Genomic DNA, 115,343 nt, shown 5'->3' with positions numbered 1-115,343 from the left:
AATAACACTTTCTTACTCATCTTGATCATCCTTTCGATATATCCTGTGGCTATTTTATATTTTGCGCAATTAAATATCAAGCAATATGACTTTAGGCCAGCTCATTATGATATACCCGATTTTCTAAAAAATATGGTATGACTCGAAATCTAATCAATATGTCACATTCTATTGGTAGGGAATTTCATGTAAAATTGTCATTGAGTGATATAATATGAGGAAAGTTTGACAGATCTCTCGTCACAAGAGGAGATTTTTAAAGGAGTGGAAAAGAGATGAAAACCTATTCGATTGTGATGATCATTATCACGCTCTGTATTATATTGGCCGTCTTTTTGATGAACCTAACGGGGGTCATGTACGGAAAAATCATTTTGGCCGTTGCCGTTGCCCTTTGTCTAACATCCATTATTCGTTTAATGGGTCTTCGAAAAAGATAAAAGCCGCCCTCACTAGGGGCGGCTTTATTTAAGATTAGATCGCCAGCATCAGTGCAATGAGTGCAAGCAGTGCTGGTACTCCTTGTTTGATGATAATTGATTTATTGGATGTTACACCGCCAAATACTGCTGCGATGAGCACACAAAGAATGAAAAACAGCTGAATCATATATCCAACGGTATTCGATCCAAGAATGAGCCCCCAAATGAGTCCTGCAGCTAAAAACCCGTTATAAAGCCCCTGATTGGCAAACATTACTTTGACATTTGGATCTTTTTGCAAGTGTTCTGGCAGCTTAAAAGATCGCTTCGCCATCTTTGATTCCATAAAAAACATTTCTAATAACATGATGACAATGTGTTCTAATGCGACAATTCCTACTAAAATCATTGCTAAAATATTCAATTTAGTTAATTCCTTTCTGATAGACGGTCACGAATCTCTATTTTGTCCGTGTATAAATCAAAGTCTTGTATTAATTCTAGCGCTTCTGTAAAGCGACTTTGTGGAATGTCTTTCATTTTTCTCACGCCGAATTCCTTTTTAATAAAAGCCATGATGGTATTGATATGAAGCTTACCGTGGCCATCATACTCCAAATGGCTGCAAAAAGTCTGCATCGTCCCTCGAATCACCTTTAATTGCTTGGCAGTGACACAACTCATTGGTAACGCTCATCCTTTCCTTTGTTTTAACAGCTAAAAAGAATCATGGTTGAAAGAAAAACCTTCCAGTGTCTATTATATAATGGTTTCATTCGGATATCAAAATAAAAAAGAACAGACATTCGATTGAAAAAACAATCGTGCCCTCACAATCCTTTTCTCACATATCAAAAAGCCGGATTCAATGATAGAATCCGGCTTTCTATTTAGTTACTTTTCGAAATTAACACCTTTCCAACAGAACGATCCTTACTTTGTCCAACGACTTTAAAGGATAACCCATATGTCGGTACATCGCGTCCTGCATCTGGGTTGTTTGGATTCACATAGTTCTTTTTATCACTAAATGTACGAGCCGGGCGAATGTAGCGATCTTGCAAAGTTAAGCCCGTTGTGGCTGTATAATCTATATTCAGCTTCGTACTTGGATTCAAAGAGAATGCTGCATCATGTACTTGGAACCCTGTTGCGGCAATGGAACCGTCACTCCATTTTAATACTTGCTGATCTGCATCTACTACGCCAAGGAAGCCGTTCCCCGGATGTTTTCCTACCCAGTTATCACTGTATGATTGATCGACATACCAAACGACCAACCCGTTATTATAGCTCATCAGACTTGCCCCGCGTTTAATATGCTTTAAGCCTTTATCGACATCAGCATAAGAGCGCCACTCTAGTAAATAGTATTGTGCTGCATATTGTTTTCCATTAGATTTTGAGAATCCATTAAAGGTAAAAGTAGACGTGCCCTCGGCATCATCTGACCATACTTTCGCTCCATCTGCTGTGACGTTCAGGTCATCTACGAATAAGCCTGGGAGTGCATAGCCTGCATCAGTTGTGTAACGGAATTGCAGGTCGATTTTCTTCCCTGCATAAGCAGACAGGTCAAAGGCTGCATCTACCCAGCCGTCTGATTTTCCGTCGATGCCATTGCCTTCGTTTGCATCTGCTTCATTTCGATCATTCGTGATGTTACCCGCGATGGTCTTCCATTGATCAGTCCCTGTTTCACGCACTTCGACATACGCATAATCATACTCTTCTTCAATATCGTACCATGCTTTAAATGTCAGCTCTGCTTTGCTTCCTTTTGACAAATCAATACCTGTTGTCGTCATGGTTGCATTCAAATTGTCACCCGTTCCGCTGAAGTACGAATATTTCCCTTGAGCAGGTGTCGTGACGACAATCTCTTTATCTGGTAAATCGACTCGAACGGCATCATGGTTTGTTCCTTTTGTTGCTGCTTCATCAATTAATACTGTTTTGCTTTTCTTTAATGTTTTACCATCGATGGTTTGTCCAGAAAGCCAGTTGCCTCCATGCAGATTTTGGAGCATTTCTTTCGCATATGGGCTAAAGCCTGTTGGTTCCGTACCAGGAACTTTACCTGCCCAGCTTCCGCTTGACATGATCGACCAGTAAGAAACGGGCTCTCCTCTGCCTGTGTACTGTGTATCGTACTCGTCAGGAAGACCAAGATCATGTCCGAATTCATGTGTGAACACACCTGCTGCGCCATCTTCAGGCTCGATGGTGTAATCCAACGCGCCTAATTTCCCGCCTTGACCAACTTCAGATTCAGTATCCGGAATTTCAAATACATCACCAAGTGACCAGCGGTGTGACCAAATCGCATCAGCGCCAAGTTGTCCGCCGCCTGCTTCTTCACCTACGCCGGCGTGAACGACCATCAGATGGTCAATGATACCGTCTGGCTCGTTATAAACACCGTCGCCATCAATATCATAGCGGTCCCATTGATCATACTCGCTGAGATCAATATTCGGATCTTTTGCTGCTGCTTCGAGTGCTTCTTTCACCAATTCGCGCGGTCTGCCGTCACTGCCTGAATCGTCAGGTACGTTCCCGCCGTAATAAGCTGCTTCATGCTTCGCTGTATACCATCCTGCAACTGTTCCACTTACTGTGTAACTGCCGCCAGACTGCTTTTCATAATATTGCTTCATGGATACTTTCCGTTTCCCATCTGGACCGATGTAGCCATTTTTTCCGAAAAGCATATCTTGATAGTGCTGTCGATCGTACTTGTCATAGTACATATCAGTCTCTTCTTTTTTGATACTATTATGCTTATAATCTTTAAAATCTACTAATAAAACCAATACTTTATCATTGCGGACGTCACCTTTATACTTTTCCTTTTTGACCGGTTTTACTTGATTGCTTTCTTTTCCTTTATGCTTCTTTAATTTTTTCTTTTTGGCAAGTTTGTTATGTACCTCTTGTTTGTATTCTTTCAGGAATTCAGGCTCTTCTGTTAAGGTGCTGGCACTTTGTTTCATTGCCGATTCTTCTTTTTTCTTTAGATAGTTCTTTAATGCTTTTTGGGTTTCTGCCTCATTGGCATTCTTTTTGATCTTTCCTTGTTTTTTCAAGGCTTTGACGAGACGGTCTTCATTCACGACACTTGAGTCAAATGGAATACCTGAATAATGACCGCCATCTGAGGATGTTGATTTTTCTGTGGTGTGGGCAGATAGAGGGGTGCTGAAAGCTGTCAATGTGCCTAAACTTAGGACAGCGGTTAGTGCAATTTTCGTCCATTTCCCTTTTTTCATATTGGTTCCTCCCTATTTTGGTAATAAATAATATCTAATTCTAGCATATTCCAATATAGTTAAGTCGAAAAACATTTTATTTTCAGAAATTTTGTGGGAAATGCACAATACGTAAATGAAATGGGTGGAACCATATGTCGAAAATAAAAGAACCCTAGGCGATAACCGCCTAGGGTGTTTGTTGTTGTTCTATGAAAGCTGCTGGCCTTGAAAGGCAACCACGTCAAGTGGAGCGGCTAAGAATTCTTTTGCCTTCGCTACGAAAGCCTGGAAATGAGCACTTGCATTATGGCTCTGAACCGCAGCGTCATCTTTCCACACTTCTACCATTAAAAAGGTATTTTCCTTTTCTGTATCCTTGAACAGCTTGTAGGAAACATTGCCTTCTTCAGCCTGTGAAGCTTTCATTAACTCGTTGATTTCTTCTAAAAATACGTTTTCTTTTTCTGGATGAATGGTCATCCCTGCATGAATAATGATCATGTGATCGTCTCCCTTTTTTTAAAAATTATTTCCACTCTGTGATACGGTCGATCGGTAAACGGTAAGATGCATAACCTTCGTCAGCTGCTTTCCCAATGGATAGAAGCATGACTGGTACATAACGTTCTTTATCCCAGCCAAATGTTTCAGCGATGACTTCTTTATCATATCCGCCAATTGGATTTGTATCATAACCGTGTGCACGTGCAGCAAGCATAAGCTGCATAGACACAAGTCCACCGTCAATTAAGATTGTTTCACGGTTCACTTGTTCTGGAAGAGCTTCAAAATGTGCAGTTAATGCAGCAATTTGTCTTTCTTTCACTTCTTGCGGCATGTAGCCATTTTCTACTGCTTTTGAATAAATTTCTTCTAAGTATTCATTGTTTTTCATATCTGCAAAAACTGCAATGACAGCTGCTGATGTTGACACTTGAGTTTGGTTGAATTTTGCAAGTGGTGCAAGCTTTTCTTTTCCTTCTGGGCTGTCAATCACCATGAAGCGCCAAGGCTGTGCATTTACTGATGATGGTGCAGTTGTTGCTTCTTCTAAAATCTCTGTCATTTCTTCTTTGCTGATTTTCACAGATGGATCATAGTTACGAATAGAGCGGCGCCCTTTCATAATTTCCATAAAATCGTTTGTTTTTAATGTTGTAGCCATGTGTAACACTCCTTTAGGTTGTTTGAATCTTTTCGATGTTTTGTTGTATACGGATGAGCACATCAGTGAGAAGCCTTCGTTCTTCTTCACTTACGTTTTCAAGCATTTCTGAGATAAATCGTTCTTTTTCTATTTTAGAAGCTTCGATTCTCGTTCTGCCTTCTTCTGTTAAGCGGACAAGTGTGACTCGATTATCTTCTGGTTTTCTTCTGCGTGTGACCATTCCTTTTGTTTCCAGCTGTTTTAAATGACGCGTCACAGCTGCACTATCAATATTTACTTTTTTCTGCAAATCTGATTGGCTGATTTCATCGGCTTGGAATAACAGCGATAGCAACTCAAGTCTTGATTGGCTGATGCCCGTGCATGCTTCGAACTTCACGCCCATCATACGGTTAACGCACTGCAAACGATATAATACCTCTGCCTCTTCAGAGCAAAATGCAGTCAATGCTATCCCCTCTTTTCTATTCAGAAATCAATTACTTGATATATCAATCATTGACTCGTCAATTAATATACACCCATTGTTTGATGATTGCAAGAGGTTTGTTTCATAAAGTGAATTTTTTTATTTCAATAGAAAAAAATGAGCCTAAAATGACCATAAAAAAAGACAAAAGCGACGAATCACTTTTGTCCTTTTTCTTTATTCAGTAATGACTGTGTGGATCAATGTTGGTGCATCGGCATGATCAGCAATGCGGATGTTGTCATAAATTTTCTCCATGACATTTGCAACATCTTCACGATTCGCATGCAGAGTCACAAGTGAATCTCCTTTTTCAACACGATCGCCCACTTTTTTGTTCAGCATAATGCCGACAGATAGGTCGATATCGTCCTCTTTTGTTGCGCGTCCTGCTCCGAGGATCATCGCTGCAACACCGATTTCGTCCGCGACGATTTCAGCTACGACACCTGATTCTTTTGCAGGTACTTCGATTTTGTAAGGTGCTTGCGGCAGTTTTTCAGGCTGATCCACAATTGAGCTGTCTCCACCTTGGTTTTCTAAGAATTCCTTGAATTTCTCAAGTGCTTTGCCGTTTTTCATCACTTCAATCAGCTTTTCTCTTGCTTCATCAAGTGTGTCTGCTTTTTTCGCAAGAACGACCATTTGACTTCCTAATGTGAGCACAAGCTCGTTTAAGTCTTCAGGACCTTCGCCTCGGAGTGTGTCAATCGCTTCTTTCACTTCAAGGGAATTTCCAATCGCTAATCCTAGCGGCTGAGACATATCAGAGATAACCGCCATTGTTTGTCTGCCTACGTTGTTTCCGATGCGTACCATGGCTTTTGCAAGCTTTTCTGAGTCTTCTGGTGTTTTCATGAAAGCACCTGCGCCTGTTTTCACATCAAGTACAATCGCATCTGCACCAGCAGCAATTTTCTTACTCATAATGGAGCTTGCAATAAGCGGAATTGAGTTAACAGTTCCTGTCACATCACGAAGAGCATACAGCTTTTTATCAGCTGGTGTCAGGTTGCCTGATTGGCCAATGACCGCTACTTTATGACGGTTCACGAGCTCGATGAATTCGTCTTTTGTAATTTCTACGTGGAAGCCTTTGACCGCTTCAAGCTTGTCCACTGTACCGCCTGTATGCCCAAGACCGCGCCCTGACATTTTCGCAACAGGTACATCTAGCGCCGCAACAAGAGGAGCGAGTACAAGCGTTGTTGTATCACCTACACCGCCTGTTGAGTGCTTGTCTACTTTAATACCGTCAATGGCAGACAGGTCAATTGTATCTCCTGAGTTCGCCATAGCGAGTGTTAAGTCTGCACGTTCTTGATCCGTCATATCTTGGAAGAAAATCGCCATAGCCAAGGCACTTGCTTGGTAGTCAGGAATTGTTCCGTCCGTATAACCTTTGACAAAGAAAGAAATTTCCTCTGAAGATAATTCTTTTCCGTCACGTTTTTTCGCAATGATATCTACCATTCTCATTGTTTTCACCATTCCTTTTTTTAAATTAGTAAATCAAACCGACAACGCCTGCTGTTAAGAAGCTGACAAGAGTTGCACCGAATAACAGCTTTAATCCAAAGCGTGCGACTACGTTTCCTTGCTTTTCGTTTAAGCCTTTGACTGCTCCAGCAATGATACCGATAGAAGAGAAGTTCGCAAATGATACAAGGAATACAGAAATGATCGCTTCTGTACGAGCAGTGAAATGCAGGCCGTCTCCAGATAGAGCGAGCATCGCAACAAATTCGTTCGATACCATTTTGGTTGCCATAATGCTTCCTGCTTGTACTGCTTCGCTCCAAGGTACACCGACAAGGAACGCAAATGGAGCAAAGACATATCCAAGTACATCTTGGAAAGAAACACCGATGACTGCTGTAAAGATACCGTTAATCATCGCAATTAATGCAACGAATCCAATCAACATTGCAGCAACAACAATCGCTACTTTGAATCCATCCATAATGTACTCGCCAAGCATTTCGAAGAAGGATTGTCTTTCTTCCTCAACGACTTCAAGCATGTCTTCGTCCTTAGAGACTTCATATGGATTGATGATTGATGCGATAATAAATCCACCAAATAGGTTCAGCACAAGTGCTGTAACCACGTACTCTGGCTTAATCATTTGCATGTATGCACCAACAATCGACATCGATACCGTCGACATTGCAGATGCACATAATGTATAAAGACGCTGCTGAGGTAATAATCCAAGCTGTTTCTTAATAGAAATAAAGACTTCTGATTGACCTAAAATCGCAGACGCTACTGCGTTGTAAGATTCTAGTTTCCCCATACCGTTTACTTTACTAAGCAAATATCCGATTCCGCGTACGATAAGCGGAAGAATACGCCAATGCTGCAGAATACCGATTAACGCCGAGATAAAGACGATCGGCAGTAAGACGTTGATGAAGAAAGTGGACGCATTATCATTCATTAACCCGCCAAATACAAAGTTGATTCCTTCGCCGGCATAGCCTAGAAGCATTTGGAATCCTTTTGCAAAGCCTCCGACTAGAAAGTTTCCAACACCTGTATTGAGCAGAATATAACCTAAAATAAATTGCAGTACAATCATGACAATTACTGGACGGAATTTCACTCGTTTTTTCCCATTACTAGCCAGCCATGCAATGGCGAGAATCACTAGCAAACCGATGATACCAATCACGTATTTCATGTTTTTCCTCCTTGAATGAATTCGTTTACATTAATGCGCTTGTATGGAACAAACCCTATTTCGCAAACAAAACGCGGAAGAAATTCCCAGAAGCGAGTTCCTTCCGCATATGACTTTTTCATCATTTATGAGTCATGAATGTTATCCTACCATAGGATCGTATGAATTAATAGTCTTTCGAAGGAGCTGATTGATCCCCTTTGATAATGGAAACGCCTGCACTTGCGCCAATACGGGTAGCACCTGCAGCTGTCATTGCCTCAACGTCTTCTTTTGTTCTCACGCCGCCTGATGCTTTCACACCGATGTCAGGTCCTACTGTTTTACGCATTAATGTAATGTCCTCAGCCGTTGCACCGCCTGTACTAAATCCAGTCGATGTTTTCACAAAATCAGCGCCCGCTTTCACTGAAAGCTCACAAGCTTTGACTTTTTCTTCATCAGTAAGTAAACATGTTTCAATAATGACTTTCACTAATGCTTTGCCTTTTGCTGCGTCTACAACTGCACGAATATCTTGTTCAACCACATCATATTCGCCGTCTTTCAATGCCGCAACATTGATGACCATGTCCACTTCTGTTGCACCGTTTTCAATGGCATCCTTTGTTTCGAATGCTTTCACCGCTGTTGTGTTTGCGCCTAACGGAAAACCGATGACTGTACATACATCAACACCTGTTCCTGCTAGTTCTTTCGACGCTAGAGATACCCAAGTTGGATTTACGCAAACAGATGCAAATTGATAAGTCTTTGCTTCTTCAAGTAACTGCATAATTGCAGCTCTAGATGTATCTGGTTTTAGTGCTGTATGATCAATGAGCTTTGCTATCGTCATGCTTCACACTTCCTTTTAATTATGATACTTTCATCATATATGACGAGTGAACAATTGTAAACATAGTTATGAAATTTTGTTCATCTATTTTGTGACATTTAAAAGAGCCCTCGCTGTGTGCTGATCGATGATCAATACATTCGCATATTTTCCTCTTAGTGCACCGTGTATAGAAGCCACCTTTCGATGACCGCCAGCGACAAGAATGGATCGTTCTTTTGTCCTTAAATCATCTAGCTCCACGCCAATTGTGCGATTGTTAATGGCTTCACTGCAAATGCGTCCATCTTGATCATAAAAACGCGAGCAAATGTCTCCGACACTGGATTCCTTGAGGAGCGCTTTTTCTTCTTCACGGAAATAACCTAGTCTAAACAAAAGTGCTTCATCTCTTACCGTTCCAACAGTAAACACAGCGATATTCGCCTGCTTGCCCATTTCAATAATTCGCTGAATATGTCTGTCCTGCTCAACCATCTCCTTGACGGCAGCACTATCAAATACAACAGGAAGCGGCAAATAGCGCGGTGCTGTTTGAAAGGCCTCAGCAAACAGCTGGATGGTTTCCGCTGAATATGTATTCACATGAGAATGGCTGATTCCACCCTTGAGCTGGACAACCTCTACACCTTTTACCTGTTTAGGTTGCATCTTTTGTGCAATTTGATACATAGTCGTTCCCCAGCTCACGCCAACGATATCGCCGTCTTTCACCGTCTCTTGCAAGTAATCTGCACCAAATCGGCTCAAATAATCGGTGATGGTTGGATAGTCGTCCTTTGGCGAAAACACCACATGAGCTTCGAGCAGGTCATATTTTTCCTTGAGCAATGAAGAAAGCTCATTTAAATCCTCAAACGGATCCATCACCGTAATCTGGACGTACCCCTTCTCTTTCGCATATTGAAGCAGCCGAGATACAGTCGGTCTCGACAGGTCGAGCTGTTTGGCAATTTCCTGCTGGCTGTAATCAGACATATAATAAAGCCTTGCCGCTTCAATACTCAGCTGTTGTTTCTCTCGATCCATTCATACGCCCCCTTTTTCTTCTATCATAACAAATTGTTCACCTCATCATGCACAAATGTTCATTTGAAGAAAATCGTATAAGCGGCATGAAAGGTCTCATTTTTTTCTAATGTTTGAATCCCAAACTTCTCTTTATACTGTCCATTCGTCCCTTCCATATCGGCGATGCCATACCACGGCTCAATACAAACAAAAGGAGCCATCGTTCCTTTTTCTTGATCATAAGGCGACCAAATGCCAACGAAAGGAAAGCCTGTGAGATCGACCTCAACTCCGTGACCTGCACCTGAAGTCAATGACACTCGATTGATATGGCTAAAGATCATCGCATCAAGCTGAAAAAGCTCCGGTCGAAGCTGGATCGACTCAAGCTCAATACCTTTTTCTTTCTCTCTGACAAGTGAATTCCGCAGTTCATATTGCACAGGGAGATGATCAGTGGAAGGTGTCAATGTGAGTGAATAATCTGCTGTTTGCTCGCCTTCAACAAGAGGAACACGAAATGCTGGGTGCCCTCCAATGGAGAAATACATCGTATCCTCTCCGTCATGATCAATTTCCCAGGAAATCTTCAGTCCATTTTCCAATAGTTCATAACGAATTCGCGCTGTAAATTCATACGGGTATTGCTTCACATGCCGGCCTCTTGATTCATATTGAAAGGTCACCGTATGCTTCGTTTCTTCATATAAATCAAAATTGACATCACGTAAAAAACCATGCTGCGTGAGCTCAAAGGTTTGATCGTCAATCTTGTATTGGTCATTCATTAATCGCCCAACAATCGGAAATAAGACAGGCGACACCCTGCCCCAATAAGCTGGATCACCAGACCACATATAGTGACGCCCGCTTTCCTTGTCAAGCACCTCCCTGACTTCCGCTCCTTTTTCATGAATCTGAACCAATAACTGATCATTTTCGATCGTTCTCATTCAACACATCCCCTTTCCTTCTACTTTTATTATGACAGGGATTTTGGTTTTGAGTATAAAAGAGTTAGTTAGAATAAAAAAGACTTCTCCCTTCTAGGGAAAAGCCGTTTAAATTACTTATTCATCATCTTCTTCTATAGTCCATCTAAGACCTTTGATTTGTTTTAAACTCTCAATTTCTTCTTCGTTTTCAGGAAAAATATAGCTCTCCTCTTCATGTGAGCTTGAAACCATCCACTCTTTCCCATTTTTGAAGAATGATAAATCCTCCAGTAAATTAGGGTGAACCCACCCGTATAGAGAGTTCGAAAGTTCTTTCAAAAGATTTTTTGTGTGTTCATTGGCATAATAATAATAAACATATGCTGTTTGACCATCTCCTAGAATCGTGGTAGCCCATTCAGACTCTTCCTTCATTTCTTTAAGAGATGGTGAAAGTTTATCTAGAATTTCACGATAATCAGCAAAATCAGCAAAATCTTTTCTAAAAACTAATTGGAACTCATCACATACTTCACAACATAAATCGATGAGCGCATTGTATTCCTTCTTTCTTGGTTCACGATTAAGAACAATCATCGAAAACCTCCTCTATCTCAATTTCTTATCTAGGGGCGCCAAAAAAAGCATGTGCTCCTGTTCTTTCATATTTACCTTTTAATTTATAAACTGGATGATAGTGATAATGTTTATTTTTTCCTTTTTTGTCAATTTCTGCACCTATTACTTTTCCAATCGGACTGGCTGCTTTAGCAATAGATTGTGCATTGCTTTTGGAAGTAGACCATGTATCTTTTTTCTGAGCTAATCTTTTTACAGCGTTTGCACGACTTACGCCTTTTCCAATAAATAAATGAGGTTTATCTTTGTCTCGATAAGCAATAAAGTGATTATGTTTATTGTCTTTCCTTTTTATAAATTCAGAATAAGCAATATAGGTAACACCTACTACTGTTACTGCAAGTCCCAAAGCTAATAAATGTTCTAATAGAACTGCCCCAATAGCAATACCAATAGGGATAACAAATGCAAAAGATGCTTGAATATCTTCAGAATTCACTTCATATTTTTTATCATCTTTTGTATCTTTAAATGTAACATCTAAATTATCATTTAAAAGTGTCTGCAAGTCAACTTCATAATCCTTTGAAACCTTTTCACCTTCACTACCAATTTCTTCAGTTTGATAACTGATTTCTGTTGTTTTTTTATTTAGAGTTAGAATACCAGTTACTCCGTCTTGCTCCTGTGAAATTACATATTTTTCATTACTATCTTCTAAAACATGAAAATCTTTTGTGGTAACAGCCTCTGTTTTATTTGGAAATTGGAAAAACAAAGTTATAACCAGCGATAGACATATAACAATTGAGATTAACTTACTTATTTTATTCATCCTAAACTAAACCTCCGAGTTTCTTGTTCTAAAAAACAATTTTATTCAAATAATCATCAATACCATTTTTTCAAAACTTTATATATTTGTTGGTTTAAACGTTCTTCAGAATTAATATTAAAACGTTCCCGGTACTGTAAAATTAAGCTTACTACACCTGTAATATGGGCACTCGCTAAAGAGGTACCACTTTCAATCGCATAGTTGTTATGAGGCTTTAGAACTGGTATATCCACACCAGGGGCAGCAAAATTGTAATTTCCTTTAGATGAAAATTCAGCTACCTTCTTATGCTTATCCACAGCGGTTACAGAAAAAACATTCTCATAAGCAGCTGGGTAATCCATTTTCCTTCCATACTTATTACCAACAGCAGCTACTATAATTATGTTTTTTTGTATTGCTTTGTCTATAATTTTCTTAACAGATGGATCATCTTTCATTAATCCAAAACTAGCATTGATAACATCAATTTTATTATCAATACACCATTGAACAGCTTTAACAAAATTTTTTATTGAACCCTTGCCTTTTGAATCTAGAATTTTAACAGGATATAACTCTACATTCTGCGTTATACCCACAAGTCCAATTTCATTATCATTAGCTGTGATTATTCCAGCTACAGCAGTACCGTGCCCTAAACTGTCCTCTTGTTCTCCTCCTGTACCAATTGTGTTAAGTCCTTTTTTAACTTTACCTACCAAATCAGGGTGAGTCCCATCTATCCCACTATCAATTATTGCTATTCGTACACTTTCTCCTCCTCTATTATTTTCCACATATTTTTTTGTTAGCTTTATGCTCCATGGAATCTGTTGATGAATATTATTAGTGAAGTTTAAATTTTTTGAGTGCAATTCAAAACACTTAAAATAAATTAAAAGAACTATTAATATTATCAAAAATCTTTTTATCAAACTATTGATTCAACACCACTCCTTTTTTCATATATTATTCTATATTATGGTTTTGAGTCAATATAAAACCAAAAATGTTATATATTAATATATGGTGGTTTACAATAAAAATTTATTGAATAAATTCAAACTAAATATTATGCGTTGACGTCTATTATATATACAATATATGAGTAACCTTTATTAAATAAAGGTTCTTTTACAATTGATGGGGGATTCATTTTCATGAACAGCAAGGAAAATCGTTTTCGTTATATTTTAGGATTAGATGGACTAAGAGCCGTTGCTGTATTGGCAGTTATTGCTTATCACTTACATATCAGACCCGCAAGCGGCGGGTTTCTTGGCGTTGATTTATTTTTTGTCATTTCTGGTTACTTGATTACAACGATCTTGTTACATAAGCAGGATTTAGGCTATCAAGAGCTTTTGCCATTTTGGATGGGACGGATTAGGAGGCTTCTTCCAGCCGCTTACATCATGATTTTTATAACCGTCAGCTGGTGCGCGATTGCTGGATCAAACGCATTATTGTCCATTCGTGGCGATGCCATATCGTCCTTTTTTTATGTCAGTAACTGGTGGTACATTTTTCACCAGCTTTCATATTTTGATAGCTTCAATGCCCTATCTCCACTGAAAAATTTGTGGTCTCTGGCAATAGAAGAGCAATTTTATATCATTTGGCCGGTACTGTTGATTGCAGGGCTGAAATGGGTAAAAAACAGATCCCATCTGCCTATGATCACCTTTGGACTTGCACTTGTCTCTGCCTTATGGATGGCGATTCTTTATTCACCAGATACTGATCCAAGCAGGGTTTATTATGGAACAGATACTCGTGCATTTGCGCTCCTGATTGGATGCACCCTGGCATTTGTGTGGCCTATGCAAAGACTGTCCAGCAAAAAATTACTTCCTGTTGGCAGACGTATTTTACATATTGCCGGGTTCGGTTCGTTTGCGATTTTCCTTCTTTGTGTTTATGCAGTGGACGATTTCGATGCCTTTCTCTATCAGGGCGGCATGCTTTTATTCTGTCTGAATGCGGCCATCTTAATTGCGTGCGTCTGCCACCCTGCAAGTCTTATAGGGAAATGGCTGTCCTTTCAGCCGCTCGTCTGGCTTGGTAAACGGTCTTATGGTATTTACCTGTGGCATTATCCCATTATCGTACTGACCACACCGGTCATTGAAATTGGACAGCCTTCCATAGCGCGTGTCACATTGCAGCTCATCGCCATTTTACTAGTTGCTGAGGCTTCCTATCGCTTCATCGAACAACCGATCCGCCAGCATGGCTTCAGACAATATTTTTCCTCTTGGTCTATTTGGAAAAAAGGAATCAAACAGTGGTCTACATCTAATAAGGTGTTCCTTGGAATCACCGCAGCTCTTTTGATCTTATTTATCATTGGCATGTCTAACTCGTCCACTTCCTCCCCACATGTGAAGGAAGTGACGCAAATTAAGACAACACCGAAAAAAACAGCCGAACCATCGGAATCAAAAGCGAAGAAAAAGAAAGAAAAGCACGAGAAAAAAGCAGCTGATCAAAAACAATTTCACCAAGTTCTTGCCATTGGTGATTCTGTCATGCTAGACATTGCGCCGAATCTTGAAAAAGCATATAAACAAATCACCATCGATGGGAAAGTTGGCAGACAGATGAACGAAGCCATCAGCATCGCCCCTCAATACAAATCATTTAATCAATCTGATGCCGCTGTTATCATTGAACTTGGCACAAATGGTTATTTTACTGAGGACACGCTGAAAGCATTCATTCAAAACTTTTCTAAGGCACATATTTTCCTAGTGAATACGAGGGTTCCAAGGTCATGGGAAAATGATGTGAATGCGGTAATTCAGCGAGTGGCTGATCAAGATCAAAATGTCACCTTGGTCGATTGGCATTCAGCCGCTACTGGACAGCCATCCTATTTTCAGTCCGATGGTGTCCACCTTTCAAAAAAAGGTTCTGACACACTGACACAGCTCATTACAGCAAGCATTAAGAAAAAAGGGGATGTGTCGACTTCATCATAAAAAGACTAGCAGAATGCTAGTCTCAGATTGTTGACAAAGGGCTAAAATGATCTTTATTTTAGCCCTTTGTCTTCTATTCAGCGTGATAGAAAACCTTTGCAGTCTAGGAAGGGCGAGCACCGGAGCGGAGCGAATTCGACATTCGTGAGCACCGAAGCGCAGACCTGACCCCGAATGCGAGGGTTTGTCTACACGCTGAGACTAGCAGAATGCTAGTCTTTTTTTATGCTGTCAAAAGGCTGGCCCTTATCGCTAATGTCTGCTCTTCCTTTGCTTTTTGATCCACCAAAGCAAAATGCCCGTTCTCATATGCTAGTGAAAATAATTCTTCAATATGAAAAATCCCTGGCTGAAACCGCCTGTTCAATAAATGCAGGGCCCCAGCACAGGCGACTTGAGCTGTTGCTTGAGACTCGTCGTGCCCTTTTATTCCAAGCGCTGCATGATGAACCTTTTTCCCATCCGTCCCTGCCGCTTCCACTTTGACTGCATATTGATCTGTTCCCACTTGAGAAGATTGAATCATTGAAATGGCTCTGTCCTTCATCTTCGGCAGTGTAAGGAACGATGTCAGCCCAAGGCTCCTTGTGAGAGCCAATGCACCCGTCGCGAGACGTGAATCAAAACAAAGCCTTGTCGTCACAGATGGCACATGAAGTGTGGAAGGCAATGTCTGTTGATCAGAGAAGGGGAATCGATAGGCATACCGCTTTCCAAGCTGTTCACCAAAGTTGACCTGTCTGCCTCCAGTAAAGCTTTTCACTCTTTTCCGCTGATCATGCTCAGTAAGTTCATAATCAGTATGGACATGATCAATCGTCCATTCAATCGCGGCTTTTCCATGCTGATCCCCCAACCCAAGCATAATCCCAATATCTATTTGATCCACTGATGAAAGCATAGATGCCGCTTTTGCAGCTAATAAATTTGTAAGACCGGGCGCGAGACCTACACTGAGCAAAGCCGTTGCACTGATTTGCTGCTGATCCAGCTGTGCCATTTGCTCCATATACGCCCCCTTTGCAGAAATATCGATATAATCAATGCCTGCCCGCAGAACGGTTTCAGCAAATGACGTGTCTTCTTGATCGAGACACATGATCACCAGCTTTGTTTCATTCATCCAGTCAGAATGTAATGGCTGACTAACATCTAGTTTGTAAGGACGGACTCTGCCTTTGGTCTGCTGTGAAAATTGTTCGGCCTTCTCATAGCTTCTGCCCGCCGCAACAATTTGCCCTGTATACACTTCACTTAACTGAAGACATATTTGCCGTCCGACATGTCCATAGCCGCCAATTACCATTACCTGTGATCTCATCTCTCATCCGCCTCTCTACGGCCTCGCTTGCAAACAAGCCCTTTGATCATTCCTGCCTGAAAATAAGGTCTGATGTCTCGAAACCCCGCCTCAATTAAATGTTCTCTCATCTCCTCCTCAGGTACAGGATATGTCGCACGTCCCAGTCTGTCATGAAAGGACGAAAACACTTCTTTTCCTAGACCTTGCCGCTTCATGAAAAGAGACAGCATATGAAGCTCTTGCTGAAATGCGCTGGAATTCATCTCCCCTTGTATAAATGCGAGTACAAGCGGGGCCCCGGGTTGAAGCCTTTGTGCAATCTCCTGTAAAAATGGCAGCCGATTTTCTACAAAATGAATCACGAGCAGGCTCACTGCGCCATCGTAAACGGCTTCAGCAGACACCTTGTTTAATGCGGTCTCATACCAAGTGACACGCGCCTCCATATGGAGCTGTGAAACCCGCTGTTTCGCCATATCCAGCATAGATGCAGACGGATCGACTCCTGTGATGAGCCAGTCTTCTTTTCTCTGAAGCATGTTGATGATCTCTTCGCCCCCACCCGCTCCGACAGTTAGAATACGAGAGGCCGCTCCCTTTATTTCAGTTTCTAGTACATCTACTGTTAACTCATGCAAAAGGTGGTAGCCGGGTACTTTATGTGAAATCGTTGCTTCGTATGATTCAGCAACAGGGTCGTGCCAATGCTGGTTTCCTTTCATATGATTCTCCTCCAGTTCCTTTCCGCTTTCCATCGTTTCCTGTACACTAACGATATGACATCTTTATTGTAAAAAGAGGCACCAGAAAAAACGATCCCTAAAAGTGGGGGTTTTTGAGGAGGAGATCATGTGGTCAATCCAGCCACTCATTTTCAGCAGCTAAGGCAGCACATTCGGGACGAGCTTGCTGCTGTCATTGATTTTGATGCCGCCTGTATCACAACCATCGATCCAGCCACTCTCCTCTCGACAGGTTCCTACACTGATGAACCGATTGAAGAAATTCATGACCAGCTCTTTCAAAATGAATTTTTAAAAAAGGACGTGCATCAGCATGAGTTTCTAGCCAAAGGCCCTATTCATGCTGCGAGTCTCGTCCAAAGCGGAGAATATCTGAGCAGCGAGCGCTATCTGCATATTTTGATACCTAACGGTTGGTCTGATGAATTGCGGGCAGCCCTTGTGATTCAAGGAGAATGCTGGGGTATCGCCAGCCTTTATCGTCAACAGGGCAAGGAACCTTTTCAGAAGCGAGATATACAAGCAGTCATCGATCTAACACCGTCACTTGCAGCCAAGCTGAGAGATGAGCTTTTCAAAAAAAGGGACACTGAAGATGATGATGCGGCGGAGCAGCAAGGATTTCTCATTCTTTCAACTCATTACAAGCTTCTTTATGGAAATGAGACAGGGCTCCATTGGCTTCGTACATTTCAAGCCTTTGAGCAAATCCATGACCAAGCCGTCATGCCCCGCCCGTTCAGAGCATTAGGCGCTAAACTTTTATACGGCGGCACCGATCAAACAGCAGCAAGCATCACAAGAATGCCTACGGGGGTCTTTCTTTCCCTTCAAGCCTTTCGATTGGCGCAGGCTGACAGGCAGGAGGAGGCTGTCATGATTCACATCAAACGAGCCCAAACAAATGATATTCTTCCTTATGCAGCGAAAACGTACAAGCTGACAGAAAGAGAGATGAACGTCCTCGACTGCTTATTAAAGGGCCAGTCGACAAAGGAAATTGCGAGTACGTTATATATTTCACCCCATACCGTTCATGATCATGTGAAAGCGATGCTGCAAAAGACGAATTTAAGCAGCAGACGTATGCTTGTTTACTTTTTCTCCAATATATAAAAAAGCGGCTGCCGCACTGGCAGACCGCTCTTTTCTTATTTTCCTAAAACCAGCTCATGCAGGACATGTGCTACTCCGGCTTCATTATTAGATTTTGTTACAACATCAGCTACGGCTTTGACATCATCAATGGCATTTCCCATAGCGACGCCGCAGCCCGCAAACTCTAGCATTGAGACGTCGTTCCCGTTATCCCCAATAGCCATGACTTCTTCACGAGGAATTCCCAGCTCCTTCGCTAGAAGCTTCACGGCATTTCCCTTACTCACATCAGGATGCAGGATTTCAAGGAAGAAATCTGTACTTTTCACCATCATATACTTTTCCTTCACTTCAGATGGAATGGCTTGTATCGTTTTTTCCAAACGTTCTGGCTGATCAATATACATCATTTTGGGAAGTCTCATCGATGAATCTGCCTCTTCAACAGGCATATATTTCAGCGGCAGTTTTGTTAAATAGGATTCAAGCACTGTGTATTCGCTAATATCGCGATTCGGTGTGTATAAATTGGCTGAATCGAAATAATGCATCGGCGTGTCCAGCTGACGGCTCAATTCATATAACGAAGTTAAGTCATCATAGGATAATGTCAGCTCTGACACCACTTCATTTGTATGGCTGTTTTGAACAAGCGCTCCATTATAGGCGATCACATAATCTCCCTCTTGATCAAGCTGAAGATCAGCTAAATAGCGATTTACACCGCCAATTGGCCGGCCTGTACATAAAACAATTTTAATTCCTTCTGCCTTAGCCTGTTGAATGGCTTCAAACACTTCATCCGGCACCATATGTTGATCATTTAATAACGTACCATCCATATCAATTGCGACTAATTTATACATTCACTGGTCCCCTTTTCTCAGCAAAAACGTGCTGTCACTATTTTGAGCCACCATTACGATGATGACAGGTTATTTCATTACTATTTACCTATTTTAGCCTATCGTTTTTTCTTCACGCTGTCTACTTGTTCTTATCTGTAACAAATATCACATGAGTCTACTCTATTATAACGCATTCTATTCATCGTGCTGATCACCCATTTGAAACAAGTAAAACAGAACAATTGTCCACCACTATAGAATGTTTTGAAACGAGTAAATCTAATTGTATGATGAATAGCAAAGAAAGGAGGTGCAGGGAATGATTACGTTTACGAGAGGTAAATTGTCAAAAATGTCTGGTGTACATATTGAAACCATTCGTTTTTACGAAAATGAGGGAGTGCTCCCAGAGCCAAAGAGAGCACATAACGGCTATCGTCTATATGATAAAAAATATGTACTCATGCTATCATTTATCACCGAAGCGAGAAAGCTAGATTTCTCCCTTAAAGAAATTCGTGAAATTATCAAATCACTTTTCGAAAAACAGTCAAAAACAGAAGCTGAACAGCTGCTCGAGCAAAAAGTCGAAGATATCCAGCACTCTATTCAAGAGTTAAAAAAAAGGAAGGCTGCCATTCAATTGTTAACAAAGCAAACATTAGCAAACATCAGCTGATTGTAAGGGCTGCCAAAGGTGTGCCGGTGTTGATCACTGGCACACTTCGCTCATGTATCTCAGTACACGTTCAATGAAAACATCGGTTATACTAGAGTCAGCTTAAACGAGTGGAAGGGGTTTTGAGAATGAACATCGCAACCATCGGAACAGGTATCATTGTGGAAGGCTTCCTGCAAGCGATTGAACAGCTCGACGGTGCTTCTTGTCACGCTGTCTATTCAAGAAAGGAAGCAACGGCAAAGAAGCTCGCAGACAAATTTGGGGTGCAGACAACTTATACGGATCTAACTGCTATGCTAGAAGATCCTCACGTAGAAGCCGTTTACATCGCATCACCGAATCGTTTACATAGCGAGCATGCAACGAAAGCATTGAAACACGGAAAACATGTGATATGCGAAAAGCCTTTCACCTCTAATGTGAAAGAGCTGAAAGCCTTAATCGCTCTCGCAAAGGAAAAGCAGCTTCTCCTATTTGAAGCCATTACGACCGTTCATATGCCAAACTATCATTTGATCAAAAAGCACCTTCATCAATTAGGTAAAATCAAACTGGTTCAATGCAACTATAGTCAATATTCAAGCAAATATAATCAGCTGCTAGCCGGCGAAACGCCAAATGTCTTTAACCCTGAGTTCTCTGGAGGAGCGCTGATGGATATTAATATCTATAATGTCCATTTCATCATGAACCTCTTTGGATCACCAGAGCAAGTCCGATATCAGGCAAACCGCCATCCAAACGGTATTGACACATCTGGTGTTTTGACGTTCACTTACAATGATTTTATTGCGACAAGTGTCGGCAGTAAGGATACAAGCAGCATGAACTTTGCATTGATTCAAGGAGAAAAAGGCTTCATTCATGTGAAAAATGGGGCGAATGGGTGCGAGGAAGTGCTGCTGCATGTTGATGACAGGGTCATCTCACTCAATGCACAAACGAATCCAAATCGGCTGTTTTATGAAGCAGAAGCTTTCCAGCAGATCATTGAAACAAAAAATCATGAACAGTGCTATGCATGGCTTGATGAAAGTCTCTCCGTGATGAAAGTTCTTGATGCCGCAAGAAAAGATGCAGGTATTGTTTTCCCAGCAGATCAATTTTAATGAAAAAACCGCCTTCTATGAGAGGGCGGTTTTTGACGATTAAATACTCTTTGAATACGCCACAAGACGCTGAGACATGTGATTCACTTCATCGACTGAAGCATTCACCTGCTCTGTTAAAGCAGCCTGAGTTTGCGTAAGAGCTGTCATATTCGAGATATTTTCAAGAATTTCATCAATTTGTGTTTTCATTTCCGTTAAACTAGATTCGATATTTTCCGTTGCATTGGCACTATGTAGCGCCAGCTTCCGTACTTCATCTGCAACAACAGAGAATCCGCGGCCCTGTTCACCAGCTCTAGCTGCTTCAATTGCAGCATTTAGACCAAGCAGGTTCGTTTGGTTCGCCACTTCTTTGATTAAGTCAGAAATATTTTTCGTCTCATCAGCACTATTTTTTGCTAGATTTGCGGCAGACGTTGACTGCTCTTGAGCAACAGCAAGCTCCTGTGCTTGATTTGTCACAGAGCTAATGCCCGATACCATCTCACTAATAGAACTTGAAAGCTGTTCTACTTGTGAAGCCATTTCATTCGCTGTTTTCTCTTTGTTTTTTTCTAACGTGATATCACGAATGGTTCCTGCCACACGAAGAGGCACACCTTTTTCATCACGAATGGTTTCACCACCGGCATGATACCAGCGGTACTCCCCATTTTTGCGCTGCAATCTGTAATCAATATCAAACGGTGTACGTCCAGAGTGATCATTTAAATGATCTGCAAAAGCTTGGAGAGCCATTTCTTGATCCTCAGGATGCAGACGATCGCTCCAGCTGCTCAGTACATTCGGGAAATCTTTTTCGTCTGTAAAGCCAAGCGTTTTTCTGAACTGCGGAGACCACCAGAATTCGTTATTTGGATTGACTGGATCGCCTGCCTCTACCACCATGTCCCAAGGAGCTTCGACAAGCGCACGGTTGATTAAGTCATATCTTGTGACAAATGCTTGCAGCTCTTCTTCTTTCAATTTCTGATCATGAATATCAAAAAGAGCTCCCGCCACACGAAGAGGGACACCATTTCGATCACGAACGGTCGTTCCAGTTGCTTTGAACCAGCGATAATCTCCGTTTTTTAACTTTAAGCGATATTCGATATCATACGGCGTACGCCCTGAATGATCCAATAAATGCGAAGAAAATGCATCTAATGTATATTCTTGTTCATCCGGATGTATTCGAGATGCCCAGCTGTCTAATAGATTGGGGAAATCTTGCTCATTTTGAAAGCCGAGCATTTTGCGGAATTCATCCGTCCATGTGAATTCATTTTTTGGATTGACTGGATCTCCAGCGATGACGACCATATCCCATAAGCCAACTTGAATGGCTTTTGTCACTAATTCCACCCGCATTTGAATATTTTCATGTGCTTCCTGCATCTTTTGCAAAGCTTCATTGATTTGTGCCACTGCTTCAATCGTTTGGCTAGAAGAAAATGCAGCAGTATCTAATCTTGCTGAAAGGTCTCCTTTTTCGATTCTTTCTATTAATTGGCTGCTTTCACTCAGAAGGATTTCAGCCGATGAATCATTTGCTTTTCTCTTAAACATCTTTCATAACTCCTTTCAACTCTAACGTTCTTGAAATATTTTACAGTTATAAACAATTCTTTATTAGGACTTTAGTAATACAAATGATATATCGACAAAAACTGAAAATTGTTTATGTCATAAATAAGGCAAATGTTCATTTATTTGAAGTTTCGTTTTTAGAATATGGATGAAATAAGGGAATTATGGATATAAATATATGTTTTGATAGAATCAACCTCTATTTTTGTCTGAAAAATCTCTTTTTTTATATTGACACTGACGTCTTGAAAAAAGAAAATGGAACATAAGCATTTTTAAAAAAGGAGAACGTCATGAGCGCGAATCAGGAGCAACAAGAATTAAAAAAGCTTTTATCACCGCGTCACATTCGCATGATTGCGATGGGCGGGGTCATTGGTACAGGAATCTTTAAAGGAAGTGCCGATACAATTGGTTTAGCAGGTCCTGGGGTCATTTTTTCCTATGTATTTGCCGGATTGCTGCTCCTCATTGTGATGGCAGCATTAGCCGAAATGGCCATTGTGTATCCGGGAAATAATCTTCGCGACCTTATACAAATTGCGCTTGGTCAACGTTTTTCATTTGTCGTCGGCTGGGTTTACTGTTTTATGTGGCTCACTGTATGTGTCATTGAGATTATTGCAGCTGGCAGTCTGCTTCAATACTGGCTGCCGAACGTGCCGCTATGGTCACTATGTTTACTTTGCTCACTCTTAGTCATCGGAATTAACTTAAATAATGTAAAATACTTTGGTGAAATTGAGTTTTGGTTCGCTGGAATGAAGATTTTCGTTATTATTGTCTTTATTATTCTCGGTGCAGCATTATTATTTGGGATCATTCCAAACGAACAAAGCACACCAGCGCTTACCAACTATCAAAACTTCGTCCCGAATGGATGGGGTGCGATCTTTGCATCACTTTTAGTGGTTATTTTCTCTTATGGAGGCTCTGAATTGATTGGGCTGACCATTACTGAAACAAAGGATGCGGAGAAGGTTCTGCCTGGAGTAGTCAAAAGTATGATGTGGCGGATTATCTTATTTTACACATTGCCGATTTTGATTATCTGCGGCCTTATTCCTTGGAATCAAATTGACCCAAATAACAGTCCTTTTGTCCAAGTCTTTTCTGCTGCTGGTATGCAGGGCGCCTCTCACTTCATTAATTTCGTCTTGATTACAGCCGTTCTATCTGCGGCGAATTCCGGAATTTATGGAACGACGAGGATGATTCATTCTCTGGCTAAATCAGATGGCGGTCCGAAAAAACTGGCACAGGTCAACAAAAGAGGCGTACCCATTTTAAGTTTATGGGTTACCGTTCTATTTCTTCTCATCGGAACATTTTTTGCTTACTTATATCCAGACCAAATTTTCAGCTACATGCTGGCTATTCCTGGTTTTGCTGTTTCACTCATTTGGATCAGCATTTGTATGGCACATCTGAAACTGCGTCCAAAGTATCCACAGGAGCCATATTTCAAGGTGTGGCTGTTTCCGTATCTAACTTTATTTGCAGGTCTTGTACTCAGTTTGAGCTTTGTTTTGTTCCTATTCAGACAAGAAAACCTGCCTAGCTCCATTATCAGCATTGGTTTCTTAGTCGCTGCCATCATCGCTTCATTCTTAATGAAAAAGAAGGCTTAAACGCCAAAACCCGCCGAATTGGCGGGTTTTTTTATGAGCTGCTATCTTCTGTTACCTCAAAATCAATCGACGCTTTTGGAATGCCGTTGATGATAATCGTTAAAGTATGGGTTCCCTCATAGTGCTTTCTCGTCGTCATATTTTGAAAGGACTGTGATCTGACGAATTCTCTATGTAACGCTGAACTTGTTTCAAATTCTGTGATTTTAAATACCTTTTGATTGCGGGTACCCCGAGCTTTGACATAGTCTATGGCATACTCTATACGCAGCTTTAGTGGCTTAGCGGCATGAAGTGTAAATTGAAAGGTCATTTTCTCTCCAATACGAATAGGGTCTTGCACTACCTTCAAATCTGTTACTTGAACAGATGGATCATCCCCATAGCCAAACAAAGCCATGATATCAGGATCACCCTTTTTTAGTAAGGTACGAGATGCATGTTTGATGATCCAGTTCGTATGTTCATTCGTTCCATACCAGCTTTTAGCCGTCTTCTTCATCAGATCAGGCTGAATCGCTGAAATGTCATTTAAGTGGTTCGCTACACTTTTTTGCACATAGCGCGCTGGGTCCGACTTCAAGTTTTCTAAAATAGGCCGCGTAACCGAAGGATCCTTTTTAAGTGCAGGAACAGTTAATCCCCATGGCAAACGTGGTCTGCATCCTTCACTAGCCAGCCGCCGAATATGCTCATTTTGATTCTGTGACCATACAAGCATTTGCGCCAGCATTTTGTCTTGATCCTGAATCAGAAAAGGCCGAACGGCAAATTCAGAAGTGGAAAAAGGCGTAAAGAATTCGAGCGCCTTGATCGAGATATCCCAATGTGCTAGACCGTACATTTCGACGTAGTCTGGAAATACAAGCGCACTAAGTCCTGAAAAATGCAGGGCTGTCTGACGCAGCACCTCAATGGCCTGCTCATAATCCTTAGGCAGACAGGCATGCATCGATTCAGTGACTCTTCTCATTCTGCCTTTTAACTCAAGCTGCTGCCAATCCTTTTGAAACACAAGCCGCTGGAATTCTCCAGCATCAAACCCAGTCGACGCTTGTGCAAGTTTCTCCGCTAATTCTTCAATAAATAATTCATGATAAACGTGTTTTAATGGTTCGATCGTGTCCGCCTCCCGCTTCTCAATATCTTTATTTTACCCCAATCTGAAAGAGGTGGTATTGTCAAAAGCAAAAACAGCCCAATTCCGAAGAATCAGGCTGTTGCGTTTCACTATATAAACATATTAATGATCATAATAAATGCAATGGCACTAACAGAAATGATCGTCTCCATAGCCGTCCATGTCAAAAACGTTTCTTTAATGGTCATACCAAAATACTCTTTGATCAGCCAAAAACCAGAGTCATTGACGTGAGACAAAATCAATGAACCCGCCCCTGTAGCTAACACTAGGAGCTCTCTGCTCACATCCGGCATAGATGCAGCAATCGGTGCGACAATACCAGCTGCGGTCATCATGGAGACCGTAGCAGATCCTGTTGCCACACGAATAACCGCAGCAATCAGCCAGCTAAGCAAAATTGGCGAGATCGGCGAGTGTTTGGCTAAATCTGCAATATAATCACCAACACCCGAATCGATGAGCACATTATTGAAAGCCCCGCCTGCTCCAATGACAAGCAGAATAGAAGCAATCGGTCCTAAGCACTCATTACTAAAGGAAAGCACCCGGTCACGGCTCATCCCTTGCACAAAGCCAAGACTGAAGAAAGAATACACCGTTGCAATCAGCAGTGCTGTAATTGGATCTCCAATGTACTTAAATACCTGATACCAAATATTGTCCTCTGGTAAAATAATATCCGCCAGTGTGGCAAGAAGCATTAGAATCACTGGCACCAAAATCGTAAACATCGTATTTGCAAAGCCGGGAAGTTTTCGATCTTCATTGCGTTCAGTAAATTGCTTTCTCAGCAGCTCTGGAACTGGTTTATGAATCCGCTTTCCAATCCACTTTCCATACAGCGGCCCAGCAATAATAGCTGTCGGCAAACCGACAATAATGGAAAAGAAAATGGTTTTCCCCACGTTGGCATGATAGATGCCGACAGCTGCCATGGCAGCTGGATGAGGCGGCACAAGACCGTGAACGACAGACAAGCCAGCAATGAGCGAAATCCCAATTGTCACGAGCGAGATGCCCGTTTCAATCGCAATCGTAAACAATAAAGGAATGAGAAGAACGAATCCGACCTGGAAAAAGACAGGTATTCCCACAATAAAGGCAACAAACATCATCGCCCAATGCACATTTTTTGTCCCAAACCGGCCGATTAATGTGTGAGCGATCCGCTCAGCTCCACCTGATTCAGCCATCATTTTCCCAAGCATGGTTCCAAGCGCTAGAACTATGGCCAGCAATGATAACGTATTGCCTAACCCCGTTTTGATGGATTGAATAATTTCCTGCAGGTCCATCCCTGTGGCAAAGCCGACTAACATAGAGGTAATAATTAAACTCACAAACGGATTCAACTTAGCAACTGTTATGAGGATGAGTAAAAGGACAATTGCGGCAATCACGATGAATAAAAGCATGCTCTCCCACCTTTTCCCTGATGTTTAATGATTTTGTTTTAATTGCAGCGCACTAATGACATCAAATTCATCCTTGAGTTTGTCATAGAGACGCTCATATAAGTAAAACAGTTCTATGTATGTTTCATTGTTCTCCATATTTGGTTCATGACGGGCAGAGATTCGAATCCAATCTTGGACCTCTTCTATCTCTTCCATATAACCTAAACTATGAAGTGCGAGGACAGCCGCCCCAAGTGCTGATGCCTCGTAGCTTTCTGGGACAAGTACTTCCCTGCCCATCGTATCCGCTAAAATTTGCCGCCACAGCGGAGATCGCGCAAATCCGCCCGACGCCCTGACATCCTTTGCTGAACCGGTTAAATCCCTTAAGGCAACACCGATTGAGAAAACACTCATAATGACGCCTTCTAACACAGCTCTTATAAAATGCTCCCGCTTATGCTGAAGACCGATCCCAAAGAAAGTGCCTCTCGCATTTGGATTCCAATAAGGTGCACGCTCACCTGTTAAAAATGGCAGAAACAGCAGTCCCTCTGAGCCGGCTGGAACTTTTTTCGCAATATCAATCATCAGGTCGTAAGGGTCCACTCCAAGACGCTTTGCTACCTCAACCTCCGAGGATCCAAATTCATCCTTCAGCCATCTGAGCATAATCCCGCCATTATTCGTCGGTCCTCCAACCACCCAATGCTTATCAGTCAACGCATAGCAGAACGTTCTTGATTGTTCATCTGTTATTGGTTTGTCCACGACCGTACGGACTGCACCGCTTGTCCCAATCGTGACAGCCACCTCACCTTTTCCAATCGCTCCCACACCTAAGTTCGCTAGAACCCCATCATTCGCACCAACAACAAATGGTGTATCTTCCGCAATGCCCATTCGCAGGGCGATCTCTGGCTGAATCCCTCTCAGCTGATATGTCGTGGGAACAAGTTCAGACAATTGATCAGCTTCAATTCCAGCAATACGCAGCGCCTGCTCATCCCATTGAAGCGTTTCCAAACGGAACAGTCCCGTTGCTGAAGCGATTGAATAATCGACGACATACTGACCGAAGAAATGATAAAGAATATATTCTTTGATGGAAATGAATTTCGCTGCCTTCTTGAAGACATCAGGTGCCATTTCCTTGATCCACCGTATTTTTGAAAGCGGTGACATTGGATGGATCGGTGTACCGGTTCTTTTATACACTTGGAAGCCGTCCATGTCTGAAGTGATTCGCTTCGCTTGTTCTGCACTTCTGTTATCTGCCCAAATGATACTGTTCGTTAACGCCTTGCCATGCTTATCCATCACAATCAAGGAATGCATCGCTGTACTAATCCCGACGCCTATGAGATGTTTTGCATCAAATGCTGCTTTCGTCAACGCACCTCTGACACTTGCAATGACGGCTTCTAATATATGTTCAGGGTCCTGTTCAACCCATGCTGGCTGGGGCTGAATGAGATCATAAGGAACCGAATGCTTTGCTATCACTTTCCCCTGTGGTCCAAACAGAACCGCCTTTGTACTTGTTGTTCCAATATCCAAACCAATTACCGCCTGGTTTCCCTTCATCTGTATCACGCCCAATCATTGATTTGAAATCATATTTTATTGTTTTGATATACCTGTTAAATCCCATTATAGGAATAATTTTTTCGACATTCAACGACTAAAAAGAAAATTATTTTCACTTAAAAGCTCAAAATCGTTACCACAACGGCATTTTTCACTAATAGAAAAATTTATTTTTGAAACCATTACACCCTTTTTTGTGAAATGGTTTCTCTCATTTGTTTTAAATTGGTTAAAGTTTCCTGCTGTCTTAAGTGAGCAAGTGCAAAGTATAGTACGTCAATGACAGTGAGCTGAGCAAGTCTTGCAGACATCGCTTCTGTTCGAAAAGCCGTTTCCTGCGTCGAAGTATACAATGTGACATCGGCAAGCTGGCTCAATGGAGAGCGCTGATAGCTTGTAATACCGATGGTTTTCGCTCCTTTTTCCTTTGCTGTTTTCATTGCATCGAGTAAATCTTTATTACGGCCAGAATGAGATATACCAATTACTGTACTGTGCTGGTCGAGAAGACCGGCAGACATCGCTTGAAAATGAGAATCGGTGTGAACAATACAGTTGATGCCTGTCCTCATAAATTTATGAAAAGCGTCTGTTGCAATGAGTCCGGACCCGCCACTCCCATAAAACTCTAAGCGCTTTGCTTCATGAATGATTTGAATGGCTTTTTCTACATCCTCTGGATTCAGTAATTGAAAGCTATCCTTTAATGCAGATATATTCGCCTGAAAAACCTTTTGCATAAAAACGGCCGTATCATCATCAAGACTCATTTCTTCATCTACATAATCAGGCTTTGTTTGATCTATTTCCTGGGCAATTGCAATCTTCAAATCTTGAAAGCCCTCAAATCCAAGCCTTTTACAAAGACGAAAAATCGTTGCCTCTGAACTCGCTGTTTTTTTGGCAAGCTCAACAATAGACAAATGAATAATGTCGCCAGGTTCACTCGTAATATGTTCTGCAATTCCTTTCAGTTTTGGCGGCAATCCTCTGCTTGCTGCTCGTATTTTTTCAATACTACTTAAACTGACAGAAGCCAATTGACTTCACTCCTTCCTTATTCATGTGAGCGTATACATTTCCTCATGTTCCCATCTTATAAAAAAGAAGCCTGTTTGCACAGACTTCTCTTTTTATGAATTCATCGTTTTGATCAATAAATCAAAAAAGATTTACTCAAAATTTTATAATATACACTTTTAGCTCAACAATCTACCACATTATTTTTAACTTCATTTTCTGTATTTCTTTCTAGGAATCTTAAGCATTTTACCCTTATTTCTTCTAAACTATCACTTAATTCATGTGGTATTAAACTTTCTACATCTTCAAGTTCTGTTCCCAAATGAAGTATATTTATCAGTTCTTCATTTATCCCTTTCTTTTTTAAAACATCGATTGTTCGTGGACTGAACATGAGCTTTTCCGCTTCTTCTATAGTGATTAAACCTTCTTTTAGCGATATGATTATACCAATGATATTTATAACAATAATCCTATCTAAATCTTCATGTGAAGAATATCTTAGTTCTATTTTATTCATAAATCATTTCACACTCCAACCTTTTTTAACTTTCACATCATACACCAACCCAGATTTACTTTGAAAATAATGTACAGAAACCTTTTTTCCGTCTTTATAGCCATCTTTATATACTTTTTTCCAAGTCCCTCCTTCAATCTGTTTTAACTCAGATAACAACTTCTTATTATTTACTGTAACTTTTTTAGTTCCATTTTGAACAGCTTTAAAACCAGCAGGATATTTAGGGGCATATTTTATTGATTTATACAAATGTTTACTTGCTTTCACCCCGTTTACAAAAATAGTCCGGATGACAAGACCCCATACAGCATCGGCTTCTTTATAACCAATTTGGACACTTTTGTCTCTTGAAGAAGCCTCTCGATTAATATTGAATGTTATAGACGGTGAAAATAACGATACAATTAAAGTAAAAATAATGAGAAAAGGAATACGTCTTTTCAATTTAAATTACCTCCTAATATTAACTATATAAAACACAATATAACATACTAGGAACGTTATAACTATTTCATTCTGTAGAAAATTAAAATGAATCTTTATACTGTTTAAAAGATATCTCTATCTTTTAAAATCTTATTTATTACAATATAAATTCATAAAGTAATGAATAAAATCTAGCGCAATTGACAATATCATTTAACCTACCGAAATATTAAAAGGCCCTTTTCAACTCATTTTTTCATAAAATCGAAATGGTATGATTCTTCTGAATCTTTTCCCCGCTTCACTCGTATATACTAAAAGAGTGATTGATTTGAAAGGAGATCTGTTTGTGGGATATATTTTGTTATTTTCGGTTGTGATCGGTCTTGTCTTGACCCTTTTGCTCACACCGCTCAGGTTGATCGTTAGAAAGAAAGGAACAAAGCAGCAGGTGCCGCTCATGTGGATTGCAGGCCTTGCTTTGCTGTTTATGATCGGTATTTTTGTTTTCTATTACATTACCAATTTAGACCGTAACCCTTCATCTCTATGGCTGATTGGACTTGTTGTAACAGCAGCAGGCGCCTTTTTGTCAGTTGGATTGGAGCGTAAAATCAAAGGCGTGCTGTTTCTTATTCTATTGCTGCTCGGTGTTTACATGGCGACAGCTTTTCTATTCAATGCGAATGAGAAATTCGATGTCTCCAAAATGGAGCAAAAAGTAGAAATCAAAGCATTTGATGAAAAAGAAACACCTGCGAGTGTGCCGCCTCAATTTGCTCGGAACAAAATGAAGAAATCGTTCGGACAGGTGCCAAACACAAGCTACTATGAGCTTGGCAACTTGCAAATTCAGAAGGTCAACGGTGAGTATGTATACATCGCTCCAGTGGAGTTCTCGGACTTCTTTAAATGGATTCGTGCAGGCAGCACGCCGGGTTACTTTACATTAAGTGCGACCGACTCCTCTGCTAATCCAAAGTTCGTGAAGACGGAGATGGTCTATACGCCTTCCTCCTATTTCAACAAAGAAATTGAGCGGCATATCCGTCTCCAGTACCCAGATTTAATATTCTACGGCGGCACACAGCTGGAAATCAATGATGACGGCAAGCCTTATTACATTCAAACATATGGCGATTTCATCTCTGCCCGAAACGGCTTTAAAGCTTCCGGTGTCGTCGTTGTTGATGCCAAAACAGGTGCGACGAAGAAATATGCTCTAGATCAAGTACCTGCCTTTATCGACGGTGCTGTTTCACCAGAGGCGGTCAGTCTGCAAAACAGCTATTTCGGAAACTATATTCACGGATTCTGGAATAGTATGTTTGGAAAGTCAGATGTCAAGCTGCCTTCCGATGAAGGAACGGAAGCCAATGTGAGCCCGGTATTTGATTCAAAAGGAGATATGTATTACTTCACAGATTTCACAAGTCCGAAAGAGGGCGTTGATTCCATGCTCGGATATGCCCTGACAAATGCCCGGACAGGAAAAGCGACTTATTATACCGGAAATCTTGAAGAATCCTATATGGATTCTCAGGGCGCTCTGCAAATTATTGAGAAACGATTCATCGAGAAGAAATGGAAAGGCCGCATGCCGATTCTCTATAATTTCTATGGGGAAGCCAGCTGGCTCACACCTGTTCTCGATTCAAATGGGTTCCTGCAAAACTATTTTATCGTTTCTGCAGCCAATCCAGAAATCGCTGCGTACGCTTCTACACCAAATGAAGCACTGAGAGCCTATAAGACAGCTCTTCAAAAAGGCGGCGGTACTGTTAACAGTTCCTCTAAACAAGAAAAGAAAGAAGCGGCAGGGAAGGTCAAACGAGTCTACAAAGAAAAAACCGGTGATTATACAACCGTCACCTTCCTGCTAGACGATGGGAAAAGCTACACTATGTCATCTGAAAAAGAACCTCTCGTCATTTATTTAAAAGAGAACGATCAGGTCACCATGAAATACACAGATACAGGTGAGATCTTCCTTCCAGTCGATGAAATCAAAATTAAAGGGTTATAAAAAAGAAGCTTCTCCTACTGAGGAGAAGCTTCTTCTTTCTCTTTCCTTAACAATTCAACGAGCAATTCCTTATTTTTATTTCCCCCGGTCATCGGTGACTCGACATAGGAGAACTTTCGTTTGAAATCCATGCCTCTCACAGAAATAACAGCCAATTCACCGCCAATGCTGCCTCGCTGGAGGACATATTTAGATAAAACAGAAAGACCCATTCCATGGATCACAGCTTCTTTAATCGCTTGATTGCTGCTAAAGGTTACAAAGGTTCGTGCTTTCAGTCCATTTGATTTTAGGACATGCTGTAAATATTCTCCTGTCCCTGATCCCTCTTCTCTCGTAATCCATGTTTCGTTTTGTAATTGATCAATGGTGACATCTTTTTTCTTGGCAAAAGGATGATCTAATGGCGCCACAATATAAAGTTCGTCCTCTAGAAAAGTTTCTACAGAAAGCTCCCTGTCATTGGTCTGTCCCTCGATCAACCCGATGTCGACATGGAATAAACGGACATGTCTGGCGATTGCCTCTGTATTATCAATGACCACCTCAATATCAACATGCGGATAGAGCTGATGAAACTCCGCCAATATTTGCGGCAGCACATACTCACCAATTGTGAAGCTCGCCCCGATGGTCAGCTTTCCTCTTGCCAGGTGATGATGCTCATAAATGTCCTGCTTCGCCTGTTCATAGAGACGAATGATTTGTTTTGATCGATGGTACAGCATATCCCCAGTTGGTGTAACGGTTAATTGCTTTGGTGAACGATTCAGCAGAACGGTCTGGAATTCCTGCTCCAAGTTCTTAATATGAAGACTGACACTTGGCTGAGAAATCCGCAGCTTTTGGGCTGCTTTTGTAAAGTTCTTCTCCTCCACCACTGTCACAAATGTCTTCAGTGCATCGTAATACATCGGTCCCTCTCCTATCAGAAATCTTAATCCAACACCTTACCTATATATATCTTACTAATTCCTTTCCAGCACGTAAAGAACCGCCTAAACGAAAACAATTTAATAAAAATATTTACTAATTTTTTTAAAGACTCTATACTAAGAGGAGATATTTTCTATAGGAGGTGCTGATTTGGCAGCTAAAATAAAGGACATTGCAGAAAAAGCAGGCTTATCCATTGCAACGGTATCTCGCGTACTGAACCAAGATCCCAACCTATCTGTCACCGATCAAACACGCGAAAAAGTATATGCCGCCGCAGAAGCTTTGTCCTACCAAAAGAAGACATTCAAACATTCATTAAAAAAAATCGCCTTTCTCTATTGGATGACCGAAAAGGAAGAGCTTGAAGATATTTATTTTAAATCCATTCGACTCGGTATTGAGGAACTCACCAATACTCGGAGCTTAAATGTCACCGCTTACAATCCGTCTGATGGGCTACATTCCATTGATTCTGCTACAGAAGGAATCATCGCCATCGGCCGCTTTAAAACGTCAGAGCTTGACCAATTATATGCGATCACTCCGCATATTGTCTTTATTGATACAACGCCTGATGAAGACCGTTTTGATTCTGTAAAACCGAACCTGAAACGAATTGTTGAAAAGATCATCGATTCCTTTATCGAAAAAGAGCACCAATCCATTGGATTCATTGGCGGTACAGACCTTGATCTCAATACGAACGTGCACATTCCAGATATTCGTGAAACGACTTTCCGTGAATACATGCTGGCCCGCCATATGCTTGATGAGCGATTGGTCTATATCGGCCACCATTTCTCAGTAGATGAAGGCTATTCGCTGATGATGAAGGCGATCGACGAGCTTGGTGATGATCTGCCCACCGCTTTTTGTGTCGCTAGTGACCCTCTTGCCATCGGCTGCTTACAAGCATTAAATGAGCGAGGATTTTCTCTGCCGAACCGCGTCAGCGTCTTTAGTATCAACGATATTCATGTGTCTCAATATGTGTCGCCGCCGCTCACCACGTATCATATCCATACGTCATTACTTTGTGAGACAGCGATCGATTTACTTTTAGAAAGACTTGTGGACGGCAGAACATTGCCTAAAACTGTGCTGATTGCCTCAGAGCCTGTCTTTCGGAAAAGCACCATATAAACAAACTGGAAGTCCTGCCAAAGTGGAGGGCTTCTTTTCTCTCTATACGAGTAAAAAATTTTACTTAATAAATTTAATAAAATATGTTTACTTTTTTTACTTAAGTTGATATTCTCACATTAAGAAAGCGTTTTCTTATCATCTGTGAAAAAAGAACGAGAGGGGATTACCAATGAAAAAGGGAAAATGGGCGACATTATCAGCAGTCGTTGGTACTGCTGTGCTTCTGCTTTCAGCATGCGGGCCAGGAGATGACAATTCAAGCGGGACACAGCCAGCATCTACAGGTACAAAGACCTTGCTAGTATGGGAGGATGTCAAAAAGTCTGATGGGATTCAAGACGCTGTAAAAGAATTTGAAAAACAAAACGATGTGAAAATCAAAGTGGTCGAAAAAGCGTATGCCGACCAAATCGAAGCTCTCCGCCTTGATGGAGCAGCCGGGACAGGCCCAGACGTCATCACGATGCCTCACGATCAAATTGGATCAGCTGTCACTGAGGGACTGTTACAGGAAATCAAGCCTGATCAAAAAGTGATCAATTCCTTTACAGACGAATCCATTCAATCACAAACGGTAGACGGCAAGCTGTATGGCCTTCCTAAATCCGTTGAAACGACAGTGCTTTTCTATAACAAAGACCTTGTCAAAAAGGCACCGACTACACTTGATGGCTGGTATGACCTTTCGAAAAAGCTGACAAAAGACGGGAAATACGGTTTTGTTGCGAAATGGGATGAAATTTACTATGCCCAAAGTGTATTAGGAGGATCAGGGGGCTATATTTTCAAACAGAAAAGCGATGGCTCCTATGATGTGAATGATATTGGACTGAACAACGATGGCGCGGTTGAAGGCGGAAAATACATTCAAACATTCTTTAGCGAAGGACTTTTCCCTAAAGGCATCATTGGTGAACAAGGAATCAATGTCCTCAACTCCTTATTCACAGAGAAAAAGGCGGCAGCTGTCATTTCTGGGCCATGGTCATTTGGTCCATATAAAGAAGCTGGAATTGACTATGGCGTAACAGAGCTGCCAACACTCCCTAATGGAAAGCATATGAGCTCATTCTTAGGTGTAAAGAGCTACAACGTCTCCTCTTATTCTAAAAATAAAGACCTTGCTGAGAAATTTGTTGAGTTTATCACGAATGAAAAAAATTCGAAGAAGCGATTCGAAGTGACAGAGGAAATTCCACCAGTGAAAAAGCTGATGAAAGATCCAATCATTACTAAAAACGCAAATGCGGATGCTGTTTCAAAACAAACAAAATATGCCACGCTGACACCGAATACCCCTGAAATGGCAGAGGTATGGAAGCCGATTGACAGCGCATTAGGTCTCATTGCAACAGGCCGGACAGATGTGAAAAAGGCATTTGATGATGCCGTCAATCAAATCGACTCTCAAATTAAAGCAAACCATTCTAAATAATCATCAAACACGGGTAGCCTTTAAGTCTATCAAGCTGCCCGTATTTGAGCTAATTTCATATGAAGTAGGTGTTAGACGTGACGGGTAACCTTGAACTAGACCGCACACACATAGTGGAATCAAAGACACACCGGAGACGGGCGCTAATGTTCTCCTTAATACCCGGGATGGGGCAGATTTACAACAAGCAGTACGGCAAAGGGGCACTTTTTTTCCTGTTCGGTGTTTCTTTTTTCATCGTATTTTATGATTTATTCAATATTGGCTTCTGGGGGCTGTTCACACTTGGTACGATGCTGCCTCGTGACAACTCTGTTTTTCTTTTGGCAAAAGGGATTATTGCGCTGTTAACAGCTGGTTTTGGTATCGGCTTTTACGTACTCATGATGCGTGATGCTTTTATGAACGGAAAGAAACGTGATCAAGGAGTTCCGCTCCATTCCATCCGAGCTCAATATCATCAGCTGATCGACCAAGGCTTTCCTTACTTAATGAGCACTCCTGCTTTCTTTTTACTTCTTTTTTCTGTTGTCTTTCCTATTATGTTCAGCTTTGCGCTTGCCTTTACGAACTACGATTTATACCACTCGCCTCCTGCCAATCTGATCGATTGGGTAGGGATCAAGAACTTTCAAAATATCTTTTCAATTGATATTTGGAGAGACACTTTCATTGATGTACTTGGCTGGACCGTTGTATGGACGTTGGCTGCTTCGACCCTTCAATGTGCCATCGGCATCTTTCTAGCGGTTCTGCTCAATCAGAAGGATTTAAAAGGCAAACGGTTTTTTAGAACGATTTTGATTCTTCCTTGGGCTGTTCCAGGTTTTGTGACCATTTTGGTGTTTGCCGGACTGTTCAACGATACATTTGGAGCCATTAACAACACACTTTTTGCATCGATTGGAATTGATCCAAAACCATGGCTGACAGATCCATTTTGGAGCAAAATTGCCCTCATTGCGATGCAGACTTGGCTTGGATTTCCTTTTGTTTTCATTATGACAACCGGTGTTTTGCAAGCAATTCCAGAGGATCTATACGAAGCTGCGACCATTGATGGGGCAAACTTCTTTCAGAAATTCCGGTCCATCACGTTACCGCTTGTCCTTTATTCCATTGCGCCTATATTAATCACGCAATATACGTTTAACTTTAACAACTTTAATATCATCTACTTATTTAATGGCGGAGGACCGCCTGTCGCTGGCTCAACTGCTGGGGGAACGGACATCTTGGTTTCTTGGATTTACAAACTCACGATGCAGTCTTCTCAATATGCACTCGCTGCCGCTGTCACGATCTTACTTTCGATCTTTGTCATCGCCATTGCACTCTGGCAGTTTAAGAGAACGAATTCATTCAAAGAGGAGGACATGATGTGATATGGGATCAAAACAAAACAAGCTCATTCGCCTGAGCCTCACTTATTTTATCCTTTTCATTGCCTCCATTTGTATTCTATATCCACTGCTTTGGACGATCGGTGCTTCTTTTAACCCTGGGAACAGCCTCATGAGTACAAGCATGTTTCCGAAGAATCCAACGTTCAGCCACTTCACCGAGCTGTTCTTTGGGCAGGGGGCACTTTATGCAAAATGGTATTGGAACTCAATGAAGATCAGTATTGCCACAATGGTTTTAACGCTGGTTCTTGTCAGTTTTACAGGCTATGCCTTTTCCAGATTCCGCTTCAAAGGACGGAAAAATGGGCTGATGCTCTTTTTGCTGCTGCAAATGATTCCTCAATTTTCAGCACTGATCGCGATTTTTGTTCTTGCTCAAATGCTTGGACTCATTAACAGCCACCTTGCATTGATTTTGATTTATGCAGGCGGACAAATTCCGATGAATACGTATTTAATGAAAGGCTATCTTGATGCGATTCCAAAGGATCTCGATGAATCAGCCAGAATGGATGGCGCAGGGCATTTCCGGATTTTCATCCAAATTATTATGCCGCTCGCCAAGCCCATCTTAGCTGTTGTCGCAATCAACTCATTTACAGGTCCACTGGGTGATTTCATCATTTCCAGTGTCATTGTCCGCTCACCCGAAATGTATACGCTCCCAATCGGTCTGTACAATCTTGTGTCAGACAAAATGGGTGCCAGCTACACGACCTTTGCAGCCGGGGCTTTACTCATTGCGATTCCAGTTGCTCTATTGTTTCTTGTTTTACAAAAACAATTTGTATCCGGCCTCACACAAGGCGGGACAAAAGGATAAGGGGAGATTTGATGAAGAAATGGTTGCTTGTCACTGTTGTCGTTTTCTTTCTAATGGGGTTAGGTATTCTGCCTGAAGCAAAGGCTGATACGATTTCGGTGAAACCGATCAATGGATTGCAAGGTGATTTCATCAAAGGAGCCGATATTTCCATGCTTGCAGAAGTGGAGCGAAGCGGCGGCAAATACTACAACCAGAACGGACAGCAGGTTGATCCGCTCAAGCTATTAAAGGATAAAGGCGTCAACTATGTGCGTATCAGACTGTGGAACCATCCATATGACAATCAAGGCCGTGCCTATAACGGCGGCACAAATGATCTCAATACAGCCATCGCTTTATCGAAACGTGCAAAAGCACAAAACATGAAAGTGCTGCTTGATTTTCACTACAGTGATTTCTGGACTGACCCTGGTAAACAATTCAAACCGAAAGCGTGGGCTTCCCTCTCACAAAGCGATTTAGAAAAAGCGGTCGGCACTTACACAGGCGATGTGCTCAAAGCGATGAGAGCGCAAAATGCCTTGCCGAACATGGTTCAAGTCGGGAATGAGTTAAACTCAGGCATGCTATGGCCCAACGGAAAAAGCTGGGGTGAAGGCGGTGGTGAATTTGACCGGCTCGCTGCTCTGCTAAAAGCTGGCACAAATGCTGTCCGCTCTGTCGATTCAAACATCAAAATCATGCTTCACCTTGCACATGGCGGAGACAATGGTGCATCCCGCTGGTGGTTTGATGAAATCACAAAACGAGGCGTCTCCTTCGATACGATCGGTTTATCTTATTACCCGTATTGGGACGGCGGCTTTAGCGGTCTTACATCCAATATGAATGATATTAGTGCCCGCTATAATAAAGACGTCATCGTGGTAGAAACTGCTTACGGCTTTACGACAGCAAACGGTGACAACCTAGATAACTCATTTAACCAAGACTCTGTGAATACAGCCGGCTATCCAGCCTCACCTCAAGGCCAGGCATCTTTTATACGAGATCTATCGGAAAAGATTTCACAAGTAAACAACAACCGCGGGAAGGGGTTCTTTTATTGGGAGCCGCTTTGGATTCCAGCGAAAGGTGCTCCGTGGTCTAGTCAATACGGGCTCGCTTATATCCAAACAACCGGGACTGTCGGAAATGCGTGGGAAAATCAAGCGATGTTTGATTTCAACGGAAAAGCACTGCCATCTCTTGATGTATTTAAACAAATGACACCGTAACTAAAAGGATAGGACGTGACAAAATGGGAAAGCGTTACCCACTCGTTCACCCAAATGTGAAAGGCTTTTTGCATGGTGGCGATTACAATCCAGATCAATGGCTCCATATGCCAGAGATCATAGACGAAGATTTTCGATTAATGAAGCTTGCACACTGTCAAACATTCTCCATCAACATTTTCGCATGGAGTAAGCTAGAGCCAGCAGAAGGTCAGTATGACTTTGCATGGCTGGATGACATCATGGACCGCTTGGCAGCGCAGGGGGCACACGCCATTCTCGCAACGCCAAGCGGAGCAAGACCTGCTTGGCTGTCACAAGCTTATCCTGAGGTTTTACGCGTCGAAGCGAATCGTCAGCGTAACTTACATGGACTGCGCCATAATCATTGCTTCACCTCTCCGGTTTATCGAGAAAAAACGAATACACTCAACCGGCTGCTTGCGGAACGCTACAAGGATCATCCAGCACTGATCATGTGGCACATTTCGAATGAGTACGGCGGCGAGTGTCATTGCGACCTGTGCCAGGAAGCATTTCGAGACTATTTGAAGAACAAATACAACCACGATCTTGAGGCTTTGAATCAAGCATGGTGGACGGGATTTTGGAGCCACACGTATAGCGATTGGTCACAAATCGAGTCACCTGCACCGCACGGGGAGCACATGATTCACGGCATGAACCTGGATTGGAAACGCTTTGTCACAGCACAAACGATCAATTTTTATCAAAATGAAATTGAGCCGCTGCGGGAATTAACACCTCATATCCCAGTCACCACGAACTTTATGGGCGACTACCCGCATATGCGTCCATTCCTTGGTCTGGATTATCATCAATTTGCAAAAGAGGTCGATGTGATCTCATGGGATAGCTATCCAGCTTGGCATAGCGGCAGAGAAACAACGGCCGAATTAGCATCAAACGTTGCCTTTGTACATGATTTGTATCGTTCCTTAAAGGACGGACAGCCGTTTCTCGTCATGGAGAGTACGCCGAGCCTTGTGAACTGGCATGAAGTGAACAAGGTCAAACATAAAGGCATGGCACACCTTTCTGCCATGCAGGCAGTTGCCCACGGATCAGACTCCGTGCTTTATTTCCAGTGGCGGCAAGGCCGAGGCGCCTCTGAGAAATTCCACGGTGCCGTTGTCGATCATTCTGGTCATGAACATACGCGCGTGTTCCAAGAAGTGGCTGATCTAGGGAAACAACTGGAGCAGCTGCAGCCAATTGCGGGCACATCCGTTCAGCCAGAGGTCGCCATCATTTACGATTGGGAAAATCACTGGGCCATTGATGATGCGCAAGGCTTAAATAACACAAACAAACGCTATGTAGAGGCTTGTCAAACTCACTATCGAAGCTTTTGGAAAAAAGGCATCCCTGTTGACATTGTCGGGATGGAAAAGGATTTCTCATCCTATCGTGTGCTCATTGGGCCAATGCTCTACATGATCAAACCAGGCGTTGCAGAAAAAATTGAAGCCTTTGTCAAAGCGGGCGGCATTTTTATCGCCACATACTGGAGCGGCATAGTCGACGAAAATGATCTCTGTTTCCTCGGCGGTTTCCCTGGTCCTCTCCGCCATGTACTTGGCATTTGGGCAGAGGAAATCAACACATTAATGCCAGATGAACATGTGTTAATGACCACAGGGAATGGACGCACCTATCATGTCGGACAATATTGCGAATCTATACATCCTGAAACGGCCTCTGTGTTAGGGCATTTTGAGAATGGCTGCTACGAAGGACAGCCGGCCCTGACTGTCCGTTCATTAGAAAAAGGGAAAGCATACTATATGGCCTCAGAAAATGAGCAGGGTTTCTATGATGAATTTTACGAAGACCTTATCGCAGGTATTGGCATACAGCCCGTCCTATCCACTGCAATTCCAGAAGGAGTCAGTGTACAAAAACGAACAGACGGTACGCAGGACTATGTGTTTTTGATGAATTTCACAGAAGAGCAGCAGAACATGTCACTAGATTCAGAGGCAAGCTATGAGAATATGCTGACTGGACAGCAAGTGCCTGAGCAGCTTCAACTTGACCCTTACGAGTATGTCATCTTGAGAAATCGTTGAAAGAAGCGTCCATTTATTGGGCGCTTTTTAATTTAATGAGTCTAAATACCCATATTAATTATTATGAACTTTAATCGTTATTTTTATCTAAATTTTTTTACAATATTTGATGCCGCGACACGACTGGTCTCTCCATCCTTTTTTACCATTGTATAGGTATGAAAGCGGTTGCTTAATACTCATAAATTTGATACCCTTTTTTTCAATGCACCTGTGGGAATGCATTGGATGAAAAGTACAGACAAATGTAAACGGTTTATTTGTAGGGGAGGGGCTTATGTTAACGTTTGTTGGATTGATGATTATTTTAACGATTGTTGTGTTACTGATTTGGGGGAAAGCAAGTCCAATTGTTGCCATGGTCATGGTGCCTTTAATTGGGGCATTCATCGCAGGCTTTGGGATTAATGACATTCAATCATTCTTTGAAGAAGGGATTATTAAAGTACTGCCGGTGGCGACCATGTTTATCTTCGCCATTTTATTTTTTGGCATTTTACAAGATACAGGGTTCTTTGAACCTGTAATAAAAACGCTGATTAAACTGACAAAGGGAAATGTTGTCACGGTTGCGATGGGGACAGCTCTAATAGGAGTCATCGCTCATTTAGACGGAGCAGGAGCGACTACATTTTTATTAACTGTACCTGCACTACTTCCACTTTACAAAAAATTACATATGAGTCCGTACTTATTGCTGTTATTGATCGGGACAAGTGCTGGCTTAACGAATATGGTGCCGTGGGCTGGCCCCACAGGACGGGCAGCAAGTGTCCTTAATATGGACCCATCTGAACTTTGGGTACCGCTCATTCCCATTCAGCTCATTGGGGTCGTTCTCGTATTAGGAATGGCATTTATTTTAGGAAAAAGAGAAGAAAAACGCATTCGGGTCAAAATCGCCGCAAATGAAATCGCTGCTGTTCAATTAGAAGGCGCAGATTGGGACCGGGCTATTCAATCCATTAGCGAGACAGGTGATGCCGCTTTAAAACGCTATCACTTGATTTGGGTGAATTTCATTCTGTTTATAGCTGTTGTTGTCCTTCTTGTGCTCAACGTGATTCCGGCTAGTTATATGTTTATGATTGGTCTTTCTCTCGCACTATTAATTAACTATCCGAAAGTGGATGTTCAAATGGAGAGAATCAAGGCGCATGCACCTAGTGCACTCATGATGGCCGCCGTTATTTTCTCCGCAGGTTCGTTTCTAGGAATTCTCGAAGGAACGGGAATGCTAAAAGCTATCGCTGTGGACAGCATTCAGATTCTACCTGCTTTCCTGCTTCCATTTTTACATATCATTGTCGGGATGTTTGGGGTACCACTGGATATGCTGACAAGTACAGACGCTTATTATTACGCCCTTCTGCCAATTGTCGAATCAATCACATCTGAGGTCGGCGTGACGGGCACTTCTGCGGCGTATGCCATGATGATCGGAAACATCATAGGAACCTTTGTCAGTCCTCTCGCTCCAGCCGTTTGGCTTGCGATCGGTCTTGCAGGAGTCGATATGGGGAAACATATTCGCTACTCTTTCTTCTGGATGTGGGGATTCAGTATTGTTTTATTGATCGTTGCCAAACTGATAGGCATTATTTAAATAAAAAAGACATGCGCACAGCGACGCATGTCTTTTTTCATTATGAAGGATATTCACTTGTGTGAATATCTGAATTCGGCTTTCTAATAAGAGACATTAATCCAATGATAAACAATAGAACCATTGGAGCGAATGCAAGGCCAACTGTTCCAATTAAAAGAGTCACAGCAGAAACCAAGAAAAGAATACCTGAAAGCACGGCACGACGGTCGGTTTTCAAGAAAATCACACCTACAATCGACAGCACTGCCGCAATTGCGGAAACGACCATGAACTGAGTACCAAATGCATGAACCGAAGCCTGAAGCGTTTCAATCGGCAATGTTTCCCCTTCCTCTTTTAACACTTCATTGATTTCATCATAAAAAGATGGACCCACAGAAAGGATTAATGCCCCAAAGCCAACACCAATGGCATTGAGGACAATACTAATAATCCCCATAATTTTTTCACCTTTACGTTTAATCATGTGTAAACCTCCTAAAAAGTTAAATTAACCTGTTTTCACTTCTCGCTTTTGGAAGACGATTAAGGCAATAGCTAAGAAAATAGCCCAATAGATGACTAGGACGGTTAGTGAGAATCCTAGGGACATACCTTCGATAACAGTAACCTGTTCCATAAAGTATTGGGATGGATCGTTTGCAAATAACAGATATTTTGACCAATCAAAGAAGAGCATTAAAATACCTGTGACTGATCCACCCACAATATACGCTAACACACTAATGGCAATGGAGATAGCCTCACTTCTAAACACTGTAGAAATGGCGAACGAAAGGGTTCCCAAAACGACAAACATTGCACAATGAGCGAGATAATAATAGACCATATTGGCAAACTGTGAACGTTCAATCACTTCACCATTTTGATACACCAAATTCACATAATCAGTGTTAAGTCCAAAGAAAATAGCACCCAATATGAATGACAAGATAAATAGCACCACAACAAGTAAAAGAGCATACAGCTGCACCGTAATATATTTAGATATTAGGATCTTTAGCCTTGATGGTGGACGAATCAATAATAATTTAATTGTACCATGCTTGTATTCAGCCGATACAATGGTGGAAGCAATAATGATCACAAACACACCGACTAGTTGAAGTAAATTGGCGTTTGTTTTCACATAGTCCCATACACTGTCGCTAAACTGATCAGCCGGCGGCAAGTTATGCTTGATTCGATAATCATTAATAGTGATCTCTTTTTCAAGCTCTCTTTTAAAGAAACCATTCTCTGTCTCTTTGAGCTCCTTCTTGTTTTCCTTATTCATCATTTCTAGCTGGGTTTTCCAATCACCTGAAGCTTGATCTTTGTCATTTGTTTTCACTACAAAGATCAGCGTGGCAACCATACCTAATACAAGAAGCCCAACCATAATCCAAGTTCCAACACGATAACTGATTTTCATCCACTCGTTTTGAATGAGGCGAATCATACGTCTGCCTCCTTTTTACCTGTTAAGCTTAAGAACTTATCTTCTAAGGTTTGTTTTTCAATTTTGATTTCGTACAAATGAATAGACGCGCTGCTCAAATGACGGATTAATTCTGGCATTTTTTGTTCTGGCATAGAGAAAAATAAGTACTGCTCCTCTTCTCTTACAGTGACGCCTTCCTCAAATGCATCAATGAGCTTCTGTGCTTCTTCAAGCTCCCCTGCTGCCACCTTCATTCGATAATTAACCAAATCATCCTGCTTCGTCTCAGCACGCTGATCCTCAATCGCAATCAGCTTTCCTGTTTGGATAATTGCAAAGCGATCACACATCAATTCCATCTCTGACATGAGGTGACTTGAAACAATTACAGCCAGCCCTTCTTCCTTCGCAAGCCTTCTCAAGTAATCTCGTATCATTCGAATTCCCTCAGGATCAAGTCCATTGGTCGGCTCATCTAAGATTAGCAGTTTCGGTCTATGTATGAGTGCCTGCGCAATGCCCAATCGCTGTTTCATCCCTAATGAAAATGTACGCACACGTTTATGTTTCACATGCTGTAAGCTGACTAGCTCTAACAGCTCATCAATTCGCGCTTCATCCACTTTCCCATTCATTCTGGCAAAGTGAACAAGATTTTGTCTTGCCGTTAAATGATTATACATTTCTGGATTTTCAATAATCGCACCGACATGTTGGATAGCATGCTGATAGGAGGTTTGAATACTATGGCCATTAATCAGAATGTCACCAGATGTAATGGGAGAAAGACCGACCATCATACGAATGGTTGTTGTTTTCCCTGCACCATTTGGTCCTAAGAAGCCAAAGACTTCGCCCGCTTGGACAGAAAAGCTCAAGTCTTGAACAATCTTTTTCCCGTGAATATGCCTAGATACATTATGCAGTTCTAAAACGTTCGTCACGTTACCTCTCCTTCTGTGTCTAAGTATCATCTATCATTCTATTTCCTGATAAACTCCATGATCCGTCAAAAATAGAAGAACACTTCCATATGGTACAGCAATGCCCAAAAGTTGTGAAGGGGATTAGCCGAAATTTAGAGAATCATCTGCCTTTTTTAAGGTAGAGTTAAGAAAACTGCGGATTTTTATGTGAAAAGAGGCTTGATTTTTTAAAAAATGAACCTTTTTCAACAGGTATATATGTATGGAATTTTGTTTGAGATTATTCCTTTCACCTATAAATAAAGAAAAGAGGCCTCTTACAGCCTCTTTTCATACATTATATCTTTTTCACAAACTCTGATTTTAATTTCATTGCGCCGAAGCTAGGAATTTTACAATCAATGTTATGGTCGCCTTCAACTAAACGAATGCCTTTGACCTTCGTTCCTATTTTTAAAACGGATGAAGAACCTTTTACTTTTAGGTCTTTAATGACAGAGACCGTGTCCCCATCACTTAACAGGTTCCCATTCGCATCTTTGACAACAAGCTGTTCCTCTGACGCTTGTTCTTGTTCAAATGACCATTCATGCGCACATTCAGGGCAAATCAGCAAACTGCCGTCCTCGTATGTATAAGGTGAGCTGCACGAAGGACAATTCGGTAGATTAGACATTTTTGTTTCCTCCAACTTTCTACATCATTTATATTGATTTTACCACATTTCTATAGAAGGAATGTGATAGAAAAGGAAACATTTTTCATCGTTTACTTCTTTCTTCCAATTTCTAACGCAGCCGCGATATTCCGAGCCGTTCTCTCTACATGAAGATTCGCATCTTGTATCGCCTCAGAAAGAGAGGTAATACCTGGAACGATACTAAACAGTGCATCAATTCCATGATCGTGTACGACTGCACTATCTTTTGCTAGAGAGCCTGCGATGCCAATCACGGGCAAATGATACTTCTTTGCTGCTTTGGCTACGCCTATGGGCGTTTTTCCATAAATGGTCTGACGGTCAATTCGGCCTTCTCCCGTAATGACAAGGTCTGCCTCCTTGATGACGTCATCAAAATGAACAGCCTTCAGCACAATATCGATTCCTCTTTGCAAATCGGCTTGTAAAAAGCCTAATAAACTCGCACCAAGTCCTCCTGCCGCTCCTGCCCCTGCTGCTTTTCCAAAGGATACATTGAATTGCTTTTCAGCTACTTGTGCAAAATGAGCCAGGTTCTTGTCTAACACTTGAACCATTTCTTCATCTGCTCCCTTTTGAGGGCCGAAGACAGCAGACGCTCCTCTCTCACCTGTTAAAGGATTATCCACATCACAAGCCGCCTCCAGACGGACGGATTGCAGTCTTGGATCGAGCCCAGATAATTCAATTGAAGCTAATTGATGAAGTGCCCCGCCTCCTGGCGCTAGGTCTCGTCCTGTTTGATCAAGGAAAGCTGCACCTAATCCTTGCATCATCCCAACACCGCCATCATTTGTTGCACTTCCGCCAAGCCCAATCATCACATGCTTCGCTCCTTTATCCAGCGCTGCAAGTATTAATTCTCCAGTTCCTCTTGATGTGGTCCATAACGGATTACGTTTTTCTCGCGGGACAAGGTGTAAACCAGAGGCTGCAGCCATCTCTATGACAGCAGTCTGACCATCTCCTAACATGCCAAAAAAAGCATCCACGGGTTCACCAAGCGGGCCCGTGACCACTTGATTGACAATGTGCCCACCCGTCGCATCAACCAACGATTGAACGGTCCCCTCTCCTCCATCTGCCATTGGCAGTTTGATATACTCTGCGTTTGGCAAAATAGAACGAAATCCTCGTTCAATGGCACATGCTGTCTCATAAGCAGACAAACTTTCTTTAAATGAATCTGGTGCGATCACAATTTTCATCCTAAAGCCCCTCTTTTCTTATCATGTCCTCAGCCAAACAGCTGGAAAACGCCAAAAATAATGGTCGATACAACGGTTAACGTCAAACCGATTAACGATTCAAAAGGCATGAGCTTCAAACGCTCTTTAATATCCATTTGAACACTTCCTGCTGTTGCATGGAAAAAGCTCCCGTGCGGCATATGGTCAAGCACTGTTGCGCCAGCATGAATCATGGCTGCCCCTGAAAGAGCAGATACACCAAGCCCAATCAGTGTTCCGCTAAACACACCACTCGCTACCGCTGTTCCTGCTGTTGTCGAAGCGGTCGCGGCTGACATAAATATCCCTGAAGCTGGTGCAAGTAAATATGGAGGTAAACCCGATGCATTCAGTGCTTGAATAAACACATCTTTTAAGGAAGAATTCGATACGATTCCTGCTAGTGTACCTGTCCCTAATAACATAATCGCGACACCCGACATTTTATGGAGACCCGACATCGCATAATCATTGAGAAATTTCCCTTTTCTCATGAAAAGAGCACCTACAATCCCTCCAACCGGTAAGGCGATCATTGGGTCTATATTGATTTGAAAAAGCGGTCTTAAAGCCAACAATAAAATGGTAACCAGCGGACCAGCCAGTGCTCGAAAAAAAGAAGGTATTTGAACTTTACTTTGCCCAGTTTCCTCTTCAAGAACGGGTGTCCCTTTGTTTGCAAGCTTTTTAGCTAATACATATGTAACCGCCAACCCGAACACAGCTGGAATAACACCTGCAGCCATCATTGAAGTCAGAGGTACACCAAAAGCGTCTGAAGCGGCAATAGCATTCGGATTCGGGGACATGATATTTCCTGCCTTCCCGCCTCCAATCATAGCAAGGAGAATTCCCGTTTTTGAGAGCTTTGCACGTTTGGCAATGCCAAGTGCGATTGGCGCTACCGTAATAACCGCAACATCTACAAAAACGCCCACTGTTGTTAAAATCATCGTTGCAAGAGCGAGTGCTAATAGTGCCCTCGTCTCACCAAGCCTTTTCACGATGGCCTCAGCGATAGATAACGCTGCACCTGATTCAATGAGAACACCAGCCAGTACACCTGCGGCCATAATTCTAAGGACTGCCGGAATCATGTCCTTAGCACCTTCCATCATAACGTTGACGGTCTGAACAATGTCTACACCGCCAACCAATCCGCCTATGAATGCACCTGCCAGCATGCCATAAGCAGGTGATACTTTTTTTAGAATGAGAACAATCGCGATCACAAGCGCCGCCATGGCTCCCAGAGTACTTACCGTCACATCTCCACCCATTCTCAATCCCCCTAAAAATATCTTTCTCCAATTGTAAGCGTTTACCCAAGGGGATTGTGTTGTGAATCTGGATGAACTTTTTTCACTGACCACTCTACCGAATTGTGCATTTGCACAATCAAGAAAGTTGAGTCATTAGCTGCGCCATATAAAGCTCGATTAACTGTTTTACATGACGAGGGTCTTTTCCGGTCAATCCTTGAATTTTGTCTAAACGATAACGCAATGTATTTCGATGAATAAATAAACGATCAACAATTCTTTGCAAATCACCGCCCTCTTCAATGTAAACCCTTAATGTATGGGCGAGCTCTGCTTCTTGTGTCAAAGGCTTGTAAAAGTCAGTCCATCGACTTTTCTTTTCAGCAATTCCCGCCATCATGAATAAGCTTTCCAGTTGATAAGACTCAAAGAAATACATACTTTCCTCCGGATCAAGAGCCTTCCCTAACCTCAGGGCTTCTCTCGCATGCTGAAAAGAAATTGGCAGCTGGCTGATGTCTTCAGCGACAGTCCCTATCCCCACTAACACTTGGCTTCCTACTGCTCTTTGCATTGTTTTTTGCAGATGACCTGCCGCCTGCTTTACTTGATCAGGTATGGGCTGACTTAAAAGAATCAATTCATGACAAAAGGTCATGCCAAGTAAATCATCTGCCTTCTTATCATATTGAATCGCATGCATCAATTTATGAACAGCATCCTCTGAGGAGGGAACTGGCTGAAAAACAATAGCCATTCGGCGCTTGTCTAAATCCATTCCCAGCCAAGCCGCTCGATTTTTCAGCTGATGATCCCCAGCATCAGAATATGAAATCAACTGATTGACAATTTCACTCTCTATTCGATGACGCCATTGAACCCGCTCAAGCAGAAAAGATTGCTCTAACACCAGTTCTGCTGCCATCTTCACCAGCTCGGCATGATGCCGAATGTCCTCTGGTTCACCAGTAATTCCAATCACACCAACTACTTTTTCATGGAAGCAGATAGGCAAGTTAATCCCAGGTTTCACCCCTTCTAAGCGCAAAGAGGTCTCCTGGTCAATTTCCACACTGTTCCCGCTTGTCAGCACAAGCCGTGCACCATCATGTTTCTGGCCAATCCTGTTTCGTTCACCAGAACCAATAATGACACCATCTGCATTCATCACATTGATGTTTTTATGTAAAATATGCATCGTACGTTCAACCATTTCTTGAGCCAATTCACTGGTCAAAAATTGCATTTGCCATCTCCCCAGAAGTTTTTTTCATTCAATGTATCATAGTGTCTTTGAACAATAAACGCAAAGTGCTTAAAAACGAGCCATTGACAAAGACACCCTGAAAAGTGTTTAATCAAATCAAGAACCGACCGACAGTCTAGTTAAAAGAAAGGATGGCTTTATGAGAACCGTTAAACATCCTGAGGAACGTAAAAATGACATATTAAACGCAGCCGAAGCGCTTTTTTCAACCAAAGGCTATCAGAAAACAACGATTATTGACATATTAAAAGCCGTTGGCATTGCAAAAGGCACCTTTTACTACTACTTTGCATCCAAGGAAGAAGTAATGGATGCCATTATTGACAGGATCATCAAAGAAGATATCATCGTGGCAAAGCGTATTGCGGCTGAGCCAGACCTTCCAGTCGTTGACAAACTATTTCGTATCATCATGGCGCAATCACCTCAGCAAGGAAGCCATAAACAGGGCATGATTGATCAGTTTCATCAGCCTTCTAATGCAGAAATGCATCAAAAAAGCTTAATCAAAGCCATTAAAGAACTATCACCCGTGTTGGCAGATGTCATTCAGCAAGGTGTAGAGGAAGGGACATTTAAAACGAAATATCCGCAAGAGACGGTTGAATTCCTTCTTGCTTCTGCACAGGTCATATTTGATGAAGGCCTGTTTCAATGGTCACCCGAAGAAAGTCTACAACGCGCTTTAGCTTTTATTGATATACTCGAATCCTCATTGCATGCAAAAAAGGGAAGCTTTTCATTCCTGCTGAAGCGATTATCTGGAGAGCTGGATGAAAATAATCAGTGATTGGTCACTTCAATACCAATCCTGCATACATTATAGACTGACGGTCGGTCTAAAAGGAGAGTGATATTCATGTCTTTGTTATCCAAAAGAGGATCATCCCACTTTATCTACCTCGTTCTCGGACAGATTATTTCCGTTTTCGGATCTTCTCTCATTCGGTTTGTTCTATCTTTACACGTACTGGATATGACGCATCGAGTTGATTTATATGCCTTACTTTTCGCTTTATCCAATATCCCACTCCTTCTCTCACCGTTAGCTGGTGCAATCGCTGACCGGTTTAACAGAAGGAACTTAATGATTTTATTTGATGTCCTCACCGGCATGATGATTCTTGCCTTTTATTTTTGGTTATTTTCAGGAAACGATTCACTCTATATGATCGGAGCTGTCATGATACTGCTTGGCGTGATGAGTACGTTCTATGCTCCCGCTGTCATGTCCAGCATTCCACAGCTAGTGAAACAAGAGCAATTAGAACAAGCAAACGGCATTGTCAATGGCGTTCAGGCGCTTTCAGGTGTTCTCGCACCTATTATCGGAGGAGTTCTATACGGAATGATTGGAAGCCAATCCATCATCGGTGCAAGTGCCATCGTATTTTTCCTATCAGCCTGCATGCTTTTAAGGTTAAACATTTCCTTCTCCCCTAGCCCGCTGACAGAGTCTATGGGCAAAGTGCTCATAAAAGATATGAAACAAGGATTTTCTTATATTGGCAGCCAGCCATTTTTAAACAGAGCCATGCTGCTTGCTGCAATGTTAAATTTCATCCTTACACCATTTTTTATTGTTGGGGGACCAATCATTTTAAGGGTCACAATGAAGAGCAGTGACATCATGTATGGAATAGGCATGGGCTTGATTGAATTCGCTGTCATCGCAGGGGCTCTGCTAGTGGGGCTTGTAGCGAAGCATTGGCGCATTCCTACTTTATATCGCTGGCTTCTTGTCATCGCAGTCATCTTGCTGCCTGTGGCGTTCTCAACATCCAAAACAGCTCTTCAATTTGGCACTTATCCAGCTTATTTTCTCTTTTTAGCAGGATGCCTTCCAATTGCTATGCTGCTGACTATGATCTCAATCGTTGTGATTTCACATGTTCAAAAGAAAACACCAAATCATCAGTTGGGAAAAGTGATGGCCAATCTGACAATGGTTTCTCAATGTGCTGCTCCGCTTGGCCAAATGATGTATGGATTTTTGTTCAATACGTTTTCAGCCACCGTGTATGTGACGGTGCTCATCGTCAGTACTTTCATGTTTGCACTAGCCTGCTTAACAAAAAATATGCTTCAGCATGAAGGAGAATCAGCCTCATGAGATTAGCGTTTATAAAGAAAGACTTAACCCGTCACCGCCTTATTGCAATCGGCTTAACCATTTGCATCATGATGACTTCATTTCTCGCAGCAAGTGCAGCTCAAATGATCGTACAGCTGAATGGTTCCATTTCTAACCTGCTCCATTCTGCCAAAGCGCCAGACTTTGTCCAAATGCATGACGGCGACCTAAATGAAAAAGACATTGAAGCATTTTCAAACAAGCAATCCATGGTAAAAGCCCATCAAATCGTCCCAATGATACCAATTGAACATGCAAACATCAGGTTCGGACATGAGCCTGCCAAAGCAGGTGTGATGGATCATTTATTTGTGAAGCAAAATCGCAACTTTGATTTTCTTTTAAATGAACAAAACGAAAAGCTCACTATCAATAAAGGTGAAGTGGCTGTCCCAATTTATTTTCAACAAAAGTATCAGCTCAACATAGGTGAAACATTACTGATTGAGAAAGGAACTAATCAATTCACCTTTCGCATCAAAGCGTTCTTGCGAGATGCACAAATGAACCCCAGTCTTGTCAGTTCAAAAAGATTTCTTCTTCATAACGAGGATTGGGATGCAATAAATCAAGTGTTTCAACACAAAGAGTACTTAATCGAATTTTTACTACATGATGCCGCGCAGACAGATACTTTTCAAGCAATCTATCAATCATCACAACTGCCACAACAAGGTCCAGCTGTCACACTACCTTTACTGCGTATGCTGAATGCATTGACAGATGGAATGGTCATTGCCATTCTCCTGCTTGTTTGTCTGCTGCTCATCAGTATAGCCCTTCTCTCTCTCCATCTTGCTATGACGGCTTCAATAGAAGAGGATGAACGTGAAATTGGCATACTGAAGGTGCTTGGGATCCCTTTAACAAGAATCAAGCAATTATACGTTGGTAAGTATGCCGTGCTTGCTTGTGCAGGGTGTATAGCAGGATATGTGTTAACGCTTATATTTGGTGATATGTTTACGGCCAATATTCACCGATACATGGGGAACCAGCCTTCTTTTGCTCATTGGTTAATCCCGCTTTTTGTTTCTATTGCGACGGCAATGATCGTCATCTCTTGCAGCTATGCTGTCCTAAGAAAGTTTGGTCAAATATCAGCTGCTCAAGCACTTCAAGGCGTTATCAATTCACCGAATCATAAGAAAAAAATACCTATGCACCTCAAGAAAAGCAGGTTCATACCAATCAATATTTGGCTTGGTTTAAAAGATCTGATATCACGAAAGAAGTTGTACACAACGATTTCTTGTATTATTGCACTCTGTACATTTTTAATGCTCATGCCTATTCAGCTATGGCATACCTTACAATCACCGGATTTCATCACATACCTTGGCTCTGGTAAAAGTGACCTTCGAATGGATATACGCCAAGGAAATCATCTAGCGAAAAATACAAACGAAATAGAATCAATGATTCGTCAAGATCAGAGCATACAAACAGCAGCCATCTATAAAACTACTTCTCTTCAGGTGAAATCAAAGGAGAACACATTAGATACGCTCTACTTAGAAACAGGTGAGCTCTCAGCATTTCCCCTCAACTATTTACAAGGACGGCAGCCTTTAAAGAATGAAGAAATTGCCTTATCCGTATTAAATGCAGATTCACTTCAGAAAAAGATAGGAGAAAAAATCACTCTCGTAACTAATGGGCATGAAATCCAAAGAACGGTGACAGGTATTTATCAGGACGTAACCAATGGGGGCAAAACAGCAAAAGCAATATCACAGCCATTTCCTCAACCAGCTCTTTGGCAAACCATTCAAATCCAACTAAAGCCAGGAGTAAATATTGCAGAGAAAAAGACAATATTTGAAAAAAAGGTATCTCCTGCAAAAGTGACAGATATGAAAGAATACGTTCATCAAACGATCGGCAGCACAGCATCTATTGTAAAAGTCATTGCATTTTTTGCTGCATTAGCTGCCTTTGGAACCGCTAGCTTAATGCTATTCATGTTTCTGCACATGTTAAAGGCAAAAGATTCGAGCCGAAACCACATGCTAAGAACAATTGGATTTTCTATAACAGATATAACAGCACAATATATAACGAGTTTTATCGTTGTTCTGTGTTTTGGCGCCTTTATTGGAGCAATCGCGGTCAATACCATTGGTCCTGCTTTGATGAGTATAGGTGGAGCAACATTAGGGGCGTCGAGCCTCCAGTGGCTGTCACCGCAATGGGTGTCAGTTGTGTACCCCGTTACACTATTTATTGTCAATTTAGCTTTGACCACCTGGTTATTGAAGGCGTTTTTTTCTAGTCAAACGACAAGGCATACACTTTTATAAGGAGATGTTTCACATGGAACACTTGATTGAAACGAAGCGATTGTCATTGCATATCGATTCATTAAAAGGACAGAAACAAACGATTCTTAAGAATATTCATTTATCGATAAAGCGTGGGGAATTCGTGACCATTATGGGACCTTCTGGATGCGGGAAAACATCCTTACTTTATCAGCTTAGCGGCATAGAAACAGCTTCAACAGGAAAGATCAAATATAAAGGCCGATCACTATCAGAAATGACAGACAAACAGTTAACTGCTCTGCGCTTAACAGAGATGGGGTTTGTCTTTCAGCACAGCCACTTACTAAAAAATCTTAATCTATTTGACAACATCATTGCTGCAGCTTATTTAGCAAAGAAAAAGCCAAGACAAGAATTGAATGAACGAGCTCAATATTTAATGGAAAAACTTGAAATTTATCATTTGGCAAATAGATATTTGACAGAAGTATCGGGAGGACAACTTCAAAGAGCCGCTATCTGCCAAGCGCTCATGAATGAACCAGACATACTTTTTGCTGATGAACCAACAGGTGCTCTTAATTCCAGTACAACGAAGGAAGTGATGAATATTTTTTCAAGAGTACACGCTGAAGGAGCAACACTGCTGCTTGTCACACATGACCCTAAGGTGGCTCTTCGTTCTGAAAAAATCATGTTTATGAATGACGGAGAAATTGCAGACAGTTTACAATTAGGAAGATATGACCATTCAACTGCCGAGAAACGAGAAATGAGATTAAATCAATGGCTGCAAGATTTAGGTTTTTAATTTGAGTAAAAACAGGCAGGAAACTGCCTGTTCTAGTTTTTTTGGCACTCAAACGAGTAATCCATAGACAAACTATTTGTTTCTAAGATGATTTTGCCGCCAGCTTGTTGACAAGATTCTGTCAGCAGCTCAATTTCTTTGCTATAAAAGTATCTCTTTGACATATAAACAGTCACTAAAACAAATAACAGAGTCGCGAAAATGACTGTGATTTGTCTATTTAAACTTTGAAACCTTTTTTTCATTTCAACATCCTTTCTAAAGGTCTGAGTTTGTGTTTAATACTTACTTTTGGCTGCATCTATCAGTTTCTTATCTCATGATCTAGCAACATCATACATGATTTTCTTTCCTAGATCGACCTTCCATTTTCCCTCTGAAATAGCTAAAACTTCTTTATTCCAAATATACGAGTGATATTTTCGTTCATTATCATAAAACCCATTGTATATTTTCCTTTTTTAGACTTCCAAAAAGAGATTTTATTCATTTGTGCTAACAAGCAATCACCCTTACAATATCGTACATCACATGACCTTAGGTCCCTTTTATTACCTCTTGTCAATCACTTCACGGAAACGATTATATTTTACCAAAAATTGTGATATCGTTTTTTATGAAACAGGTGAAAGGATCTTAAAGAGGTGAAATTTCCATGGATATCATTTCTGCTGAACAGGTGGGGAATCGTTTAAATGATTGGAGAATTGCAATTCGCAAGCATGATGTACACAGTGCAAAAGCAATGTATACAGAATTAAAGGAATTACTGCAAAAAATGGAAGAGAATCAGGAGGTCTTGACCTATTACTCATTGCTAGAAGGCAAGTATAAGCTCATGTTATATGAACGAAGAGGTACAAAACTGAAGGAACAGACAGAACCAGATTGCCCCTCTAAAACAAACGACTTAATTGAATACTATTTTTACCTATACAAAGCCCTTTACGCTTCATATAAAAGAGACTATGCATCAGCCATTGGACTGTTTAAAATTGCCGAGAAAAAACTACAACACATTCCTGATGAAATAGAAGTAGCAGAATTCCATACGAAAATCGCCAACTTATATATGCTGCTTCGTCAAAGCCTGATTTCTCTACACTACATTCAGAATGCTATTGATATTTTCAAAAGTCATGAAGGATATGAGAGAAGACTAGCTGCAGCCTTTGTCATCGCCGCTGCTAATTATATGGACATTGGTGACTTTATAAGGGCAGAAGACTACTACAAAAAAGCATTACACATCGCAGACAGTCTCAACGATCATTTTCTAACATCACAGCTTTATCATAATATCAGCATTTTGTACGCCGAAGCTGGCGAATCAAAAAAATGTATTGATGCCCTAGAAAAGGCTCTTAGTGATGAAGACTATCTCTCTTCGTGTTACTTTCATCACTCCATGTACATGTTAATGAAAGAGCTGCTTTCTATCGATGAAAGGACACAAGCTCTCTATTATTTCGAATTGGTGAACCAAAAACATGAATCAGAGAAATGCCCCATCTATACAGCAAAAATGAATTTGCTTTACCATCTATATTTCACTGAAGATATGGCTCAAAAAGCTCAAGCCTGTTTCGATGAAATCAGCATTCTTAAAAAATTAAAGGATGCTGAAGGAGTCTGTGAATTAAGTGCATTAGCTGCAAAACACTTTGAAGAGCTGGGAGCAATTCATCAAGCCTATCTCTTTTTAAAGGAAGCTGATCGCATGAAACATCCTATCATTGACTGGGGGAATTCTAATGAAAAAAATGAGTTTATTGATCATCACTTTGACCATCGTTGTTTTAGGACAAACAGGGGCTTTCAATTCATTAAATGATGGAAATCCTGGTACAACAGAACGACCTATCGGAACTTAATATAAACATTGGTCATACAAAGAACCACTCGCCTCATCAAGGCAAGTGGTTCCACGTTTATTTTAGTTGCTGATAAGATATGAGGCGGTGTATATGTACCGCAAGATAAGTAAGCTCATCATTAGAAATGACCCATCTGGTTTATCATCATCTATTTTTTCTTTTCTTCAGCCTGCTTTTTGAATGCTTCCGTTTGTTCTTGATATTCCTCTTTCGTGACAGCTTTAAATTCTATTGTACCGCCTGCCATTTTAAAAGGAAATTTAATTGATGTTGCATCTCGATCAGTTTCCCCTAGAATAAACCCCTTTTCAATTGCAGGATAGGTACTCAAATCAAACATTATCCCATCTGAAACACCACCGGCTGTATGTTTCGTTTCTTTATATGGTTCACCACTATCTCCTGGGACCTTTCTCATCAAAAAAGAACCTGCCCATTCAGACTGCATATACATCCGTTTTACTTTTAGAAATAGCTGGTATGAACCATCCTCCGCTGTATACAGATAACCATAAGCGCCTGTTACTTTCTTAATAAAGTTTCTTACATAATCATGGAATCTATTCTCAGAGTCCTCCATCAATTCATCATATCGGTCATGAATGTCCTTTTGAACAGCACGTAGTTTTGTTTGATCAACTGCTTTATATGTGATGCTTTGCTTTTCACCTTGTTTTTTCACAGAAAGATCTTTTTCATCAAGGTGAACTTTATATGTGATCGTCTCTTTCTCATGCTTCACTTGAAACTCGTAACCGTTTTCAACAGTTTTACCAGTTAATTTATATTTGTTGATAAATAGGTTGGGATCAAAATGTCTTTTTGGGTTTTCCTCCAAAATGGTTTCATTCAGATAACCTGTGACTTTCCCTTTTCTCTCCGTTACCTTGAACCAGTTCACTTGATCCTTTGTCTTATATACAAAGGCGTAAGAGTTGTTCAATACACTCTTTTTTGCATTTGCTTGGTATGCTATCCAGCTGACAGCAACGATGACTAGTACCGCTAAAATTGCTACGATCCAGATTTTTGATCTATTCATACATACCTCCTCTGATCATTGATTTGACGGATTTTTATTTTTTCTATCAATATATGAGTGATGCATCTCCTACATAAACAAAATCAGCGATCTCTTCACCTCCTTCATTGGATTTTTTCTAAAACCTCTTGTATCACCAATGGATATCACATATTATGTATCTAAATGATATATCTTTTAGATAGGTGTGCTGATATGAAAAAATACAATGATACGACGTATGCGATTTTAGGTATTTTAACGACAGATTGTAAGTCGGGGTACGAAGTGAAGCAATTAATTGATAGAAGCCTGCATCATTTTTGGAAAATCAGTTATGGACAAATTTATCCAGCTTTAAGGTTAATAGTCGAGGAAGGGCTTGCGGAAGTTTCACCTGCTGCTGCTTCTGGCCGCTCAGACAAGCGGGAATATCATTTGACTGAAAAAGGTCTGGATACGTTAAGAGAGTGGCTGGCGCAGCCGCTCGATCAGTTACCAACAGAGCGTAATGAAGTGTTATTAAAGTTATTCTTCGGTCAGTATCTTTCGTTTGAGAAAAAATTGGTGCTTTTACAGGATTATGAGCGGCAGCTCCGTATTCGTTATGAAACTTATGTTTCAATTGAACAAAACATTCAAGAGCTTTATCCAGATGAAGCGGATGCGAAGTATTGGCTGTTTACTTTAGATTATGGAAAAAGAGTGGCTCAAGCAGGAATTGATTGGTGCGTGGACACATTCCATTCGATGAAGAAGGAAGGGTAAATGAATGAAAAAAGACATACGTGCTGGCAGATTTACAACGGACAATTCTGATTCGATTGTTGTGTTCATCATCGGAATGAGGATCAATAAGCGCTGGGCCATTCATCAATGGCTGCCTGTGTTCATGGCAATGCCTGGCATGATCAAGGAGCTGTATACCCATCAAGAAGAGCTTGGGTTTCTTGGGACAGAGAATTACTTCGGGTTACGTACGACAGCGATGATTCAATATTGGAAATCAACCGATGACCTCCTTGCCTATGCGAAGATGGAGAAGCATTTGGCTGCTTGGAAAGAATTTAACCAAAGAGCACGAAATAATGACGCGGTCGGCATTTATCATGAAACGTACCAAATTCAAGCCGGCTCGTATGAATCCATCTATGTGAACATGCCTTCCTACGGACTGGGCCAAGCGAAACCCCCTATTTCAATAAGTAATGGACAACAAACAGCGAAGGAACGTCTGAATACAACAAATTCCTAGAGAGCGATTCTCTAGGAATTTCTTTTTGCAACGGTCACAAAATGCTTTAATATGCGGGCTGTTAATCCCCATATGGTGTAGTTTCCGTAATCATAAAACCATTCCTCAATCGAACGGCTTCCCCAGCTGTATTTTTCACCATTCATGATTTTTTCATAAGGGAAGTCCTCGCCTGGTGTTGGCTGAACGGATACATGATGTAAGTACGGCTCATATTGGCTGAGCCATGATAGAGGCACGGTAAAAGTCTCCTCTACTTCTTCTTGATTAAAGGAGTGTTTCACTTTTTGCTCATCAATGATACCAACATATGGGTATACCACAAAAGATGGAGAAGCGATATAAGGACTAAGCTGTCCAAGGATCTCGACCGATTCTGGCGGAATGCCCAGCTCTTCATGTGTTTCTCGCAGTGCAGCTTCCTGTGCAGTTTCGCTGCCGTCAAGCTTGCCCCCAGGAAAGCTAATATCCCCCGGCTGTTTTCTCATGGTCAACGATCGTACCTCAAATAATATATGCCATTCTCCATTTACTTGCACCAAAGGGATAAGGACTGCTGCTTTGAACGCTGTCTCTTCTCCAATGAACAACGGCTGTGATTGATGTAAGTCATTTTTTAATTGATCAATGAACACGGACATCACCTGTTTTCTGTTTCTCTTTCCTTTAGCGTATCATGGTTCTCCTTTTGAATAAAGATGATCCTTCTGACAATTATTTTTATCATTTTGACAACTTTACTTGTCAAAATGAATATAATGCTTTACAATCAAGGAAAGATTTCAAGCAAAATTGAGGTGACAGAATGAAAAATCGGTTAAAAGAGCTTCGTGCGCGTGATGGTTTAAACCAAACTGAGCTTGCAAAGCGTGCAAAGGTCTCTCGTCAGACCATCAGCTTAATGGAAAGAGATGAGTTAATGCCGTCTCTCTTGCTCGCGGTTAAGCTTTCACGAATTTTTCAGGAACCCATTGAACGTATTTTTCTATTCGAGGAGGATGAACTCTCATGAAAACTGTATACAAAATGCTCTTAGGTGCTCTCCTTGGCTTTCTCGGCGCTTACTGTCTGCTGGCAGCCGAATTTGAGATGACACTTCTTGATGTTGCATTTGAAGCGACTCTTGTCATCAGTGGATTGACGATTTTATTGATTATTTATTGTTTTTCAGGGATTTCACGTATGAAGAAAAGAGTATCTCTTTCGGTTTCTGGAGATGAGGAGGATGAACTGGAGGCAAAGCAATATCGGACTTTTACTGATTTGACTTTAGCCAATACGGTAAGTACCATTTTTTCCATTGTTGCCATCGGTATCGCGATCGTCACCGAGCAGCCACTTTGGCTGATTCTCGTCAATGCTGCTTTATTTATCGTCACCGTTATCAGTTCGTATATATCGATATCTGTTCTAAAGCTTGTCTATCCTAATCGGAACCTGCCAAGTCCATCCGACAAAGACTATAGCAAAAAGCTGCTCGCCATTTCAGACGAAGGCGAAAAGCATGTGATGCTTGGCGGACTGTTTCATACGTATCAAATGATGAATATCCTATTGACCAGCGCCATGTTTATTTTGATTGTGTATTCCCTTGGAGCCAATCACTCTCAGCTGTTCTCGATCATGGTGATTGGACTTGTTTTAATCATTTTGAATGCAAATTATGTGCTAAAGATTAGAAATCGTTAAATGAACAAAAGCACAGCCTCATGCAAAGGCTGTGCTTTTTCCGTTCATTATGACGCGCGGCGTTTCTTTCGCGCATAAATCAATAGTAAAAAACCAAACCAAACCGGCGTTAATAAGAGCGCGGGGCGTGTTGCATCTGCAAACAGCATGATCACTAGAATCGCAGCGAAGAGAACCAAAACAAATATATTCACAAAAGGGGTGAACGGTGCTTTAAAGGTAGATGCTGTATGCAGTTCAGGCTTTGTTTTTTTATATTTCAAATGACAAATTAAAATAATACTCCATACCCAAATGAAACAAATGGCACTGATCGTGGTAACAATACCAAAAGCTTGCTCGGGAATCAGCTTGCTTAAAAGAGCTCCAACCGATACCACAATCGTCGAAACAAACAGGGCATTGCTTGGGACAGCGTGCTTGTTCAAACGTCCGAAGGAAGCTGGCCCCTGCTTTTGATGACTGAGATTATACAGAATGCGGCTCGTCGAGAACATGCCACTATTACAAGCTGATGCCGCAGATGTCAGGACGACAAAGTTGATAAGCCCTGCTGCTACTGGTATCCCAATGAGTCCAAAGGTTTTCACAAAAGGACTTTCTGATGCACTGAGCTCAGTCCATGGGTTGATACATAGTAAAACAAAGATCGCACCCACATAGAAAAATAGAATTCTTAATGGAATCTTATTAATCGCAGAAGGGATGTTTTTTTGCGGATTGGCTGTTTCTGCTGCGGACACACCGACCAGTTCAACTCCCACATACGCAAAAATCACCATCTGGAATGACAATAAGAAACCTGTGACACCATTCGGGAATAACCCGCCATGAGACCATAAATTCGTTACTGTCACCGGTCCAGCATCTGTTTGAAAACCAATGATTAAAAGAACCATTCCAACCCCGATCAATAATAGAATCGTAATTACTTTAATGAGTGCAAACCAAAATTCCATTTCTCCGAAAAGCTTTACCGTTAACAAATTCAACCCTAGTAAAATCAACAAACAAATGATGGCAGGAATCCACTGCGGGATGTCAAACCAATACTGCACATACACCCCGACCGCAATGACATCCGCCATCGCTGTCATAATCCAGCAAAACCAATACGTCCACCCTGTTACAAAGGATGCCCACGGGCCGAGATAGTCCTCCGCAATATCGGTTAATGACTGATAGCCTGCCTTCGATAAAAGCAATTCTCCGAGTGCCCTCATGACAAAAAAGATGGCCATCCCGACAATTAAATAAGCAAAAATGATTGAAGGACCTGCCAATTGAATAGCTTTTCCAGATCCTAAAAACAACCCTGTTCCAATGGTTCCGCCAATGGCAATCAATTGCACATGACGGTTTGATAAATCTCGTTTTAATTCTTGTTGTGCCAATGCTAACACCCTCCTACGACACGATCTTATATTGAAATAATGAACCCTTTAAAAAAGTCCATAAAAAAAGAGATTGGATGCGCTCCAATCTCACGGTCATAAAAGAATAGCAAAATAGAGAAAAGTCATACACGGCATCATCCATGCATCACAAATACAATATTTCGTACTCTTCTGTCCTTTTGCCTGAGATTGTGAACCCTTCGGCGCCGCACACACATGCGGTCTCTCCAGAAGCTGCTCCTGCTATAGTGTGACCCACAGCATTCATAGCCTTCGTTATTTAATTAAAATGTTGCTATTTCTGAATAATTTCATATTTTACGCCTCAATCTTAAAGCTGTCAATGGTAATCTTTTATGGATTTACGGCGTTACTCATATGTCTTCACTTCATCAATCCCCCCTGATTCATGTATAATAAATCAAAAGATGTTCGGCTCGTCTGATAGAGAAATCCCTCTTGATGATGAACAAAGTTAGGCAATCCATTGAAGTTGGTGAAGATAAATGAAAAAAATGAACAAACAGCGTGTCACATTACAGGAAGTCGCCAAGCATGCCGGTGTCTCGACTTCAACGGCATCACTCGTTGTTCGAAATAATCCTAGAATCTCTGAAGCCACTCGAAACAAAGTACTGCAAGCCATGGAGGATTTAGGATACGTATACGACCGCGTTGCTGCCAACATGCGGTCAAAAAGCTCAAATATCGTTGGTGTGATTGTGACGGATATTTCTAACACCTTTATTTCGGAGTTTTTAATTGGCGTACAGATCACGCTTGAATCACTGGGCTATACTGTTTTACTTGGTACAACCTTTGACAGTGTGGATAAACAGGAGCGGCTCATTTCCACCATGGTAGAGCACCGAGTGGGCGGGATTATTTTAAACCCAGCTTCGAAAAGCTCTGCTCGAACGGTCAAACAATTAAATCAAATTCGCACCCCAAAAGTACTGGCAAATCGTGAATTATCAGATGTGCAATGTGACTATGTCGGTGTTGATTATGAACAAGGTACTTGGATGGCGGTTCATCATCTTCTTCAAAAGGGGCATCGCCGCATCGCTTTTTTAGGCGGCATCAAGACTTCTTCGACTTGGATTGAGCGGATGAAAGGTTTCAAAAGAGCTCATGACGAAGAAAATGTGACGATTGATGATTCTCTTATTATTGATATAGAACCTACTCGTGAAGGCGGGAAAGAAGCACTTGCCCAAGTGATGGATCAGCCTGAGCCCCCTACTGCTATTTTTTGTTTTAGTGACTTATTCGCTTTTGGGGTCATTCAAGCACTGACAGCACGGGGCATCCAGCCTGGTGAAGATATCGATGTGGTTGGATTCGATAATGTTCCTGAAGCGGAAATGTATCATCCGCCGCTCACCACTGTATCCTCTTTCCCCCGATCCATCGGGGTAAAAGCAGCGAACCTTTTATATCATAAAATGAACGAACAGGACGAAGAGCTGCAGCGATTGATTTTAAAGCCTCAACTTCATATTAGAGAAACCTCTCCATCATCATGAAAAAGAGAATTGTGTACAGCAATTCTCTTTTTTTTATTGATCAAGTCAACTATTTCTTTGTTTCATTTTTCTTTTTTTAAATCACAAAGTCATAAACTTGACACATTTAAAATGCAGGAGTATATTTATCTCGTTGCTTCTTTTAGTATATCGTTATACCTATTTCGTCATATCATCATTTCTATCAAAAAACAGTTAAAAATGGTTTTTTATGATTCTGATCAAATCATGAAGTTTCACTTCCTAATCAAGGCTGTTATTATTTTTTTCATTTTAGTAGAACGATGTACTTGATTGAAGAACAGATGAATATTCATTATTTTTTCATCAATCACATAAGGGGTGTTGTGATGGGCTTCATATTATTCATTTTTAAGGAAACAATAACAAAGGGTATACAAAGAATTTGACCTTAAATGGGGTTTCAAATATAGGAGTGGGAACATGAAAAATCCTTATATAAAATCGTCACTTGGCATGTATTTAAACTACTTCATGCTTGGCATGATCAATATTATTGTAGCTTCCAACATGGACAGCTTATCTGAACGCTACCATGTAGATATTCCGAAAATCAGCTTGCTTGTATCGGCGATCGGAATTGGTAAACTTATTGCGCTCTTTTTCTCAGGCCGGTTAGCCGACAGCTGGGGACGTAAGCCTGTCATTATTACAGGAAATTTTCTTTACTTATTATTCTTAATCGGTATTCCAACGACAACAAGTTATACACTGGCATTTATCTTTGCGATATCAGCAGGTATTGCCAACTCACTGCTTGATTCAGGAACCTATCCTGCTTTGTCAGAGTCATTTCCTAAAAAAGCAAGTTCGGCTTCTGTTTTAGTAAAAGCGTCTGTATCCATTGGGGCGACTGTTCTTCCATTTATCTTGGCGTTCCTAGTGGCACATGGCATCTTCTGGGGCTGGGCGTTCTTTGGTCTAGGGCTTCTTTATTTACTTGTAGGGATTTACTTAATCTTTATGCCATTCCCGAACCATAAGCAAGTTTCTTCACAAGAGGCTCTTCCAGTACAGGACCAGCTGAAAGAAGAACCAAAAATGCTTGGCGAAGGCTTAGCTGTTGTACTGATGGGATTCACATCGACTGCATTGTTTGTCGTATGGCAGACATGGCTTCCGCAACTCGGGTTAAAATTAATCGGACTTGGCACAGAACAAGCCACACAGCTTCTATCTTATTTTAGTATTGGTGCACTGGTATCTGTTCTATTGCTTTCGATCGTCTTAGATAAATTCATTTCACCGATTATGGTGGCGATCATTTATCCAATTGGGGCATTCCTTGCAATGCTTTCTCTTTTCCAAATCGAAACGTACAGCATTGTCATTGTCAGCACCTTCTTCTTAGGACTATTTACAGCGGGAATCTTCCAGCTGGCGATGAGTATTATGATGAAATTGTTCCCGACAAACAAAGCAACGGCTTCATCCTATGTCAACATTGCGGCAAGCTCAGCGTTTATACTCGTGCCGCTCATTACAAGTGGATTGGTCAGCACGTACGATATTAAAATGACGTTATTTTTCGATATGATCATCGCAGTTATTAGCGTATTACTAGCGGTCTTTGTTCTTGGACGCATGAAAAAATTATTTAGATAATTAAAGGAGATGTCAATCATGACAAACATACATGAACGTAATATTGATGGGAAAACAAAATTAGTTGGTCTTCTTGCTACACCAATCGGGCACAGCCTTTCACCACGTATGCATAACCTTGGCTATACACTAACAGGTATCAACTATGCTTACCTTGCATTTGAAGTAGGGAATGATGAACTAGAAGCAGCCGTAAATGGTATGAAAGCAATGGGTGCAGCTGGATTTAACGTCTCTATGCCGAACAAAATGAAAGTACTGGATTACTTAGACGAACTAGATGATTCTGCAAGATATACACGTGCTAGTAACACTGTAGTGAACAAGGATGGTAAGCTCATCGGCTACAACACAGATGGTCTTGGATATGTAAGAAACTTGATTGAACATGGCGTTGAATTAGCCGGCAAGAAAGTTACACTTGTTGGCTCTGGCGGCGCTGCGACTCCGATTGCGATTCAGCTTGCACAGTCCGGCATTCGTGAAATTAGCATTTTTGCTCGTAATGATCAATACTTTGTTCAAGCAGAAGAAAATGTAAATTACATCAATAACGAAATGAAATCCTTCGGTGTCAAAGCAAACATTTTCCCACTTGAAGACAAAGACGCATTCCGCCGTGAAGTAGCAGAAAGTGCGATCCTGGCAAATGGGACAAGTCTTGGCATGAAACCACTGGATCAACTCAGCATTATCGATGATACACTTGATGTACTTCGTGAAGATTTGATCGTGACAGATGTCGTATACAACCCGCAAAAAACAAAGCTTCTTGCGCAAGCACAGGAAGCTGGCGCCAAAACCATTAACGGTCTTGGAATGATGTTATGGCAAGGTGCACTTGCTTACAAACTCTTTACTGGTGAAGATATGCCAGTTGATCAAGTAAAACAAATTCTTTTTGAAAATGACCGTTTCTAAAATAAAAAAGACAAAGGGCTAAAATGATGATCATTTTAGCCCTTTGTTTTCTTTTCAGCGTGAGGGTTTGTCTACACGCTGAGACGACTTCCTGCGGAGGTCGTCTTTTTTTAATCATGTATCATGATTTGACGGTATCGATACAGGATATACAGTGCGCCGATAATGGCCGCAACAGCCACCACTGCATCGAACATAAAGATTTGTAAAATGGACGCGTGACTCTGAATTAAACCTGTTACGACCGGGATGACGATAGCCGACACGCCGCCCGCTGTAGAGATAATCCCTGTCATCGTCCCTTTGTTTTTCCAGAAGAATTCAGCCATCACAGTTAACGTCAGCTGAAAAACTCCTGCCGTTGAAAATCCCAATACAAACGCATTGACGGTTCCTATAACTGGTGATTTCACGACCAAGAGCACACAAATGGAAACAAGTGTAATGATTGGGTAGATCAGCAGTACAGTGACCGGACGGACAAAGCGGCGTAGCAGAAACGCGAGCATCACGACAGACAGCAGCCCGCCCATGCTATAGTAACTGAGCAGTTTCACAGCACTGCCCGATGTCATCCCCAAGATGGCCTCACCATACGTAGGAAGCCAAATTTGCGGCAGCGCATACAGTCCATTTGACGTAAAGCTGATCACAATGAGTGCGATCCCTTCTCTCCAAAATGTAGGCTCTATCGAGAAGCGCGGAAGTCCGTCATGCTCCGTTACCTGGACTTGCTCCACCTTGCGATGATTCGGAAATGGCAAGGTCCACAGCAACAAAACATTCACAAGATAGATCAGAGCAGGAACAAAAAATGCCATTCCATAAAACAAATCATGCTCTGCTAAAAAGTAAATCGCCAGTGGCAAAATGGTTGCCCCAATGGAGATAAAGGCCTTCACCATCACATTCGCAGATCCCGAGTTTTGCGGAAACGCCTCCATTAACGCAGGATACGTTCCTGCATCCATTGCCGAATTCGCGACCCCTGCCAAAATCGCAAACGCAAACGCGATTTGATAATTCGGAGACAATGGGATTCCGATGAGGAACACCGCCATCAGCACACCAGAAACCAAAATGACCGGTTTTCGCCCAAAACGATCTGACAGTACGCCTGATAAACCATACGTGAGCACCCTGCCAATGCCAAGCGCCGAAATCATATAACTAATTCCCGCACTATTGGTATCTAATTGTTTGATTAAAAATGGCATATTTGAAGCCAAAATAATATTGACCATACCCAATAAAAAATAATTAATATACAGACTAGAAGCCGTTCTCACATACGGATTCCTCATCCTGACACACCCCTCAACACCATCGCAATGAAGTGACAAATAATGGTTACGCTTACAAGATCTCATATGTGAGGAAGAACAGCTTTGCAGCCTTCACGTTCATACATCTCATCATGTCATGCAGCTCACAGCTTACACGCCCTTCATGTATCAAGCATTTCTTCAATTTTTCACTGCTCTTATTTTATACGAATGCGAAAGGTAAAGATAGTGAATTGCTTAAATTTGAAGGGAATTCATTGATCAAGCGTATGACACCATCGATAAAAAAAGGAGTGGTTAACTGCCACTCCTTAAATGATGTCTCAATTCTGTTCATCGCAGCCCCCAAATACTTAGCTCATAAAAATATTCCGTTCTCTCGATGCATAATCCAAAACGGAAATATTCTGCCACTAAAATAAAATACCCATACCCACTTAAAAATTTTGTTTGCTCAAGAAGACGATTTAAAAGAATAAAGGCTTTTTTCACATTCAATTAAAGTGCTGCAATTTCATGCTCTCGATAGTGTTCTCCATGTATTTGGATTTTATGTTCTCTCGATTGAAGGAAAGCAAATACCTTCTGACAAAACAATTGATTTTCTTCGATGTCTAAAAAGGGGTGTTCTGGAAGTGTCATATCGCTTAATTCGTTATTAAGTGTTTTCCTCTGCTTTTTCTTTTTAAGGTTTTGATTTTTGATTTTCTGTTGTTATTCATAGAAATCACCATTTTAGGGTTAACTTACTTTTTGTATTCAAACATCTTCAGATTTCTAATTAAACAAAAGCACTTGTAGCCTGAAGGACTAATCAAGTGCCTGAATCATTATGTTTCTACTCGTCAATAATAATATTTAATCTTCAAATATTTCTGGTATTTTCTCTTTCCAAATCAACAACAGCTCTATGAATTCCTTCGTTTCCATTTTATTTTCAAGAGGTTCTTCAATCCTATAATTGTGTTCAACTATTGTTTCATTTTTTTTGATAATTACACTTGTAGTATTCAATGTAATTTCAAAGTTTTCGTATTCTCCATCTATAACATTTTGAATATATCCTATATACTCTTCTTCTACTGTTGAAATATCTTGTATAAAATCTGCGAAAATACTTATTTCTTCTGGAAGTATTATTGCTAAGTTACCAAATTGATCTTACTTAAATTCATATGAATACTTCATATAAGTTAATCACCTTCATATTAAAGGTTTATAGTGAATAATTTATACAGTCCAACTCGTCATCTGTTTCAAAGCCACAAAATTTAATCTTCATTTATTTGCTCATCAACTTCTTCTAGATACTTTTCTGTATCTAAATAAGATTCAATAAGATTATCTAAAAATTCAACACTAACCTCTCGACTATCTTCATAAATATGCATTTTAGCTCCAGCTTTTTCTAGTAAACTGATAATATTTTTCATCTCTTTCAATTCATCAATATCTAATAAATTATAAGATAAAATAAAATCATTTTTATTTATTGCTTCTTTTATTTCAGAAATACTTTTATCTGTATGTTTTCTTAGAATCGAGATATATTTGATTTGATCATCATCTTTCTCTATTCGCATTTTCATTTTAGGCATTTAGTTTCTCCTCCATAAGGTTAGAAATCGTCAATAGGTTTAATTCTTTCTCCAGGCAGACTATTCTTCCAATTACCTCCATGCCAACCATTAAAATGTTCATTTGGCGTAGCTGGATATATAATTTCACCTTTGTTCGCTAAATGTGGATATTGTGATGCACTGTAAGAATGGTGACCTTGCACAGTTTTTCCATCTACTTTAGGCTTCTTACCATTTAGAATATCACTTAATTGCTGTTTATCCCAGTTTCTGGTTGGATCCTCTTTATTCAAAATCCTTTGACGTTCCTGATACCAAAACTCATTCACACCAGTGTTTCTATGTTTGGCAAACTTTTTATTCCATTTATAATTTTCATATTCTAATTTCGTAATCGTCCTATTCTCAAATTTGTCTTTCAGCTCTTTCATCTTCTTAGCACTTAACTGCTTTCTTTGTATAGGGTGCTTCCTTAAATCTAATCCCTTGGTTCTTTCTGCTATAATTTTCTCAGCAACTTTTTTTTCACCGATCCTCAGACTACCATTGATGCTCTTTTTACCAAACGGCAAAAACATTCCAAGCGTCGCGTTCATACTCGCTTCCTGCTGTTCTTTGGATATCTTATTTCCAAACATGTCTCGGCCTGTAATCGCTTCGCTGAAGCCGTTGGTGGCAGTTAGGCCATATAATCCTTTTTGCGATGTTTTTAAGGCGTCAAAGGATTTTTGTGATGTCTTGTAGATATCGACCGCCCTGACTGCGGCTGATGTGGCTTGGGTCGTTTTATAGACAGCTTTCCCGCCTTTGAAAATGCGCCCTGCCCAGCCGACGATTGGGATGTAACCTGCTGCTGCCATGCCGCCTGCAGCGACTCGCTGGCCTGCGGTGAGTTCCTCGCCTGTGATTGGATCAACACCTGTTGCGGTACGTTTTGCATCATTCACACCCGTTAGTTCATTGACAATATTTCCGCCATAATCGAGCGCTTTTTCATACCAAGGACGGTTGGCGAGGTCTTTTTGTTCCTTTGCGATCTCGCGGGCTTCTTCTTGTTCTTTTTTGATTTTCAGATATTCAGAAGTTTGCTTCTCAATATCGCTTTTTGCCTTGTAGATTTCGCTATTTTGATACGCTTTCTTATCAAAATTCATAGGCGAAATCGCTTTTCCGTCATTTGTCGCATTCATCATTTCAGCGTACAATGCCATTGTAGCTTGCTGCTCCGTCTCTGACAAAGCATATTCATCTTTTAAATTTTGATCAAGCTCTCTTAGTTCTTTGACCGTCTTTTTTCGTTCATCTTCCGCATCCTCTATTTTTTCATCAAAGGTTTGGCTATCAAATACCTCTAGAGAAATGAGGTCATCAATGTCTTGAAAAATCGTTTTGAGTGCCTTTTTTTGATCCTTCACAATGCTTTTGGCATTCTTGATGCCCATATGTACTGCGTTGTCTAAAAAGTGTTCCTCTATAAAGGTATCGCCGCCAAAGCTCGTATCATCCAGTGTTCCAGAAACACCTTCATGAAAGGCTTTTTGCTTATCAATGAAGCTGATAAACATGTTTACATTTCCAGCGAGCTCTTTATAGAAACTTTTAATATTATCGGCTCCTTTCCCAGTGAAATCATCACCGAGGTTGGCAACACCTTGTAATGCCTTTTTTAAATCTACCATTTGTTCGCGGAGTTCCTGATAGTGTTTTGCCCTTGTGTCCATGGCACTTGTTAGTGCTTTTGCATCAAGTATCTTGCCCAGAAGAAGTCACTCCCTCCATTATTGATCATAAAGTCTATTTTACCGTGACCTTCAAAACGGAAAAATAGGCTAAATGACACAAAAAATGGAATAGACTCTCTATTTAAAGGTCAAATAAAATAAGCTAGACAATGCACTTTGCTTTGTCCAGCCATACATTCATTTTATTTATAATCATTGATCGGTCCTTTATCCATCAAAACATCAATTTCATTAGATGACTTCATTTTTAATTTAGGTCTGCGCTCGGAATTTGGTTTGCTGTAAAGCTCTAGCGGACGGATGATCACCCCATCATTTGTATTTTGAAGCATCCCCGGCACACAAGAATAAATCCTATCATTATCATTCGCATGTTTGGCATGAATTGTCACAGACGTTCCTTGGTGATTATCGATACTCATAGATACCCTATATCTATAAAAGGAACCTGTTCCGTTTGATTGAGCAGAATAAACAACCGGAACGATAGCAAGGATATCGTCATTTAACCGTAATTTAATGACTTCTGTTTTTAGCGAATCACGGTCTCTACCGACATCTCCCATATGCTCTACAGCTCCGTTACCGTAACTTTTGAGAGCTGGAACACCTTTTGCGCCAAACATGGCCACATCTATTTGTTTTCCTGACTTCGTATAGACCAATGCATAAATATCATAATCCGTTCCAGACTCCCAGGATACTGTAGCTGTAATCTCAGGCGTTTTTTCAATGATGATCGGTTTATGACCTTTGTCTAGACTAATTTTACCTTGAACTTTCTCTAAGCTGATAGGTGCAGCCACTTTCTCTTTAGCGGCTGTCTTCATTGGAGCAGGCTCATCAATTTGTTTTTCAGAAGCCATTTGAGGAGGTGAAGAAACATCTTGTTCATCAGGTTCAACCTCCACCCCATAAAGCTTGCATAGCCCTTCCAATCCAGAATTGAAGCCACGCCAGATGGATCGTGCTTTCGTTTCACTATTTCTGATATATAGCTCTACTACGACAATCCCTTTTTCATTTGTAAAGTTTACTGGTGTTAGGTATAGCACCTCATCACCTGTTCGAATTTCTGCTTGCAGATTCTTCACTTGAGAAAAGCCAATTCCTTGATCCTCTGTTAGTGTAATCGCCACCTTTGTGATTCCAGCAGGCACTTTGCTCATATCAAAATTCAATTGATGCCTTTTCAGCTGACCAGATATCTCTGCTGGTAAAAGTGTCGCGACACCCGTGGCACTCTCCGGCTGATTGTAAAAAATAATGCCATTATCTCCTTGAACTAAATCTGAATCTGTTAAGAGAAACGCTGTTAAAGAAATATCAATTGCAGATGATACTTCATAACTGATGGATACTTGTCCCTTTGGAGAGTTTAGTACGGTATTGGCACCCATTTGCAGAGTTTGATTCATTTCAACACTCCTATTCTTTATCTACCATTTATCGCTTTTATAGATCAATTATACCAAATTATATAATAGAACCTATGAATATCTTTATCTCATTTCAATCTCTGCAATGATATGAGACAATGCCAATTAAAAACAAACTACTCTCGAAAGGAGAATCATTATGTATAAAAAAATCATTCCTGCTGTTATGGTGATATTCGGCTTTTGGATCCTTCTTCAAATATCCTTGAACATTAAGATATTTCACAATCCAATGAACTATTTTGTCGCTATTACTCTCTTTTTTCTTTGTATTCAGGCATTAATAAAACTTAAACAATGAAAAACAAAAACCCGAACAAGCATTTACCACGCTCGTCCGGGCTTCTATTTTCCTTTATTACACTTCTTCACCATTCGTTGCGATGACGTTTTGATACCAAGTAAACGAATCTTTTTTAAGGCGCTTCATCGAGCCGTTACCTTCGTTGTCGCGGTCAACGTAGATCATGCCGTAGCGTTTTTTCATTTCACCTGTTGTGAATGACACGATATCAATGATGCCCCAAGGTGTGTAGCCGATAAGATCCACACCGTCGTATTCAATGGCTTTTTTCAGTGCTTCGATATGAGAAGCGAGATATTGAATTCTTTCTGGATCGTGAATAGAACCGTCTTCTTCCACTTGATCTATTGCACCAAATCCATTCTCTACGATGAATAGTGGGATTTGATAGCGATCGTAAAAACGATTCAATGTATATCTTAAGCCTGTCGGGTCAATGGACCAGCCCCAGTCACTTGATTTGATATAAGGGTTATCTACACCATGCGGCAGGGCTCCGTTGACAATGTCTCCGTTGTGATCAGACACAGTATCACTTTTAACCGTTGTCGACATGTAGTAGCTAAAGCCTAGATAATCCACTTTCCCTTTTCTTAAGCTTTCTTCATCGCCTTCTTCAAATGGAATATGATAGCCTTCGCGTTCGAATTCTTTTAGCGCATAGCTCGGATAGTAGCCGCGAACCTGTACATCTGGGAAGAAATAGCGCTGTCTCATATACTCCTCTGCCAGCATGACATCCTCTGGATTTGAGGAATACGGATAGATTGGCACGTGAGAAACCATCGCTCCAATTTGGAAAGCAGGATTGATTTCTTTTCCTTTGGCTACTGCCCATGCACTTGCAAGTAATTCATGATGTCCTGCTTGATACATGACTTCTTTGGCATTTTCGCCTTTTTTGACTGATACCCCTGAATTTGTCCAAAGGAATAGTGGGTTGTTGACATCCATTTTGTTGTTGATTTCATTAAATGTCATCCAGTATGTGACCTTGTCTTTGTATCGATTGAAGCATACTTCTGCGAATTTCGCGAAATACTCAGCGACTTTTCGACTGCGGAACCCGCCGTACTCTCTTGCCAAATGAAGCGGCATCTCAAAGTGAGACAGCGTAATCACAGGCTCGATGCCATGCTTGAGCAGTTCATCAAATACATCATCATAGAATTGTAACCCTGCTTCATTCGGTTCTGCTTCATCTCCCTTAGGGAAAATCCGGCTCCAGCCGATTGATGTACGTAAACATTTTAGACCCATTTCGGCAAACATTGCGATATCTTCCTTATAACGATGATAGAAATCGATCGCTTCATGATTCGGATAAAATTTATCTTCTTCTACCGTTTCAGTTATTTGTCTCGGTACTCCGTGAGCACCTGCTGTCATCACATCTACAACACTTGGGCCTTTTCCTGCTTCATTCCATCCACCTTCAAATTGATGTGCAGCTAATGCGCCGCCCCATAGAAAATCTTTTGGTAATGTCATTATTCATTCCTCCTATTTCACAATTGTAATCATGACGTCTGTTGACTGGCATGTCGATTGTTCTTCTACAATCACATCTTCGTATGCTTGTGTATTGGTGATGATGACTGGTGTGATTGTTTTTAATCCTTTGCTTTCAATGGCTTCTTGATCAAATGTCATCAACAAGTCACCCTTCTTCACCTTGCTGCCTTCTTTGATATGAAGAGTAAATGCTGAGCCATCTAGGGAAACCGTATCAATTCCTACATGAACTAGTAACTCCACCCCGAATTCTGAGCGCAGTCCAATCGCATGCTTTGTCGGCGCAAGCATGACGACACTGCCATCAAACGGTGCATACAGCTTGTTGTCCGTCGGTTCAATCGCAAATCCTTTGCCCATTGCCCCAGAGCTAAATACGGCATCCGGCACTTCAGATAACGGGAGTACTTTCCCTGCAAGCGGTGCAGGAATGGTTTCTTCATTGTTCATCGAAGCATTCATTTTTTCTCCAACTTGATCTTTATTAGACGTTGCACCGGCTGTCTGTTCCACTGTATCTTCCCCATAACCAAACATTTGAATGAGCACAACTGGTAAGATCAGCGCAATTGCGACACCAATCAATATGGCCTGCTAAAGTTGGGACATTTTCTGCTAATATATGTACATTATAATTATACCGATACAATTTATCAATACATATATAATCTCAATTAGCATATCAAAGGAAATTTGGTATGTGCTATAATACAAAGACAATAAATCGTGAAAACAAAGAGGAATAGCCATGTTAAAGTATCAACAAATTGCGAGCGATATTGAAAAATATATTGTCACCCATGAGATGCAGCAAGGGGATAAGCTCCCTGTACTCGAAACACTCATGAGCCAATTTGCTGTGAGCAAAAGTACCATTATCAAATCGTTAGAATTACTCGAAAAAAAAGGAATTATCTATCAAGTGAGGGGCAGCGGCATCTTTGTTCGAAGACATCGGCGCAAGGGCTACATCAGCCTTTTATCCAACCAAGGGTTTAAAAAAGATTTAGAGGAATTTCAACTGACATCAGAGGTTTTAATGCTAGACACCATCACACCTACCGAAGAAGCTGCACTTAATTTGAACATTGAACGAGAAGAGGATGTTTTTTATCTAAAACGAATTCGTTACATCAACGGACAAACCTTATGTTTAGAAGAATCCTATTACCGAAAAACGATCATTCCTTATCTCAACACAGAAATTGCCGCCGATTCCGTTTTTAAATTCGTCAGTGAAGGTCTTGGACTCAAAGTCGGTTTTTCCGATATGTACTTACAAGTAGGCAAATTGAATGAAACCGAAGCGACGCACCTCGGCCTCAAACAAGACGATCCCGCCCTCCGCGTCGAGACGGTCTTTCATCTCACAAACGGCCAGCCCTTCGACTTTTCGAAAATCACATATAACTACACACAATCCCAATTTTTTATTCAAGCGAATAATTATTATGGGTGATGGACTGAAAAAGCCTCCTGAGAGTATCAGGAGGCTTTTTTACTATTAGCTTTTAACCTTTAAACATTCTATCCTTCTTTCTTGAGAAGAAAGACCATCAATCGCCACATCACCATAATAAATATCTATGTGATTTCCTTTACCAATTAGAGCAACTGGAAAAGCATGCTGTTCTTGCAGACACTTTTCAAACTCATCTGGATGAATCTCGGCTTCAATTTCATGTCCAATGAATGCATACTCAAACGGAAGCGTATGATAAAGCTCCACAAGACACCGTACGATCCCCTGTTGAAAATGAACAACATCATGAGCAACAACCTCTGCCCATTTTAAACAGAGAACGAATCCTACATAATCTGCTTCTTTTTGTATGTTGATGGTCATTTCTTTTAGCTTTGAGCCTAAGCCTGACAGTTCAAACTCCGTATAATAACCTGAAAAGTCATCTTCTTTGATGATATTTTCTTTAACACTGTGCTCTATCCATGTTTCACCGTCAGGGTCCTGACTAAATTTTACTTTCGTGATAGACATGTCTTTTTGAGCTAGATAATCAATCAATTGACGAAAAGTATTTGGTATATGAATGGTCTCATAAAAAACGAGTCCGATATTGATGTATCCACCCAGAGCTATGTCGCATCCCTCACTTCATTTTTTCTTTCATTATACTTTATTCAAACTATTATTCTGCGAAAACCCTCCTCTCTTACATGAACACTTCCGATTTAAACCATCAAAAAGATTCATTTTACGAATGCATTAAACAAACTTATGATTAACATAACAAGAATGTATAAGGAGGGTTCGTCACATGAGAGACATTAGAGTGTATCATGTCGATGCGTTTACAACTGAGAAATTTGGAGGAAATGCCGCTGGGGTGGTGTTGGATGGGGAGTTTTTAACAGAGGATGACATGCAGAGCATCGCCAAGGAGTTGAATTTACCGGAATCCGTCTTCTTGCTTCCTGCCCATGATCAGGAAGCTGATTATCGCGTTAAATACTTCACCCCGACGGAAGAGGTCAATTTCTGCGGGCATGCGACTGTTGGATTGACTTGGCTTCTAGCGACGGAGCTAGGACTGGCTAAAGAGAGATCAGGGGTTGTGTTAGAAACAAAGATCGGCAATGTGCCTGTTGTATGGCACGAAGAAAATGGCAAGGTCGTTAATGTGGAAATGACGCAGGTGACACCGAAGACACGAGATTTTGTCATCGATTTAGAAGAGCTTAGTGACATGCTTGGTGTGAGCAGTGACCGCATTGATTCCTCCTATCCTATCAAATTAGCAAACACCGGTAACTGGCATCTTCTTGTTCCGATGAAGCACCAACAGGACATTGATCAAGCAGTACCGAACTTAGCGGCTTTAGCTAGAATAAATAAAGAGCATGGCATCTCGACAACCCACCTTTATACGTTCCACACCTCAAAAGAATGCGATCTTTATACGAGGGATTTTGCACCTGGGATTGGTATACCCGAAGATCCTGTGACGGGGGCAGCAAATGGGGCGTTGGCTGGATATCTTTATTTGGAGGGTATCATTTCTCAGCAAGAAATCACTCACCTGAACATTGCCCAAGGGGATGCCATCGGCAGACCTGGCTTGCTTCGTATCACAGTCATTCCAAATGAATCAGAGCCGGTGATCAAAGTGGCAGGCGCAGCTGTCATCACGATCCGCGGCGTGTTGACTTTATAAAACATCAGCTTGAATGGGGACTTCCTGTTCAAGCTGATTCTATTTAAAATGATTTTTGACCGTTTCGATCCACCTCTTGGCCGATGGGGAAGCTGCTTTGAATGATTTTAGCGCCAAGTTGACCTCACGAAAGACGCTCGTCTCCAGTGGAATGACTTTCGTATGAGGTATGTGCGGCGGCAATACTAATTTGGGAATGATCGTGACCCCAAGACCTTCTTGCACCATAGAAATAAGCGTATTGTTGTCTTCAATTTCAAACAGAACATGAGGCTTCACGCCGCCTCTTTCTTTTAACAGCTTCTTAACGAGAATGTCACAGCCCGCTTTCGGCATGATAAAGGCTTCATCATGTAGCAAGTCCACTTCAATCACTTTTTCCGTATGAAAGCGATGATTCTCTTGTATCAGCACCACCAATTCATCCTGAAAAAGTGGAACGGTCTCAAATTCCCTCGATGACTGCGTTAAAAAACCAACATCAACCGTACCTGAAGCGATCCATTCCTCAATCTCTTCATAACCGCCTTCATATAACTCCAGCTTGATATGCGGATAGCTTTGCGTAAAGCGATGAATAAGGCGTGGAAGGACATTTGAAGAAAAACTGGGGAATGTCCCAATCTTGATGCTCCCTACTTCCATCCCTTGAATCAGCGCCGCCTCCTGCTCAAGCAATGCCGTATGACGCATGATTTGCCGGATATGCGGCATCACCCGCTCACCTGCATCTGTCAACGACAGCCCGTTTCGATTCCGCCGAAGCAGCACAATCCCGAGTTCCGACTCAAGCTTCGCAATATTATGACTCACCCCAGACTGCGTCAACCCAAGCTTCTCCCCGGCTTTTGTAAAACTGCCGCATTCGACGACTGTTAGAAATACTTTGTATTGGAATGTGATCAGTGTGCTCACCTCGTATGTTCATATGGTAAATCGAAAAATAATGCTAGTTATAAAGTTCATTTGGGTTTAGTGACTTCCACCCATTACCAGTAAATCAAAGACACCTATCTCTCTATGGAAAATAACTCAACATGTCTAATTTGTCGAGAGATTCAATATCAACCTATAAGACTGAGATATTTTGCTAATTTTATGATACGATAATAGTCAAAAAGACTACAGGGGATAGCTATATGAGTGAACTTTTTATTGAAAAACGCGATTTTATTACAGATCGAATTCTTTCTTTACGAACAACCGTATTCCATAATCAACCTATTGTCTACATTCTTTATGATGAAAAGAAGAAACCATCTGCTTATATCGGTCAGTCAGTCCAAGCTAGCAGACGTTTGAAGGATCATTTGAAAGACCCAAAAAAGAACAAATTAACTAAAACAATTCTGATTGGACATGAACGATTTCACCAATCCGCCTCTTACAATATTGAGACAAATCTCATAAACTACTTTATTGCAGAAAATCGTTTCCAATTAAAAAATGTTAGTCAGACACGATCGAGGGAAATGCACCATTATTATCAAAAAGACTTTTACAATGAAACTGTCTTTAAAGAGATATGGGAGCAACTTCAAAAAGAAAAGATCGTTACTAATTCAATTGAAACCTTAAAAAATAGAGATATTTATAAACTTTCTCCCTATAAAGAATTATCACCTCAACAAGTAGAAATTAAGCATGATATTTTATCTTTTTGTAAAGAACATATCAACCAGTCAGGTTACCATGTGATTTCGATAGAAGGTGATGCAGGAACTGGGAAGAGTGTTTTACTGAGTTCTCTTTTTAATACGATTCAAGATTTATCAAATGATATGGACTCTGTCTTAAACAAAAAGAACAATTATCTACTTGTAAACCATGCGGAAATGCTTAAAACATATCAAAACATCGCAAAGAGTCTGCCAAACCTGAAAAAGAAACAAATTATGAGACCAACCTCGTTTATCAATCAGATGACAAAGTCAGGTGAAATGGCTGACATCGTGTTAATTGATGAAGCCCATCTTTTATTAACAAAAGATGATAAGTACAATAACTTCCATTACCAAAACCAACTAGAAGAAATTATCAAACGAAGTAAAATAACCATTGTCATTTTTGATCCAAAGCAGGTACTCAAAATTAAAAGCTACTGGAATGAAAAATTACTCGAGGAAATTACAAATAGATATCATGCCAAGACTGTAAAACTCACAGAACAGATGCGTATGCATGCTGATACTGATACGTTGAAATGGATTGACCAATTTGTGTCAAAACAATTATTACCTCTGCCTATAAAACAGGATTCTTTCGAACTTAAAATTTTTGAGGAGCCTGACAAATTTAAAACTGCCATTCAGCAGAAAGATGATGAGGTAGGCCTATCCCGCATTGTATCTACCTTTGACTTTTTACATAAAAAAGATGGAGCTGCCTATATCGTAGATGAAGCTGGTATCAATATGCCATGGAATTTTACAAATGATAAATGGACATGGGCTGAACATGCAGATTCAGTTAGAGAAGTGGGCTCAATCTATACAGTTCAAGGATTTGATTTAAATTATGTCGGCGTCATACTTGGCCCTTCTATCAGCTATGATGAAAAAAAGGATGAACTTCTCATAGACACATCAAATTATAAAGACACAGGTGCATTCACATCAAGAAGTGACATGTCTCCCGAGGAAATCAAACAGGCAAAAGAAAAGATTATACTAAACTCGATTAACGTTTTGATGAAGCGAGGCATTCACGGGCTTTATATTTATGCAACAGATGAAAAATTGAGAAGGAAATTACAAGAGATAAAAGAGGGAGGAAAATATGACTGAGATCAAAGATTTAATACATTCAATTAACCAATTTAGAGATGATCGGAACTGGAGACAATATCATAACCCAAAAGACTTGGCCATCTCAATCTCGATAGAAGCAGCTGAACTGCTTGAAGACTTCCAATGGAAAAGTAATGAAGAAGCTCTTGAGGCGAACGAAGAAAACATCCGAGAGGAAATAGCCGATATCTTAATATATTCACTAATGCTTTGCTCAGATCTTCATCTAAATGTGAAAGAAATAATTGAAGAAAAATTAATAAAAAATGGACAGAAATATCCCATTGAAAAGTAAAGAAACATGATTCGCCTTTTTAATGAAGAAGAGTAATGTCCTATCACTCTTCTTCATTCATTATACTTTAAGAATATATTTGTCTAATTCGTCGTCGCCGACGACGAAGACCTAGACGCTGCTTCATCAGCTTTCACACAATCAATCGCAACAACGAGCGCAATCATCACAGGCTCCATTTCTTCTTTCAAAATATCAACCTTATAGCTGTCACCCCAAGTAAACCATTCCTTCTTCACCTGACCGATCACTTCGCCGTTCTGCAGCACTTGGAAATTCATATCCCACCAGTTACCTTGCACTTCAATCCCAGCAGCATCAATTGAATATTTTGCTTTAAAAAACGTAAACTCTTTTTTAATCGTCAATACCTCTTGACCATCAACTTCTACTAAAAATTTCGGTAAAAAGGTAAACATTTTCTTCGTAATCACAGCGATTTCATCTCGTTCTGTATTCAAAATGGTAAACGTCTTCGGCATCTTCATAAAACTGCCCTCGACCACATACACATCGTTCTCCTGCTGATCTTTTACCGTAAATCTGCCGCTCAGACTAAATACTTTCTGCTTCATATAAAGCTGTTTCATAAGTACCTCCGATTATGTTCAAAAATTTATCCGTTCTTACATTACCTCTGATTATACCAAAAAATAGAATGTACAAAAAACCACCTGATAGCAGGTGGTTTTCGATTACTGATTCATTTTCAGAGATTCTTTTTCATATGTTTGAAAAGCATTTTCCATTCCCATGATGACTTCTTTAATTTTGACATAACCACTTGTGTAAGGAATAGAATCTCTAATCTCTTCCCACATAAAATGATAGGATTTTAGGTCATCCGTTTCACATATAACAAAATCTGTGTAATCTTTACCTGGAAGAGCTTCAGCATCAAAAAAGCGCACCGTCACATGTTCTTTATATTTCTGCATCAACTCTTGCAGCGATGCCGCATGGGTTCTTCGCTCCTCTCGTGGCAAAGCAAGCCAAGATGGATAGAACTCTAATAAAACAACCATCATATATTTCATCATCATACCCCCGATTCTTCTATGTTTGTGATGATTGTACGTCAGATCTAGAGAATGTGCATTAACATAGGTTAATGTTCAGCAGGATGGAGCAGCCTGCTCAGCGAAACCGGAGAAATACCAATATATGAGGCAATATGATATTGAGCGATACGTTGATGTAACCCGGGATATTTCAATAAAAACGCCTGATATCGCTCAATTGCGGGCAAATATAGCAGTTCCCTCTCACGCTCTTCCTTTCTCGTATACAGCCTTTCCACACTAACCCGCACAAACCGCTCCCACATATGACTTCTATCCATCAACATTTGAAGCAGATCATACGGAATTTCAATCACGATAGAATCCTCCATCGCTTCAATCGAATAAGGAGATGGCTGCCCGTTAATCATACTTGCATAAGAAGTAGCAAAATCATCTTCCAACGTAAAAGCCACGTTGTACTCCCTTCCATCCGGTAACAAATAGAAGAGACGGAAGAGCCCCGTTATGCAGAAATAAGCATGCTTCACCTGATCGCCAGCCTTGATCATGCATGTACCCGCTTTTAATTGTTTAATCATTGTTCCATCTTTGAAGGCTTGCCAATGATTTTGTTCGATTGGATACTTGGATATTTTGGTTTTGAAAGTGTCGTAAGGGTCAGTTATTTTGCCCATCTGTTTTTTACCTCCTAATAAGGAAAACTCAAGCCTACTTGGGGATTGTTTTTATGATCAATGCTCAAAATAAGTCTGTCACAATACGTGATGCAAAAAAAGTCTCGTTTGAGGGAAATTACTCAAATGAGACTTTTTTTAGTGTTTATTTAATACCCATTTACAAAATAAGCAATGGTTTCTAATTCATCTTCATTCAGTTCTCTGTTCACGTCATTTTGATATTCTTTTGTGATTTTCTGCTGATCTCCACCACATTGATCAGTGAGTTTCGCAATCATTCGAAGCTTATCTGTTTCCTGACGAAACTCCTCTTTTGTCCACGGTCTTTGGTGTGAAGGAATATACGTATCGGCATCAAAAGCATCTAACTCATCTAAAAGACGCAACGTTTCCTTCACCGTATAATGTACTTTCTCGGCATACATTTTCGGATAAATGCAATCACCAAGAAAAAGGATTTTCTCTTCTTTCACATACACGATCACTGAATCAGCAGCATGATCGCCTCCAACATGCTGCACGATGCAAGTGCCCCCGCCAAGATCAATCTCTATCCGACGGTCAAACGTGACATCCGGTAAAACCACCTGAATATCTCGATGATTCTTATATTCTTCTTTGATGGCCTTCGCGCAAAACTCAATCTCCGTTCCTTCCCTCACCCGCTCATCAATCGCCTCATCTGACCACGAAAACGGAACAAGCTTCTCCATTTCCTTTCTTGTCTGTGCAGAAGCATTTGAAACCGTATCAGGCAGAGCAGGCAGACCAAAAATATGATCCCAATGCCAATGCGTGAGGAGAACTAGATCGGGCATGGCGTTCTCGTGTTTTAAGGTTTCTTTGATAAAGTATTTGGCATGATCTTCCGAGTTACCAGCATCGATCATTAAGGTTTTGTTATTGCCCACGACCATGCCTAGGATGGGGCGGTCGGTAAGTGATACTGGTGTGATGTACCAAAAACTCCGACCTATTTTTTTAATTGAGTGCAAAGGTGCTTCCTACTTTCTGTCATTATTTTTTAAATTGAATCACGTTTTTTCCCATCGTTCTACTGTTTAAGTATAGCGAATTTCATTACTCGAAGTAGCACGTGAAGCCAATATTGTTACAATGATCGCGATTGCAACGCCTAAAGCCCCTGCCCAAGTAACGGAAGATAGAGAAACTTTCTCTACAAAGATACCTCCAATAGCTGCACCTGCAGCCATCGCCAATTGCATCATTGACTGATTTAGACCTAATAGTATACCTGATGACTCTGGCTCCATTGTAGCTAAGTGATATTGTTGAGTCGGGCCAGAAGACCATGCAGCAAATGACCATAATATTAAAATGAGCAATACTCCAACATAAGAATGCGTAACTAGTGAGAGCAATATGAGCATGATGACATGTAATGTCATTCCACTAATCAGAGTAAAATTCACACCCCATCGATCGGTACTAAATCCACCAAACTTTGACCCAACAAGACTAGCAATCCCGAATACGAGGAGAACTCCACTCAGCAATTTGCTGCTTACACCTGATATATTTAAAAGGTAAGGGGATAGGTAGGTATAGGCAATTGAATAACCACCGAGCCAGAAAAAGGTGATGGCTAATCCCAACACTACTTTTGGTTTTTTAAAAAGAGCGAGTTGTTGAATTAAAGGTACAGGTTTATCCCCTTGGATTTTTGGAATCGTAAGAGAAATTATCACCATGGCTAATAATCCGAGTAAGGCTATTCCTCCAAATACAGCTTTCCAACCGAAGAAATCACTAGTCATTCTGCCCAGTGGGACTCCAATGATCAATGATGCTGTAAATCCCATTACTACTGTAGCAATAGCGGTACCTTGCTTACCTTTTGGTGCAATTTTTTCAGCAATTGTTAATGCAGTAACTACGACCATCCCCGCTCCAAGAGCCATAATAATTCTTGACACAATAAATAAGTGATACCCAGGGAGGATGAATGCCAGAATATTACCTAGAATAAAAACGCTAAGTGAAAATAACATTAACTTGCGTTTATTCATTCCCGATGTTAAAGCCATTAATACTGGGGTGAAGATGGCATACACAAGAGAAAAAATCGTAATTAACTGGCCAGCTGCAGCTATTGTAATTCCTAATGATTCTGAAATATTATCCAAAATACCAGAGATGATATACTCTGATGTACCAACTAAAAAACTTACAATAGCTAAAATGTAAATCTTTACAGTGTTTGACAATGTAGATCACTCCTTATATATAATACATTTACATATCTAGAATTGTTAATATGTATGGACAAAAAAACATATTACGATAAGTCGATTTGTATTTAATAAATGAAACTGAATTCTGATGTATGAATTCAGTTCATTTATTAAATATTTTTTTCTAGAATCTCAGCAATTTTTTTTATGGCATTTTCATCTCTTTTATAATACGTGTATTTACCTATACGCTCTGTTGTAATTAATCCAGCTCGTAGTAAAATTGAAAGGTATTGAGATGCTGTTGATTGCGTCATTTTCAATTTATCTGTTATTTGACTAACACATACCCCTGTAGTATTCATATCAATCCCTTCATGGGGCGTAAAATGACGATCAGGTTCCTTTAGCCATTGTAAAATTTGCAATCTGGATTCATTGGATAAGGCTTTGAAAACTTCTATTGGCTCCATACAAACCATTATATCGATAAATAACGATATGTCAACATGTGTTGTTTGAGATCCCTTACAACTTTCTGTTTTCCTAGGTAATTTCTCGCCGCTTTAGGCTTAATCGCGTTTTTTTGCGGGGATAGGAAAAACCCTATAGCTTCTTTACTGCTGGAAATGGAGATGTTTGATGAGAAAGGGTTAGAGTACTTTTTTGCGGCTTGTAAAGATGAATTTATTCTTCTCATCCCTCACCTACTTATGATACGGCTCTCCGTAATACACCAAAGTGAGGTTTTATCTGTAAATCTTCCACAGAAGGTTAAAGGATGTATAAAATTGATGGCTAATAAATAAAGGCAGCTCCTATCTCGAATGATAGTCACTGCTTTATACTTTATATGATAAAACTCTCGCCCTTTAACACATTTTTAAAAGAGTCTTGCACATTTTTTCAAGAATTAATGTTGATGCTAAATCCAAATTCCCATCTTTAACAATAAATGTAAGTACATTTTTGTATATATAGAATTTAAAAGTTCTACAATTTCAATTATATTTTCAATTAAATTTGCATCTAGTTTAGCTAGTTGTGTAAAGTTTAGCAAATCACTTTGAGTACTAGTAATATGATGAATTAATTTCGAATAATCTGTGTACAGAGTATCTAATATATCTTTATCCTTCACATTAAAACTATCGAGTCGATCTGACATTTTAAAACGTTCATGATCTATTTAACGAATTTTTTTACAAATTTAGCGCTCTTAATAGAATAGTTCCAGAGATCTCATCTTTTAAGATTTCTCTTGAAGACCTTATTTCTCTATCGGGGCTAAACAAATGAAACTCTATACGATTAAATCTATTCTTATTTTTCTTCATTATAAAATCCACTAAGTAGGGAGTAATATCTAAAGGAAATTGTATAATTTGATGCCATTCTTCATTAATCAATGCTTCAATTTCGAGTATCAATTTATTATGATTTTCTAGTAATACAGGTCCAACGCTTACTAGATTTGTACCTTTATAAAGAGTTAATAATTCTTTTGGAGCCTCTGCAAATAAAGATAATGTACTTAATCCTGTAGGATACTTTTTTAGATACGCACCCTTACTTATCTCTATTTCTCCAGCTTTATTTTGTAAATAATCTTTTAATATATCTTCAATCATTGTGAAGACTGATGAAAATGCCCCTACATTAACTCCCTTAAATTCTCCATTTTCAATATGTTTAATAAAATTGCTTTTACTTAATGCAATATTTTGTCCATCTTTAGCTACTTTGGATAAATCCACTTCTTGTTCTTCATACTTCATAATTTTATAATCTAAAATACCTATATCGTTTGACTCTTTATTTATCTTAAGTGCATATAAATTAGGAATCAGTAGATGTTTTTTTGTAATTTTATCAAATTCTTTTACCATATATAGTCTTCTTCCATTACTATCTTCTCTAAATAAATCCTTATCGAAATAATAATGTTCGATACTAATATTTGGTGTGTCTTTACGATGCTCTGGTACTGGTAACAACATAGAATACACGTTGTTCCCATGATATAATACTTCAGCATCTCCAAATTCACTATTAATATCATCAGCATCTCTATCAAAAATAAATATTTTACAATATTCATTCTCTAATAAAGCATGATAATCACGGATTTTTTTTAATTTATCGTTCCCCATCTGAGTTTTTTTATCAGGTTCAAAAAATTCAATATCTAAGCTTTCAAACATTCCATTTTCATTTAACTTTTTTAAAGCATATCTTAAATGTTTCCAGTCTGTTTGTCCTTCTGTAATAATAATATTTTTATTCGGATTAGTTAATTCATCTAACCTAACGTTTAAGATAGGAAGATATTTTTTTATAAACACCTCTATAACTCCATCGGAGGAAGCTATTTTAAAAAGAATTTCATCTTCTTCAGGGGAACATTCAGTTTGAACAATTCCGCTTTTGTTTAAATACAGCCTATCCTCATCCTCATTCCCATAAAAAAATATATCATCATCTAAGAGCATAAAATCCTTCAGCTTAAATTTAAAATAGGCACAATTACTCGAGTTTTTAGAAGTATGAGATACCATCTTTATATAAATCCAATTATCTTCAAATTTCTTTAGTATTTTAAAACCCAAATTCAAATCTATAATTTTTAAACGAATATCATGTTCCATATTCATCCCCCCTTATAATGAGAACTCTATTACATCAGATTATATATATTTCGTCAAAAACCTCATCTACTTATGATAAGGCTCCCCCCGAACAATCCGAAACGCCCGATAAACCTGCTCCACCAACACCAATCTCATCAACTGATGCGGAAACGTCATCCTCGAAAACGACAGTTTCTCATTCGCACGCTGCATGACGGCATCGCTTAGGCCAAGGGATCCACCTATGACGAAACATACTTTGCTTTTTCCGTATGTTGCCAGCTTATCTATTGTATCGGCTAATTCTTCGGAAGTTTTCATTTTTCCTTCGATGGCGAGGGCGATGACGTGGGCGTCTGGGTTGATTTTGCTTAGGATGCGTTCGCCTTCTTTGTCTTTGATGATTTTCATGTCTTGATCGCTGAGATTCTCGGGTGCTTTTTCGTCCGCGAGTTCAATGATCTCGATTTTCGCATAGGCTTGTAATCGTTTTGTGTATTCGGCTATGCCTTGCTTTAAATATTTCTCTTTTAATTTTCCTACTGTGATAATTGATATATTCACAGGTCATCCCCACCTTAAGAACAAGTTATTCATATAAGTTATCAACAATTGTGGATAAAATTTGTGTATTTTGTGTCCGATCATTCGTTCCCCACTATATATATTGCAGGTTCATCGCACAATTCACAGGTTGTGGATAAACTGTGTGTATGTTCGATTTTTCTGAATTCCGGCGGCGTTTCGTGATTATCTATGTACATGTCTAATACGGTTTCTATGTGTTCTGCACACGCATAAAATGTTTTGTTCATAAGTTTCTGATTCCTCCAATATGTTCTCTGGTTATTCACAAGTGTTTCGCTCATTGTCCAATATAACCGATTTATTCACATGTTAATAGTCTTTTACCATTTCCTCCACCTTTTATCCACAAACCAAAAAAAGCCCCCACTCCTGTGAAGGCTTCCTTCTATCAAAACGGATTATAAAATCTCGTTCCTCTAACAAATGTAATCACTAGCGACACGATCAGCACCACACCAACAAACAATAACGCAGCATAATCTGCTTTTTGAAAGTCTTTCGCCGTAAACCATGTGCGCTTTTTATGCTTTCCAAACCCGCGCAGCTCCATCGCATTGCTGATCGTTTCAATCCGATCCAAGCTGGAGAAAATCAGCGGCATCACAATCGACAGCGCATTTTTGATCCGTTTTCCCAGCTTTTCATTCTTCGATAAATCAATGCCTCTCGCTTGCTGAGAAATCGCGATCGTTCGAAAATCCCGCTGAATGTCCGGAATATAGCGCAGAGCAATCGCTACAGCATACGAAATCCGGTAGCTGACACCGATTCGGCTGAGAGATGAGGCGAATTCACTTGGATTTGTTGTCACAATAAATAAAAGCGCTGCTGGCATCACGGTCACATATTTGAGTGTAATATTCAATTGATAGAAAAGCTGTTCAAGTGTGACATTGTACCAGCCGGCAATATGAAACAATTCATGCTTCGCTCCGTAGATGGCGACACCTTGCTGGGGCGCAAAGATGTAAATGGCGATGTTATTGATCACTAGGAAAATCGCCAGGACAATCACCACGAAGGAAATATCACGAAATCGTACATTCGATAGCTGAAAGAATACGATACTAGCAACTAGCATAAACACTAATACGCTTGTATCATACGTGAGCATCGCTGCGGATGACCAGAGGATAAAGCAAATGAGTTTGGTTGCACCTGTCAGCCGGTGAATCGGTGACGGGCGATCGATATAGGACAGCATGTCTACAGCCATGTCATTCGTTCCTTTCTGTCAACCTCAATGAAGCGTTCCACGAGTTCATTTGGATTCGGCCAATCTGCTTTCAGCGCCAGTTCATACAACGACGTTTCCTTTAAACTCGCCTTTTGGACAAGCAGCTGATCTGTCAGCACTTTGGCTGGTGTATCATCTGCGATTTTTTCTCCATCTGAAATGACAATGGTTCTTGTTGTGTATTCGAGCATCAAGTGCATATCATGGGTGATCATGAAGATCGTGACTCCCTGCTGATTTAATTGCTCTAAAAACGTCATCATCTCTGTGTAATGTTTAAAGTCCTGTCCTGCGGTTGGTTCGTCTAGGATGAGGATTTCTGGTTCTAATACAAGAATTGACGCGATGGTGACGCGTTTTTTCTGTCCAAAGCTAAGGGCTGAGACCGGCCAGTTCCGAAATGGATACAGTCCACACACTTTCAGAACCCGCTCCACACGTTCCTTGATCTCGTCTTCCTTTACGCCTCTTAAAACGAGACCGAGTGCCACCTCATCAAAGATCATTTGTTTTGAAATCATTTGATTTGGGTTTTGCATGACGACGCCGATTTGTTCAGAGCGATGTTTGATCGTATCTCCTGTGATGTCATCACCATTTAAAAGAATGGACCCTTTCGTTGGTTTTTCAAATGCACAGAGCACCTTAGATAATGTCGTCTTGCCTGCGCCATTGGCTCCTGCGATGCTGATCATTTCTCCTTTTTTGACGGTAAAAGAGATGTTGCTCAGCGTGTTTGGTCTTGTTGGATAATCAAAACTCAGCTCGCGCACTTCTAGTAAATCCTGTGCTGCAATCTGTTCTACTGATGGCTCAGATGCCTCCATCCACTGTTCGATTTTCTCTTTTGCCTCGTCGTCTAAGGTGAGACGCTGTAAATCAGCGATCTGATCTCCCGGTGCAATCGGAATGCCTGCATATTTCATCGCCTTAACATATAAAGGCTCACGCAAATACGCCGCTTCTAATACGTTTGAGGCGAGCAATTCATCTGGTGTCATATCCGCTGCAATCGTTCCTTCATTGATAACGATAATGCGGTCCACATGACGGAAGAGGACGTCCTCTAATCGGTGCTCAACCATCACAATGGTTTTTTTCGTTTGTTTTTGCAGCCGGTCAATGAGGTCGATGACTTCTTTACCTGTTGCGGGATCAAGGCTTGCAAGTGGTTCATCAAACAGTAAAATGTCGACATCGTTGACAAGTACACCCGCAATGGCGACACGTTGTTTTTGTCCGCCTGACAGCTCATGCACGGACGATGCCAGCTTGCCGTCTACCTCTGTTAATCTAGCTGCTTCCTTAACACGTGTTTTCATTTCTTCTCGTGTGACTTGATCATTTTCAAGCGTGAACGCGATATCTTCTCCAACGGTCAGCCCGATGAATTGTCCATCAGGGTCCTGCAGCACCGTTCCGACAAGCTGTGAGAGGGAGAAAATGTTTTCTTTCTCTGCATTTTTCCCGCCGATGTGAAGACTTCCTTCCATAGAACCTTTATAAGACGCAGGAACTAGCCCATTGATACAATGGGCTAGTGTGCTTTTTCCCGATCCAGACGGGCCTGCGATGAGAACTTTTTCTCCTTCATAGATCGTCAGGTTGATATTCTTTAATGTTGGTTCTGCCTGACTGCGATACTTGAATCCGAAATGTTCGAATTGAATCATCGGTTTCTTCATTTATGTGTTCCACCTTGCTTCATGATGTTTCTTTCGATAGGCTGCCGCTTTTGCTTCTCGTTTTCGCATAAGCTGCAATGATGATGGTTCCTAGTACACCGACTGTGATGATGTTTGAAATCCCTGCCACGATGCCTTGAACAAACACTTTGTTCGCAGGTTCTGCATAGATCACAATGTCGAGTACAGGAGCAATGATAAACCAGCCTAATGCCTGTGCGCCTGCTTGTACGGCGTTAAAGAGCGTGATTTTCTTCCAGCCGAAGTCTCCCTCTTCTACTTTTAAACGGTTAGAAATAAAGCCGATCAATAAACCGACGACACCCGATACAATAATCCAGCTCCACCAAGGGCCAAATGTGGTCGCATCTTTAATGAGATGGCCAATAAAACCAATCAGTGCGCCTGCAACAGGACCAAATAGAACGGCCATTAATGCAAGGAATGCGTATGAGGTTTCAATTTGTGTATTCGGAATACCAGTTGGAATAGAGACGAATCGTCCTAAAATGACAAAGACGGCTGCGCCAATGCCAATGGCAACGACAGTTTTCGTTGAAAGTTGTTTTCCTGCCATGATGTATCCTCCTCTTATTCGTATATAATGCGCGGAGCTTTGCGAATCGAAAGGCGCCAGCCTGTGCCTGTGCCGATGTTATAAGCCTTTGCAAATGACCCTTGATTGATCGCCACGCCTAAATGGTCGAGTGAATTGACATATACGAGTGGTTCGCCTACCTTTAAGTCGGCAAAAGATCGTCCATAGGTCATGATATTTTTATACACATTTTTCGGCCCGTTGGCAATGGTAACTTCTATTGCATCCCCATAATTAATTGAAAGCTGTTCAAATAGCGTGTGATGAATGTTTGTCCATAGGTTTCCGAATCTCACATCTAAAATATCAATCGTCCCTGTGATCACATCTTCTTCGGCATAAGCCTGTACGACTGGGAGATGGATAATATCATCAATATTTGCCTTTGGCCCAACCTCTTCAAAAGAAATCACACCTGATGCAATTCTCGCCCCTGTATAAGCGTAAATGTCCCTCCCATGGAATGTATGTGATTTTCCCGACTTTGGCAGCCGGTTAATGGTTTCATCTAAATAACGGGCTTCCACAATGCCAATATCCTGGGCAACGTGCGTCAGTGTCCCGTTATCTGGGGTAATGATATAGTGTGAGCTTGTCGTTTTGACGACAAGACTTTTTCTCTCTGATCCAACGCCCGGGTCAACGACAGAAACGAATACCGTCTCTTCAGGCCAGTATGTGACGGTTTGAAGCAGGCGATAAGAAGCCTCCCAAATGTCATACTGCGGAATATTGTGTGTTAAATCAAAAATGCGGATGCTGCTGCTGACCGTATTTGCCACTCCGTACATTGCACTGACAGCCCCATCATCAATGCCGAAATCTGATTGTAAAACCAATGCATGTTCACTCATGTCAATCTCCCTTTCATTTGAAAAAATGGATGTGGTGTTTCACGTGGAACATTTGAACAATTGTATGAAAAAAAGTGGACAATAAAAAATACCCCATCCTTATCTTTGAATCATAAGGACGAGGTATTTGTCTCGTGGTACCACCTTTATTTACTGTTTGCTCGCGCTAAACAGCCTCTACAAGTACAAAGCTCCAATCTGGCTCATATACTGTGGTTTTGATAACGAGTACCAACTCTCGTCGTCACCTACTAATATCATAGATATGTTCAGCACGAGGCTCAGAGACCATTTTTCGAATCATTATTTTTGCTTCTTTTCAGCTGCCGAAGCTCTCTGTGGAAAAATTGATGATTGTACTTTCTCTCGTCATTGCCTGTATAGTTATCTTGAATTAAAGCTATCATACATGATGTTTTTTGATAAATCAAGATATTTTTCTGAACATTTTTAAAAATGAGTCAACTGGTGCTGGAAGAGTCTTCTTTTTATGAAATTTAAACAAATGTTAAAGAGCGAGATATGGTGTCTTTCTTTTCTAGGGGTATAATAAAGGTGAAGGGAGGTACAGCGTGTGTGGACCATCTGTATGAATGAGTTTAAGCAGCTCTTCAAAAGCACAAAATCTATTTTAACAATTGTTATTATTTTCATTTTATCTACTTTTGTTTCAAGTCTTCCGTTTATCGCTGCTCATCAGGAAAAATGGGAACTGGCAAAGGATCCTTATTCTATTGGGAATGAACTGGTGATGTCTTTATTTGGTTTCTTCCTTATTTTTTTGTTGTCTCATGATATTTTGAGCCGCGAAATTCATTTGAAAACCATTCGTTTTCTCGTCAGTAAAACAACCCGTTTGAACATTATCATCGGGAAATATCTTGGACTGATGCTGTTTTGGCTTAGCTGTATTATGACGACATATGTCCTGAATATGGTGATTTCACACCGTTTTCTGTTCTCAGATGCCTTAAAAATCTTAACCTTTATCAGTGTCGGGATCTCATGTGCTTTATTTTTGTCCATGCTCTTTCCAACACCGCAGAAATCAATGTTTGTCGGCATGTTATTTTCCTTTCTTTTCCCAATCGTCAGTATGATTTCTGTTCTTTCTTCAGAACGAATGATTCATTGGTTCCAATATATGACGCCTTATTATTATGCGCGCTGGAGTGAACCGCTGACCTATGTCCTAATGAACACGGCATTGACCGTTATCTTACTCATTGGAACTGCACTGCTGTTTCAAAGGAGGGATGTGTAGATGCTTCATACAAAAGGGCTCACAAAAAAATATCGTACAAAAGTCGCAATAGACCATATTAATCTTGATGTCAATCAAGGCGATATCTTCGGACTCATTGGACCAAAGGGATCTGGTAAGACGACGTTTTTCAATATCATTACCGGCATCTCCCGCCCTACCTCTGGTACGTTTACAGTGATGAATAAGCCTTCGCTAAAAAAAGTGAGACAGCATATCGGTGTTCTGCCAGAATATACGGATTTATATGAAGGTCTTACGGCTCTTGAGCATATTGCCTATTTATCAAAAATCACCGGAACACGCAAGAAAACAAGTGATTATGAAGAACTGCTCGAATTTGTCGGTTTACATCATGATCATCAGGAGAAGGTCGGTGCCTTCACACCTGGTATGAAAAAGCGGCTTGGAATGGCGCAGGCCATCGCCCATCAGCCGGAATTTATTTTACTCGACGAACCTTTTGCCGATATTGATGCAGATTCAATCTTGCACATCCAGCGGGTCATTGAAACATTAAAGGATGAAGGGAAAACCGTCTTTTTAACTGCTGACCGCCCAAGGTTCACCAATAGTATTTGTACCAAAACGGCGTTCATTTCTGAAGGAAAATTAGTGTCCCCACATACTCATCCTCAAGAGAAAACCATCACATCCTCAAACATACGTGCAACCTTCAAGCATGCATGGATTGATGATGAGGTGAAACCTGTTCTCACGCAGTACCTACAAACTGTCGGAACAGATCTTGTGATCAGTGATGACGAGACCTCATTGTTAATTCGTTCAGAAGCTCAAGTTCCAGCGATCATTCGCGCTTTCGTGAAGTGTAAAGTCGATTTATACAGAGTCACGGCTCAGGATGCCATGATGTCCTCATAAAAAAGTACCGTACGCTTTCTGCACGGTACTTCTTCTTTTTTTATAAAGGTTTACTCATATAGATACCGGTTTCTGCAAATCCTGTTTTCTCGTACAGCGAACGGGCGATTTGATTGTGAGCAAAGACATGGAGCGAGAGTTTTTGCACACCTAATGACTTTGCCTGCTCCTCTAATGCAGCAATGGCCTGCTTTGCAAAGCCTTTTCCTCGATAAGCTTCAAACAAAATAAAGTTATAAATAAATCCTTCGTGCTGCGGGTGATTCGGGTCATAGCAAAGCCAAACCCAGCCAATCGCTTCATCTCCATTTAAGAAATTCCACAGCTCATGATGCTCTGTCTGAAGTCCTTCTGGAAGAAGCCTGTCAAATTGTTCTTCTGCGTTCGCAAGTGATTCTTCCTTCTTCCATGTTCCTGCGAGTACCTTTTCTTCCGCGTACCGCTGAATGGCCTTCTCCATCAATACATCGTAATCGGTTTGTGACATCCGTTGTAGTGTAACCAATCGTACAACCCCCTTTTCTTCATCATATGTCAGTCATGCCAAAAAAACCAGTCCCTTACTGGAACTGGTTAGCCGCCATATCGGTCGGTTTGAGAAAGTTTGATCTCTGCTGATTTTTTCTTCCCGCTTCGGTAAAATTGCACCTTTACCTTGTCGCCGACCTTCCTTTGATATAAGTACTTACGAAGATCCACGATATTCTGTACACTCTTGCCATCAAAGGAGGTCACGACATCCAGCTCTTTTATTCCCGCTTTTCCTGCTGGAGATAACGGCTCAACACTCATGACAACGACCCCAGAGGTAACCTTAGATGGCAGTTTCAACGTTTCCTGCCAGTGGTAGCTCGCAATATCCGCTAATGATTTCATGCCGACGCCAAGATACGGACGCTTTACCTCTCCGTAGCGCTCTAAATCCTCTATGACAGGAATGACCAGATTCGCTGGAATAGACAGCCCGATTCCTTCTACCTCTGATTCAGCAATCTTCATTGAGTTAATGCCGATCACCTTTCCGTCCATATTGATCAAGGCACCACCGCTGTTTCCAGGGTTGATGGCGGCATCTGTTTGCAGTACCTCTGCATTCCAATCTGTCTGTCCGTCTCCATTTGAGTCAACAGGGATTGCACGCTCTGTGCCTGAAATGACTCCTTGTGTGACAGACCCTGCGAATTCAAGCCCTAATGGATTTCCAATGGCGATGACTGGCTCACCCGGCTTCACATGATCTGAGTTACCGAAGGCTGCCGTTTTCTTGATTTTATCACTTTTGACAGTGAGAACAGCTAAATCCATAAGCTGATCGCTGCCGACAAGATTGGCACCAATTCTTGTCCCGTCATGGAGGCTCACTTCAAGCTGGTTGGCGCCTTTAATGACGTGATGGTTTGTGACAATATAAAACGTGTCACCCTTTTTTTTATAAATCACACCTGACCCGCTGCCTGCTTCTCCGCCTTCCTCCCAAAAGCTCGACTTTTGGATATTAATGACGCCGACCACCGTATCTGACATATTAGACACCACTTTTGTGACAGCATCATTGACGTTCACATTCACCGTCTTTAAAGGACCCTGTGATGCTTGTCCATCACCGTTCTGCTGCCATCCAAAGGGACTGCCGCTCTGTCCAGATACATAGGGGAAAAAGAATCCCATTAAAAAAGCTCCTACCAATACACCGATCAAACCAGAAAGAAAATATCCTTTTCTGTTTCGTCTCGGCTTCCACTCTACATCGCGATAATCCACTATGTTTCCTTCCTTTCAGTGAATAGATGATGTATATAGTGTTGGTAAGAAGCTCTTATCTTAATCATACGATTGTAAAAATCATACGGCGCAAAGCGGGGTTGCTTTTTTCGGGTCCGTATCAAATAAATCAAAGCCGTCCCCCACAACAAAGCCCTTCATTTCAAGCGTCTGCTGGACTGCCATACGGGCTAAATCCTTCATGTTGTTGTCTTGACTCAAGTGAGCCAAATATATGCGTGAGGTGGCATCTCCAATGACATCTGTCATCGCAAGAGCAGCATCTTCATTTGATACATGTCCGACATCGCTCAGAATTCTGCGCTTAATGCTCCATGGGTATCGGCCCATTTGCAGCATCCCGACATCATGATTGCTCTCAAACACAAACGTATTGGCTGACTTAATAATGCCTTTCATGCGGTCACTCACATAGCCTGTATCCGTCATGAGGGCAAGTTTGCGCCCTCCATAATGGAACACGTAAAACATAGGCTCTGCCGCATCATGAGAGACGCCAAATGACTCGACATCAAGACCGCCAAAGGATTGAACGGTTTCCATATCAAAATGGAATTTCTGCTCTGTGTCAATCTTTCCGATATGAGACTCCATTGCCTTCCATGTTTTCGCATTTGCATAGACAGGAAGCTTGTACTTTCTTGCCATGACACCAAGCCCTTTAATATGATCGGAGTGCTCGTGTGTCACAAAAATGCCGTCCAAGTCCTCAGGCTTGCGGTCGATTTGGCTAAGCAGCTCGACCATCTGTTTGCCGCTTAAACCAGCATCCACCAAAAAGGCATGCTCGTCTGTTTCTAAATAAAAAGCGTTCCCCGTACTTCCGCTCGCTAGTACACTGAACTGCAAGCTCATGTTCTCTCACTCCATTGAAGATTTGTCATCTTTCTCTATATGATCAAGTGTTGAGCCATCGATGGCATTGATCAAATATTCTTCCTCTGTCTTTTTCTTTGAACCTGCTGATACGCCTTCAAGCTCCACCCGCCATACAGGAACCATGACTTGCGTGCTTGCCCCAGGGTATTGCGTATAGTAGCCAAGCTCTACCTTTTTCACGGTCGTATTTTGACTCAGCATATTTTGCGTATATAAGTCCTTCACTGTTTCAAGTGCTGGGACAAGGGTTTCTTTTCTCACTTCATTAATCGATGTCACCATCGATTGCTGATAAGAGACGACTTCGTTTTGATCGTTGAGATTTAAGGTGATTTGCCCGATGGTTTCGGTGTCATCAAGGCCTTCTTGGAAGATGTATTTCCCTTTATACGTTTGGAAAAAGACGATTTTCCCTGTCTCCTCATCTATATTCCACAGCTTATAATTCTTCCCATCCAGCAAACGCTGGTTCACAAGGTTCGTCGCCGCTGTTTTGATATCCTTTTTCGGCAAGGCAACTGGTTTGTTGAAGGTCATTTCAAGCAGCGTGACAGGATCATCTTTGTCTGTTTTCGGGAATGTGCTTTTCGCCTTTTGATCAGCTAATCCGTCGACATCCTTTTTCGTATATTGCTTCTTTTCAGCTGTAATGCGGTATCCAATCTTCGCTTCATCTGATAGATTGCCATATTTGATCCCGTCTGCCTTCATTTCTTCCAGCGTATCCGTTTTTTCGATAATCGCAAAATGATCGGTTGACCGTTTTTCAAAGTATTGAAAACCTAGAAAGATATCGAGAACGAGAAAGGCTAGGATAAAGATCGTTTTGGTCTTATTCCACTCCATGATTCTCGCTCCCCTCTGTCAAAAGATCATTCGATAGAATCACGGTTTTGCCGTTATATTTCATACACCATACAGGCTCCAGCCAGACAAACATTGCTTGATCTTGATCTGATGCAGTTGAAACAGCTTGATATGCAGGGAAAATCTGTTCAATTTTCTCCAGGTCATCATATTTCGTCTGCTTGATGATCAAGTCCTTCAGCTCTGTCCCATTCATCAGCTTGACCTGTTCACTTTGACTCGCTTTATTGCCAAGAATATAGTTTGGGCGCTTGTAATTCAAAATGTCATCATTCGCCCATTGGACTTCAAGGGAGGTCATCCCAAATGGATGCTTTGTACTGTTCACAATCGGCAGACCGTCCATAAACATATTAAAGGACAGCTGCTGGTTGCTGTTGATGCCAAAATATTGATAGTCATCAGTAAAGCTTCCCGTATCATTGAAATATTTCACGCTTCGCTTAATCAAATCCCCCGTTTGGAAAACAGTGCTGGAATTGATATTGCGGTGCTGATATTGAATGCGGTGGTCTTTTTGATTGGCTTCAAGGCGGCTTGTGCCATCTGTGTACACCGTCCGGTTTAAATTAGATTCCTCACCGACAAGGCTCGGGTCCGTAAACAAAGCGTCTTTGAATTTGTTTGTCTTAATCGTTTCGATAAAGAACATTTTCGATTCAAGCTGCTTTTGCTTTCTCGGAAGAAGGAAATCTCGTTTAGAATTCGTCGAGAATGTATAAAGATCATAGCGCGGCATCTCGTTTTGAGCGGCTGCGATACTGTCCATCAGATTACGGTAGTTGGCGGACTCAATTGTCAGCTCAAGCACCGTTTCCTTGCTGTATGAGACCAAATACACTTTTTTATTGGCCTTATCCTGCTGGGCGAACGGCACAATCATCCGATCAAACGAGTTGTATTCAATGGACTTGTTCGGCCATTTAAAGAGCGCTTGGAAAATATCAATCGGAATCGGATCATTGAACACAAGATCCAATGTCTTCCCTTGTCCTTCGCGTCCATAGAAGAAATTCTTAAATTTCTGCTCGGAATATTGATCTGACACATCATTAATCTCTTTGACATCCCAAAGGCTCACATCATTCCAAAAGTTTTGAAAGAGTTCCTTTTGATCCACTTTAAAATGCTCTCCATTTGAATGAATGAACATCTCGCGTGGCTTCACGACATCAATGAGACTTCTAGGCTCGTCGCTTGAAATCTTCTTCGTTTCCACGACCTTTGTGCCGGTATCTGCCTGATCCTGCATGACGGGCTGGAACATCCAGATATTCCACGTAAATACAAGACTGATCGCAATTAGGATTGTCAATATTATGGTTTTAAAGGTCTCACGCTTCATCCCAATCATCCTCTTGTTCTTCATTGTACGGAAGGGTAAAGGTCACCGTTGTCCCTTTTCCTTCAATGCTGTCAGCCCAAATATCTCCGCCATGAGCCTGAACCATTTCTTTTGCAATCGCAAGACCGAGGCCGGTTCCGCCAAGCTTTCTTGTTCTTGCTTTATCTACCCGATAAAAACGTTCAAAGATTTTATCCATATCCTTTTTCGGAATACCGATTCCTTCATCTTTCACGCTGAATAACACAAGGCCTTTCTCCTCATCCAAATCGACGGTAAACGTGATGTGTCCACCCTCTGGTGAGTATTTCATGGCATTGGAAATGATATTATCGAGCACCTGTGTAATTTTATCTTGATCGATTTCTACATATACTTCACGCTGCGGCAGGTTGCGGATAAAATCGACATGCTGCTCCTTCGTCATTTCAAAACGATCAATGACGAGCGAGATAAACCTGATAAAGTTCGTCCACTCACGGTTGAATTGATAATCCTTGCTGTCGAACTTAGACAGCTGCAGCAGGTCATTGACAAGCCGGATCATGCGCTCAGTTTCATTTTGCGTGACACTGAGGAATCTTGGCGCAAGCTCTTTATCACCAATCGCACCTTCAGCCAGCGCCTCAAGGTAGCTTCGCATCGTCGTCAGCGGTGTGCGCAGCTCATGCGATACGTTCGCTACGAATTCACGACGTTCAGCATCAATTTTCTCCTGCTCTGTGACGTCATAAATGACCGCAATTAAGCCATCAATTTTCCCATGCTCTTTCTGAATGACGGAGAAATTAACACGCAATACAGACAGCTGATCTTCGCGCTCAATTTCGATCAGCATGGAATCTTGATTTTCGACTAAATCTTCAAATGTATGAGTTTCCTCTAAGCCAAGTAAAGACGTGATCGGCATCTCTAGTGCTGTTTCACGTGAAACATTTAACAGCTCTAATGCAGGGCTGTTTAATAGAATAATCGCACCGTTTTGGTTCGTTGCGATGACACCGTCCGTCATATAGGCAATGACAGAAGAAAGCTTTTTCCGCTCGCCCTCCGTCATCAGCTGAGCTTCCTCCAGCTCTCTGGTCAGATGGTTAAAGGTTGTCGCAAGCTGGCCAATCTCGTCATGTCCATACTTCCGGACCTTTCTGGAGAAGTTCCCTTTGGCAAGCTCGATCGCCTGCTTTCTCATATCTGAAATAGGATGAGTAATCGTTCTGAAGATGAAGATACCAAGTAGAGCAGTCGTCCCAAGTGCAATCAGTGTCCCAGTCGCTAAAATGGTGTTAATGGTTCGCATTTGGTTAAAAACACTTTCCATTGAAGACACAACATAAATCACACCAACGGTCTCTTGGTTCTCATTTTTTACGGCTGTCGCAGAAATACGCACCCTTTTATTTGATTCAGGGTCATAGAATTTTTTCTCATAGTCTTTGCCGACCGCAAAAATACGGCTAATGATTTGATCAGTGATTTTCTTGCCGGCAATCTCTTGACTGCCGTTATTTACAGAGGCAATGACCTCTCTGCTTTCGTCAATATAGCTGACTTCAGAGATTTCATTAGACTCATCTTTGTTGTTAAAATCGTTTAATATCTTTTGAGCATCCTCTTTTAATTCTGCCTTGCTTTTCGATGAATCTTGTTCTAGGTAATACGATAACGAGTAGATTCGCTGATTCAAGGAATTATCATATGAATTAATTAAGGACTGCTCTAGCTGCTTCACAAAGTACACGCCAATGATCTGCATGGCGACGATGATCAGCAGCACGTAAATCAAGGTCAATTTGAAGTGAATCGAGCGAAAAAAACCTACTTTACTCATAAGAATCTTAGTCCTGCTCTGGGTTTCTTAAATAGTAGCCGACGCCTCGTCTTGTCACGATCCAGCTCGGGTGGCTAGGGTTGTCTTCAATCTTCTCACGAAGACGGCGGACTGTGACGTCTACTGTACGGACATCTCCGAAGTAATCGTAGCCCCATACGGTTTGCAGCAAGTGCTCACGTGTCATGACTTGTCCGATATGTTTCGCTAAATAATGAAGCAGTTCGAACTCACGGTGCGTCAATTCAATCGTTTCCTCGCGCTTAGACACCACATACGCATCTGGATAAATAACGAGTGATCCAACCTCAATATCATTTGATTCAGATTCTTCCTCCGTCTGCGGAGCAGCGGTTTGTCTTCTCAAATTCGCTTTCACACGGGCAAGCAGCTCACGTGTGCTGAAAGGCTTTGTCACATAATCATCTGCGCCGAGCTCAAGACCGATGACTTTATCAATTTCAGAGTCTTTTGCTGTCAGCATGATAATCGGCATGTCATATTTCTTTCTCACTTCACGGCATACTTCAACACCATCTTTATTCGGCAGCATAATGTCGAGCAGAATAATGTCCGGCTTGATTTCTTCTACCATTTCAAGGGCTTCGTTTCCATCATATGCACAATGAACCTCATAGCCCTCTTTCCTTAAATTAAATTCCAATATATCAGCAATCGGTTTTTCATCATCTACGACAAGAATCTTTTTTTCCATTGTGATTTCCTCCTGCATTTTTAGCATCTATGTCATTCCATTTTGCATGTATCATTACACCTTTTCCATTTATGAAAAAAAGGCTCACTGTCTATTATAACGTTTTACGAGGCAAAGATAAAAATAATAACGGCTTTCTTTTCTAGTAAACGTTGGATAGGAAGGCGCTGCTCGAAAAAATTGATGACTTTTTCCTTTTTTATTGAAACTTTTCCAATCACCAGCCGTCTATATAGATGTAACGTCTTCTTCTTATGGAGCCGGGCCCTACCTAGGTCCGGCTTCTCCCTTTTTATGCCTTCTTTTCATAATAAAAACGCACCTGCGATTGCAGATGCGTTTGGAAGTGGCTCGGGACGGAATCGAACCGCCGACACACGGATTTTCAGTCCGTTGCTCTACCAACTGAGCTACCGAGCCATCATCAAAAAGATGAATATGTATAAATGGCGGTCCGGACGGGACTCGAACCCGCGACCTCCTGCGTGACAGGCAGGCATTCTAACCAACTGAACTACCGGACCTCAGTAACTTGCCCGAAAAAGCAATCGTGGTGCTCCTTCAAGCAAGTGAGGAAAAAATTAGCTTAACGCTAAAGTAAATCAATGACCCGTACGGGATTCGAACCCGTGTTACCGCCGTGAAAGGGCGGTGTCTTAACCGCTTGACCAACGGGCCAATACATGGTGAGCCATGAAGGACTCGAACCTTCGACCCTCTGATTAAAAGTCAGATGCTCTACCAACTGAGCTAATGGCTCTCGGCTTGTGAAAAGTGAATCTGAAGAAGCTGTATTGCGCCAAACCAATCGCTTTAAAAAAGCTGGAACATCGCATCCTAACAAGTTTCAGAGACCTTTGCAACAACGAGATTTATAATATCATAGAGTAATTACATATGGCAATACGTTTTTCGACATTTTTTTAAAAAAAGTGTCGGATTTAAATATCTTCTATCAAAGCTCCCACTTCTGCAACCGCCTTCATTAGATACGCCTTTTCGGATGTCTTCTGCCTACTCAAACACATAGACACGTTTCAGGCCGCTCAAAAATGGCTATACATGAAACAAGTGACATTGTCATTGAAAAAGGAGGAAGCAGTATGAGTTCATTCAAATTAGGAGATAAAATGCCCAACTTTTCACTTCCAACAATACAGGGCGATCACATTGATTTCGACAAACATTTAGAGGAACATCAAAGCTGGCACCTGATCGTTTTCTTTAGAGGATCTTGGTGCCCGGTATGTGTAGAAGAATTAAAAGAGCTCGAACAGCAGCAGTCATATTTTCAGGACAAGGGTATTCACTTGATGGCGATTTCAACGGATAACCCTGATGACTTGAAGGCATTTGCGGATAAAGAGGGACTGTCCTTCCCGATCATGTATGACCATGACCTCACGTCATTAAAAGCATATGAAGTCCACTATCACGGGGAAGATGCCCCATATGAAGACCACGGGGTGCACGGTGAACCCGCCTATTTCTTATTAAATGAAAAAGGTCAAGTGCTCTATCAGCAAAGACAAACAAGTCCGTTTGGCAGACCGCATGCCAACGAACTACGCAAAATCATTCAGTACATCCGCAAAAATTTAAAAGGCCAATATAAAAGCCTGAAGTAAGGAAAAAGCCCTCGTGATGAGGGCTTTTTTATGAACGTTTTTTGTTAACTAGCCAGTCAGCGGAGAAAAAAACAAGGAGTCCCGCCATTAAAATGACAAAAGTAACCGGTGGTCTGTCACCTTGGAAAAACGCGTACAGCGCATGCCCTCCTAATGCCAGAAGATAAAAGACAAATGCCGGCACAGCTGCTTTATGTGCATTCGCTTGTTCTCTTTTCGTCATTTTTTTAAAAAACATTGTGCTCTCCCCTTTATGATGCTTGTTTCATCGTCACCCTGCGAAGTGCCCGTGAACGGATATATTCCATTGGTCCAATTCTCCAAACCTTTAGGCAAACTGCTGAAATTGCGATTTGCAGAAGTGAAATCAACACCCATGCCAATACAATCAGGGGCGCATTGATTTGACCGCCAAGACCAAATCCCCAGCTATAAAAAAGAATGGAACAGATGACATTTTGCAGGATGTAGCAGCTAAGCGCCATTTTCCCTACATATTCAAACCAAGTCCACATGAACCAAGACTCCGTGCGTGCGAGGAGCTTCGCAATGACAGCTATATAAAAAATAGAGAGGAATGGTGAAAAGACGTAGCGCACCACAAATTCCACTAGATCGTTCGGAACGAAGACTAGTGCATTCAGCGGCAGACCAACCCACAGCCCGATTCGGAACAATATTTTCCGGAGAGATTGTCCGCGTTCATTTGCATAAAATACACCGGCTCTCATCATCCGCACACCCAATAAAAACAGAAATGTGTTCATTGGAATAATAAAGATCGCTTCTTCTCGGTACATGAAGAAGTATTGTAACCGTTCTTGAATCTGCGAGATCCATGTCTCTGGCAGCTGCTCTTCCAGCGCCGTTTCACCGCTTTGATCATCGGACGCTGACTCCATTTCAGAGAGGGAGTACAGCATCAAACATGACATCACGAGCAGATGAATCACACCTGAGAACATCATGCCCTTTTTGATGCGCCTGCTTCCTCCCCGTACAATGTAAGCCACAAGCAGCCCAGTAACGGCATAGCTCATGAGCACATCATATTCCATCACAAGCGCAAAATGGACAAAGCCTTCGATAAATAAAAATAAAAGAATCCATAAATAAGTACCCGGCCAAGGCGTGTTTTTCCTTTTTGCCTGCTGGTATTTCAGCTCCAATCCAACACCAAACATGATCGCGAGCAGCGAGAGCATTTTTCCATAAACGAACATGGAGACAAGACTTTCTAGAAAACTGCCATTTTCATATTCATCTGCAATCTGATCTGTCGCAAAGGTATCCCCTGCATACGCAAAAAACCAGACGTTCGTTCCCAAGGTGCCTAGTATGGCAAAACCTCGTAAAATATCTAATAATCGTATTCTTTCTTTCACTAGAACGCTCCTTCCTCCTATACAGTTATCATATTTTGGTAATGACCGGAAGTCCGTTCTAGTGAAATTAAGGAATATTTAAACAAAAAAACACCAGTAAAATGCGAGATTTTACTGGTGCTTCATCAATCTATTCTTATGGACGGTACACGCTGCGGACAACGTTCGTTTGTGAACGATCTGGTCCGACTGAGAAAATGGAAAGTGGAATACCTGTTAATTGTGAAATGCGCTCTAAATAATGGCGGGCATTTGCAGGCAGCTCACTTAAGTTCTTCACACCTGTAATATCCTCTGTCCATCCTGGCATTTCTTCGTAGACAGGCTCACATTTCGCTAATTCATTTAGGCTTGCTGGGAATTCCTCAGTAATTTCTCCATTCAATTTATAAGCGACACAGATTTTCAATTTTTCAATCCCTGTTAGTACATCAATTGAGTTAAGAGATAAATCTGTAATTCCGCTCACACGGCGTGCATGACGGACAACAACGCTGTCAAACCAGCCGACACGGCGCGGGCGTCCAGTTGTCGTACCGTATTCACGGCCAACCTCACGAATTTGATCGCCAATTTCATCATGGAGTTCTGTTGGGAATGGGCCATCTCCAACACGTGTTGTGTACGCTTTTGACACGCCGACCACATGTTGAATTTTCGTTGGTCCTACGCCAGAACCAATCGTCACGCCTCCAGCTACTGGGTTAGATGACGTCACAAATGGGTATGTCCCTTGATCGATATCAAGCATGACCCCTTGTGCGCCTTCAAATAGCACGCGGCGGCCTTCATCTAGTGCATCATTCAGGACAACAGATGTGTCTACGACATATTTTTTCACTTGCTGGCCATATTCATAATACTCGTCTAAAATATCTTCAATCTTGAAGCCTTCTGTGTCGTACATTTTCTCTAAAAGACGATTTTTCTCTTCTAGATTGCGTGCAAGCTTCTCTTCAAATACTTCACGATCTAATAGATCTGCGACGCGGATACCGACGCGGGCAGCTTTATCCATATAAGCTGGTCCGATTCCTTTTTTCGTCGTACCGATCTTGTTAGCCCCTTTCCGCTCCTCTTCTACCTCGTCCAATTTTAAATGGTAAGGCAGAATAACATGGGCTCTATTGCTGATTCTGAGGTTATCTGTACTCACATTCCGTTCGTGAAGATACGCAAGCTCAGTGACCAACGCTTTAGGATCAACCACCATTCCATTACCAATGACACAAGTTTTCTCTTTATAAAAAATACCGGATGGAATGAGATGTAGCTTGTATGTCACTCCATCAAATTTGATCGTGTGACCTGCATTGTTTCCCCCTTGATAACGGGCAATCACCTCTGCATTTTCTGAAAGGAAATCGGTAATTTTCCCTTTCCCTTCGTCACCCCACTGCGTACCTACTACGACTACTGAAGACATATCGTGCACCTCCGTTAACCTTTCAAAACGTTATCTCTTTCAAACACATTTATTTTATCAATGCACACCGAAAAAGTCAACGCAAAATCCGAACATTAATATCTCGAAATCGAATTTTGTTCGTTTTAAATATGAGAAAAAGCGCTTTACTCACTTCTTCAGCGCTTAAAAAGGGAGGTTTTGAGTAAAAACAACGTTTTTGATTGTTCTTACTTTCTATTGATTTTCAATTAAATGAATCATCGAATTTGCCATAAAGTCTGGTGAGTACGGTCTACCTGTCCTCAGCCACCATTCAGCCGTTCCAACGTAAGCAGAAATAACGAATTGCTTCTGCATGTCGATAGGAACGAGATGCGGATCAGGCTTTGAGCCTGCAACCCCCTCTATCCCCAAAGAAAAGCTTTCTTCAAAAAAAGCACGAACCGTTTCATGAATATTGAGCTCTCGCCCTCGTTTCAAGAGAATTTGATACTCCTTTTCATGTTCTTGCAAATGCTGATAAAATCGAAAAATATATACATATGCCGGATGCTCTTTTTCCAAATCATCTTCTTGTACAGGCGCAAAAATGGCACATTTCATCACATCAAACATCTCATCCATCACCTGCTGGGCAAGATCAAATTTATCCTCATAATGCTGATAAAAGGTCGTGCGGTGAATGCCTGCCACTTTCGTCAAATCCTGTACAGAAATCTTCCCCCATTCTTTCTCGCTTAATAACTGAAATAATGCTTTTCTTAATTGCTGCTTTGATTCCGTTGCGCGCTTATCCCCTCTGTAGCAATCCGCCACAAGTCGCTCTCCCCTTCCCATTTTCTTCAACAGATTTCGCTTTTCTGTTGGTTGAATCCTCCAGGCCGATGAATTAACTTTAATCTAACACAATGAAAAAAAGGAAGCATCTGACAACCTATAAGGAGTGATGATCATGGAAACAATGTCCCCAAGTGCCGTGCAAAAAACGTTATTAAGAGGAAAAAACAAGCAGGACCCGTATCACCCATTTGATTGGTATGCCAACATGCGTCAGACATCACCTGTTCATTTTGATGAAGCCAGCCGAACGTGGAGTGTATTCACCTACGAGGAAGCCAAGCGTGTGACAATCGATAAAGATACCTTTTCGAGTCAGCCCCCTAAAAACCAGCGGAAGCATTCCCTGATGAAAACAATGGTGATGATGGACCCGCCCAATCACACTCGCATCCGCTCCATTGTCAGCAAAGCCTTTACTCCTCGAGTCATGAAATTGTGGGAGCCTCGTATTTATGAATTAATGGATGAACTCATGGCACAACTTGAAGGAAAAAAAGAGATTGACCTAGTGCAGGACATCTCCTATCCGCTTCCTGTCATTGTCATTGCAGAGCTTTTAGGTGTGCCGTCAGAGCATAAACAATCCTTTAAAGAATGGTCAGATATTCTCGTCAGCATGCCTAAAAGTGAAAATGAGGAGGATGTAGCTGAATGGCAGAAAACACGTGACAAAGGGGAAGCTGACATGATGGCGTTTTTTGCAGACACCATTGAAAAGAAGCGTCACAATCTTGGTGATGATTTGATTTCCCTCATCATTCAAGCGGAGGAGAATGGAGACAAGCTGGCAGCGGATGAATTAATTCCATTCTGTAATCTTCTTCTTTTAGCCGGCAACGAAACAACAACCAACTTGATCTCCAATATGATTTTCAGCTTGTTAGAACAGCCGGGTGCGTATGAAGCACTCGCCCAATCACCTGAACTCATCCCACGTGCGGTGGAAGAGGCCGTCCGTTTTCGTGCACCAGCTCCTACAATCGTCCGCTATGTCACAAAAGATACAGAGCTTGGAGGGAAAGTGTTGAAAAAGGGTGACAATGTGATTGTGTTTCTTGCTTCTGCCAACCGGGATGAGCGTCAATTTTCAAATGCACATGAATTCGATATACACCGCCACCCTAACCCTCATATTGGTTTCGGGCACGGTATCCATTTCTGTCTTGGTGCACCACTGGCACGTCTTGAAGCATGTACAGCTACAAAGATTTTAATAGAACGATATGAGGCACTAGAGCTCCTCTCGTACGTTCCAATGACAAGCAGCAGTATGTATGGGCTGAAAGAGCTAAAACTGTGTGTCACGCCTCGTTCATAACAGAAAAGACTCCCGGGCATGGGAGTCTTTTTTAAACAGGTGTAATACCATCTGTGTTCATCAGCACAACTCGATACCCATCTGGGTCTTCAATGGTTGCTCCTCCCCGGTCCCAGTATGGATTCGTTGAGGTGACATGCCGTCCGCCAAATGAGAGCAATCTCTTTTTCATTTGCTGAAATTCCTCTTCATCTGGAATATAGAAAACAAGCAGCTGTTCTGGATGCGGGACGGGCAGGCTTTCTTCTTCTTCATGTTTGGTGATTTCTAAATGAACATGCTGGTGAGGCAGCCCGAGCATCACACCATCGTACCCTTCATGCTGATCAAATGAGCCTATTCGTTTGAGCCCTAAGCCTTCTTCATAAAAGGAAACAACCTCTTTCATGTTGACGGTTGGGCGTGCGATACGTAATTGAGCGGCTTCAAACTGTTGAAATTTCATCAGTCTTCACTCCTTTTCTCCTTTTAGTATACGCTCTCTCTTTTTCTCTCTCCTCCTCATTTTGATTGTTTTTTCAATCATTCTTTCGATGTAGATCAATCAAAAAAGCCCAGCTTCTTGAGCTGGGCTTTAAGCACCGGGCGGAACTCCCGCATCATCAAATCTTCTTTCCAGGTTGACGAATTTGTTATATTCTTTGACGAACGCCAGTGATACTGTACCAACTGGACCGTTACGCTGTTTGGCAATAATGATTTCGATAATGTTCTTATTCTCTGATTCTTTGTCATAGTAATCATCACGATAAAGGAATGCCACGATATCGGCATCCTGCTCGATACTTCCTGATTCACGAATATCAGACATCATCGGACGTTTGTCCTGACGCTGCTCTACCCCACGGGAAAGCTGAGACAAAGCAATAACCGGAACTTCAAGTTCTCTTGCTAGCGATTTTAATGCCCTAGAGATTTCAGAAACCTCCTGCTGACGGTTATCACTTGATCGTCCGCTCCCTTGAATAAGCTGCAAGTAGTCAATCAGGATCATGCCAAGACCATTTTCTTGCTTCAATCGGCGGCATTTCGAGCGAATTTCACTTACTCTAATTCCAGGTGTATCGTCAATGAAAATCCCACTGTTTGACAGCGAGCCCATCGCCATTGTCAGCTTGCCCCAGTCTTCTTCTGTCAGATTACCGGTTCTTAGGTTCTGTGCATTGATATTCCCCTCTGCACAAAGCATACGCATAACGAGCTGCTCCGCACCCATCTCTAAACTAAAGATAGCAACACTTTCGTCCGTTTTGGTTGCGACATTTTGGGCAATGTTCAATGCGAAGGCGGTTTTCCCTACTGATGGACGAGCCGCTACAATGATTAAATCATTTCGCTGGAATCCAGCTGTCATCCGGTCAAGCTCAGAGAAACCTGTTGGAATCCCTGTGATATCGCCTTTACGGTTATGAAGCTGTTCAATATTATCGTATGTTTGAACAAGAACGTCCTTAATGTTTTGAAAGGCTCCTGAGTTTTTACGCTGCGCCACTTCCATAATGGTCTTTTCAGCATCGCTCAACAGGTCCTCTACTTCATCCTCACGCGTGTATCCATCTTGTGCAATGGTTGTCGCCGTACGGATCAGACGTCTTAAAATGGATTTCTCTTCTACAATTTTTGCATAGTATTCAATGTTTGCAGCAGTTGGGACAGAGTTCGCAATATCGGTTAAATACGAAATCCCGCCTACCTCTTCTAGTAAATCTGTATTGGCAAGCTCAGATGTCACCGTGACAAGATCGACCGGTTCCCCTCTATCGCCAAGTACAAGCATCGCATTGTAAATCTTTTGATGCGACATTCTATAGAAATCCTCTGGAATTAATACCTCAGAAGCGAGCGTTAGCGCGGATGGTTCTAAAAAAACAGCACCTAATACGGCCTGCTCGGCTTCTATATTTTGCGGCGGCAGCCGGTCATCGAGAAGTTCCGTCATGCCAAGCACCGTCCTTTCATAAAAAAATACGCTACTCATCATTTTAACATTTTCATCAATAAAAAAGTGAAAAACATCGACTATAGTCAAAATTACCATGTTGATATTTTGTGCAAACCAGCGCATTTCAATAGAAAAGACTCTGTAACATCAATTGTTATAGAGTCCTTCGTTATCGCTAATAGAATTTGGATTTGTTGCCGTTCACACATGTAATCGACGCTCCAACATGGCATGTTCGGGTGCGTTTTTCTAATCTATCGTTTTCTTAACCCCATAATTCACTTTTTGCCCAATGTCTTGTAAGGAACCGTTTTGATAACCAATAGATAACACCAAATCGGGGATAGAATCAAACCCGTTTTTCGCTAGATCAAATAGCTGTGCTCCGTAATGTGAAGCGGCAACGCGCGCATTTTCTGCTGTATATGGGTTTTTAAGAAGTTCTTCTTTGTATAGATCAAAAATATTCGTTCCGTTATCCGTTACAAATTGACCATTTACAATGCTTAAATCTTTTAAATTGTAGCCTGTCACCGTTTTGATTTGATTGACAAGATGGAACTTTGCCAGAGAATCCTGTGTGAATTGAGTAGAATCATCATTTCTGCTTTTCATAATATGGAAAAATAATTCTCTTGTATTGTTGGTTGTATTTAATAAGTCTTCTATTTGTTTCATCAGCGATTCGTCTTTTGAACCACTTACCACTAATTTAAAATTGTTCGGGTCAATGGTAAAAGTTAAATTTGTGTTTTTAGGAATGGTTATACCATTTTTAGAGAATAAACCTTGTAATTGTTCGTTGACCTTTTGACGATTGAATATTTTTTTCTCTACGCTTTCTTGCGTAGGATCGTACCGTTTTTCATTACGGAAGATGGCATCATTAAAGTCATATTGACCTCCTTTTCCAGAATTAGCCCAGCCAATCTCCATCGTATATGCAGCTTCTCTTTCTACTTTAGTTAGATCACTCCTGAAATAAGGCGAGCGTGGATTTCGATACTTATCGTGTATATGACCATGAGGATTTTTGAAACGTTTATTTTGTTCATTTATTTTTTCATATTTTTCATCTAGTATTTTCATCCGTCTATCAGATTCGGTCATCACCTCATTTGTACTTTTAATAGCTGGATGGCTATTGAAGTCTGGAAGGTTCTGCTTATTTAGAACAGCTGTCGTGTTCAATGTATTTATCTTCACTTTGATACTCCGTAATTCACCTTTTGTCCAATGTCATATAAAGAACCGTTTTGATAACCAATAGATAACACCAAATCGGGAATAGAATCAAACCCGTTTTTCGCTAGGTCAAATAGCTGTGCACCGTAATGTGAAGCGGCAATTCGTGCATTTTCTGCTGTGTATGGGTTTTTCATGAGATCTTCTTTGTATATATCAAAAATATTGATTCCTTTATCCGTTACAAATTGACCATTTACAATGCTTAAATCCTTTAAATTGTAGCCTGTCACCGTTTTGATTTGATTGACAAGATGGAACTTTGCTAGAGAATCCGGTGTGAATTGAGTAGAATCATCATTTCTGCTTTTCATAATATGGAAAAATAATTCTCTTGTATTGTTGGTTGTATTTAATAAGTCTTCTATTTGTTTCATCAGCGATTCGTCTTTTGAACCACTTACCACCAATTTAAAATTGTTCGGGTCAATGGTAAAAGTTAGATTTGTGTTTTTAGGAATGGATATTCCGTTTTTAGAGAATAAATCTTGTAATTGTTCGTTCACTTTTTGGCGATTGAGTATTTTCTTTTCTACACTTTCTTGGGTAGGGTCATACCGTTTTTCATTACGAAAGGCGGCATCATTAGAATTAAAATGTCCTCCTGTTCCACTATTAGCCCATCCAATTTCAATAGAGTAAGCCGCCTCTCTTTCCGGTTTAGTTAAATCGTTTCTGAAATAAGGGGAGTTTGGATTTCGATACTTATCAAATATATGACCATGAGGATCTTTGAATCGTTTATTTTGTTCATTTATTTTTTCGTATTTTTCATCTAAAATTTTCATTCTTCTATCAGCTTCGGTCATTACCTCGTTTGTACTTTTAATAGCTGATTGATCTTTAGAGTCTATTCGGTTCTGATTGTTTGAAGCAACTGCCGTGTATGACGAATTAATATTCATTTTGATTCTCCTTTTTTAAAAAAATAGTGATTATTAAATATATCGGCATTTAAGTTAAAATTTGTTAGTTTTGATCCGATATAGTAATTATTACAAGGAGGGTTAAAATATGACAAATACTATCTTTAAACATTTTTTATTACCAGCATTGTTTTTGGTGCTTGTTACTAGTTTTTTTGCACCTCATTCAGCGGAGGCGGCTATTACGGGGAATAACAGTCCTAACACAGCCAGCTTAATGGGATATTGGAAAAATAGTCGTTCAGATACGACAATCTTACCTGAAGGTGAAAATGAAGCGTATTATCAGTTTACGATCAATAAAGGTGAAAGAGTTTATGTCAGAAGTTCGTATAATAAGCAATATACAGGTATGAAAATCGAGGTGTATAATTCGAAAAGTTCAGATGAAAGAAGTAGGGTGATTAACCCTGATTCAATTACGCCGTTTATTTTTGCCAATACTGATGAAGTTACTTCAACTTCAGAAACTTATTTTGTGAAAGTAACTCGTGGCACATATACAGGAAATATGTATTTTACTGTATCCATTCAAGATCGAATTAAATCTGGAAATAGTACATTCAACTTTACGGGGACCGCTACCAACCTGGGGAATACTTCTTTGAATTTTTTAGGAGTTGATTCTTCTATCATTACAATGGATTTAACGAACAATTCTTCTATCCCTAAAAATGCAATCGTTAAATCGATTTCAACAACTAGTACCCAATCGCCTAACCAAGGAAATGTCACACACAAACTGATGGCTGATGAAAACAAGATTTGGAACGAATCCGTTTTTTCATCTGCAACAAGTGGGTCTTACCGTATTTCTCTGGAAGATCAATTAAGAGTGGCTCAAAAATGGAGCTTTAAGTACAACGCAAAGGCTACTGCGAGATCTACTATGAGCAATGTCAAAGCCGATATTCGTTACGAATATGATGTTACAGATGGATTCTAATTGAATGGTGTTTACAGACATGTACACCGATTGATCAAAAAGTAAGGGAACATCCCTTACTTTTTTCATTGCCGCATTTTTGATGCTATATGATCTTTTGCCACTCTTCAAACAGCACCATCCTTCCATAAGAAATACACTGCTCATAAAAAGTGAAAGTGTTAATGGTGGTTTTGCTTGAGGGCGTGTTGAAAGAGGAGGATGGTGATCATATCGGTGGCCCGCTGGTATAAATCCCATTGTTCATAGGCCGCAAATGTCATCCGTATTTCATGTAATGATTGCCTCATTTCATGATATTCTTCCACTGTAAACGAATTTTTCAGTTTGAGCTGATGTTCAAGCAATTTCAGCCTCAGCTTTCCTAATGGGTTTTTCATTCTGCCTACATTCCCTTCGCTCTTGTCTCCCTTAGAAAATTGTATATGAATTTACGTATAATATTGAATAAGTTGTAAGATATGATCACCAGCTTTTCGAAAAATCCTCCTCTTTTTTCCTAAAAATACAAGAAGGTCTATAGACTTATTTTTCCTCAAAATGATTTCAAGAAGAAAAACCTATATATATTCCTGAATCAAACAGAAGAAAATGGTAAATATCCCGAGAAGGTCAAGGCTTTTTGGCATTTCTCTTCTTTTTACTTGCACGGTCCGGCACTCCCTATTTCCAATCATTTGGTAGTTATTTAGTCCTTTATTTTCTGAATATTTTAATTCAATTGTCAATTACACAACTTAATGAACATTTGACTTCATAATTGATAACCATTATCATTTGATTTGCTTGCGTGATAATTGAGAATCATTTTCATTTGAAGAGACCATTCTTCAATCTCTACACTCATCCTATATCCGCAAGCCTGCTTTTATCATCGTATGAGAGTCAATTTGAGGAAGGGGATTTTTTACACATGTCCAAACGCCCTGAAGGAATGGGTACTGAGAATTCTCTTTTCGGAGAAAGCCGTCCTTTTTTTATACCCGGGACGGAGCAACTGGATATCACAGCACACCCATACAGACTTTTTATATTTAAACCGAATACTACTCCTCCAGCGGCTGGTTTTCCAGTCATGTACGTGCTTGATGGAAATTCACTTTTTGGCACAATGGTCGAAGCACTTCGTTTACAGTCAAGAAGGCCTGAAAAAACAGGTGTTGTACCTGCCATCATTGTTGGAATTGGCTATCAGACAGAAGCGCCCTATCATCCGCTCAGGCATTATGATCTCACTCTTACCGGCCCTGACGCTTCCATTGGTGGCAAAAGAAAGGACTTCTCCAACCATACATATGGCGGGGCCTCTGCGTTCTTTTCTTTTTTAGAAAAGATTGTAAAGCCTTATATCGAGCAGCGCTTTCCGATCAACCAGAGTCGTCAAACACTGTTTGGACACTCTCTTGGCGGTCTTTTTGTATTACACACACTATTTGAGCACCCTGATGCTTATCAGACATATATTGCGGGCAGTCCTTCTATCCACTGGAACAAAGAATTATTTCTAGAAAAAGAACACCAATTCACCAATCATATACATCAGGTGCCTATGGATGTCAGGCTGCTTGTAGGTGTAGGTGAGTTAGAAAAACATCATCCATGTCAAATGAATGATCATGCAAATTCACTAGCAAATCGTATGCTGCCTTTATCCGCATATGGTTTGCATACGTCCTATCATGAATTCCCTGAAGAAGGACATACGTCCGTTTTACCGGTGCTGATGAATTACGCTTTTCGTTTTGCACTCTATCATAATGATCCTTTCACAACCACAGACATGAAGGAAAGGCAGTGAACACATGAAACACAATGGTCTATCTCAAAAAATTGCCCTGATCACAGGCGCAGGACAAGGTATTGGACAAGCAGTCGCAAAAAGACTAGCCGAGGAAGGTGCGATTATTGCAGCAGTTGACGCAAATGAAGAGCAGCTGCAAAGCACCGTCCAGCAAATGAGGGATGAAGGGATACGTGCCTTTGCCTATCCAGGTGACATCACCGATCAAACTTCTGTTCAGCACATTGTTGATCAAATTGAAAAGCAGCTTGGCCCTATATATTTACTGGTCAATGTAGCAGGCATTCTTCGAATCAGTTCTATTGACCAGCTTAGTGCAGATGACTGGCAACAAACTTTCGCAGTCAACACACATGGTGTCTTTTACGTATCTCAAGCTGTCTCCAAATACATGATGAAAAGATCAGATGGGGTCATTGTGACCGTCAGCTCTAACGCTGG

Annotated in this window: 110 protein-coding genes, 4 tRNA genes, 3 pseudogenes, 1 riboswitch and 1 other annotated feature (2 of these 119 cut by a window edge); of the genes and pseudogenes, 37 read left to right on the top strand and 80 right to left on the bottom strand. The window is 41.0% G+C overall.

Going from position 1 to position 115,343, the window contains the following annotated elements; genetic code table 11:
* On the bottom strand, positions 1-20 hold the start of the coding sequence (locus AAZR19_RS07065) for a type 1 glutamine amidotransferase domain-containing protein (protein WP_087975969.1). It extends 637 nt beyond the left edge of the window; 20 of the gene's 657 nt are visible here — the first part of the coding sequence; the start codon lies at positions 18-20; its stop codon lies off the left edge, out of view.
* Positions 21-275: 255 nt separating this feature from the next.
* Between AAZR19_RS07065 and AAZR19_RS07060 the strand changes: the two genes are divergently transcribed.
* Positions 276-440 carry a hypothetical protein gene (locus AAZR19_RS07060; protein WP_003214630.1) on the top strand — a complete coding sequence of 55 codons (165 nt, stop codon included), beginning with the start codon at positions 276-278 and terminating at the stop codon, positions 438-440.
* Positions 441-474: 34 nt separating this feature from the next.
* Here AAZR19_RS07060 and AAZR19_RS07055 read toward each other — a convergent pair whose 3' ends face one another.
* The 14 genes and pseudogenes from AAZR19_RS07055 to AAZR19_RS06990 form a co-directional block, all read right to left on the bottom strand.
* The gene (locus AAZR19_RS07055) at positions 475-846 is read right to left on the bottom strand and encodes a DUF1304 domain-containing protein (protein ID WP_024423930.1); all 372 of its coding nucleotides are present in this window, start codon (positions 844-846) and stop codon (positions 475-477) included.
* Positions 847-851: 5 nt separating this feature from the next.
* A complete protein-coding gene (locus tag AAZR19_RS07050) occupies positions 852-1,106 on the bottom strand; it encodes an ORF6C domain-containing protein (protein ID WP_012011773.1) in 255 nt (84 codons plus the stop codon).
* Between the two features lie 206 nt (positions 1,107-1,312).
* Positions 1,313-3,694 carry an immune inhibitor A domain-containing protein gene (locus tag AAZR19_RS07045; RefSeq protein ID WP_087975968.1) on the bottom strand — a complete coding sequence of 794 codons (2,382 nt, stop codon included), beginning with the start codon at positions 3,692-3,694 and terminating at the stop codon, positions 1,313-1,315.
* A 189-nt stretch (positions 3,695-3,883) separates the two neighbouring features.
* The gene (locus AAZR19_RS07040) at positions 3,884-4,177 is read right to left on the bottom strand and encodes a putative quinol monooxygenase (protein WP_024423933.1); all 294 of its coding nucleotides are present in this window, start codon (positions 4,175-4,177) and stop codon (positions 3,884-3,886) included.
* 25 nt (positions 4,178-4,202) lie between these two features.
* A complete protein-coding gene (locus tag AAZR19_RS07035) occupies positions 4,203-4,841 on the bottom strand; it encodes a nitroreductase family protein (RefSeq protein WP_041118286.1) in 639 nt (212 codons plus the stop codon).
* A gap of 13 nt (positions 4,842-4,854) precedes the next feature.
* Positions 4,855-5,339, bottom strand: a pseudogene (locus AAZR19_RS07030) (MarR family winged helix-turn-helix transcriptional regulator).
* A 151-nt stretch (positions 5,340-5,490) separates the two neighbouring features.
* On the bottom strand, positions 5,491-6,792 hold the full coding sequence (locus AAZR19_RS07025; RefSeq protein WP_041087525.1) for a pyrimidine-nucleoside phosphorylase: 1,302 nt from the start codon (positions 6,790-6,792) through the stop codon (positions 5,491-5,493).
* A 25-nt stretch (positions 6,793-6,817) separates the two neighbouring features.
* Positions 6,818-7,999: a NupC/NupG family nucleoside CNT transporter gene (locus tag AAZR19_RS07020; RefSeq protein ID WP_017368363.1), complete on the bottom strand. Its 1,182-nt coding sequence runs from the start codon at positions 7,997-7,999 to the stop codon at positions 6,818-6,820.
* Between the two features lie 166 nt (positions 8,000-8,165).
* A complete protein-coding gene (gene deoC / locus AAZR19_RS07015; protein WP_075621446.1) occupies positions 8,166-8,837 on the bottom strand; it encodes a deoxyribose-phosphate aldolase in 672 nt (223 codons plus the stop codon).
* 84 nt (positions 8,838-8,921) lie between these two features.
* Complete coding sequence (locus AAZR19_RS07010; protein WP_056765350.1) at positions 8,922-9,866, bottom strand: sugar-binding transcriptional regulator; 945 nt, start codon at positions 9,864-9,866, stop codon at positions 8,922-8,924.
* Between the two features lie 59 nt (positions 9,867-9,925).
* A complete protein-coding gene (locus AAZR19_RS07005; RefSeq protein WP_087975967.1) occupies positions 9,926-10,801 on the bottom strand; it encodes an aldose 1-epimerase family protein in 876 nt (291 codons plus the stop codon).
* 117 nt (positions 10,802-10,918) lie between these two features.
* On the bottom strand, positions 10,919-11,380 hold the full coding sequence (locus tag AAZR19_RS07000; protein ID WP_056765343.1) for a hypothetical protein: 462 nt from the start codon (positions 11,378-11,380) through the stop codon (positions 10,919-10,921).
* Positions 11,381-11,405: 25 nt separating this feature from the next.
* Positions 11,406-12,197 carry an SAR2788 family putative toxin gene (locus AAZR19_RS06995; RefSeq protein WP_140352791.1) on the bottom strand — a complete coding sequence of 264 codons (792 nt, stop codon included), beginning with the start codon at positions 12,195-12,197 and terminating at the stop codon, positions 11,406-11,408.
* Between the two features lie 56 nt (positions 12,198-12,253).
* Positions 12,254-13,117, bottom strand: a complete 864-nt coding sequence (locus AAZR19_RS06990; RefSeq protein ID WP_056765338.1) for a S8 family peptidase — start codon at positions 13,115-13,117, stop codon at positions 12,254-12,256.
* 225 nt (positions 13,118-13,342) lie between these two features.
* On the opposite strand from AAZR19_RS06990, the gene AAZR19_RS06985 reads away from it, so the two are divergent.
* Positions 13,343-15,166 carry an acyltransferase family protein gene (locus AAZR19_RS06985; protein WP_434702705.1) on the top strand — a complete coding sequence of 608 codons (1,824 nt, stop codon included), beginning with the start codon at positions 13,343-13,345 and terminating at the stop codon, positions 15,164-15,166.
* A gap of 223 nt (positions 15,167-15,389) precedes the next feature.
* Here the strand turns inward: AAZR19_RS06985 and AAZR19_RS06980 are convergent, their stop codons facing one another.
* Both AAZR19_RS06980 and AAZR19_RS06975 read right to left on the bottom strand, forming a co-directional pair.
* Entirely contained in the window at positions 15,390-16,487 is a 1,098-nt protein-coding gene (locus AAZR19_RS06980; RefSeq protein ID WP_434702703.1) for a saccharopine dehydrogenase family protein, read from the bottom strand.
* A complete protein-coding gene (locus tag AAZR19_RS06975) occupies positions 16,484-17,191 on the bottom strand; it encodes a class I SAM-dependent methyltransferase (protein WP_041108459.1) in 708 nt (235 codons plus the stop codon). Before AAZR19_RS06975 ends, AAZR19_RS06980 begins: the two co-directional genes overlap by 4 nt.
* 129 nt (positions 17,192-17,320) lie before the next feature.
* Between AAZR19_RS06975 and AAZR19_RS06970 the strand changes: the two genes are divergently transcribed.
* On the top strand, positions 17,321-18,328 hold the full coding sequence (locus AAZR19_RS06970) for a helix-turn-helix transcriptional regulator (protein WP_041108461.1): 1,008 nt from the start codon (positions 17,321-17,323) through the stop codon (positions 18,326-18,328).
* A gap of 35 nt (positions 18,329-18,363) precedes the next feature.
* Here AAZR19_RS06970 and yidA read toward each other — a convergent pair whose 3' ends face one another.
* Positions 18,364-19,176: a sugar-phosphatase gene (gene yidA, locus AAZR19_RS06965; RefSeq protein ID WP_024423947.1), complete on the bottom strand. Its 813-nt coding sequence runs from the start codon at positions 19,174-19,176 to the stop codon at positions 18,364-18,366.
* Positions 19,177-19,477: 301 nt separating this feature from the next.
* On the opposite strand from yidA, the gene AAZR19_RS06960 reads away from it, so the two are divergent.
* On the top strand, positions 19,478-19,837 hold the full coding sequence (locus AAZR19_RS06960; protein ID WP_039182663.1) for a MerR family transcriptional regulator: 360 nt from the start codon (positions 19,478-19,480) through the stop codon (positions 19,835-19,837).
* Positions 19,838-19,965: 128 nt separating this feature from the next.
* The gene (locus AAZR19_RS06955; protein ID WP_041108463.1) at positions 19,966-20,949 is read left to right on the top strand and encodes a Gfo/Idh/MocA family protein; all 984 of its coding nucleotides are present in this window, start codon (positions 19,966-19,968) and stop codon (positions 20,947-20,949) included.
* A gap of 39 nt (positions 20,950-20,988) precedes the next feature.
* Here AAZR19_RS06955 and AAZR19_RS06950 read toward each other — a convergent pair whose 3' ends face one another.
* Positions 20,989-22,503 carry a methyl-accepting chemotaxis protein gene (locus AAZR19_RS06950; RefSeq protein ID WP_041108465.1) on the bottom strand — a complete coding sequence of 505 codons (1,515 nt, stop codon included), beginning with the start codon at positions 22,501-22,503 and terminating at the stop codon, positions 20,989-20,991.
* A 314-nt stretch (positions 22,504-22,817) separates the two neighbouring features.
* Between AAZR19_RS06950 and AAZR19_RS06945 the strand changes: the two genes are divergently transcribed.
* Positions 22,818-24,155 (top strand): amino acid permease, encoded by a 1,338-nt coding sequence (locus tag AAZR19_RS06945; protein WP_041108467.1) that lies wholly within the window; start codon positions 22,818-22,820, stop codon positions 24,153-24,155.
* Between the two features lie 31 nt (positions 24,156-24,186).
* On the opposite strand, the gene AAZR19_RS06940 is transcribed toward AAZR19_RS06945, so the two are convergent.
* The 6 genes from AAZR19_RS06940 to AAZR19_RS06915 form a co-directional block, all read right to left on the bottom strand.
* A complete protein-coding gene (locus AAZR19_RS06940; protein ID WP_434702897.1) occupies positions 24,187-25,275 on the bottom strand; it encodes a hypothetical protein in 1,089 nt (362 codons plus the stop codon).
* A gap of 110 nt (positions 25,276-25,385) precedes the next feature.
* Entirely contained in the window at positions 25,386-26,714 is a 1,329-nt protein-coding gene (locus tag AAZR19_RS06935; RefSeq protein ID WP_024423953.1) for a GntP family permease, read from the bottom strand.
* Between the two features lie 24 nt (positions 26,715-26,738).
* The gene (gntK, locus tag AAZR19_RS06930) at positions 26,739-28,283 is read right to left on the bottom strand and encodes a gluconokinase (RefSeq protein ID WP_041105753.1); all 1,545 of its coding nucleotides are present in this window, start codon (positions 28,281-28,283) and stop codon (positions 26,739-26,741) included.
* 185 nt (positions 28,284-28,468) lie between these two features.
* Positions 28,469-29,326, bottom strand: a complete 858-nt coding sequence (locus AAZR19_RS06925) for a MurR/RpiR family transcriptional regulator (protein ID WP_024423955.1) — start codon at positions 29,324-29,326, stop codon at positions 28,469-28,471.
* Between the two features lie 164 nt (positions 29,327-29,490).
* Entirely contained in the window at positions 29,491-29,829 is a 339-nt protein-coding gene (locus AAZR19_RS06920; RefSeq protein WP_052462922.1) for a DUF3969 family protein, read from the bottom strand.
* Between the two features lie 3 nt (positions 29,830-29,832).
* Entirely contained in the window at positions 29,833-30,276 is a 444-nt protein-coding gene (locus AAZR19_RS06915; protein ID WP_041105755.1) for a hypothetical protein, read from the bottom strand.
* 331 nt (positions 30,277-30,607) lie between these two features.
* On the opposite strand from AAZR19_RS06915, the gene AAZR19_RS06910 reads away from it, so the two are divergent.
* The gene (locus AAZR19_RS06910) at positions 30,608-32,284 is read left to right on the top strand and encodes a hypothetical protein (protein WP_226015263.1); all 1,677 of its coding nucleotides are present in this window, start codon (positions 30,608-30,610) and stop codon (positions 32,282-32,284) included.
* 14 nt (positions 32,285-32,298) lie between these two features.
* Here AAZR19_RS06910 and AAZR19_RS06905 read toward each other — a convergent pair whose 3' ends face one another.
* Complete coding sequence (locus AAZR19_RS06905; RefSeq protein WP_226015458.1) at positions 32,299-33,198, bottom strand: LysR family transcriptional regulator; 900 nt, start codon at positions 33,196-33,198, stop codon at positions 32,299-32,301.
* A 172-nt stretch (positions 33,199-33,370) separates the two neighbouring features.
* On the opposite strand from AAZR19_RS06905, the gene AAZR19_RS06900 reads away from it, so the two are divergent.
* From AAZR19_RS06900 to AAZR19_RS06870, 7 genes are all read left to right on the top strand, one after another.
* Positions 33,371-34,366 carry a LacI family DNA-binding transcriptional regulator gene (locus tag AAZR19_RS06900; RefSeq protein ID WP_044334886.1) on the top strand — a complete coding sequence of 332 codons (996 nt, stop codon included), beginning with the start codon at positions 33,371-33,373 and terminating at the stop codon, positions 34,364-34,366.
* 172 nt (positions 34,367-34,538) lie between these two features.
* Positions 34,539-35,804 (top strand): extracellular solute-binding protein, encoded by a 1,266-nt coding sequence (locus AAZR19_RS06895; RefSeq protein WP_434702697.1) that lies wholly within the window; start codon positions 34,539-34,541, stop codon positions 35,802-35,804.
* 146 nt (positions 35,805-35,950) lie between these two features.
* Positions 35,951-37,189, top strand: coding sequence for a carbohydrate ABC transporter permease (locus AAZR19_RS06890; protein WP_095409952.1), 1,239 nt, complete (start codon positions 35,951-35,953; stop codon positions 37,187-37,189).
* 1 nt (position 37,190) lies between these two features.
* The gene (locus AAZR19_RS06885; RefSeq protein ID WP_434702695.1) at positions 37,191-38,033 is read left to right on the top strand and encodes a sugar ABC transporter permease; all 843 of its coding nucleotides are present in this window, start codon (positions 37,191-37,193) and stop codon (positions 38,031-38,033) included.
* An 11-nt stretch (positions 38,034-38,044) separates the two neighbouring features.
* Positions 38,045-39,253 carry a glycoside hydrolase family 53 protein gene (locus AAZR19_RS06880; RefSeq protein ID WP_432243971.1) on the top strand — a complete coding sequence of 403 codons (1,209 nt, stop codon included), beginning with the start codon at positions 38,045-38,047 and terminating at the stop codon, positions 39,251-39,253.
* Between the two features lie 23 nt (positions 39,254-39,276).
* Positions 39,277-41,346, top strand: a complete 2,070-nt coding sequence (locus AAZR19_RS06875) for a beta-galactosidase (protein WP_434702693.1) — start codon at positions 39,277-39,279, stop codon at positions 41,344-41,346.
* 277 nt (positions 41,347-41,623) lie between these two features.
* Positions 41,624-42,952: a CitMHS family transporter gene (locus tag AAZR19_RS06870; RefSeq protein WP_056765296.1), complete on the top strand. Its 1,329-nt coding sequence runs from the start codon at positions 41,624-41,626 to the stop codon at positions 42,950-42,952.
* Positions 42,953-42,992: 40 nt separating this feature from the next.
* On the opposite strand, the gene AAZR19_RS06865 is transcribed toward AAZR19_RS06870, so the two are convergent.
* The 7 genes from AAZR19_RS06865 to AAZR19_RS06835 form a co-directional block, all read right to left on the bottom strand.
* Complete coding sequence (locus AAZR19_RS06865) at positions 42,993-43,421, bottom strand: DUF4064 domain-containing protein (protein ID WP_024427571.1); 429 nt, start codon at positions 43,419-43,421, stop codon at positions 42,993-42,995.
* 24 nt (positions 43,422-43,445) lie between these two features.
* Entirely contained in the window at positions 43,446-44,396 is a 951-nt protein-coding gene (locus AAZR19_RS06860; protein ID WP_034281407.1) for an ABC transporter permease, read from the bottom strand.
* A complete protein-coding gene (locus AAZR19_RS06855; protein ID WP_349905288.1) occupies positions 44,393-45,322 on the bottom strand; it encodes an ABC transporter ATP-binding protein in 930 nt (309 codons plus the stop codon). The genes AAZR19_RS06860 and AAZR19_RS06855 overlap by 4 nt, the downstream gene beginning before the upstream one ends.
* A 319-nt stretch (positions 45,323-45,641) precedes the next feature.
* Positions 45,642-45,980, bottom strand: a complete 339-nt coding sequence (locus tag AAZR19_RS06850) for a zinc ribbon domain-containing protein YjdM (protein WP_076840572.1) — start codon at positions 45,978-45,980, stop codon at positions 45,642-45,644.
* Between the two features lie 92 nt (positions 45,981-46,072).
* The gene (locus AAZR19_RS06845) at positions 46,073-47,212 is read right to left on the bottom strand and encodes a glycerate kinase (RefSeq protein WP_434702690.1); all 1,140 of its coding nucleotides are present in this window, start codon (positions 47,210-47,212) and stop codon (positions 46,073-46,075) included.
* Positions 47,213-47,241: 29 nt separating this feature from the next.
* A complete protein-coding gene (locus tag AAZR19_RS06840; RefSeq protein WP_434702688.1) occupies positions 47,242-48,513 on the bottom strand; it encodes a GntP family permease in 1,272 nt (423 codons plus the stop codon).
* A gap of 118 nt (positions 48,514-48,631) precedes the next feature.
* A complete protein-coding gene (locus AAZR19_RS06835; protein ID WP_434702686.1) occupies positions 48,632-49,741 on the bottom strand; it encodes a CdaR family transcriptional regulator in 1,110 nt (369 codons plus the stop codon).
* Between the two features lie 160 nt (positions 49,742-49,901).
* Here AAZR19_RS06835 and AAZR19_RS06830 point away from each other — a divergent pair, with 160 nt between their 5' ends.
* The 4 genes from AAZR19_RS06830 (at position 49,902) to AAZR19_RS06815 (ending at position 54,974) form a co-directional block, all read left to right on the top strand.
* Positions 49,902-50,552 (top strand): TetR/AcrR family transcriptional regulator, encoded by a 651-nt coding sequence (locus tag AAZR19_RS06830; protein WP_076840576.1) that lies wholly within the window; start codon positions 49,902-49,904, stop codon positions 50,550-50,552.
* Between the two features lie 69 nt (positions 50,553-50,621).
* On the top strand, positions 50,622-51,875 hold the full coding sequence (locus AAZR19_RS06825) for an MFS transporter (protein ID WP_434702684.1): 1,254 nt from the start codon (positions 50,622-50,624) through the stop codon (positions 51,873-51,875).
* Positions 51,872-54,199, top strand: coding sequence for an FtsX-like permease family protein (locus tag AAZR19_RS06820; RefSeq protein ID WP_434702682.1), 2,328 nt, complete (start codon positions 51,872-51,874; stop codon positions 54,197-54,199). Before AAZR19_RS06825 ends, AAZR19_RS06820 begins: the two co-directional genes overlap by 4 nt.
* Before the next feature lie 13 nt (positions 54,200-54,212).
* Complete coding sequence (locus tag AAZR19_RS06815; RefSeq protein WP_434702680.1) at positions 54,213-54,974, top strand: ABC transporter ATP-binding protein; 762 nt, start codon at positions 54,213-54,215, stop codon at positions 54,972-54,974.
* Between the two features lie 32 nt (positions 54,975-55,006).
* Here the strand turns inward: AAZR19_RS06815 and AAZR19_RS06810 are convergent, their stop codons facing one another.
* Positions 55,007-55,219, bottom strand: a complete 213-nt coding sequence (locus tag AAZR19_RS06810) for a hypothetical protein (RefSeq protein WP_076840637.1) — start codon at positions 55,217-55,219, stop codon at positions 55,007-55,009.
* Positions 55,220-55,629: 410 nt separating this feature from the next.
* Between AAZR19_RS06810 and AAZR19_RS06805 the strand changes: the two genes are divergently transcribed.
* Positions 55,630-56,808 (top strand): Rap family tetratricopeptide repeat protein, encoded by a 1,179-nt coding sequence (locus tag AAZR19_RS06805; RefSeq protein WP_041105790.1) that lies wholly within the window; start codon positions 55,630-55,632, stop codon positions 56,806-56,808.
* A gap of 191 nt (positions 56,809-56,999) precedes the next feature.
* Here the strand turns inward: AAZR19_RS06805 and AAZR19_RS06800 are convergent, their stop codons facing one another.
* Complete coding sequence (locus tag AAZR19_RS06800; RefSeq protein ID WP_087975951.1) at positions 57,000-57,893, bottom strand: hypothetical protein; 894 nt, start codon at positions 57,891-57,893, stop codon at positions 57,000-57,002.
* 195 nt (positions 57,894-58,088) lie between these two features.
* Here AAZR19_RS06800 and AAZR19_RS06795 point away from each other — a divergent pair, with 195 nt between their 5' ends.
* Positions 58,089-58,640 carry a PadR family transcriptional regulator gene (locus tag AAZR19_RS06795; RefSeq protein ID WP_024427585.1) on the top strand — a complete coding sequence of 184 codons (552 nt, stop codon included), beginning with the start codon at positions 58,089-58,091 and terminating at the stop codon, positions 58,638-58,640.
* 4 nt (positions 58,641-58,644) lie between these two features.
* Positions 58,645-59,127, top strand: coding sequence for a DUF4188 domain-containing protein (locus AAZR19_RS06790; protein WP_226015449.1), 483 nt, complete (start codon positions 58,645-58,647; stop codon positions 59,125-59,127).
* A gap of 11 nt (positions 59,128-59,138) precedes the next feature.
* Here AAZR19_RS06790 and AAZR19_RS06785 read toward each other — a convergent pair whose 3' ends face one another.
* Entirely contained in the window at positions 59,139-59,762 is a 624-nt protein-coding gene (locus tag AAZR19_RS06785; protein WP_226015448.1) for an NUDIX hydrolase, read from the bottom strand.
* Between the two features lie 170 nt (positions 59,763-59,932).
* Between AAZR19_RS06785 and AAZR19_RS06780 the strand changes: the two genes are divergently transcribed.
* Together AAZR19_RS06780 and AAZR19_RS06775 are read left to right on the top strand one after the other, a co-directional pair.
* Positions 59,933-60,139: a helix-turn-helix transcriptional regulator gene (locus tag AAZR19_RS06780; protein WP_003215336.1), complete on the top strand. Its 207-nt coding sequence runs from the start codon at positions 59,933-59,935 to the stop codon at positions 60,137-60,139.
* Positions 60,136-60,816 (top strand): DUF3169 family protein, encoded by a 681-nt coding sequence (locus AAZR19_RS06775; RefSeq protein WP_226015447.1) that lies wholly within the window; start codon positions 60,136-60,138, stop codon positions 60,814-60,816. The genes AAZR19_RS06780 and AAZR19_RS06775 overlap by 4 nt, the downstream gene beginning before the upstream one ends.
* A 47-nt stretch (positions 60,817-60,863) precedes the next feature.
* On the opposite strand, the gene AAZR19_RS06770 is transcribed toward AAZR19_RS06775, so the two are convergent.
* Positions 60,864-62,210, bottom strand: coding sequence for an amino acid permease (locus AAZR19_RS06770; protein WP_144471635.1), 1,347 nt, complete (start codon positions 62,208-62,210; stop codon positions 60,864-60,866).
* A gap of 164 nt (positions 62,211-62,374) precedes the next feature.
* Positions 62,375-62,454, bottom strand: a riboswitch (glycine riboswitch).
* Positions 62,455-62,719: 265 nt separating this feature from the next.
* On the opposite strand from AAZR19_RS06770, the gene AAZR19_RS06765 reads away from it, so the two are divergent.
* The 3 genes from AAZR19_RS06765 (at position 62,720) to AAZR19_RS06755 (ending at position 66,289) form a co-directional block, all read left to right on the top strand.
* Entirely contained in the window at positions 62,720-63,742 is a 1,023-nt protein-coding gene (locus AAZR19_RS06765; RefSeq protein WP_262089898.1) for a LacI family DNA-binding transcriptional regulator, read from the top strand.
* 444 nt (positions 63,743-64,186) lie between these two features.
* Positions 64,187-65,368 carry an MFS transporter gene (locus AAZR19_RS06760; RefSeq protein ID WP_432243961.1) on the top strand — a complete coding sequence of 394 codons (1,182 nt, stop codon included), beginning with the start codon at positions 64,187-64,189 and terminating at the stop codon, positions 65,366-65,368.
* An 18-nt stretch (positions 65,369-65,386) separates the two neighbouring features.
* Entirely contained in the window at positions 65,387-66,289 is a 903-nt protein-coding gene (locus AAZR19_RS06755; protein ID WP_024423990.1) for a shikimate dehydrogenase, read from the top strand.
* Between the two features lie 110 nt (positions 66,290-66,399).
* Here AAZR19_RS06755 and AAZR19_RS06750 read toward each other — a convergent pair whose 3' ends face one another.
* From AAZR19_RS06750 to AAZR19_RS06715, 8 genes and pseudogenes are all read right to left on the bottom strand, one after another.
* The gene (locus AAZR19_RS06750; protein ID WP_434702674.1) at positions 66,400-67,593 is read right to left on the bottom strand and encodes an MFS transporter; all 1,194 of its coding nucleotides are present in this window, start codon (positions 67,591-67,593) and stop codon (positions 66,400-66,402) included.
* 315 nt (positions 67,594-67,908) lie between these two features.
* A pseudogene (locus AAZR19_RS06745) lies at positions 67,909-68,217 on the bottom strand (YxiF family protein).
* A 216-nt stretch (positions 68,218-68,433) separates the two neighbouring features.
* On the bottom strand, positions 68,434-68,715 hold the full coding sequence (locus AAZR19_RS06740) for a tRNA-Val4 (protein WP_281236675.1): 282 nt from the start codon (positions 68,713-68,715) through the stop codon (positions 68,434-68,436).
* Positions 68,716-68,846: 131 nt separating this feature from the next.
* Entirely contained in the window at positions 68,847-69,173 is a 327-nt protein-coding gene (locus AAZR19_RS06735; RefSeq protein WP_061110319.1) for a hypothetical protein, read from the bottom strand.
* Between the two features lie 20 nt (positions 69,174-69,193).
* Entirely contained in the window at positions 69,194-70,876 is a 1,683-nt protein-coding gene (locus AAZR19_RS06730) for a T7SS effector LXG polymorphic toxin (RefSeq protein WP_434702672.1), read from the bottom strand.
* A 203-nt stretch (positions 70,877-71,079) separates the two neighbouring features.
* Positions 71,080-72,315: a TerD family protein gene (locus tag AAZR19_RS06725; protein WP_041106710.1), complete on the bottom strand. Its 1,236-nt coding sequence runs from the start codon at positions 72,313-72,315 to the stop codon at positions 71,080-71,082.
* 379 nt (positions 72,316-72,694) lie between these two features.
* Entirely contained in the window at positions 72,695-74,134 is a 1,440-nt protein-coding gene (gene bglA, locus AAZR19_RS06720) for a 6-phospho-beta-glucosidase BglA (RefSeq protein WP_226015460.1), read from the bottom strand.
* Between the two features lie 9 nt (positions 74,135-74,143).
* A pseudogene (locus AAZR19_RS06715) lies at positions 74,144-74,743 on the bottom strand (PTS sugar transporter subunit IIA); the annotation flags it as partial.
* A gap of 160 nt (positions 74,744-74,903) precedes the next feature.
* On the opposite strand from AAZR19_RS06715, the gene AAZR19_RS06710 reads away from it, so the two are divergent.
* Positions 74,904-75,614, top strand: a complete 711-nt coding sequence (locus AAZR19_RS06710; protein WP_434702670.1) for a GntR family transcriptional regulator — start codon at positions 74,904-74,906, stop codon at positions 75,612-75,614.
* Between the two features lie 45 nt (positions 75,615-75,659).
* On the opposite strand, the gene AAZR19_RS06705 is transcribed toward AAZR19_RS06710, so the two are convergent.
* Positions 75,660-76,199 (bottom strand): Imm64 family immunity protein, encoded by a 540-nt coding sequence (locus AAZR19_RS06705; protein ID WP_281236677.1) that lies wholly within the window; start codon positions 76,197-76,199, stop codon positions 75,660-75,662.
* 232 nt (positions 76,200-76,431) lie between these two features.
* Between AAZR19_RS06705 and AAZR19_RS06700 the strand changes: the two genes are divergently transcribed.
* Positions 76,432-77,328, top strand: coding sequence for a PhzF family phenazine biosynthesis protein (locus tag AAZR19_RS06700; RefSeq protein WP_434702668.1), 897 nt, complete (start codon positions 76,432-76,434; stop codon positions 77,326-77,328).
* A 39-nt stretch (positions 77,329-77,367) separates the two neighbouring features.
* On the opposite strand, the gene AAZR19_RS06695 is transcribed toward AAZR19_RS06700, so the two are convergent.
* Complete coding sequence (locus tag AAZR19_RS06695; RefSeq protein ID WP_434702666.1) at positions 77,368-78,243, bottom strand: LysR family transcriptional regulator; 876 nt, start codon at positions 78,241-78,243, stop codon at positions 77,368-77,370.
* Between the two features lie 224 nt (positions 78,244-78,467).
* On the opposite strand from AAZR19_RS06695, the gene AAZR19_RS06690 reads away from it, so the two are divergent.
* Positions 78,468-80,114, top strand: coding sequence for a DUF2075 domain-containing protein (locus AAZR19_RS06690; RefSeq protein WP_041106719.1), 1,647 nt, complete (start codon positions 78,468-78,470; stop codon positions 80,112-80,114).
* The gene (locus AAZR19_RS06685; RefSeq protein ID WP_041106721.1) at positions 80,107-80,412 is read left to right on the top strand and encodes a nucleotide pyrophosphohydrolase; all 306 of its coding nucleotides are present in this window, start codon (positions 80,107-80,109) and stop codon (positions 80,410-80,412) included. The genes AAZR19_RS06690 and AAZR19_RS06685 overlap by 8 nt, the downstream gene beginning before the upstream one ends.
* Before the next feature lie 83 nt (positions 80,413-80,495).
* On the opposite strand, the gene AAZR19_RS06680 is transcribed toward AAZR19_RS06685, so the two are convergent.
* From AAZR19_RS06680 to AAZR19_RS06620, 13 genes are all read right to left on the bottom strand, one after another.
* Positions 80,496-81,002, bottom strand: coding sequence for an LURP-one-related/scramblase family protein (locus AAZR19_RS06680; protein ID WP_041089480.1), 507 nt, complete (start codon positions 81,000-81,002; stop codon positions 80,496-80,498).
* 105 nt (positions 81,003-81,107) lie between these two features.
* Positions 81,108-81,449, bottom strand: a complete 342-nt coding sequence (locus tag AAZR19_RS06675; protein WP_041106767.1) for a darcynin family protein — start codon at positions 81,447-81,449, stop codon at positions 81,108-81,110.
* 71 nt (positions 81,450-81,520) lie between these two features.
* Positions 81,521-82,111, bottom strand: a complete 591-nt coding sequence (locus AAZR19_RS06670; protein WP_041106723.1) for a Crp/Fnr family transcriptional regulator — start codon at positions 82,109-82,111, stop codon at positions 81,521-81,523.
* 149 nt (positions 82,112-82,260) lie between these two features.
* Entirely contained in the window at positions 82,261-83,109 is an 849-nt protein-coding gene (locus AAZR19_RS06665) for an MBL fold metallo-hydrolase (RefSeq protein ID WP_434702662.1), read from the bottom strand.
* A 66-nt stretch (positions 83,110-83,175) separates the two neighbouring features.
* The gene (locus AAZR19_RS06660; protein WP_041106727.1) at positions 83,176-84,342 is read right to left on the bottom strand and encodes an MFS transporter; all 1,167 of its coding nucleotides are present in this window, start codon (positions 84,340-84,342) and stop codon (positions 83,176-83,178) included.
* Positions 84,343-84,479: 137 nt separating this feature from the next.
* Entirely contained in the window at positions 84,480-84,782 is a 303-nt protein-coding gene (locus AAZR19_RS06655; RefSeq protein ID WP_025093701.1) for an ArsR/SmtB family transcription factor, read from the bottom strand.
* A 729-nt stretch (positions 84,783-85,511) separates the two neighbouring features.
* A complete protein-coding gene (locus tag AAZR19_RS06650) occupies positions 85,512-86,957 on the bottom strand; it encodes a hypothetical protein (RefSeq protein WP_041106733.1) in 1,446 nt (481 codons plus the stop codon).
* 66 nt (positions 86,958-87,023) lie between these two features.
* Positions 87,024-87,503: a 23S rRNA (pseudouridine(1915)-N(3))-methyltransferase RlmH gene (rlmH, locus tag AAZR19_RS06645; RefSeq protein WP_056766716.1), complete on the bottom strand. Its 480-nt coding sequence runs from the start codon at positions 87,501-87,503 to the stop codon at positions 87,024-87,026.
* Between the two features lie 80 nt (positions 87,504-87,583).
* Positions 87,584-87,754, bottom strand: coding sequence for a CxxH/CxxC protein (locus AAZR19_RS06640; protein ID WP_082580702.1), 171 nt, complete (start codon positions 87,752-87,754; stop codon positions 87,584-87,586).
* 161 nt (positions 87,755-87,915) lie between these two features.
* A complete protein-coding gene (locus tag AAZR19_RS06635; protein ID WP_434702659.1) occupies positions 87,916-88,743 on the bottom strand; it encodes an energy-coupling factor transporter transmembrane component T family protein in 828 nt (275 codons plus the stop codon).
* Positions 88,734-90,449, bottom strand: a complete 1,716-nt coding sequence (locus AAZR19_RS06630; protein WP_434702657.1) for an ABC transporter ATP-binding protein — start codon at positions 90,447-90,449, stop codon at positions 88,734-88,736. Before AAZR19_RS06630 ends, AAZR19_RS06635 begins: the two co-directional genes overlap by 10 nt.
* Before the next feature lie 19 nt (positions 90,450-90,468).
* A complete protein-coding gene (locus tag AAZR19_RS06625) occupies positions 90,469-91,026 on the bottom strand; it encodes an ECF-type riboflavin transporter substrate-binding protein (RefSeq protein ID WP_024424020.1) in 558 nt (185 codons plus the stop codon).
* A 14-nt stretch (positions 91,027-91,040) separates the two neighbouring features.
* Positions 91,041-91,901, bottom strand: a complete 861-nt coding sequence (locus AAZR19_RS06620; RefSeq protein ID WP_024427616.1) for an SAM hydrolase/SAM-dependent halogenase family protein — start codon at positions 91,899-91,901, stop codon at positions 91,041-91,043.
* Positions 91,902-92,012: 111 nt separating this feature from the next.
* Positions 92,013-92,283 (bottom strand) — a binding site (T-box leader).
* A 192-nt stretch (positions 92,284-92,475) separates the two neighbouring features.
* Here AAZR19_RS06620 and AAZR19_RS06615 point away from each other — a divergent pair.
* A complete protein-coding gene (locus AAZR19_RS06615) occupies positions 92,476-93,165 on the top strand; it encodes an ABC transporter permease subunit (RefSeq protein ID WP_025093692.1) in 690 nt (229 codons plus the stop codon).
* Positions 93,166-94,047 (top strand): ABC transporter ATP-binding protein, encoded by an 882-nt coding sequence (locus AAZR19_RS06610; RefSeq protein ID WP_434702654.1) that lies wholly within the window; start codon positions 93,166-93,168, stop codon positions 94,045-94,047.
* A 40-nt stretch (positions 94,048-94,087) separates the two neighbouring features.
* Here AAZR19_RS06610 and AAZR19_RS06605 read toward each other — a convergent pair whose 3' ends face one another.
* From AAZR19_RS06605 to AAZR19_RS06555, 11 genes are all read right to left on the bottom strand, one after another.
* A complete protein-coding gene (locus tag AAZR19_RS06605) occupies positions 94,088-94,552 on the bottom strand; it encodes a GNAT family N-acetyltransferase (protein WP_065215015.1) in 465 nt (154 codons plus the stop codon).
* A 68-nt stretch (positions 94,553-94,620) separates the two neighbouring features.
* Positions 94,621-95,811: a S1C family serine protease gene (locus AAZR19_RS06600; RefSeq protein WP_395894774.1), complete on the bottom strand. Its 1,191-nt coding sequence runs from the start codon at positions 95,809-95,811 to the stop codon at positions 94,621-94,623.
* Positions 95,812-95,889: 78 nt separating this feature from the next.
* The gene (locus tag AAZR19_RS06595) at positions 95,890-96,684 is read right to left on the bottom strand and encodes an MBL fold metallo-hydrolase (protein ID WP_034283589.1); all 795 of its coding nucleotides are present in this window, start codon (positions 96,682-96,684) and stop codon (positions 95,890-95,892) included.
* A gap of 6 nt (positions 96,685-96,690) precedes the next feature.
* Positions 96,691-97,554: a two-component system regulatory protein YycI gene (locus AAZR19_RS06590; RefSeq protein WP_163114562.1), complete on the bottom strand. Its 864-nt coding sequence runs from the start codon at positions 97,552-97,554 to the stop codon at positions 96,691-96,693.
* Positions 97,541-98,920 carry a two-component system activity regulator YycH gene (gene yycH, locus AAZR19_RS06585; protein WP_163114560.1) on the bottom strand — a complete coding sequence of 460 codons (1,380 nt, stop codon included), beginning with the start codon at positions 98,918-98,920 and terminating at the stop codon, positions 97,541-97,543. The genes AAZR19_RS06590 and yycH overlap by 14 nt, the downstream gene beginning before the upstream one ends.
* Positions 98,910-100,748 (bottom strand): cell wall metabolism sensor histidine kinase WalK, encoded by a 1,839-nt coding sequence (gene walK, locus AAZR19_RS06580; RefSeq protein ID WP_024424029.1) that lies wholly within the window; start codon positions 100,746-100,748, stop codon positions 98,910-98,912. Before walK ends, yycH begins: the two co-directional genes overlap by 11 nt.
* A gap of 7 nt (positions 100,749-100,755) precedes the next feature.
* Positions 100,756-101,463, bottom strand: a complete 708-nt coding sequence (yycF, locus tag AAZR19_RS06575; RefSeq protein ID WP_024424030.1) for a response regulator YycF — start codon at positions 101,461-101,463, stop codon at positions 100,756-100,758.
* Positions 101,464-101,810: 347 nt separating this feature from the next.
* Positions 101,811-101,883: transfer RNA gene (locus AAZR19_RS06570), tRNA-Phe, on the bottom strand.
* A 27-nt stretch (positions 101,884-101,910) separates the two neighbouring features.
* Positions 101,911-101,987 (bottom strand) — tRNA-Asp (locus AAZR19_RS06565).
* 82 nt (positions 101,988-102,069) lie between these two features.
* A tRNA-Glu gene (locus AAZR19_RS06560) sits at positions 102,070-102,141 on the bottom strand.
* A 6-nt stretch (positions 102,142-102,147) separates the two neighbouring features.
* Positions 102,148-102,223, bottom strand: a tRNA-Lys gene (locus AAZR19_RS06555).
* 343 nt (positions 102,224-102,566) lie between these two features.
* Between AAZR19_RS06555 and AAZR19_RS06550 the strand changes: the two genes are divergently transcribed.
* Entirely contained in the window at positions 102,567-103,091 is a 525-nt protein-coding gene (locus AAZR19_RS06550) for a peroxiredoxin family protein (protein ID WP_061110335.1), read from the top strand.
* Positions 103,092-103,119: 28 nt separating this feature from the next.
* On the opposite strand, the gene AAZR19_RS06545 is transcribed toward AAZR19_RS06550, so the two are convergent.
* The 4 genes from AAZR19_RS06545 to AAZR19_RS06530 form a co-directional block, all read right to left on the bottom strand.
* Positions 103,120-103,329 (bottom strand): hypothetical protein, encoded by a 210-nt coding sequence (locus tag AAZR19_RS06545; protein ID WP_041106751.1) that lies wholly within the window; start codon positions 103,327-103,329, stop codon positions 103,120-103,122.
* A gap of 13 nt (positions 103,330-103,342) precedes the next feature.
* On the bottom strand, positions 103,343-104,476 hold the full coding sequence (locus AAZR19_RS06540) for a DUF418 domain-containing protein (protein WP_434702649.1): 1,134 nt from the start codon (positions 104,474-104,476) through the stop codon (positions 103,343-103,345).
* Between the two features lie 136 nt (positions 104,477-104,612).
* Positions 104,613-105,902: an adenylosuccinate synthase gene (locus tag AAZR19_RS06535; RefSeq protein WP_024424032.1), complete on the bottom strand. Its 1,290-nt coding sequence runs from the start codon at positions 105,900-105,902 to the stop codon at positions 104,613-104,615.
* A 216-nt stretch (positions 105,903-106,118) separates the two neighbouring features.
* A complete protein-coding gene (locus tag AAZR19_RS06530; protein ID WP_041106756.1) occupies positions 106,119-106,700 on the bottom strand; it encodes a TetR/AcrR family transcriptional regulator in 582 nt (193 codons plus the stop codon).
* A 136-nt stretch (positions 106,701-106,836) separates the two neighbouring features.
* On the opposite strand from AAZR19_RS06530, the gene AAZR19_RS06525 reads away from it, so the two are divergent.
* A complete protein-coding gene (locus tag AAZR19_RS06525) occupies positions 106,837-108,042 on the top strand; it encodes a cytochrome P450 (protein ID WP_076840608.1) in 1,206 nt (401 codons plus the stop codon).
* A gap of 31 nt (positions 108,043-108,073) precedes the next feature.
* Here AAZR19_RS06525 and AAZR19_RS06520 read toward each other — a convergent pair whose 3' ends face one another.
* From AAZR19_RS06520 to AAZR19_RS06505, 4 genes are all read right to left on the bottom strand, one after another.
* Positions 108,074-108,487: a VOC family protein gene (locus AAZR19_RS06520; RefSeq protein WP_076840609.1), complete on the bottom strand. Its 414-nt coding sequence runs from the start codon at positions 108,485-108,487 to the stop codon at positions 108,074-108,076.
* A gap of 129 nt (positions 108,488-108,616) precedes the next feature.
* Positions 108,617-109,981 carry a replicative DNA helicase gene (gene dnaB / locus AAZR19_RS06515; protein WP_003214779.1) on the bottom strand — a complete coding sequence of 455 codons (1,365 nt, stop codon included), beginning with the start codon at positions 109,979-109,981 and terminating at the stop codon, positions 108,617-108,619.
* A gap of 252 nt (positions 109,982-110,233) precedes the next feature.
* A complete protein-coding gene (locus AAZR19_RS06510) occupies positions 110,234-111,190 on the bottom strand; it encodes a DUF4885 family protein (RefSeq protein ID WP_434702645.1) in 957 nt (318 codons plus the stop codon).
* The gene (locus tag AAZR19_RS06505) at positions 111,187-112,134 is read right to left on the bottom strand and encodes a DUF4885 family protein (protein WP_434702643.1); all 948 of its coding nucleotides are present in this window, start codon (positions 112,132-112,134) and stop codon (positions 111,187-111,189) included. The genes AAZR19_RS06510 and AAZR19_RS06505 overlap by 4 nt, the downstream gene beginning before the upstream one ends.
* A gap of 109 nt (positions 112,135-112,243) precedes the next feature.
* Here AAZR19_RS06505 and AAZR19_RS06500 point away from each other — a divergent pair, with 109 nt between their 5' ends.
* Positions 112,244-113,101 (top strand): hypothetical protein, encoded by an 858-nt coding sequence (locus AAZR19_RS06500; protein ID WP_349905985.1) that lies wholly within the window; start codon positions 112,244-112,246, stop codon positions 113,099-113,101.
* A 161-nt stretch (positions 113,102-113,262) separates the two neighbouring features.
* On the opposite strand, the gene AAZR19_RS06495 is transcribed toward AAZR19_RS06500, so the two are convergent.
* Positions 113,263-113,481: a hypothetical protein gene (locus tag AAZR19_RS06495; RefSeq protein WP_041105827.1), complete on the bottom strand. Its 219-nt coding sequence runs from the start codon at positions 113,479-113,481 to the stop codon at positions 113,263-113,265.
* 533 nt (positions 113,482-114,014) lie between these two features.
* On the opposite strand from AAZR19_RS06495, the gene AAZR19_RS06490 reads away from it, so the two are divergent.
* Together AAZR19_RS06490 and AAZR19_RS06485 are read left to right on the top strand one after the other, a co-directional pair.
* The gene (locus AAZR19_RS06490) at positions 114,015-114,899 is read left to right on the top strand and encodes an alpha/beta hydrolase (protein WP_434702640.1); all 885 of its coding nucleotides are present in this window, start codon (positions 114,015-114,017) and stop codon (positions 114,897-114,899) included.
* 4 nt (positions 114,900-114,903) lie between these two features.
* On the top strand, positions 114,904-115,343 hold the 5' portion of the coding sequence (locus AAZR19_RS06485) for a 2,3-dihydro-2,3-dihydroxybenzoate dehydrogenase (protein ID WP_041105831.1). It continues 346 nt past the right edge of the window; the window shows 440 of its 786 coding nt (coding positions 1-440); it begins with the start codon at positions 114,904-114,906; its stop codon lies beyond the right edge, outside the window.

This window comes from Bacillus sp. Je.9.29.b, from assembly GCF_051129925.1.
GTDB classification, from domain to species: domain Bacteria; phylum Bacillota; class Bacilli; order Bacillales; family Bacillaceae; genus Bacillus; species Bacillus safensis.
The sequence above is the reverse complement of the archived record's forward strand: the minus strand, read 5'-3'. Positions and strand labels throughout refer to the sequence as shown.

Excerpts from the sequence above, each read along its gene's own strand:
- AAZR19_RS07060 (WP_003214630.1), top strand. The coding sequence starts at position 276 with ATGAAAACCTATTCGATTGTGATGATCATTATCACGCTCTGTATTATA.
- AAZR19_RS07050 (WP_012011773.1), bottom strand. The coding sequence starts at position 1,106 with ATGAGTTGTGTCACTGCCAAGCAATTAAAGGTGATTCGAGGGACGATG.
- AAZR19_RS07045 (WP_087975968.1), bottom strand. The coding sequence starts at position 3,694 with ATGAAAAAAGGGAAATGGACGAAAATTGCACTAACCGCTGTCCTAAGT.
- AAZR19_RS07040 (WP_024423933.1), bottom strand. The coding sequence starts at position 4,177 with ATGATCATTATTCATGCAGGGATGACCATTCATCCAGAAAAAGAAAAC.
- AAZR19_RS07035 (WP_041118286.1), bottom strand. The coding sequence starts at position 4,841 with ATGGCTACAACATTAAAAACAAACGATTTTATGGAAATTATGAAAGGG.
- AAZR19_RS07025 (WP_041087525.1), bottom strand. The coding sequence starts at position 6,792 with ATGAGAATGGTAGATATCATTGCGAAAAAACGTGACGGAAAAGAATTA.
- AAZR19_RS07020 (WP_017368363.1), bottom strand. The coding sequence starts at position 7,999 with ATGAAATACGTGATTGGTATCATCGGTTTGCTAGTGATTCTCGCCATT.
- deoC (WP_075621446.1), bottom strand. The coding sequence starts at position 8,837 with ATGACGATAGCAAAGCTCATTGATCATACAGCACTAAAACCAGATACA.
- AAZR19_RS07010 (WP_056765350.1), bottom strand. The coding sequence starts at position 9,866 with ATGGATCGAGAGAAACAACAGCTGAGTATTGAAGCGGCAAGGCTTTAT.
- AAZR19_RS07005 (WP_087975967.1), bottom strand. The coding sequence starts at position 10,801 with ATGAGAACGATCGAAAATGATCAGTTATTGGTTCAGATTCATGAAAAA.
- AAZR19_RS07000 (WP_056765343.1), bottom strand. The coding sequence starts at position 11,380 with ATGATTGTTCTTAATCGTGAACCAAGAAAGAAGGAATACAATGCGCTC.
- AAZR19_RS06995 (WP_140352791.1), bottom strand. The coding sequence starts at position 12,197 with ATGAATAAAATAAGTAAGTTAATCTCAATTGTTATATGTCTATCGCTG.
- AAZR19_RS06985 (WP_434702705.1), top strand. The coding sequence starts at position 13,343 with ATGAACAGCAAGGAAAATCGTTTTCGTTATATTTTAGGATTAGATGGA.
- AAZR19_RS06980 (WP_434702703.1), bottom strand. The coding sequence starts at position 16,487 with ATGAGATCACAGGTAATGGTAATTGGCGGCTATGGACATGTCGGACGG.
- AAZR19_RS06975 (WP_041108459.1), bottom strand. The coding sequence starts at position 17,191 with ATGAAAGGAAACCAGCATTGGCACGACCCTGTTGCTGAATCATACGAA.
- yidA (WP_024423947.1), bottom strand. The coding sequence starts at position 19,176 with ATGTATAAATTAGTCGCAATTGATATGGATGGTACGTTATTAAATGAT.
- AAZR19_RS06960 (WP_039182663.1), top strand. The coding sequence starts at position 19,478 with ATGATTACGTTTACGAGAGGTAAATTGTCAAAAATGTCTGGTGTACAT.
- AAZR19_RS06955 (WP_041108463.1), top strand. The coding sequence starts at position 19,966 with ATGAACATCGCAACCATCGGAACAGGTATCATTGTGGAAGGCTTCCTG.
- AAZR19_RS06950 (WP_041108465.1), bottom strand. The coding sequence starts at position 22,503 with ATGTTTAAGAGAAAAGCAAATGATTCATCGGCTGAAATCCTTCTGAGT.
- AAZR19_RS06945 (WP_041108467.1), top strand. The coding sequence starts at position 22,818 with ATGAGCGCGAATCAGGAGCAACAAGAATTAAAAAAGCTTTTATCACCG.
- AAZR19_RS06935 (WP_024423953.1), bottom strand. The coding sequence starts at position 26,714 with ATGCTTTTATTCATCGTGATTGCCGCAATTGTCCTTTTACTCATCCTC.
- gntK (WP_041105753.1), bottom strand. The coding sequence starts at position 28,283 with ATGAAGGGAAACCAGGCGGTAATTGGTTTGGATATTGGAACAACAAGT.
- AAZR19_RS06920 (WP_052462922.1), bottom strand. The coding sequence starts at position 29,829 with ATGAATAAAATAGAACTAAGATATTCTTCACATGAAGATTTAGATAGG.
- AAZR19_RS06905 (WP_226015458.1), bottom strand. The coding sequence starts at position 33,198 with ATGTATTACGATGCACTGAAGACATTTGTGACAGTGGTGGAGGAGAAG.
- AAZR19_RS06895 (WP_434702697.1), top strand. The coding sequence starts at position 34,539 with ATGAAAAAGGGAAAATGGGCGACATTATCAGCAGTCGTTGGTACTGCT.
- AAZR19_RS06890 (WP_095409952.1), top strand. The coding sequence starts at position 35,951 with ATGTTCTCCTTAATACCCGGGATGGGGCAGATTTACAACAAGCAGTAC.
- AAZR19_RS06885 (WP_434702695.1), top strand. The coding sequence starts at position 37,191 with ATGGGATCAAAACAAAACAAGCTCATTCGCCTGAGCCTCACTTATTTT.
- AAZR19_RS06880 (WP_432243971.1), top strand. The coding sequence starts at position 38,045 with ATGAAGAAATGGTTGCTTGTCACTGTTGTCGTTTTCTTTCTAATGGGG.
- AAZR19_RS06875 (WP_434702693.1), top strand. The coding sequence starts at position 39,277 with ATGGGAAAGCGTTACCCACTCGTTCACCCAAATGTGAAAGGCTTTTTG.
- AAZR19_RS06870 (WP_056765296.1), top strand. The coding sequence starts at position 41,624 with ATGTTAACGTTTGTTGGATTGATGATTATTTTAACGATTGTTGTGTTA.
- AAZR19_RS06865 (WP_024427571.1), bottom strand. The coding sequence starts at position 43,421 with ATGATTAAACGTAAAGGTGAAAAAATTATGGGGATTATTAGTATTGTC.
- AAZR19_RS06860 (WP_034281407.1), bottom strand. The coding sequence starts at position 44,396 with ATGATTCGCCTCATTCAAAACGAGTGGATGAAAATCAGTTATCGTGTT.
- AAZR19_RS06850 (WP_076840572.1), bottom strand. The coding sequence starts at position 45,980 with ATGTCTAATCTACCGAATTGTCCTTCGTGCAGCTCACCTTATACATAC.
- AAZR19_RS06845 (WP_434702690.1), bottom strand. The coding sequence starts at position 47,212 with ATGAAAATTGTGATCGCACCAGATTCATTTAAAGAAAGTTTGTCTGCT.
- AAZR19_RS06840 (WP_434702688.1), bottom strand. The coding sequence starts at position 48,513 with ATGGGTGGAGATGTGACGGTAAGTACTCTGGGAGCCATGGCGGCGCTT.
- AAZR19_RS06835 (WP_434702686.1), bottom strand. The coding sequence starts at position 49,741 with ATGCAATTTTTGACCAGTGAATTGGCTCAAGAAATGGTTGAACGTACG.
- AAZR19_RS06830 (WP_076840576.1), top strand. The coding sequence starts at position 49,902 with ATGAGAACCGTTAAACATCCTGAGGAACGTAAAAATGACATATTAAAC.
- AAZR19_RS06825 (WP_434702684.1), top strand. The coding sequence starts at position 50,622 with ATGTCTTTGTTATCCAAAAGAGGATCATCCCACTTTATCTACCTCGTT.
- AAZR19_RS06820 (WP_434702682.1), top strand. The coding sequence starts at position 51,872 with ATGAGATTAGCGTTTATAAAGAAAGACTTAACCCGTCACCGCCTTATT.
- AAZR19_RS06815 (WP_434702680.1), top strand. The coding sequence starts at position 54,213 with ATGGAACACTTGATTGAAACGAAGCGATTGTCATTGCATATCGATTCA.
- AAZR19_RS06810 (WP_076840637.1), bottom strand. The coding sequence starts at position 55,219 with ATGAAAAAAAGGTTTCAAAGTTTAAATAGACAAATCACAGTCATTTTC.
- AAZR19_RS06805 (WP_041105790.1), top strand. The coding sequence starts at position 55,630 with ATGGATATCATTTCTGCTGAACAGGTGGGGAATCGTTTAAATGATTGG.
- AAZR19_RS06800 (WP_087975951.1), bottom strand. The coding sequence starts at position 57,893 with ATGAATAGATCAAAAATCTGGATCGTAGCAATTTTAGCGGTACTAGTC.
- AAZR19_RS06795 (WP_024427585.1), top strand. The coding sequence starts at position 58,089 with ATGAAAAAATACAATGATACGACGTATGCGATTTTAGGTATTTTAACG.
- AAZR19_RS06790 (WP_226015449.1), top strand. The coding sequence starts at position 58,645 with ATGAAAAAAGACATACGTGCTGGCAGATTTACAACGGACAATTCTGAT.
- AAZR19_RS06780 (WP_003215336.1), top strand. The coding sequence starts at position 59,933 with ATGAAAAATCGGTTAAAAGAGCTTCGTGCGCGTGATGGTTTAAACCAA.
- AAZR19_RS06775 (WP_226015447.1), top strand. The coding sequence starts at position 60,136 with ATGAAAACTGTATACAAAATGCTCTTAGGTGCTCTCCTTGGCTTTCTC.
- AAZR19_RS06765 (WP_262089898.1), top strand. The coding sequence starts at position 62,720 with ATGAAAAAAATGAACAAACAGCGTGTCACATTACAGGAAGTCGCCAAG.
- AAZR19_RS06760 (WP_432243961.1), top strand. The coding sequence starts at position 64,187 with ATGAAAAATCCTTATATAAAATCGTCACTTGGCATGTATTTAAACTAC.
- AAZR19_RS06755 (WP_024423990.1), top strand. The coding sequence starts at position 65,387 with ATGACAAACATACATGAACGTAATATTGATGGGAAAACAAAATTAGTT.
- AAZR19_RS06750 (WP_434702674.1), bottom strand. The coding sequence starts at position 67,593 with ATGAGGAATCCGTATGTGAGAACGGCTTCTAGTCTGTATATTAATTAT.
- AAZR19_RS06735 (WP_061110319.1), bottom strand. The coding sequence starts at position 69,173 with ATGCCTAAAATGAAAATGCGAATAGAGAAAGATGATGATCAAATCAAA.
- AAZR19_RS06730 (WP_434702672.1), bottom strand. The coding sequence starts at position 70,876 with ATGGACACAAGGGCAAAACACTATCAGGAACTCCGCGAACAAATGGTA.
- AAZR19_RS06725 (WP_041106710.1), bottom strand. The coding sequence starts at position 72,315 with ATGAATCAAACTCTGCAAATGGGTGCCAATACCGTACTAAACTCTCCA.
- AAZR19_RS06710 (WP_434702670.1), top strand. The coding sequence starts at position 74,904 with ATGTTAAAGTATCAACAAATTGCGAGCGATATTGAAAAATATATTGTC.
- AAZR19_RS06700 (WP_434702668.1), top strand. The coding sequence starts at position 76,432 with ATGAGAGACATTAGAGTGTATCATGTCGATGCGTTTACAACTGAGAAA.
- AAZR19_RS06690 (WP_041106719.1), top strand. The coding sequence starts at position 78,468 with ATGAGTGAACTTTTTATTGAAAAACGCGATTTTATTACAGATCGAATT.
- AAZR19_RS06685 (WP_041106721.1), top strand. The coding sequence starts at position 80,107 with ATGACTGAGATCAAAGATTTAATACATTCAATTAACCAATTTAGAGAT.
- AAZR19_RS06680 (WP_041089480.1), bottom strand. The coding sequence starts at position 81,002 with ATGAAACAGCTTTATATGAAGCAGAAAGTATTTAGTCTGAGCGGCAGA.
- AAZR19_RS06675 (WP_041106767.1), bottom strand. The coding sequence starts at position 81,449 with ATGAAATATATGATGGTTGTTTTATTAGAGTTCTATCCATCTTGGCTT.
- AAZR19_RS06670 (WP_041106723.1), bottom strand. The coding sequence starts at position 82,111 with ATGGGCAAAATAACTGACCCTTACGACACTTTCAAAACCAAAATATCC.
- AAZR19_RS06655 (WP_025093701.1), bottom strand. The coding sequence starts at position 84,782 with ATGGAGCCAATAGAAGTTTTCAAAGCCTTATCCAATGAATCCAGATTG.
- AAZR19_RS06650 (WP_041106733.1), bottom strand. The coding sequence starts at position 86,957 with ATGGAACATGATATTCGTTTAAAAATTATAGATTTGAATTTGGGTTTT.
- AAZR19_RS06640 (WP_082580702.1), bottom strand. The coding sequence starts at position 87,754 with ATGAACAAAACATTTTATGCGTGTGCAGAACACATAGAAACCGTATTA.
- AAZR19_RS06635 (WP_434702659.1), bottom strand. The coding sequence starts at position 88,743 with ATGGCTGTAGACATGCTGTCCTATATCGATCGCCCGTCACCGATTCAC.
- AAZR19_RS06630 (WP_434702657.1), bottom strand. The coding sequence starts at position 90,449 with ATGAAGAAACCGATGATTCAATTCGAACATTTCGGATTCAAGTATCGC.
- AAZR19_RS06625 (WP_024424020.1), bottom strand. The coding sequence starts at position 91,026 with ATGGCAGGAAAACAACTTTCAACGAAAACTGTCGTTGCCATTGGCATT.
- AAZR19_RS06620 (WP_024427616.1), bottom strand. The coding sequence starts at position 91,901 with ATGAGTGAACATGCATTGGTTTTACAATCAGATTTCGGCATTGATGAT.
- AAZR19_RS06610 (WP_434702654.1), top strand. The coding sequence starts at position 93,166 with ATGCTTCATACAAAAGGGCTCACAAAAAAATATCGTACAAAAGTCGCA.
- AAZR19_RS06595 (WP_034283589.1), bottom strand. The coding sequence starts at position 96,684 with ATGAGCTTGCAGTTCAGTGTACTAGCGAGCGGAAGTACGGGGAACGCT.
- AAZR19_RS06590 (WP_163114562.1), bottom strand. The coding sequence starts at position 97,554 with ATGGAGTGGAATAAGACCAAAACGATCTTTATCCTAGCCTTTCTCGTT.
- yycH (WP_163114560.1), bottom strand. The coding sequence starts at position 98,920 with ATGAAGCGTGAGACCTTTAAAACCATAATATTGACAATCCTAATTGCG.
- walK (WP_024424029.1), bottom strand. The coding sequence starts at position 100,748 with ATGAGTAAAGTAGGTTTTTTTCGCTCGATTCACTTCAAATTGACCTTG.
- yycF (WP_024424030.1), bottom strand. The coding sequence starts at position 101,463 with ATGGAAAAAAAGATTCTTGTCGTAGATGATGAAAAACCGATTGCTGAT.
- AAZR19_RS06550 (WP_061110335.1), top strand. The coding sequence starts at position 102,567 with ATGAGTTCATTCAAATTAGGAGATAAAATGCCCAACTTTTCACTTCCA.
- AAZR19_RS06545 (WP_041106751.1), bottom strand. The coding sequence starts at position 103,329 with ATGTTTTTTAAAAAAATGACGAAAAGAGAACAAGCGAATGCACATAAA.
- AAZR19_RS06535 (WP_024424032.1), bottom strand. The coding sequence starts at position 105,902 with ATGTCTTCAGTAGTCGTAGTAGGTACGCAGTGGGGTGACGAAGGGAAA.
- AAZR19_RS06525 (WP_076840608.1), top strand. The coding sequence starts at position 106,837 with ATGGAAACAATGTCCCCAAGTGCCGTGCAAAAAACGTTATTAAGAGGA.
- AAZR19_RS06520 (WP_076840609.1), bottom strand. The coding sequence starts at position 108,487 with ATGAAATTTCAACAGTTTGAAGCCGCTCAATTACGTATCGCACGCCCA.
- dnaB (WP_003214779.1), bottom strand. The coding sequence starts at position 109,981 with ATGACGGAACTTCTCGATGACCGGCTGCCGCCGCAAAATATAGAAGCC.
- AAZR19_RS06505 (WP_434702643.1), bottom strand. The coding sequence starts at position 112,134 with ATGAATATTAATTCGTCATACACGGCAGTTGCTTCAAACAATCAGAAC.
- AAZR19_RS06500 (WP_349905985.1), top strand. The coding sequence starts at position 112,244 with ATGACAAATACTATCTTTAAACATTTTTTATTACCAGCATTGTTTTTG.
- AAZR19_RS06495 (WP_041105827.1), bottom strand. The coding sequence starts at position 113,481 with ATGAAAAACCCATTAGGAAAGCTGAGGCTGAAATTGCTTGAACATCAG.
- AAZR19_RS06490 (WP_434702640.1), top strand. The coding sequence starts at position 114,015 with ATGTCCAAACGCCCTGAAGGAATGGGTACTGAGAATTCTCTTTTCGGA.